The organism is Helicobacter pullorum NCTC 12824 (assembly GCF_017979475.1).
Taxonomy (GTDB): domain Bacteria; phylum Campylobacterota; class Campylobacteria; order Campylobacterales; family Helicobacteraceae; genus Helicobacter_D; species Helicobacter_D pullorum.
Genome location: NZ_JAERIT010000002.1, coordinates 1 through 115343, shown reverse-complemented (window position 1 = coordinate 115343; position 115343 = coordinate 1). Strand labels below are relative to the sequence as shown.

The window sequence follows — 115343 nt, the reverse complement described above, 5'->3', positions numbered from 1 at the left end:
TTGGGGCTTGGGTTGTTTGATATCTAGGTTGATTTTTGTGATTCCTTGTGCGTTTAGCTTTTGTGTGATTTGTGTGCGTAGTTTTTCTGCTACTTCAGGGGAGGCAGAGGGAATCTCAACGCGGATTGAAACAGCATTTTCGTGGATTAGCATTTCTTTGACAAATCCAAAGGTTACAATATCCTTTTCAAAATTAGGGTAAATTATTTCTTTTAATAAATTGACTAATTGTTCTTGATTCATAAATTTCCTTTAACTATGTTGTTTAATAATTTCTTGTGAAATTTTATAGCTACAAAATTTTGGACCACACATAGAGCAAAATTTCGCTTCTTTGAAAACTTCTTGAGGGAGGCTTTCATCGTGGTATTCTTTGGCTCGTTCGGGGTCGAGGGCGAGTTCAAATTGTCTATTCCAATCAAAATTATAACGCGCATTGCTCATCGCATCATCTCTTAATCTTGCATTGATTCGTCCTCTAGCAATATCTGCCGAGTGTGCGGCGATTTTGTAAGCGATAATCCCTTCTCGCACATCTTTAGCATTAGGCAAGCCCAAATGTTCTTTTGGGGTTACATAGCAGAGCATTGCTACACCTTTCCAAGCAGCAATAGCTGCACCAATGGCAGAGGCAATATGATCATAACCTGCTGCAATATCTGTTACCAAAGGTCCTAACACATAAAAGGGTGCTTCAAAGCAAAGTTCTTTTTGGAGTTCAACATTGCGTTCAATTTCATTCATCGGCACATGCCCGGGACCTTCTACCATTACTTGCACATCTTTTTCCCATGCTCTTTTTGTAAGCTCTCCAAGCACTTTGAGTTCGCTAAGTTGTGCCATATCACTTGAATCAGCCAAACAACCCGGACGCAGAGAATCTCCAAGACTAAGTGAAACATCATATCTTTGACAAATATCTAAAATATCATCAAAAGCTTCATAAAAAGGATTTTGTTTGTGGTAGTGCATCATCCATGACGCCATTAGGCTACCACCACGACTTACAACTCCCATTTTTCGTTTGGCTAAAAGTGGCATATGCTCTAATAAGAATCCGCAATGGATAGTGAAGTAGCTTACACCTTGTTTTGCTTGTCTTTCCATAACTTCTAGCATTTTATCAATAGTGAGTGCATTAATGTCGTTTTTGACATCGTGCAAGATTTGATAAATTGGCACTGTTCCAATAGGGACACTAGAATTTTTGATTACTGCTTCTCGAATGGAATCCAAATCCCCTCCGGTGCTTAAATCCATAATGGTATCAGCTCCATATTTGATAGAAATAAGCGTTTTTTGCACCTCTTCTTCTATGGAACTTGCAAGTGCGGAGCTTCCGATATTAGAATTAATTTTTGTCCTTGTAGCGATTCCTATTCCCATAGGTTCTAGGTTGGTGTGATTGACATTAGAAGGTAATATCAAACGCCCCTTTGCTATTTCTTTTCTTACAATTTCTGGTTCTAAATATTCAAGATTTGCAACATACTCCATTTCTTGAGTAATAATGCCTTTTTTTGCATAATGGAGTTGGGTTTTGATTTTATCATTTTTGCGGGCTTCCACCCATTTTGTTCGCATAGATTCTCCTTAAAATAAAATAATAATAATTTTTTAGAATATGCAGTATTAAGGTAGCAAAATAAAAATAAATTCTAGCTTTTCTTTGGGGAATAATTGTAAAAAAGTTAAAGAAATTTAGAATTTGTAGCAGAGATTTGAATGGTTTTGAGAAGTTGGAATGAAGTTTGAAAAGATAAAAGTGGAGGTGCAAATGGGAAGAATCCCATTTGTTTTAGAAAGTGTATTTAACTTCTACCCTTAGACGATTTCTATCTTCAGAATCGGTATTGTTAGCATCATTCCAAGCACTTGTATTGGCATTACCTAGTGCAATTTGTCTTGTTGCATCTGTGGTTAAGATAGAATAGTGAGCGAAGATTCTAAGAGATTTGGTGTATTGCCAAACAATATAAGGATTGATTTCTTGGAAGTCAATATCTCCGCTATATCGTGCTGCACCTTGTCCTCTTGCAATTTTGTTGGTTCCATTGACATAATCAATCCCGATATTTAAATTTTCTAAAATATCATAATTGATATTAGCATAGAACATACTAAGCTCATTGGATTCAAAGCCTCTAGGCATATTTTGTCCAGTAGTTGGCAACATAGAAATGCTAACGCCTGTTGCACCATTTTCAAACCAAATTTGTCCTACCTTTTGGAAAGAACCCTCATTATCTAAAGATACCGCATAGCCATCTTGTGTATTTCCCCAATATCCGATTTTTGCAGCCACTGGGATATTATAATCATGGAATCTCACACCTGCTTCAAGTGTGTAAAGATCGTTGGCTTCTTTTACTTTATGTTCATATACACTTGTCCAAGGGGAATTGGCATCACTATTAAGCTTGCTAAAGGCATATTGTCCTTTTAAATGAAACATTGAGTTTTGCCAAGCTAACTCACCAAAACCTGCAAAATCAATCATATCTGTGGCATTGAAAAGCCAAAGTTGAGAGCTGAAGTTCCCAATGCTTGTATCATAATTGCTCAAAGCTGCAGCGGTATAAAGAGGTTTATCAATAGAGCCGTTGTTGGTGTCAGGAGATAGTAAATATCCTGTTTGATAATCATCAATACTCCACGCATCAAATGCGCCCAAAGCAAAAGTCCAATGATTTAAATCAGAATTTGTTACAAAAATACCAGTTGCCCTATCATCGAGTGTATCGTTGATTGGGGTTTGCATAATCATTTTACCCGCTTTGATAGTGGTGTTAGTAGAATCTGGAGTGATTACCATATTGAATTCTCTTACACCAAACCAGCTATCAGAACCAGAACCTAAGCCATTACCTGCAAAAACATTAGTGTAGTTGCCATTATTATCTAGGATACCTTTTCCATGATTGACATTTTGTTGTGCATTGTGGTAGCCAATCCCTAGATTCATAGAGATATTGTTAATCACAGGGGTTTTAAAGAGTGCTTCAGCTCTCCATTGATGGTTTGCATCGCCTCTTGTACGCTCTTGTTTGTTGAAGCCTTTGTTGTCATAGCGATTATCAGTGTAGCGATAACGCAACATTCCGCTAACATCAATGCCTTTGATAGCTTCTTCTAAGGGTTGAGCAAAGCTTGCAGTTGAAAGGCTTGCAAGTGCAACACAGGCTATTAATGATAATTTTGTTATTTTCATTGTCGTTCTTCCTTTGTACTTTTTGGTATAAAAGCTGTGATTTTATTTAAGTAAAACTTAATATTTTATAAAAATAAAGTATAATTTTAGTCTAGTGCAATATTATTTTTTATCACAATTGCATTTATTGCAGCCACAAGAATTTTTTGTAAAAAAGATTTTATAAATGAAATATCCAATAGCAAGGGCAAAAATTACACCCAAAATAATATTTTCTAGCATTATCTAACTCCATAAATTTTTGAAATCAATTGAGTGGATTTTATGATTTTTATTTTGAAAATATACTTATAAATTAATAATTATTTGCAAAATCATTATTATATTTTAGAAGTTTTTATGCTTTGAGAAATCTTAAAAATTGCAATTCAAGGGCAATTTTATTTTCTTGTGTGTATAATCTAAAAAATATTTATTTGCTATAAAGGAGTTTAAAAAATGAAAAAATTTTTAAAAAAAATATCTGATCCAAAAGTGGTAGGTGCTTTTAGTAAAAGTGGTTTGGGTTTGGCTGCAATCCTTGTAATGGTGGGCTGTGATAATACTTCCCAAAATACAAATAATGGCGGTGGTTTAGAACAAGCTACAAAAAATGGAGCCACAGTAACCATTGAGCAACAACAAGATGGAAGTTATAAAATTTTAGAAGAAACTCCAAGCAGCACAACACGCGTTATTTTAAAAGAAGCAAATGGAAATGAAAGAATACTCACTCAAGAAGAAATTGATAAAATCATCGCTGAAGAATCCAAAAAAATCGATGAAGGCACTTCGCAATTGACTAATCCAACAGGTGGTGGATTGTCTCTTGGGGAGACGATTTTGGCAAGTGCTGCGGGTGCGATTTTGGGAAGTTGGATTGGTAGTAAATTGTTTAATAATCAAAATTATCAGGCACAACAAAGGACAAGCTATAAAACTCCACAAGCTTATGAGAGGTCTCAAAGTTCTTTTAACAAAACTGCAACAAGTGCTACAAGTAATGCAGGACGCAGCGGATTTTATTCTCCAAACAACACCAGCACTACACAAAATCGCTCTAACACTTCTAGTAGTTTTGGAGGCTAATAATGCAGATTATCAAAGCTAATCCGCTAAACAATGAGGATTTAGAGAATCTTGGGCTTAGTTGGCATACTGATGTGGATAATACGCCTTATGTGAGTGATGAGATTATCGAAGTGAGTGAGGAAGAAGCACAAAAATATTATGATGCGGCTAATGAGCTTTATGATATGTATGTGGAAGCGGGACAATATGTGATTGATAATGATTTGTTTTTTGAGCTTGGAATCCCGTTTAACTTGGTAGAAGCAATACAAATGAGTTGGGAAGAAGAAGTGCATTGGCATTTGTATGGAAGATTTGATTTGGCAGGTGGGCTTGATGGAGCTCCAATAAAGCTATTAGAATTTAATGCAGATACTCCGACAATGGTTTATGAGAGTGCGATTATTCAATGGGCTTTGCTTAAAAAAAATGGTTTTAATGAATCTTTGCAGTTTAATAATTTGTATGAAGCTTTGGGCGATAACTTTAAGAGAATTATTACTTTAGGTGAGGATACTTCAAGATTTGATGAAATTTATGAGGGTTGGAAAATCTTGTTTTCTAGCATACAAGGCAGTCAAGAAGAAGAAAGAACGGTGCGTTTGCTAGAAGTAATCGCAAAGGAAGTGGGGTTTGGGACGCAGTTTTGCTATGCCCATGAGGCACATTTGGACGAGAATGCAGGGTTGAGCTTTGGGGGGGAAAATTATGAATTTTGGTTTAAATTAATCCCTTGGGAAAGCATTGCTATTGATGAGCCAGATTTGGCAAATTTAATGACTGCAATGATAAGAAATAAAAATACGATTTTTTTAAATCCTGCCTATACTTTAATGTTTCAAAGCAAGCGAATGCTAAAGATTCTATGGGATTTATTCCCTAATCATCCTTTGTTGCTTGAGACTTCCTATGAGCCATTGTCTAAAAAACAGGTAAAAAAACATGCTTTTGGTAGAGAGGGCGAGAGCGTTAGTATTTTGGATTCTAATGGTAAAGCATTAGTGCAAAATAGTGGGAATTATGGAAATTATCCAGAAATCTATCAAGAATTTGCAACGCTAAATAGCCATAATGGTAATTTTTATCAAGCAAATGTTTTTTATGCGTATGAGGCTTGTGCATTAGGATTTAGGAAAGGTGGGGAGATTTTGGATAATATGTCTAAGTTTGTCTCTCATAAAATCCGTTGATTTTAAAAAGGACAAAAATGAAAACTTTAGAAAATATTAATAGTATTAATGATTTTAATGAGGCAAAGCAAGTGATACCCGGTGGGGTAAATTCCCCTGTGAGAGCATTTAAGAGTGTAGGGGGGACTCCGCCTTTTATTAGCCGTGGAGAGGGTGCTTATTTGTTTGATGAGGATGGTAATTCATACATTGATTTTGTGCAGAGTTGGGGACCGCTTATTTTTGGGCATTGTGATAAAGATATTGAATCTGTGGTGATAGAAACTATTCAAAAGGGCTTGTCTTTTGGCGCACCTACGATTTTGGAAACTGCTTTGGCAAAAGAAGTGATTTCTATTTATGAGGGGATTGATAAGATTCGTTTTGTTTCAAGTGGGACAGAGGCTACAATGAGTGCTATTAGACTTGCTAGGGCTTATACTAAAAGAGATGATATTATTAAGTTTGAAGGTTGTTACCATGGACATAGTGATTCTTTGCTTGTGAGTGCTGGGAGTGGGCTAGCGACTTTTGGTTTTCCAAGCTCCCCGGGAGTTCCAGAGGATTTTACAAAACATACTTTAGTAGCAAGATACAATGATATTCAAAGTGTAGAGTTGTGCATTCAAGCAAGTAAGCAAAAGGGTAAGGGTGTAGCTTGTGTGATTATAGAGCCTATTGCGGGAAATATGGGGCTAGTGCCGGCTCAAAAGGAATTTTTGGAATCTTTGGAAGCTTTGTGCAAAAAAGAGGGGATAATTTTAATTTTAGATGAGGTGATGAGTGGTTTTAGAGCGTCATTGAGTGGTTCTCAAAGCTTTTATGGAATCTCTGGAGATTTGGTAACTTTTGGGAAAGTGATTGGCGGAGGTATGCCTGTTGGGGCTTTTGGCGGTAAGGTAGAGATTATGAATCTTTTATCTCCGCAAGGGAATGTTTATCAAGCAGGGACATTAAGTGGGAATCCTGTAGCAATGAGTGCAGGGCTTGCCGCACTTAAAAAATTAAAAGCAAATCCAAAGATTTATAAGCAGCTAGAATCTTTGGCGTTGAAATTAACACAGGGGTTAGAGAGAATTGCCAAAGAATTTCAGATTCCAATTCAAACTTGTGTTCGTGGGAGTATGTTTGGATTCTTTTTCAATCAAAAACCTGTGGAAAATTTTGAAGATGCACTTAAGAGTGATACGCAAATGTTTGCTAGATTTCATCAGGGTATGCTAAATAAAGGGGTTTATTTTGCTGCTTCACAATTTGAGACTGGATTTATTTGTGATGCGATGAATGAAGCTATGATTGATGAGGTTTTAAATAAGGCTAAAGAGGTATTTTTGGAGATTAGTGCTTATGGAAAATAAGGAAAAACCTAAATATCAAGACGCAGTTTTGGCATATTCTAATGCTACGCTAGGAATTTCCATAGTGGTTGCGGTTTTGATTGGGGTTGGAATTGGGTATGGACTTGAAAAGCTTTTTGGTTATAGGTGGCTTTTTTGGCTTGGGGTAGTATGGGGGATTTTGGCGGCAATTTTGAATATTTATAAAGCCTATAAAAGACAAAAGAAAGAATTTGATGAGTTGAGCAAAGATCCAAAATATCGTTATCAAAAAGCAGAGAAATGGGATGATGATGAGGATTAATATCCTAAGTTTTATCTTATTTGCGATTTTGGCTATTTGTGGAGTTTTGAGCTATATTTTTTGGGGTAGCTTGGTGACTTTGAATTTTGTATTTGCTTATGTTTCTTTTGTGATAATTGTGGGAATGGCATTTATTATGCAGAGAAGAAAGATTATGCGTCTTATTTCGCAAGCTTCACAAGAAGAATTGGAATCTTTAAAGAATCTTTACCAAAGCAAAGAAGAGAAAGAAGAAGAATTTTGGGGTGAAAATGAAGATAAAGGTGATGAAAAATTTGTAAAGGAATGTATTTCTAAAAAAAAGAAGTTTTGGCAGAGTTTCAACAAAGAAAGTGGCAAGGTAGGGTTTAAAATGTTTTTTATGCCTTTGAGGTTGCTAACTTATGCGGTGTTTATTGTGCTTTTTTTAATTTTTTTAAAAAAAGAGCTGTTTGACTTTGTGGGTTTCTTTGGTGGGCTAATTGTAGGGAATTTCGCATTGGTTATGGCTTTGTTTTTAGCAAAAGCGAAATAGGATTATTTACCTAGACAAAATTCTCCAAACATAACATCAAGCATTTGAGAATATTCGTAGGGTTTGGTGATAGATGCAATAGCTCTAAGTGCTTCATTGATATGAAAACTAAAGAGTTCTAATTCGCCATTTTCTAGTGGAATCTTAGAATCATAAAGGGCTTGTATGCAGTTTTTCACTGCTTGGAATTGGTATTGGGAAATCAAAAGTAAGGATTGGGTGGATTCTTGGGAGTTTAATAAGGATATTAGGTGGTTTTTAAAGTTAGATAGTAGGGATTCTTGGGAATTTAAATTGGTATTTTTAAGGCAGAGGTTTAGAGGTAGAAAAGGTTTTAAAACCTCTGAATCAAAATGATTTTGCAAATCTGTTTTATTTAATAAAACGATGATTTTTTTGGAATCTTGATAGTTTTTTAGAAGTTCTATAATCTCTAAATCTTCATGGTCTAAAGGGCGACTACTATCAAAAAGTGCAATTAGAATATCACTTTCTTTGGCTTTTTGTAGGCTTCGTTCAATTCCTTTGTTTTCGATAATATCTTGGCTTTTGCGGATTCCTGCAGTGTCAATGAGACGCAATAAATGCCCCTCTAAAACAAAATTTTCTTCAATGCTATCGCGTGTAGTGCCTGCAATATCACTCACAATAGCGCGTTCATTGTGTAAAAGGGCATTGAGAAATGAGCTTTTGCCCACATTGGGCTTACCGATAATACAGAGTTTATAGCCTTCAAAAAGGGATTTTTTTTGGATTGATTGCTCTAAGAGGCTTTGGAGTGTTTTGAGGATAGAAGTTAGCTTGTTTTGTAGATTTTTTAGCAAATCTTGTGGTAATTCTTCATCGGCATAATCAATAAAAACTTCGCTGTGTGCGAGCAATGTAATAAGGTCGGTGCGTAGATTCTCGCAAAATTCTTGCATTTCTCCATTGAGGTGACGCATCAGCATTTTGTGGGCATTTGCGTTAGAAGATTCAATGAGTTTTGCTACTGCTTGGGCTTGAGTTAAATCAATCCTTCCACCTAAAAAAGCTCTTTTGGTAAATTCTCCGGGATTGGCTAATCTAGCTCCATATTTCAAGCATTCTTCTAAGATGTTTTGGGCTATGAAAGTGCCACCATGGCATTGGAATTCAATAACATCTTCGGTGGTGTAGCTGTGAGGAGATTTGAAGTAAATTATAATACATTCATCAAGTAGTTCGCCATTTTCAAAATAAATTTTAGTAAGTTTTGCATGACGCACTTTAGAGTTTTTTAAATCTATTTTGGCAAGCTTTGAGGCGATTTTAAGAGAATCTTGCCCGCTTAGGCGAATAATGTTAAGAGAGGACTTTCCATAAGTTGTTGCTGGTGCAACAATCGTATCATTAGTGTTGAAATTCATTGATGATGATATAACGCTCTCCATCTTGATTAAGGCGGAAAGAAATATATTTATTTGGGAATTGTTCTCTTAGTTGTTTGATTGCAATATGGGCTAATACGCCATCAAGTGGCTTAGTTTGTGCTTTCCCATAGGTTTTGATATTTTCTATGGTTGGTATGAGATAGTTTGCAATCATTTCTTCTTGATTTTTTAGAAATTCTGCAATCTCTAAACGCACCATTAAGCCATAAACATGGTTAATCCAATTAAAAATTAGATAAGAAATCGCTTTGTAGCGATAGCCCTCTTTCCCTATTAATAATGCTGAATCTTCCCCGTCAATTTTGATATATAGAGTGTTTTCATCATAGGGCTTGACAATAATTTCGCTAATTTTGTAAGGAAGAAATTGAAATAACTCGTTTAATTCATTTTGGATATGAGTGCTAATTTCAGAGAGGTCTTTGGTGGTTTCTTTGATTGGTGGTTGTGTGTGGAGATTTTGGGTGCTGGTTGTTTTGGGGTGGTGTGAGTTGGCGTTTTTTGGTTGTGCGCAAATAATTGCATTTTTTTTGCCAAACCCCAAAAATCCTTTTTTAGGATTTTGGATAATTTCATAATCTAAATCTACAATAGAGCAATCATAAAGTTTGGAGGCTTCTATGAGGGCTTCTTCGAGGCTTTGGGCTTCTATTTTTTTCATTGAGAAGCCTTTTGATGCTTATGTTCTTTATGTTCGGCGATTTCTCTTGCTTTTTTGCGTTCCATTGCTTTATTGATAATAAGTTGTTGAAGGATTGAAAAGATGTTATTTACAAACCAATAAAGCACTAAACCTGAAGGGAATGTAACAAAGAAAATTGTGAAAATTAAGGGTAAGAATTTAAAGATTTTTTCTTGGATTGGGTCATTAAATGTCGCTGGGGTTAAATGTTGTTGCAAATACATTGTAATACCCATTAGGATTGGTAAGACAAAATAAGGATCCATTACAGATAAATCTTGAATCCAAAGCAACCACGCCGCACCTTTGAGCTCTATGGCATTATATAATACGCGATAGATAGCAAAGAAGACAGGCATTTGAAGAAGAAGTGGCAAGCAGCCTCCCATTGGATTTGCACCATGCTTTTTATAGAGATCCATCATATGGGCTTGAAGTTTTTGTGGCTCACCTTTGTATTTTTGTTGAATCTCTTTCATTTTTGGAGCTAAATCTTTGAGTTTTTGCATTGATACCATACCCTTATAGGTAAGTGGGTAGAGAATGATTCTAACAATAAGAGTGAGTAGAATAATTGCCCAACCCCAATTTCCGCATAAATCATAAAGTGTTTCTAAGAGCAAAAAGAGAGGTTTTGCAAAAAAAGTAATCATACCATATTCAACAACATCAGTAAGATTCGCATCAATGCTCTCTAAAAGTCGATAATCTTTTGGTCCAATGTATCCAGAGAGTTCTATATTTCCATTAGCACTAATAAAAGGCATAGGATTTTCTTGAGCATTGTTTAAGATAGAGATATTAAGATTGTTGGTTTTGCTAAAAAATAAAGTTGTGTAATATCTATCCACTGCTGCAATGATGCTGGAGTTTGTAAAATTATTTTGAGTGCTTGCATCGCCATCTTCAATTGTGGTGATAGTATTGTCCTGTTCTTTGATGATAACACCTTTGAAGACATAAGCATCATTTTCTACACTAGGACGCATACCCGGTGATAAGAAGTAAGTGTAATTTTGTGGTACATTGATTTTGATTTCATAATATCCATTGGGATAAAAGGTTAGGATTTTTTCTATGGTGATATTTTGGAGTTTTTGTGTGAGTGTGATGGATTGCGGTTTGTCTTGGATAGTGATGTCAGATTGACTAGCTTTGTAAGGCGTGCTAAAGGCTTGTTGGTTTAACATAGAATCAGAGAAGCGAATTTCTAGCGTTTTTGGGTTGTTTTGATTAGCAATATCAGTGCTAAATAATTCAAGATCTTTAGCGTCTTTGTGGTATTTTTCTTCTTTGAGAAGGACTTGGGTGATTCTACCTAAACGATCAATTTTGTATTCAAAGTTTTTTGCTTTGATGGTGGCAATAATTTCTTGAGAATCTGTGCTATTTTGTGCATTTTGCGTATTAGAAACATTTTGGATAGAGGCTTGGGGAGTGGTTTGCTCTTGTGATGGAGTTTGGATATTTTGCGATGGTTTGGCGGTGGCATTTTCTTTGGGGCTATAAAAATAGCTATAAGGCACAAAAAAGGCTAATGCCAAAACAACAGCGATGATGATTCTAGTTTGAGGATTTAAATTATCAAGTTTATTTAACACGGGAAACCTTTGAAAAATTTTTTATAATATAAACATTTTGAGTGGGATATACCATAGAATGTTTAAGAATAATGGGTTGAAATCTTAGAGGTTTAATCGGTATGAGCCAATATTTTGGCGTTTTTGGAGACATAAAATGAGCATTAATTTTGGTGTCTATTTTTGGATAGGCAATGCCACCTTTGAAGAATTGATTGCAACTTAAAATACGCATCAAGGTTTTAAATAAGGCAATACAGGGATTTTGAAATTCAAAAAGCTGCTTAGAATATTCTGAGCAACTAGGATAGTAGCGACATTTTGCTCCAAAAAATGCAGAAACATAATGTTGATAAAAAAATATGAGTGATAAAAAAATTTTTTTTAACATTTTTGTTTTACCAATTTTAAACGCATAAGGGCGTGTTTATAGTGATTCTCCAAAGTTTTGTAATCCACCTTGTCTAGCCCATTTTTTGCTAATAGCACCATATCTCCATTAATAAGATTAGGCAATGAGGCACGATAAAGGCTTCTTAAACGCCTTTTGATAAAGTTTCTACAAACTGCATTCCCCACTTTTTTGGATACACAAAATCCAACCCGATTTTCTTTGATATTCTCTTTGAAAAAAAGTATAAAATGCGGATTATGCCATTTTTTTTGGCTGTTATAGACGATATTGAAGTCTTTTTTTGTATTTAATGTAATCAATTTAAAATCCGCAAAACCTAGATTAAACTGCTAATCTTTTTCTACCTTTTGCTCTTCTTGCGTTGATGACTTTTCTACCATTTTTTGTTTGCATTCTTACTCTAAAACCATGAGTTCTTTTTCTTGGTGTATTGTGTGGTTGATATGTTCTTTTCATTATAAAACCCTTTTTGTAAAAATAAACGCTAATTTTATTAGAAAATTACTTAAAATATATTTATTTAGTAGTTTTTGGTGTTTCTTACTCCTCAAAATGTTTGGTTAGTGCAATGGCAATTGCTGCGACTAAATCGCTTTCATCTTTGGATTCTTGTGGCATTAATGAATTGATTTTGTTTTCCAAATAAGAGGTATCAAAGATTCCGCGTTTGAAGTCTTTGTCATTGCAGATATTAATTAAAAATGGAATGGTTGTTTTCACTCCTCGAATTTTAAATTCGCTTAAAGCGCGTTTGAGTTTATTGACTGCCAAATCATAGCTTGTAGCACGGACAATAAGCTTTGCAACCATTGAATCATAAAAAGGGGGAATGGTAAAATCTTTGTAAATATAACTATCCACTCTCACAAAAGGACCTAGTGCAGGGTAGTATGCAGTGATAGTTCCGGGGTTTGGAATAAAGTCATTATGCACATCTTCGGCGTTGATTCTAGCTTCAATTGCAAAACCTTGTGGAATAATATCACTTTGACTCAAATCCAAAATTTCCCCATAGGCGATTCGAATCTGCCTAGCAATGAGGTCTAAGCCTGTGATTTCCTCTGTAACGCCGTGTTCAACTTGGATTCTTGTATTCATTTCCATAAAATAAAAGTTGTTAGAATCATCAATTAAAAACTCAATGGTTCCTGCGTTGGTGTAATTTGCAGCCCTAGCAGCAGCAACTGCAACTACCCCCATTCTACGACGCAAATCCGCACTTATGGTAGGGCAGGGAGCGATTTCTATTAGCTTTTGGTGGCGTCTTTGGATAGAGCAATCTCTTTCTAATAGATGAATGATATTTCCATAATTGTCCGCTAGAATCTGAAATTCAATGTGCTTTGGATTTTGGATATATTTTTCCATAAAAACATCGTCATTTTTAAAAAAGGTTAAAGCCTCTCTTTTGCACGCATTCAAAGCATTTTCAAGTTCATTTTCTTCCCATACTACGCGGATTCCTCTACCACCTCCACCGCTACTTGCTTTTAGGATTATAGGATAGCCGATTTTTCTTGCTATTTTTTGTATTTCATAAAGATTTAAAGAGTTTAGAGGATCTGTTCCGGGGACAACGGGGATTCCATTAGCTATCATAAGATTTCTTGCAGCATTTTTATCCCCCATTTTGGCAATGACTTCGCTATCAGGTCCAATCCAAACTAATCCGGCTTCCTTGACTTTTTTTGCAAAAAGAGCATTTTCACTCAAAAAACCATATCCGGGGTGGATTGCTTCAGAATCTGTTGCTTTTGCAGCTTGGATAATCAAGTCTGGATCTAAGTATCCTTTGATTGGATCTTCGCTGATTGCGTAAGTGTGAGTTGCCATTTTGACATGCAGACTATCTCTATCTGCGTGAGAATAGATTGCAACAGATTCGATATTTAAATCATTACAGGCGCGTATGATTCTTACAGCAATTTCTCCGCGGTTGGCAATGAGGATTCTTCTAAACATAAAAACTCCAAGATTTTGGCATTAATTTTAAAATAAATGATTCTATTTTATATTGAATCTTTTTAATTTTTTCTTTAGGGAGCAATAAAAAACTTTATTAAAAAAATAAATTACACTTAAATCGTTATATTTTTACACATAGATTCATTGAAGTTTTGTGTGAAAATCAAAATGGTTGCCATTAATTAAGCAAACCATTTTAAATAATAAAAAGATTGTAAATTCGAAATTCTAAGGAGAGCTAGACTTGAAATAAAGCCTAGCAAAATGAAATTTATTTATTATAAATGTGATTAAAAATTACCTGTTAAAGAAACCCAAAAGCGTCTCCCTTCTTCGATTCTATTATATTGAGAGACATAACCATCTGTTGGATTCCCTACAAAACTATCAGTGAATTTCTTATCTAAAAGATTGTGAATAGCCACATTAAGCTTCCAAGAATCATTGAAAGCATAAGTTCCACCAGCAGTCATTAAGAATACATTTTTGTAGTATTCTCCTATTACTGAATCGCCACCTGTGTAGCGATTCCCTTGCCATTGTCCTTTGAGATAAGGTGTGAAGTTGTTGAAGGGTATGCTAATTTTGGTGATGAAATTGTGTTTTAAAGAATTGCTCTCTGGTTTTCCAATAGCACTTTTAGTAGAAGATTCGCGCACTTCAGAATCTAAATAAGTATAAGAAGCGTCAATGTTGATTTTTTCTAAGACTTTAAATCCTGCTGCTAATTCTACTCCCATATATCGCACTTCGCCGTGATTGATGGCTTGTGAACATCTATCATAGGTGCAGATTCCAACTCCTGAAATTGCTTCGCCTTTTTTTATTTGTGTGCTTGAGATTTTATCTTTAAAATCTGTCAAAAATCCTGTAAGACTTATGTAATGAGAATCTTGATTGTAAATAGCGCTTAATTCATAATTAATTGAAGTTTCTTCAGAAAGATTTGGATTCCCATATGAAGGAAATCTTCCTTGACCGCTAAAATTATAATATCCTGCAATAAGGCGATTTGGTGTTGGTGCTTTAAATCCAGTTGCAACACCACCTTTTAGTGTTAGAGAATCAGTTGGATTATAGACAAGATAGCCTCTAGGTGAAATATTATCGCCAAAAATTTCGTGGTGATTGTATCTTGCTCCTAGTGTAAAGTTTAGATTATCTAAAATTGAAAGTTCATCTTCTGCAAAAATTCCAAGCAAATATTGATCAAATTTAGTTGGATTTGCGATTTTATCTTGCATTTTTTCTATGCGATATTCAGCGCCAACACTCAAGAGATTTCTCTCTCCTAATGGAACAACAGCTTTAGTATCTAAAATAATATCTTCTGCTAGAATATCTCTATTTTCTCCCAAATGGGGTTGTGTTGCAAGTCCGACAACTTCTCTACCATCATTGCTAACGCGATTGTATTGGATTCCAGAATCTAACACAAAATTTTCATAAGTTCCCTTGTGTGTTAAATAGGTTACTAATTTATCAACTTGCATTGTTTTGGTATAACCACCAGTTAATGCACCAGTATCATTAAGGGGTTTTGTTAGTGTTCCTAGCTGCCCATTGGCGTTATCAAAGATACTTTGCGAGTAATCTACATCAAAGGTAAAATGATTTTGAGGATTAGCTAGGTAATCTAATTTTAATCCAAAATTATGATTATTGGCTCTTGTTGGGCTTTCTGCTGCTTCGACATCATCAATGATTGTTCCATTAGGCTCTGAATAGCTCACACTAGAACCCTCTCTGTAAAATTCTCTTGCGCGCAAGGTAAGGGAGAGTTTGTCTTTAATAAGTGGTCCGCTACCATAAATACTAGTCCCATAGAGATTTCCCCATTGTGAATCTTCTTGAAGCAAGGCTTCTGTTTGGACGCTTAAGCCCCATTTTTCGGGAGATTTTTTTGTAATAATATTAACCACACCACCTAATGCATCAGAACCATAAAGGGTGCTCATTGGACCTTTGATAATCTCAATGCGTTCAATTGCTGAAATTGGAGGCAAGAAAGAAGAAGTAATTTCAGTGAAGCCATTAGGACCCACATCTCCTCCAACGCTTTGTCTTCTCCCATCTATTAAGATAAGGGTGTATCCCGTGATTCCACGCATAGTTATTTGATAAGTTCCTGTTTTTCCTTTACTAGCAAATAAATCTACTCCAGGAATATCTGCAATCGCTTCTGCCACATCGCGATAAGGCTTGTTTTCCAAATCTTCCTTCTTGACAATTGAAATACTAGCGGGGGCTTCTTTTATGTCTTGAGAAAATCCACTAGCACTCACAACTGAAGTGTCTAAACGATATTCTTCAGCAGCATTTGCGCTAATTGCGCCAAGTATTAAAGATAACACAACAGATGAATATCTAACCTTGTTTGATATAAACATTTTTACTCCTATTAAAAATAATAATGATATTTAAAATTGTATTTATTATTAGCTTAAGTAAAAATAAACAATCATAATAATTACTACTATAATTGAATAAATTTAATAACGAAAGAGTTTATTTTTTTGGTTTAACAAAAAAGAGTTGTAATATTAAAAATGCAGTTATAGGATAGGATTGTCAGCATAAAGGGTGTAAAAGAGTAATGGCTTTTAGGAATGAATAATTTTATTTTGTATTTATTTTTAAATTTTCTCTTGAAATTTTAGAATGTTTTGTAAAAAGAATGAATTATGCTAAAATTATCCCACTTTTACACAAATTAAGGTTTTTTATGGAATTAATATATGCAGTGATTCTTGGTATTGTTGAGGGGCTAACAGAATTTTTGCCTGTTTCTTCTACTGGGCATTTGATTTTGACTTCAAAATTGCTTGGAATCCCACAAGATACTTTTCACAAAACTTTTGAGGTGATAATCCAACTAGGTTCAATTTTGGCTGTTATTTTTGTTTTTTGGGAAAGATTATCTAAAAATAGTTTTGAATTGTGGGTGAAATTGGCAATAGGATTTTTGCCTGCTGGAATCTTGGGATTTTTGCTTTATGATTTGATTAAATCGCTTTTTGCCCCTATTACCACTTCAATTATGTTGATTTTGGGCGGAATTGTGTTTATTGTGATAGAAATTTTCTATAAAGAAAAGGAGCATCACACTAAAGATGTTGCAGAAATTACCTATAAGCAGTCTTTTTTGATAGGGATTTTTCAAGCTTTGGCAATGATACCGGGGACTTCTAGGAGTGGGGCAACGATTATTGGTGGGTTGCTTTTGGGGTGTAATCGCAAAGTAGCTACGGAATTTTCTTTTCTTTTGGCATTGCCTACAATGATTATTGCAAGCGGTTATAGTGCTTATAAAAATTATGAAGTTTTTAATTCAGAAAATCTTTTGGTGCTTGGATTGGGTTTTGTTGTGGCTTTTATAAGTGCTTTTTTGGCGATTAAATTATTTTTGGGATTTGTGTCTAGGTTTAATTTTATTCCATTTGGAATTTATAGAATCATTTTGGGAGTATTGTTTTTGTTTTATTTGGAGGTTTTTTGATTATACTTTTGTTACATAATCACTTAAAATTTCTTTAAAAAGCCCACCAAAATTGATTTTTAATTTTGTTTCCTTTCCGTTTTTTGTAATCTCTAGGATTCTTCCTGCTCCAAAGATTTTATGTACAACACAATCGCCTTTTTTAAATCCAGAATCTTCTAGGGTAATTGTGGTATTTTCTTTTTTGAAAGTTTTGTAGGAATTTTTTAGGACTCCACTTTCTTCTAAGAATCTTGAGGGTAAAATGTTGGTTCGATTGCCACGATAAAATCTTGAATCCACATAGCTTAAATAAAGCTCTTTTTTGGCTCTTGTAAAAGCTACATAACCTAATCTGCGTTCTTCTTGAATATTGCTATCTTCTCTTACCATAGGGAAAAATCCCTCTTCAAGCCCAATGATAAAAACATAATCAAACTCTAACCCTTTGCTAGAATGCACGCTCATACAAGAAATGCCTTCCACTCCCTTTTTTTCTTGTCTCATTTCCATATCTTCTTGATCGCTTCTTAGAGCTAATTCGTTTAGAAAATCTTCTAATTCCATAAGGGGATTTTGCTTGATATATTCTCGGTATAATCCATAAAATTCCTCGATATTGCTTACCCTATCAATTTCATCATTATTTTGCAAAAAAGCATTGCAAAGACCGATTTTTTCTTCAAAATCATCAAGGAATCTTAGGCTAGATTGTTTATGGGATTCTTGTAAATCTTTTAAAGTTTCAAAAAAATCTTTGATGGTTGTATGGGCTTTTTTGCCAATTTCTTTTTGTAAAGATTCTTGCAAATGAGGGTGTGCAAAGAGTTCATAAATACTGCAAAGGTGGATTTGTGTGAGGTTTTTTAATTTTTCAATGGTCGTTTTGCCTATGCCTCTTTTGGGTTTATTTAAGATTCTAAGAAGGGAAAAGTCATCATTGGGGTTGATTAAAACCCTAAAATAGCTAATTACATCTTTAATCTCACTGCGTTCATAAAAGCGGATTGCACCCACTAAGATATAAGGAATCCCTTCGCGATTAAAACCTTCTTCTAAAGAGCGTGAGAGGGCATTTAGACGAAATAAAATAGCAATATCTTTGGGATTAATTCCATTAGAGAGTAGATTTTTGATGATTTTGCAGAGATTTCTTACTTCTTCTTGCTCATCAAAAGAATGCAAAATCTCAATAGGCTTGCCTTCTCCCAAAGTACTTTTGAGGGTTTTGCCTAGCCGTTCTTTGTTGTTTATAATAAGATTGTTTGCTGCCCTTAAAATGTGTTTGCTTGAGCGATAATTCTCTTCTAATTTAATGGTTTTTGCATTTTGAAAATGTTTAGAAAAATTTAAAATATTTTGGATATTTGCACCCCTCCAGCTATAAATGCTTTGGTCATCATCGCCAACAACGCAAAGGTTTTGGTGTGTGGTGCAGAGGTATTTTAAAAGTTGATATTGCAAATCATTGGTATCTTGGTATTCATCAACCATAATATATTGGTATTTTTGGCTAATTTCAGTGGCAACTTCTTTGTGGTTTTGAAAAATCTGTATAGGCAATAAAAGTAAATCATCAAAATCTACCATATTGTTTTGCAAAAGAGATTCTTGATAATTTTCATAAACTTTTGCGATATGCTTGTAAATTTCATTGTGTGCATTTTTTGAGGCTTCTTGTGGAGAAATTTGAGAATTTTTGTAACGCGAAATCTCACTAACAACCAAAGGCAAAGGGGCAAGTTCGGCGTTTAATTCTTTGATGATTTTTTTTGTATCATCGCTGTCAGCTAGGATAAAGTTTGTTTTGCGTCCTAAGTAATGGATATAAAATTTTAAAAATAATAAACCAAATTTGTGAAAAGTGCAGAGTAAAGGCGGGTGAGATGTGGTGTTTTCTATCATATTTAAAGCCCTTTTTTGCATTTCTTGTGCGGCTTTATTAGTAAAAGTGAGTGTTAAAGTGTTGCTTGGTGGAATCCCAACTTCATCGATAAGATAGGCTAAGCGAGTTGTAATAGTTTTTGTTTTGCCACTCCCAGCACCTGCTAGAATCAATAAAGCACCTTCAGTAGTGGTAACTGCTTCTTTTTGAGAGGGGTTGAGTTGCTCTAAATAGGATTCTTGCATAAATAGCCTTAGGAAAAATGGAATGAATTTTGGAATTATATCAAAAACTTGTTGTGTGACTTGTTGGCTTGATAATAAAAAAAATTTTTGTTATTATAAAAGTTTTGATAAAAATTTATATATATTTTATTTAATTGTATGGAGATTAGGGTATGTTGTATGATTTTACCAAATTGCGAACTTTTATGATAGTGGTCAAAGAAAAAAGCTTTTCTAGAGCTTCTATGAAAATGGGTGTCTCCCAACCTGCAGTTACGCAGCAAATTAAACACCTTGAATCATATTTTAATACCAAAATTATTGTCCGCAGGAAAAGTGGGATTGGATTGACAAAAGAGGGAGAAGAGCTTTTGTTGATTGCTTCAAAAATTGATAAAATCTTGCATTCTCATCAAAAAGAAATAATGCATAACATTCACAGAAAAGAAGCGGTAAAAATAGTTTGTTCGCCCACTATCGGTAATTTTATTTTGCCTACTTTGCTTCCTAAACTCACAAAAGAAGTTTATCCTAATATACAATATAGTATTTCTACTTCTTTGAAAGCCATTGAAGATTTGCAATGTGGTGGTAATGGTGCTGGGGAGATTAAAATGGCTTTGATTGAATCTCCGATTTTTAGGGAAGATATTGCGTATCGAGAATGGCTAGAAGATGAAATTATTTTGGCTTCTACAGCGCCTTTGCCAAGAGTGATTAAGGAAGAGGATTTGTTTGCTTATGAATGGATTAATTTGAGTTTGGGGACACATAAGTTTGCTGCAATTAAAAATTATTTGGAAAAGTTAGAAATTGAAGTGGATAAGTTAAAGATTTCTAAACAATTTGAAACCTATCAAGAAGTAAAAAAATGCTTATTGCGTGAATCGCAGAAAAAATCAAAAAGAGCAAAACGCTATATGGCATTTTTGCCTTATTTGTATATCAAAGATGAATTGCAAAAAAAGCAATTTTATTATTCTAAGATTCGAGGTTTGAAGCTTAAACGCAGAATGTATTTGGCTTTTTGCAAAGAAGATAGAAATGATTCGCTCATAGAAAATATCGGTGATTATTTGATTTTTAATACAAAAATCCCTATGTATTAAGATTTAAAAAGATTGTGGTGTAGAAAATAAAGCAATGTGTGATTTTCCTTTAGCCATTGATGGAGTTTTTTGGGTTCTTTATCATAAAGAGAAATGAGATTCCAAAACTCTTTTTGATGGTGTGGGAATCGGAGATGGGCTAATTCGTGTATGATAATTGAATCAATTATCCAGTGAGGCATTAGGGCAAGGCGTATGCTAAAGCGTAAGTTTTTTGTGTGTTTGTAGCAGCAAGCAAGCTGTTTGTAGCTCTTGCCATAGAGAATTTTGTTGGGGAAAAGATTCATAATATTGGCAAAATGTGGAATGCGTATTTGCAAATAAGAATCAAGCATATTTTTGTAGTAAGCTATTAATTGATTTTTGGTGTGTTTGGTGGAATCTTGAGAGAAGGATTGTTCCCATAGGGATTGAATATGAGAATCTGAAAAATTTTTCCATTCCCCAAAAATAAAAAATTGATTGCGTGGTAGATTGATATTGTATTTTTCTTGTAGAGAATGATATTGGGTATCAATCCATTGACGATTTTCTTCCAAAAATCTTAGACATTCTTTTTTGGTAATGTGTTTTGGGGCACTAATGAGAAGTGTTGAGGAATTACAAAAATGCATTTTAAGATTTTTGTAATTGCGTTTTTGAATGATTTTGAGAGTGTATGGAGGCATTAGTGTTGAATGAAACGATTGTTTTTTGGGGAGAGAATTTGGATATCGTATTGGACTTGGTTATTGTAGATTTTTTCATCAAAAAAGCGTTTTGCACTTGGGATATTTTTTAGATAAAAATATTCAATTCCTAGAGCGGTTGCATAATTAATCCAGTCATATTCTAAATCTGCATTTAATAGTTTGGCTTCTTCGACAAATAAATCTTCAAGCTTTCCAATAGAGTTTGCAATATACATATTATCACGATCTTTGGCTTGTGTAATGGAAAGAAGGGTTGGATTGTAATTGATTTGGGTAGAATAGATACCTTGAGTTTGGATATCATAATAAGTAATTTGCGAAAGAATAATACTAGAATTGATAAGTGGTGTATTTAGGAATATGCGAGAATCATTAAGGATGGGTTGTAGTTTTTTCATTTCTTTTGTGAAATTTGTGTTATCTTTGAGATTGAAAGCCATAGAATAAGAAATTTCAGGATTGTATTTTAGGACACTTTGGTGAATGGTATTGCCAATATAGCTTGAATCATAAAAACTAGCAGCTTTAATTTGGGGATTTAATTGAGATAATTCTTTGATTTGTTCATCATAATTAATGCCTCCATAGATGATATTTGGCGAAAGATTGGAAGTGATTTGTGAGGAATGCACACTAGGAATAAAAATAGGTGTTTGGATATTTAAAAGATTGAGGTTGTTAGCACCATTGTAAGTTAAAATAGCAATGATTTGTCGATAGCCCTTAGAATGGATAGTATCAATAGTGCTTTGTAAATCTTCTTGGGATTCACTTTTGCTATCAAAAATTTCAAAATTAAAACGACTATTTTGGTGCAAAAGATAACTTAAAATTACATTAGTTGTGGAAGCCGAGTAAGTCCCAATATTTTTTCTTGAAAACAAAAGCGCAATATTAAAAAATGGTTTTTTGGTGGAAGAAAGATAGGGAATTTGGGATATTGCAAGATTATTCATAAGAAGATTAAGGGATTCTAAAAGCTCTTCATTTTGGTTATCTTCATTGAAATTAGCCATAAAAGAAAAAATCAGCCCTTGTTTGAGATAGTCTTCTAGGCAGCTTGTAGAGCATTTATTGTAATCTAAATTTAAGATTTCTGTAGTTGGCGTAGGAAGGGGAGAGGGGTATCTGCCACTTGCTAAAATAAGATTTGGAGCTAATAAAAATAAAATAAAAAGTTTTTGTATTATTTGCATAAATATCCTTTAAGTGTTAAAAATTCCCTGTGAGCTTGTGCTTTTAGGCTTTGATTGGTGAGTAGCTGCATAAGAGAAAAGGTTGGAAAAAGTGTGTAATGATTCCATGTTAAGATTTTTCCTTGTATATTTTTGTAGGGGGTTTTATCTTTGGTAAAATGATTGTAGGTTGTTTCTCCCAAAATAACAATTGTTTGTGTGTGTGAAAATTCAAGCTGTTTTAGTAGGTATCCAAAACAATTTTCTATGGCATCTTTTTGTGTGGTTTGTGGGATTTCACATTTTAGCAAAGAGAGGATAGAAACTTCATTAAGACGCAATTCAAAGACATTTTCAATGATTTTTTTAAGCATTTGTGCGCCTTTGGAGGCAAAACGCAATTGTGTATCTAAAATAGGTGTTGTGCTTATAAAGGTGATTTTGGAATTTGGATTGCAAAGTCCAGTGTGAGGTTTGGATAGCTTTTGTGAGCAAAGCTGGCATGCTTGGATAGAGGAATGCAAATCTTTGGCATTATTGCTTTGAAAGCTTTTTTGGGTGGGTTTTTTGAAATACACATCACAATAGTGAAAATCCATTGATTTTAATAAATAAAGCTTTTTTAAAAGCAGAGCTTGTTGAAGTTGTTGCACAAGAATCCTAAAACTTTGAATTAAAATAAAAATATAATTATAAAAGCAAAAAAATTAAAGGTAGATTATTTGTTGGATTTAAATTATCTTGGAATAAAAATTGCTTGTATTTTGTGTGAATAGGAATGTAAATTTTCTCTAAGGATAGAGCAATATTTAGGAGAAAACAATGTATTACATTGATGCACGAGGGAATTATGCTTCTTATATTAGCGGTGTAACTTTCTCTAAAGAGATTCAACAAAATTGGGCTTCAAGAACGCCTGAAAATAAGCGACTAAGCACAACTTCAAGCCAAGAGGATTATTTTGAAAAGCAAAAATTAATGCAAGAAGCCATTACGCAGCTTAAACAAAATGGAAGTGTGTCGCCAAAAATTGCTAAAGAAATTGATGTGGAGGCACTCAAAAATAGCCTAGAGAATTCCCAAGAGGGGCAAGCAAGTGCGTTATCAATGCTAGGGCAGGGTGGAGAATCTCAAGAAGCAGCAAAAAATAGTGTGCTTGATTCTAAAAATGCAATCCCAAATCCACTCACTTTAGATGAAGAAACGCACAATAACCAACGCCTTGCAACACTTGATAAAATAGCATATGAGGCAAGCAAAGCTAAAGAAAAAGAGGAAATCAAGCAAGAGATTAAAGAAAGCCTTACAAGCAAAAATCAAGAATCTACAATGACAACTTCCACTTCTATGGGGGTATTTTTGGAAAAAACGCTCGTGCAAACAAGCACAACAAAACCTCAAAATGTGAGCGAAGAAGTCAAAAATGCTTATAATCCTTTAGAAGTAAAAGAAGGGGAAAATATTGCACAAAATGCAGTGAGTTTTGTTGATGAAGTCAGTGGCAAGACTATTAGCGTTCCTTTGAGTGAAGAAAATGTGGAGAAATTGGTAGCAAAATTTGGCAGTTTAGAAGAGGCTAGTGATTATGTGAAGGGTTGGTATTATGATGCAGCTTATAATATGGGATACCTTAGCGGAGATTCTAATGGAGATGGAAGCATTAGTTTAGAGGAGGGAATACACTTAAAAAGTCTCGTTTCTTTGAAAGATTCGCAGTATTATTCTATAGCAGAGAGAATTCCTGGTGGAGAGGAAGCACAAAAGAAGTTTTTGGAGCAAGTAGGGTTTATTGATAATTTGGGAGATTATATCAATCATTCTATTTCGCAAGATAGTAATTTAGATGGTGCATTAAACCTTAATGAAATGATGGGCGATAACAATGAATTGGTGCTTTTTAAAACAGGAGGAGAATCAAATAATGTAGATATTTTTGTGATTCAAAAGTTTAGCTTTGAGATTGGAGAGGTTGAAGAAACTTTGAATGATATTTTGTTGAATCTTGGCACAAAAGATGAAAAACAAGAGGTTGCAAATTCAGATTCCAAAGATGAGGAAGAAGAAAATCAAGAAAAACTTGTAGCTAAAAAAGAAGAAATGCAAGAGTGGCTAGAAATGGCTAAAAAACTACAAGATGAGAATTATTTAAATTCGCTTGATTCCAAAGAGAGGGAGAATCTCATTAAAACCGAAGTGATTTTGAATAATCTTTTTGCGAGTGCATAAGTGGATTATCAATCTTTGATTGCAGAAATCTTATTTTTTGCATTGATAATGGGAGTTTTGTGGCTTTATAAAAGAAAATTAAAAAAATAATCCTCTTTTTATGAGGATTATTGAATGATATAGGCTTTAATGATTTTTTGTTCTTTGATTGGCTTATCTTGAGAGTTTGTGGGGGAATACTCAATTTTTCTTAGAGTTTTGAAGCTTTCTTGTTTATTTTCTTTGCTGATTTCCCCAAAGATTGTGTGTAAGCCATTTAAATGAGGGGTGCGTGTAGTGGTAATAAAAAATTGACTTCCATTGGTGTTTGGTCCAGCATTTGCCATTGCCAAAACCCCCGCTTTATCAAAAGCATAGCCTTTTGCAATCTCATCTTCAAAGTCTTTCCCCCAAATAGATTCTCCACCTTTTCCGCTCCCCGTTGGGTCTCCACCTTGAATCATAAATTTGCGGATAGTTCGATGAAAAATTGTTCCATTATAATACCCATTATTGATGTGTGTTACAAAATTTTCTACAGCTTTTGGCGCAACTTCTGGGAATAAATCAAGAGTGATTTTGCCAGCGGTAGTTTCTAACACGGCTTGAATCTTTTTAGAGTCTGTGTTGGTTTGTGCATAAGCAATAAAGCCTAGGCATAAAAAACCTATGAAAATTTTAAGCAAAAAGTGAATTGACGCTTTCATTGTTGTTGATCCTTTTGATAACTTCGGCAAATAATGGTGCTACACTTAAAACTTTGATTTTGGAGCAATTTCCTTTGAGAGGAATAGTGTCTGTGATGATTACTTCATCAATAGAGCTTTCTTGGATTCTTTGGTAAGCAGCCCCGCTAAATACTGCATGAGTTCCTAATGCAATAACACTTGTCGCACCATTTTTTTTGAAAGCTTCAGCGGCTTTTACAATCGTCCCTGCAGTATCAATCATATCATCAATCAAAATGACATCTTTGCCCTCCACATTTCCAATAACATTCATTACTTCGCTTTCATTAGCCCTTTCTCGTCTTTTATCTACAATGACAATTTCTAATCCTAAGAGTTTTGCAAAATATCTTGCCCTTGCAACACCGCCGATATCTGGGCTTGCAACAATCGGATTTTTGAGATTTTTTGATGCGATATGATCTTTTAGGACTATAGAGCCATAGAGATTATCCACAGGGATATCAAAAAAGCCTTGAATCTGTCCTGCATGTAAATCCATCGTAATAAGTCGAGTGATTCCTGCTCTTTGGAGTAAATCTGCAACTAATTTTGCACTAATTGGCACTCTAGGGGCAGCCTTTCTATCTTGCCTAGCATAGCCAAAATAGGGCATAATAACATTAATTGAGCTTGCAGAGCTGCGTTTGAGTGCATCTACCATAATAAGTAGCTCCATTAAGTTATCATTAGCTGGAGCACAAGTGGGTTGAATCACAAAAACTTCTTTTCCTCTTACACTCTCGCAAAGTCTAATATTGATTTCTCCATCGCTAAATCTTGTGATTTCTGCTAAAGATAGCTCAATATCGAGATTTTTTGCAACATTTTGAGCAAACTCTCTATGTGCATTTCCGCTAAAAAGTTTAAAGTCTTGCATTGTTGAATACCTTATGTTTTATTTGCAAATGCAATTATAAACTTTTCAATCCTTAAAAAACCAGCAAAAAATCATTTTTTGCAATAATACACAAAAGCTGGGGGTAGATTATTCCATACAACCTTGGAAGTTTTGATGTGTGAAAAATATTTTTGTAGTTTTTTGCGAAATAAAATTGTTTTTGGTGTTGGGAGAATATAGGCAAAAGTGCTAAAATATCCCCCGTTTTTTAAAGAATGATGAATGCTTTTAAGCAAAATATCTTGTTCTTTGGCTTTTAGAAGACTCCAAGGAATCCCAGATACGACAACATCTAATTGTGCAATTTGTTTGTTTTGCATAATAGATAATATCTGATTAGCATTTTTATTTTCTACTTCAAGATTTTCAAATTTTTCTTGAAGTTTTTTTGCGAAGTAAGGATTGATTTCAATAGCAAAGAATCGAGCATCTTTTTGTTTGAGGTTGAGAATTTTTTGGGTAAAAACTCCAAGTCCCGGACCAATTTCTGCGATATATTTTGCATTTTGGATTCCGATATTTTTTGTCATCATACAGCTTAAAGAATGGGAGCTAGAATGCAAAGCGCCCGTGTGTTTTGGATTTTTTAAAAATTGTAAAAGCATTCAATACCTTTAAAATATTTTTTAAAATTATTTTTTTGCAATTATAAAATAATGTAATAAATATATTGTTATGATTTTGTTAATAAAATGTTAAGATTGCATTATGAGAATTCTTGATAAAGGAATAAAATGGGAATTGTAGAGTTTTTGAAAAATAGTAGTTGCGAGGAAATCGAGGAATTTTGCGCTAGAAGATTTGGGGAGAATTTGCAATTTTTTGAAGCAAATTATCCTAATCTTTTTTCTGCTTTGCAACAACCTTTGAGGGATTATCAGCTCTATATAGGAAAAGAAGGGATAAATATTATTGAAACAAAAACAAATTCTCTTATGTATCCTATGCACAATGGAGAATCTACTATGCTTTTGGTGCATGAAAATTGTGCTTTTAATCCGCCCATTAATGAAAAATGGAATAGAATCTATGGGACAGAAATGGCAATGATGAATGAGAATTTTCCTTATAGTTCTATTATGGTTAATGGTGTTTTGGAGTTTTTATCTCAAAATGGAGGAATCACTTCTTATCATTTGCCATCGGATTTTTTGCCAAATATTAGTTTATTTGGATTGGGTGGGGGAATCTTTTTGCAAATTTTAAATGAAAAATATTCTGCGATTCATAATTTTTTCATTTTTGAAGAATCTTTGGATTTATTCCGCATAGCTTGTTTTTTTGTGGATTTTGGCAGTTTGTTCCAAAAGGTAGAAAATAAGGGTGGATATATTTTTATTGAAAGTATGATGAAGCGTGATTATGTGCTTAATTTTTTCCTTAGTCGCCGTATTAGCACTTCAGTTATGCGTTTGGAATTAATGATGTATCAAACTCCGGTGAATATCAGTGCGCGCTCTATCGTGTATGAATTGCATTTGCAGTCTCTTAGGGGTTGGGGGACTTATGAAGATGAGATGATAGGGATTAAGAATAAAAAGAGCTATCCACTCTATCCTATGTTGGTGGAGCCAAAACGAATCAATGCCCCTATTTGCGTCATTGCAAATGGACCAAGTTTGGATTTTTTGCTACCCTTTATTAAAAAAAATCAAAATAAAATGATACTTTTTAGTTGTGGAACTGCATTAAAGCCACTTTTGAATGCTGGAATTAGGCCTGATTTTCAAATTGAAATTGAGCGGCATCATTATTTGGGAGATGTGCTAAAAGAAGCACCTTTGGGTGATATTCCTTTGCTTTGTGCCACAGTGCTTAATAAAGAGGCAAAGGAATTAGCAAAAGAAATTTATTTGTTTGAAAGAGATGGTTCTAGTGCGGCAAATTTAAATGAACCAAAATTTAAAGTCAAATTTACTGCACCTCTTGTGGGGAATGCTGGGGCTTCTTTGGCGAGTTATTTGGGAAGTGATGTGATTTTGTGCGGACTGGATTGTGGATACAAAAAGGGTGCTAAAAAACATGCAAAAAATTCTTATTATGGAGAGGAGGACGAAAAGCTGCCAGAAGGGGTTTATAAAGTCGATGGTAATTTTAGTGATGATATTTATTCAGATGCCCTTTATTCATTATCGCGAAATGCGTTAGAAGAGGCTTTCCGTGCTTTAAAGCCTTTTAATATTTTAAATTTAAATGATGGTGCATATATCAAAGGAGCAATTCCGATTTATTTCCAAGATTTTGAATTAAAAGAAATTAATAAAAATCAAGAAATCAAGAATCTTAAATCACTTTTTAAAAATCCACAAGAATGCGGTTTTTATACCAAAGAGACACAATTATATATTTTTGAGATTCTTGCTTTTAAAAATTCTATTAGAGATTTATTTAATGTGGAAGTGCAGAATAAAAAAGGGCTTTTTATCGCAGTAGATAAGATATTTGAAGAGATAAGCAAGGTTTCACAAAAAAATCCATTTGTGGGGATATTGTTTGGTGGGACTTTAAGCCATTTTCTCTATCATATTGCCTTGGGAAGTTTGCATTTGCCTTATGATGATATGCGAAGTTTTTGGGCAAAAGTGGTAGAATTGTATGAAGATTCTATGGAAAAAATGATAGAAAATTTAAGGAAAGTGATTCTACAATAAAAATATGGAACACCTATTGCTTAATGATGTGTGATCTTAAATAAAATATCAAAGGATTGAAATGGCAACAAAAAAAACAATTTCATTAGTTTTAGCAGGAATGCTTTTGGGGACAAATTTGCTAGTAGCACAAGTAAATTCTACTACTACAACAGCAAATAGTGTTAGCCCTGTGGGGAATGCAGGAATACAATCTGGCAGAAACTCTAATGTTTCAGCAGGATTGCAAGGAGTTGAGGTAGGTGGAGATGATATTGTTATCCCAAATGCTCCAATGATTACTCCATCAAGTATTATTGAAATTAGTGCAGTTGGTATGGGAGTAGCACCAGAATCAACATTATCTCCAGCACAAGCTTTGGCATTAGCAAAAAGAGCAGCGATTGTTGATGCATATAGACAAATTGGTGAAAAAATGTATGGTATTAGAGTAAATGCACAAGATACTGTAAGAGATATGGTATTGAAAAATTCTACTGTTAAAACAAAAGTAATGGCAGTTATTCGAAATGCTGAGATTATCGAGACGATTTATAAAGATGGTTTGTGCCAAGTAAATATGGAATTAAAACTCGATGGTAAAAGATGGTACCGCATTTTAACAGGCGAAAACTTTTAGTTTTTTTGTTTGTTGTTTTGGTTGGAGGGTGTATGAAAGCACCTTCTAACTTAGAGCAAACAATACCAAAGATTATATTTTTTTCTACAAAAGACTTCAAATTTTATGATACAGGCTTCATTAAAACCTATGCAAATGGTGATATATCTTTAGAAATATTCAATGTAGGGCATTTGCTTTTGAGATTCTTGGTTTTTCAAGATAGAATTTGCATTAATCAGCAATGTTATGCAAAAGCTTCTGCGGTGAGACAATTTTTTGGCAATGATGCAATGCGTGGGATTGATTTTTCTGAAATTTTGCAAGGAAGGGAGATTTTTGGAGGGAAAAATAAGGAAAATTTGAAAAATGGATATGAGCAGAAATTGCAAATTGGAAGTAGCAAGATTGTGTATCAAGTGACAGATAAGCAGATTTATTTTAAAGAAAATACAAGTGGCTTTACTTTAATTGTTACGGAATTAAACTAAAGGTTAATGGATTGCAGATTTATCAGCCCAAAGATGGATATTGTTATAATAGTGATACTTTGTTTTTGTATGATTTTGCATTGGATTTTTTGAAAAAACACCAAAAGATTCTTGAAGTGGGTTCTGGAAGTGGCGTGCTTGGAATGTTGTGTGCTAGAGATATAGAAATTGATTTAATGATGATTGAAAAGAATCCTAAAATGTGGGAGCTATGCCAGCAAAATCTCCGTGTCAATAAAATCAAAGCAGAATTATTGAGTGGGGATTTTTTGCAATATGATTTTTTAGATTTGAAATTTGATTGTATTTTGAGTAATCCGCCCTTTTATCATAATGGTGTAATTAAGAGCGTGAATAATGATATTTGTATGGCAAGGTATGAAGAGAATCTTCCGTTTGAAGCAATGGTGCAAAAAATCAACATTCTTTTAAAGCCTCAAGGGGAATTTATTTTTTGTTATGATTGTAGAGAAAGTTTTAAGGTTTTTGGTATATTATTTAAATACAAAATTCGTCCCATTACAATTTGTTATGTGCATCCCAAAGAAGATAAAGAAGCGACTTTATTGCTTTGTAGAGCCAAAAAGGATTCTAAGAGTCAAATGCGTATTTTGCCTCCGATTTTTACACATAATGCAAATGGATTTACTAAAAAAGTGCAAGAAATTTATAAAAGAGCAAATACTTGGAGTATAAAATGCTAGAAGCCGAAGATTTTTTGTTTGTGTTTGATGAAAATCAATGTGCAAAATGTGGAGGTAAATGCTGCAAGGGTGAATCGGGTTATATTTTTGTAACCTCAAATGAGATTCAAAAAATCGCAGAATCTTTGCAAATGGAATTTGATGAATTTTGTTTGAAATTTGTCAAAAAAGTGGGTTATCGTTATTCTTTGATTGAAAAAAAGGAAAAAGAAGGGGAGGGCTATGCTTGCGTGTTTTTTGATGAAGAGGGAGGTAAATGCCAAATTTATGAGAATCGCCCAAAACAATGCAAGCAATTCCCTTTTTGGGAATGTTATAAAAAAGATTATGAAATTTTAATGAAGGAATGTATAGGTGTTATTAAGAAATAAAATATTAATTAGCATTATTGGTGGTTTTTGTCTTTTTGTGTTGTTGATGGGGTGTTTGCCAAATGCCAAAATAGCTTTTGTGGATAATTCATACCAAGAGGTTAATAATCAAGAGGATATTTACATTATACAAGCTTATGTGGCTTTGGATATGGGGGACTATAAAACAGCAAGAGAGAATCTCCAAAAAGCTTATGAATTAACCAAAAACAAAGAATATTTAAGGGAGATAATTGGTCTTTTGGTGTTGGAAAAAGATTTTTTAAAGGCAAAAAATGCTGCCAAAGATTATTTGAAAGTTTCTCCAAACGATGAAAAAGTGCGTCAAGCTTTGGTGGAGATTCTTGGCAGTATGGGAGATCTTCAAGGGGCAGTTCAAGAGGTGCAAATTTTGCTCAAAAACAATGCAAGCGTTCAGAATCTAGAGATTGCTTCTTCTGTGTATTTTTTGCAAAAAGATTATAATAGGGCTTTGGAATATCTCCAAAAAGCCTATGAGATTAACAAAGATGAAAAGATACTGGATAAAATTGTATCAATCCATTTGCTTTTTTTTAAGGATAGAAATAAAGCAATTATGGTCTATGAAACGCATATTAAGAAGTATGGAATTTCTAAAAATGTTGGTGAGAAATTAGCATTAATTTATTTGGAGGATAAGAGATTTTTAGAGGCAGCAAGAAATTATGAAAAATTATACAAAGCAACACAAGAGCAAAAATACGCACGATTTGCATTAGAGATTTATATTAAAGGGCAATATCTTACAAAAGCGGAGCGATTTTTAGAGCAGAATCCTTCTATTCAATCAAGAGATGAAATGTTGCTAGAGATATATCGATTAAATAAAGAAACCACTAAGAGTATTCAACTACTGCAAAAACTCTATAAAAAAAGTGGAAATGTGGATTATCTAGCATTAGAAGCGATGATATTGTATGAAAATAGCACAAATAAGAATCAAGCTTTTTTGAAAAAGATAGTAGGGAAATTTGAAGAGGTTTTGAAAAAATCTGATAATTCGCTTTATTGGAACTATTTGGGATATTTGCTAATTGATCATAATTTGGATGTAAAAAAGGGCATTCAATGTGTGCAAAAAGCACTAGAAAAAGAACCGCAGAATCCTTATTATTTGGATTCTTTGGCATGGGGTTATTATAAACAAAAAGATTGTAAAAATGCTAAAGAAATTATCAATAAAATCCCCAAAGAAGAAAGAGAGAAGGAAAAAGAGATTTTTGAGCATTTTAGAGTAATTGAAAAATGTAAATTTTAAACAAAGGATAAAATTATGGTAGTATTGGTAACAGGTGCTTCAGCTGGATTTGGTAGAGAAATTGCAAGAATATTTGCAAAAAATGGACATAAGATCATTGCGTTGGCAAGACGCAAAGAGAGATTAGAGGAATTGCAAAAGGAAATTGGAGAATGTGTAATTTTGCCTTGTGATATTTGCGATAAAGCAAAGGTAAAAGCCCATTTGGAATCCTTGCCACAAGATTATAGGGAAATTGATGTATTGGTGAATAATGCGGGATTGGCATTGGGGATGGCGGGGGCTAGTGAATGTGATTTTGCAGATTGGGAGCAAATGATAGAAGTTAATATCAAGGCATTAGCCTATATTACCCATTTGGTTTTACCGCAAATGGTAAAGAGAAAGAGTGGGCATATTATTACTTTGGGTTCAATTGCTGGGAGATGGCCATATCCGGGCGGTAATGTTTATGGGGCAAGCAAAGCGTTTGTAAGGCAGTTTGCACTTAATCTAAGAGCGGATTTAGCTGGAACAAATGTGAGGGTAAGTGATATTGAACCGGGTCTTTCTAGTGATAGTGAATTTTCTTTGGTTCGCTTTAAGGGAGATAAGGAAAAAGTTGATGAGCTTTATAAAAATTCAAATGCACTCAAGCCACAAGATATTGCAGAAGCGGTGTATTGGGTGGCAACTTTGCCTAAGCATGTAAATGTTAATACTTTGGAGATGATGCCAACTACTCAGAGTTTTGCGGCGTTAAATGTTTATAAAGGCTAAGATTCTAGCCTTTGTTGCATTGCTATTTTTGATAGAAATTCTTCAAGATTGAATTTTTTGCGTTGATTTTCTGTGAAGATATGCACAATAATATCCCCTAAATCCGCGACAATCCAATCTGGATTCTCATCATCAATATTGAAAAAACTCTCCCCTTTTTGTTTGAGCTCTTTTTTTAGTGTATCTAATAATGCAAGTGCATGTTTATCAACAAAAGCAGTAGCAATCATCACATAATCTACAAAATAATCTGTATCTTTGAGGTCAAAGATTTCGATATTTTCGCCTTTTTTGTCCTCTAGGAGTTGTTGGATAAAATGGATAATCTCTTGTCTATTGTTTTGCAATTTGTTTCCTTTAAAATATCATTGAGAATCATTTTTGGTATAAATTCTAATGCCTTGCTGTCTTGCTTGTCTAGCATTTCTTTGATTTGCGTAGAGCTAATGGGTATTTTTTCTACTGGTAAGGCTTGGTATTTAGAATCTATTTTGTAATGCGCTCTTGGAATTATAACAAATTCCACTTGATTTTTTAAGTTTTTGTATTGATGCCATTTTGTGAGATTTTTGAGATTGTCTGCCCCTAATATAAGATAGATTTTTTGGGGCTTGTAGGTGTGTTGGATAAATTTTATAGTTTCTATGGTTGGGGTGGGTTTGTTTTGATTGATTTCAAAATCTAAGATTTCAATAGGTAAAGGCATATCTTGGGTTAGAATCTTTAGCCATTCTAAGCGTTTTTGTGGGGAAAAAAGAGAATGTGTTTTAAAAGGATTTAAAAAAGCTGGAACTACAAAGAGTCTTTCTATGGTCAAAAATCTAAATACACTTTGGATAATTTCTAAATGCCCTAAATGTGGCGGGTCAAAAGAGCCTCCAAAAACCGCAATATTTTGCATTAAAAACCTTAAAAATTAATGGTAGAATTATAGCATATTTTAAGGTGGTGAAATGGAATTTGTATTTGTGGTGCTTTTTGGGATAGCTTTAGGTTCTTTTGGAAATGTATTGATTTTTAGGATTCCCAAAAATATTAGCATTGTTATACCTTCTTCTTTTTGTCCTAAATGCAAAAAGTTTTTGCAATGGAGAGATAAAATACCGATATTTTCTTATGTATTTTTGAGGGGTAAAAGTCGCTGTTGTGGGAATTGGATTCCATTTTGGTATTGCTTGAGTGAAATTTTGGGCGGAATTTTTGCATTTTTTAGTTTTTATTGCTATGGAATATTTGGGATAGTTTGCTTTTTGTTGCTTTTGAATTTTTATGTTTTAAGTGTGATAGATTGGCAGTTTTTTGAGATTCCAGATAGTTTGAATTTTTTGAATTTGGCATTTGCTGTGGTTTTTGGGGGATTGTTTGGAGAGGCAAAGTGGTTATTGGATTCTTGGGTTGAATCATTTGTGCGTGCTTTTTTGTTTATGGGGATAGCGAGTTTTTTGCGTCTTTTTGTGGGGAGTATTTTCAAAAAAGAGGTATTGGGTGAAGGGGATATAATTGTATTTGGAGCGTTGGGGGCGAGTTTGGGAATATTTGGTGGTAGTTTAGCGACTTTGTTTGCTAGCGGCTATGCACTAGTTTTTATGCTTTTTGCTAGAAAATCTTTAGTACCTTTTGTGCCTTTTTTGTTTATTGGGTTTTTGAGTGTTATAGGGCTTATGAGTTTGAAGTTTTTGTGATTTTTGTAAAAATTTAGTGCATTTTGTGTAGAATATAAAATTATTTTTTTGAGAATTTAAATAGGATATTTTTTTGAGAATTAAAAATTATTTATTCCATAGTTTTTCGCAGATATTTTTTCCAACTTTTTTGGTGTTATTTTTTATTGCTTCAGTGGTGATTTTTATACGCATTGCAGGTGTAACTTTTGTCGTGCAAATTAGCTTTTTAGAGTTGCTTTCTTTGTATTTTTATACTTTGCCTTTGATGTTGTTTTTTGTGATACCATTGAGTTTTTTTGTGGCTTGTGCGCTTTCATTATCAAGGCTTTCTTTTGATTATGAATTGCCTGTTTTATTTGCTTTGGGAATGAGTCCTAATAAAATTATAAAGATATTTTTCCCCATTGCTTTATTAGCAAGCATTTCTCTTTTTATCTTGTCGCTTATTTTGACGCCATTAAGCGATTTGGCATATCGGCAGTTTTTAGAAGAGCGAAAAAATAGCATTAATATTAATTTGCAAGCTGGAGAATTTGGGCAGAAACTGGGAAATTGGCTTGTATATGTAAAAGAAAATCACGAAGATATGAGTTATAAAGATATTGTTTTGCTTTCCTTTGGAAAAGAAGGTGGGCTAATTTTTGCTAAAGATGCCAAAATTATCAATAAAGATGGCGTTATGGAGGCGATTTTGGATAATGGAAAAATTTATCGTCCCGATGAAAATGCAATTGAAAAAATAGCTTTTAAAACCTTGATTTTGCGTAATAGCATTACAGATATTAGTGGAGAAAATTTGGGTGTTTTTGAATATTGGAATAGGGCATTCTATGAAAATGATAGACAAAGGAAAACTTTAAGGGATTTGAGTATGTATGTGCTAATGTCTTTGTTTCCTTTTGTGAGTTTGTATTTTTTCCCGCTTTTGGGCGTTAAGAATCCTAGATACCAAAGAAATCATACGATTTTGCAATCAATGCTAATAATTGGAGTGTTTTATGCTCTAACTTATTTGGTTGCTAATTATTTGCCACTTATTGGAATGGTGTTATTGCCTATTGTTTGGGGATTAGTGGGGTATTTTGGTTATCAGCGATTTGTGAGAAGGTATTATTGATGATGAAAGTGGCAATGAAAATTGCCTATAATGGTGCAAATTTTTGCGGATTCCAAAAGCAAAAGGATAGACAATCTGTAAGTGGGTTTTTGGAAGAGGTTTTTGGGAGTGTTGGGATTTTTGAAAAGATTATTGGCAGTGGGAGGACAGATAAGGGAGTTCATGCTAGTGCTCAGGTGATTTCTTTGAAGATTCCAGATTTTCACAAGGATTTACAAAAATTACAAGAAATTTTAAATTTGAAATTATATCCTCTTGTTAAAATTAAAAAGATTTGGCAGGTAGATGATGATTTTCATGCACGATTTAATGCAAAAAGAAGAGGGTATTGCTATGTGATTTCTCAAGAATATTCACCATTTATTGCCCCTTTTGCACATTATTATTGTTTTCAAAATGTAGGGATAATCAAGGAAGCTTTGAAGGAATTTGAGGGGTTGCATAATTTTAAGGCTTTTATGAAAAATGATGGCAGTGGCACTAAAGGAAGTGTGAGGGAAATTTATAAGGCTCGATTGTTAAAAAGGGGAAAATTTTATATTTTTTTATTTTGGGGAAATGGATTCTTGCGTTCTCAAATTCGATTAATGGTTGGATATTTGCTAGAGATTGATAAGGGGAATTTGCAAATATCAGATTTGAAAAAGCAGCTTTTGGGAGAAAGAATCTTTTCTATCCCAGCACCGCCTAATGGATTGTTTTTGAGTAGTGTAAAATATTGATTTTGAAATAAAATAGTTAGGATTATTTGATATAATGGCAATTTAAAATAAGAGTTATTTTCATAAAGGGCTTAAAAATGCAAGAAACAATTGATTTGATTGTGAAATATGGTTATATTATTTTATTTTTATATTCTCTAGGAGGAGGATTTGTAGCGCTTGTTGGAGCAAGTGTTTTAAGCTATGCTGGAAAAATGGATTTGACAATAAGTATTTTTGTGGCAGTTTTTGCAAATTTTTTGGGAGATATGGCACTTTTTTATTTGGCACGTTATCAAAAACAAGGAATGATGCCATATCTTTCAAAGCATCGTAGGAAATTGGCTTATATTCATTTGCTAATGAAGCGTTATGGGTCAATTATTTTGGTGCTTAAAAAATATGTTTATGGTTTAAAAACGCTCGTGCCTTTTGCTGTGGCATTAACAAGTTATAGTTTTGTAAAATTTAGCTTTTATAATGCTTTAGGGGCTGTGCTGTGGGGAGTGAGTATTGGACTTTTGGGGTATTTTTTGGGAGAAATTATCATCAAAGGTATAGATTTATTGGGTGAATATCCTTATTTGGCACCTATATTTATAATAATACTTTTTGGTGGGCTTTGGTTTTGGTTGAATAGGGTGAGTAAAAAACAAAGAAAGTAGGAAAAATGAAGAAAAAATTGCAAGAATTAATCCAAAAACAAGTTTTAATCCTCGATGGAGCAATGGGGACAGAAATACAAAAAAAGGAAAATATAAAATGGGGCAGAAATGCCAAAGGAGAAAGCCTAGCAGGCTGCACAGAAGCATTGAATCTTTATAGTCCGCAGATTATTGATGAGATTTATACAAGCTATCTTCAAGCAGGGGCTAATATTATTACAAGTAATACCTTTGGGGCTATGGAATGGGTTTTGGCAGAATATGAGATGCAAGAGCATTCAAAAGAAATTGCTAAACTTGGGGTGCAATTAGCAAAAGAGGCGATGTTAAAACACAAGCCTTTAGAGAATCAAAAAGATGCTTTGTTTGTGGCTGGGTCTTTGGGTCCGGGGACAAAATTGCCTAGTCTTGGGCATATTGATTATGATACGATGTTTTTGGGGTATTGTAAGGTTGTGAGTGGCTTTAAAGAGGCAAATGTAGATTTGATTTTGCTAGAAACCGCTCAAGATCCCTTGCAGATAAAAGCTGCCTTGCACGCCATTAGAGAGATTGACAAAGAGATTCCTATTATGGTTTCAGCAACTATCGAAACAAATGGCTCAATGCTAATTGGGACAGATATTGCTACATTATTTTATATTTTAGAGCCATTTGATATTTTTTCTTTGGGGATTAATTGTGGATTGGGTCCGGATTTGGCAAAGAAATATTTATTGGAATTAAGTCAAGTTAGTAAATTTCCTATTTCTATTCACGCAAATGCAGGGTTGCCGCAAAACAAAGGTGGAGTCACTTACTATCCGATGGAAGCAGAGGAATTTAGTGAGATTGAAAGTGAGTTTTTGAAGATTCCGGGTGTAGCATTACTTGGGGGATGTTGTGGGACAACACCTAAACACATTCAAAAGCTTGTAGAAAAAACCAAAGATAAAATTCCATCTCTTCCAAAAGGAGAATACAAGCCTAGTATTGCTTCTTTGTTTGGAGCATATGAGCTTAAGCAAAATCCCGCACCACTTCTAATAGGAGAGCGTTCTAATGCAACAGGTTCTAAAGCTTTTAGAGAATTATTGTTGAATGAAAATTATGAAGGAGCTTTGGGAGTTGGGAGTGATCAGGTCAAAAAGGGCGCACATGTGCTTGATGTAAGCGTGGCTTTTGCTGGGCGAGATGAAAGTAAAGATATGCAAGAGTTGATTTCTTTGTATGCTACAAAGATTCCATTGCCGCTTATGCCTGATTCTACACAAGTAACAGCTTTAGAAATTGCATTAAAGCTAATTGGTGGGAGATGTATTATTAATTCTGCAAACTTAGAAGATGGGATTGAAAAATTTGATAAAGTAGCAGGATTGGCTAAAAAGTTTGGTTGTGTTTTGGTGTGTTTAACAATCGATGAAAAAGGAATGTGCAAAACAAAAGAAAGAAAAGTGGAGTGTGCAAAAAGAATGATGCAAAGAGCCATAGAAGTGCATCATTTGAGGGAGGAAGATATTATTTTTGATCCACTTACCTTTACTATTGGTAGCGGAGATGAAGAATATTTTACTGCTGGAATGGAGACTTTGGGGGCTATTGAAGAGATTATGAAAATCTATCCCAAAGCTGGAAGCACTTTGGGGCTTTCTAATATTTCTTTTGGACTTAGCAAAGAGGGTAGAATCTGCTTAAATTCGGTGTTTTTGTATCATGCAATCCAAAAGGGTTTAACTTCTGCAATTGTAAATGTCGCACATATTATTCCTTATGCTAGGTTAGAGCGTGAAGATATTCAAGTGTGTGAAGATTTGATTTTTAATACACAAAAGACTTCGCAACCTTTGTATGATTTTATTAGTTATTTTGAAAAAAAGTCTGGGTTGGATTTGGATTCTAAAGAAGATGAAAGCCATTTAAGCACACAAGAGAGGATTTCAAAATATCTTATTGAGGGGGATTTAAATGCAATGCAAAAGATTCTCCCAGTAGCAAAAGATGAAATTAATCCTGAAGTGATTGTTAATGAGATTTTAATTGATGCAATGAAGGTTGTTGGAGAGCGATTTGGTGCTGGAGAAATGCAGCTTCCTTTTGTTTTGCAAAGTGCAGAGGTAATGAAAAAAAGTGTCGATTATCTCAATGAGTTTTTGCCTAAAAAAACTAATTCTCATAAAACTACCATTGTAATTGGGACGGTGAAAGGTGATGTGCATGATGTAGGGAAGAATCTTGTGGATATTATCCTAAGCAACAATGGCTTTAATGTGATTAATATCGGTATTAAAGCGGAGTTGGAGAAGTTTTTAGAGGTTCTTAAAAAGGAAAAAGTAGATTGCATTGGTATGAGCGGATTGCTTGTAAAATCAACTTTGGTAATGAAGGAAAATTTAGAAGAATTAAAAAGGCTTGGGATTAAAATCCCTATTATGCTTGGTGGAGCGGCACTCAATCGAAATTTTGTGGATGAGTATTGCCGTCCAAATTATGATGGGGTGATTTTTTATTGCAAAGACGCTTTTGATAGTGTTGCGGCAATGCAGATTATTCAAAGCGGTGATTTTAGTGACATTACTTTGCCTTCACAAAAAAATAAAAACGAAGATTCTAAGCTAGAACAAAGAGTGGCTAAAAAACTTGAAAAACAATTAGAGGTAAAAGAAATTTTTAAACCAATAAAATGTGAATTAGAGTTTAGTTATGAGGTTTATAAGCCTCCATTTTTTGGTAGAAAAGTTTTGCAATTATCTCATCAAGAGATTCTTGAAGTTTTTGATTATTTGGATAAAGATTTATTGTTTAAGCATCGTTGGGGTTATAGCAAACTCAAAAAAGATGAATATTTAAAACTCAAAGAAAATGAATTAGAGCCGATGTTAGAATCGTTGAAAAAAGAATTTATAGAACAAAATATTTTTGCTCCAGTAGTGCTTTATGGATATTATCATACACGCACTAAGATTCCAGAAGATAAAACACAGGGGCTTATTTTGGAAGTGAGTGAGAATTGCGATTTTAAAAATGTGGAATCTTTTTTATTTCCTAGAAGCTCTAAGAAGCCTTATTTGTGTTTGGGGGATTATTTTAATAAAGAGCAAGATATTTGTGCTTTGCACTTGGTTTCTAGTGGGTTAAATCTTGCACCTTTTGAAGAAAAATTATACCAAGAAAGTCAATACCATAAATATTATTTGGTGCATGCATTAGGAGTTGAGTTGGCAGAAGCATTGGCGGACTTTGTGCATCAAAGAGTGAGAAGGGAATTAGGGCTTGGAGAAAAAGAGGGGCAAAGATACTCTTTTGGCTATCCAGCTTGTCCAGATTTAGCTTTGAATGAGGGATTGTTTAATCTTTTGAAGCCACAAGAGTTTGGGATTACTTTGAGTGAGACTTATCAGATGAGTCCAGAAGCAACAACTTCGGCTTTGATAGTGCCACACAAAGAAGCAAAATATTTTGCGCTTTAGGATTGATTGATGTTTAGGAAATTAAGTAGCGAGGAAGAATGGGTAATTTTGCATAAAGGAACAGAAGCACCTTTTAGCGGAGAATATGAAAATTTTTTTGAAAAAGGCGTTTATTTGTGCAAGCAATGCGGGAGTATTTTGTATGATTCTAAAGATAAATTCCATTCAGGTTGTGGTTGGCCTAGTTTTGATGATTGTATTAAAGGGGCTGTGATGGAGCAGCTTGATAGCGATGGAAGTCGGATAGAGATTGTTTGTGCGAAATGTGGAGGGCATTTGGGGCATATTTTTAGGGGAGAAGGATTTACAAAGAAAAATGTAAGGCATTGTGTGAATTCTATTTCTTTGGTTTTTCAAAAAGATTAGAATGTTGAGAATTAATATTGATAAGAGGGTTTGTTAAGCAAAAATTAGATAGAATCTAAGCTATATTTTTGGATTTAAAGATTGGACATGGAAGAGTTATTTATTCAATGGCTTCAAGAATATGGTTATATTATTTTATTTCTTTGGAGTATATTAGAAGGTGAATTGGGGCTTATAATGGCAGGGATTATGTGCCATACAGGGCATATGGTGATTCCTATTGCAATTTTGGTTGCAGGATTAGGTGGATTTGTAGGGGATCAGATTTATTTTTATATTGGGCGTTATAACAAACAATTTATTTACAAAAAGCTTAAGACGCAACGAAGAAAATTTGCCTTTGCACATTTGCTTTTGCAAAAATATGGTTGGCCTATTATTTTTGTGCAGCGTTATTTGTATGGAATGCGAACTATCATTCCTATGAGTATAGGTGTGACGCGTTATAGTGCAAAAACTTTTGCCTTTATTAATTTAATTAGTGCAATGGTGTGGGCTGCTATTACTATTTTGCTTGCTTATTTCTTTGGGGAAGAGCTTTTGGCATTGGTGCATTTTGGCAAAGAACATTATTATGTTGCCATTCCTTTTGTTGTGATTCTTGGTGGCGGGATTTATTATTATTTGCACAAGATGACACAAAAAGTTGAGAAAAAAATTATAGGAGAATCTAAAAATGAAAATATTAGCAAGTGAAAAACAAGCAGATGTTAAAATCATACTCTTAAGAGACAAAAAACTCCCTACAAATCTTAGTAAGACAGAAAAAGAAGCGTTAAAGATTCATAATTTTGAGGGCGAAGGGTGCTGTTTTTTGAGTGAAAGTAAAACTTGTTTTGTGGGATTGGAAAAATACAATTATGAGTTTCCAAACGCATTGAGTGATGCTTTGGCAAATGCGATACAAAGCCTCAAAAAACTCAAAATTAAAAGCATTTCGATTGAAATAGAGAAAAAAGAAGAAATACAAAAAGTGTGTTTGGGGATTTTGCTTGGAATGTATAGCTATGATGCGTTTAAAAGCGTAAAAAGCAAGACAAATTTGAGCGAAGTTTATCTTGTTTCAAAAAAAATAGATAAGACTACTTTGCAAAATGGGATTTTAGAATCCACAATACTTGCACAAAGTATCAATAATGTAAGAGATTTAGTCAATACTCCGCCCCAGCAAGCTACTCCAAAATATGTGGCAGATTATGCAAAAGAGTTGGCAAAAAAAAGTGGTTTTGAGTGTAAAGTTTATGATAAAAAGTTTTTAGAAAAGGATAAAATGGGTGCATTTTTGGCTGTGGCAAGAGCTAGTGTTAATGAGCCTTATTTGGTGCATTTAAGCTATAAACCAAAAATTGCTAGAGGAGAAAAATTACTCAAATTTGTTTTTGTGGGCAAAGGCTTGACTTATGATAGTGGGGGTTTGAGCTTGAAACCCGGAGATTATATGACAACCATGAAAGCAGATAAAAGTGGTGCATGTGCTGTAATTGGAATTTTGGAGACTATAGCAAAACTTGGAATTAAAGCAGAGGTGCATGGAATCTTGGGCTTGGCAGAAAATATGATAGGCGGTAATGCATATAAGCCAGATGATATTTTAATTGCAAGAAACCAAAAAAGTATTGAAGTGCGAAATACAGATGCAGAGGGGCGATTGGTGTTGGCAGATTGTTTGAGTTTTGCTAGTGATTTGAAGCCGGATTTTCTTGTGGATTTGGCAACTCTAACAGGTGCTTGTGTCGTGGCATTGGGAGATTATACAACTGGTATAATGGGTTATAATAAGAAGTTAAAAGAGGATTTTGCGGCGGCTGCATGGAATGTGGGAGAGCTTACGGGAATTTTACCCTTTAATCCTTATTTGGGGAAACTTTTTAAATCTGAAGTTGCTGATTTGTGCAATATTCCTTCAAGTCGTTATGGAAGTGCAATTACTGCGGGTATGTTTTTGGGAGAATTTGTCGAAGAATCTCTTAAGGATAAGTGGTTGCATTTGGATATTGCAGGTCCTGCGTATGTAGAAAAAAGCTGGGGTGTGAATCCTTTTGGCGGAAGTGGGGCAGGTGTTAGAGCTTGTGTGGAATTTATCAAAAATAAAATCAAATAAAGGAAAAATATGGGATTATCAATAGGGATTGTAGGCTTACCAAATGTTGGAAAATCTACTACTTTTAATGCATTGACAAAAACACAAAACGCACAAGCGGCTAATTATCCTTTTTGCACTATTGAGCCAAATAAGGCTGTTGTGCCTGTGCCAGATACAAGGTTGCAAGAATTAGCAAAGATTGTCAATCCAGAAAGAATCCAAAATTCAGTGGTAGAATTTGTGGATATTGCAGGATTGGTAAAGGGTGCAAGTAAGGGCGAGGGACTTGGGAATCAGTTTTTGGCAAATATTAGAGAAACTGAAGTGATTTTGCATATTGTGCGATGTTTTGAGGATTCTAATATTACGCATGTAGAAGGGAGTATCGATCCTTTGCGTGATGTGGAGATTATTGAGACAGAACTTTTGATTGCAGATATGCAAACACTTCAAAAACGCGTTGAAAAACTCACAAGAATGGCAAAAAGCGGGACGGATAAAGAAGCAAAGAAAACTTTAGAGGTAGCACAAGAGCTTTTGGATCATATTGAAAATGGGAATCCTGTGAGGACTTTTGGAAATAAAGATGAGGTTTTTTTGGGTTTGGATAAAGAATTGAGATTCCTCACTAATAAAGAAATCATTTATGGTGCAAATGTCGATGAAGTAGGATTGAATGCAGATAATTCATTTGTGGAACAATTAAGAGAATATGCTAAGAAAAATGGTGCAGAGGTGATTAAGCTTTGTTCAAAAATAGAAGAGGAATTGGTTGGATTAAGTCAAGAAGAGCAAGAGGAATTTTTGCAAGAATTAGGTGTAAAAGAAAGCGGTCTTAATGCGGTGATTCGTTTGGGATTTTCTAAACTTGGTTTGATTAGCTATTTTACAGCAGGAGTAAAAGAAGTGAGGGCTTGGACGATTCATCGTGGAGACAAAGCACCTGTGGCTGCTGGTGTGATTCATAAGGATTTTGAAAAAGGCTTTATCCGTGCGGAGGTAATCTCTTATGAGGATTTTATTAAATATGGCGGAGAGGCAAAAGCAAAAGAGGCTGGCGCTATGCGAGTAGAGGGCAAAGATTATATTGTGGTAGATGGAGATGTAATGCATTTTAGGTTTAATGTGTAAAAGAATGTGGTGTTTGGAGGAGACTAGAATCCTCCAAAGTATCTTACTGCACCAATTTTTTTATCTACATTAGCGAGTAAATTGCGATTTTCTTCACTAAGTGTTGGAGTTTGCAAAATATTTTGAGTAGTTTGTGTATCTAGTGTGGGATTAAGTTTCATTAAAATGTCATAACCCATTTTCTCTTCTTTGTTTAAAATGCCATTTTCATACATTGCATTTCCAAGATTCTTCAAATCTCCCGAGAAAATTGAAGCAAAATTTTGCATTTTGGATAAATCACTGCTGATTTCTACAGAATCTTGAATTTGACTTGGTGAGTAGAGGCTATTTTCTTGACTAAAAAGACTGGAAACCAAATCAGTGCTAGAGGTTTCTTGAGTGCCAAAAATAGAATCGCTTTTGGACGAAGAATAGCCTGTAATGTTATTTTCATTGTTGTTATTTTTGTTGTAGGATTGGCTAAGTAAGCCCCACATGGAAGTATTTTTGTCTGCGATATTCATCATTTTTCCTTAATTTAATTTTATAGAGATGAAGCAAATTTCATTCCAAAAACAATAAACGATGAAAAATTTAAGTGAAGCAATTAAAATAGAGAATATATAGAGGGTTTGTAGATTTGGGAGAAAAACTCCCAAAGTTTTTAGAGCCTTGATTCGTAGCGTCTAAGCATATATAAGCGCTTTAGCATTTTTTTGCGAGCGCTAATTTTTTGCTTTTTACGCTTTTCGGTCATTGGTTCGAAGAATCTTCTTGCTCTGCTTTCAGTAACAACCAAATTTCTATCGGCTTGTTTTTTGAATTTTCTGTAAGCATCATCAAAAGATTCGTTTTCTCTCACTTTGATACCGGGCATCTAATCACCACCTTTTTTAAAAATTTAAAGTTTGGATTATAGCAAAAAATATTATAAATGTAAAATTTTAGATTATGTTATTTTAAAATTGGTGTATAATGTAGCTTGATTAAAAAATTATAGAAAAGTGAGGGGTAGAGATGAGAAGGGTTATAGGCGGAGTGATGCTGTTTCACTATCTATGGGCTCAAAATTTGGTAATGGATAATGAAAATCAAGGTTTTAGCGAACAAAATAATCCTACTGGAAATTATCAAAAATGGTTTGCTCCAGTAGAACAAAATGGACAAACTTATAGGCGAAATCAAATTACCATTAGAACGGATTTTGATGGGTTGGCTTTGGGAGGTTATTCTGAGTATTATTGGGTAAATGTGGAAGATAATAGGGTATTGGTGGAAGGTGAGGTTTCAAATGCTGTTGGAGGGTATTCTAAAAATGGCTCTGTTATTGCTAATTTGGTGAAAATAGAGGGGGTTTCTAATAATGCAATTGGAGGATATACAGACAGCAAAGCAAGTGCCTATGATAATGGGGTGGATATTTATGGGAAGGTTTTTAGGGCTGTCTCAGGTTATAGCAAAAATGGTTTAGCGAGGGCTAATAGCATTTATATTGCTAATGGAGGAGAAGCCACTGAAGTTTATGGTGGGGTTGGAATGTCTGCTGATGAAAATGAAATTTATATTGAAAATGGGGCAAAGATTTTGGAGAATAGTTATGTGGGATATGGGGTAAGAGGAGATTCTTTGAATAATCTTGGAATCTTTTATGGAGATGTAGAGGGAGATATATATTCTGGATATACCAAACAAGGCGATGTCTCATATAATATTGTAGAGGTTTATGGAAATGCCAAAAATGTCTATGGAGGGAAATCAGAAGAAGGTAGGGCAAGTGAAAATAGCGTTTTGATTGAAGGGGTTATAACAGGAGAAGTCAAAGGCGGTGAAAGCACTTTGGGTGCTAATAGTAATTTTATTAATATCCACAAAAATGCCAAAGTAGAAGGCGATATTTATGGGGGGCATAGTACGACAGAAAATGCAGATAGAAATTTTGTAACTATTCAAGAAGGGGCAGAGATTAATTCTAATAATATTTATGGGGGTTATGGAGAGAGATTAGCCATAGGGAATCAAATTAATCTTAAAGGGGTTGTTTTGGGGGGTGTGCAACATAATATTGTGGGCGGATATGCAAAAAGTGGTGCTAACAATAATGATATTACTTTGGAAAATATAAATGGAAATTTATCTGTAATTGGGGGAGAATCAGAGAGCGGGCATTCAAATTATAATCTTGTAATGATTAAAGATTCGCAGGGTATAGAGGAGGCTATTGGCGGTAAGGGAAATGAGAGTTTGCATAATACAGTGGTGCTTTATGGAAATACAGGGGCAAACAATGTTTATGGTGGCTATGGAGCTAATGCAAAATATAATTTAGTGATGTTAGAAGATGAAGCGGTAATTAATGGAAGTGTATATGGGGGATTTGATGGAAGTGGTGGGATAGATGAGGGAAATTCTATTTTTGTGAGTGGAAACATACAAGTAAAAGAAAGATTGGCTGGATTTGATACCTTATATCTCCATGCAAAAGAGCAGAATCTCAACAAACATATTCTAATTATTGGAGAGTATGAACAAAATAATGTGGGAGATTCTTTGGATTTAAAGGGGAAAAAGCTAGTGATTTCTGCACAAAATGTAAAGGTGGGAGATGATATAAAGCTTATTTGGGCTTCTAGTGGAATTGAAGTTGATGAAAATACGCAGATTAGAGGTAATGAAACTTTTGTTTTTGATACTTGGACTCCCCAAAAAGAAGAAATATTTTCACATGAATTAAAACTAGAAGATCTTCCGCATACTAGGCAAATATCGCCAGAGTCAAAGAGCTTAACTCAAGCATTTGCTGGAAGTTTGGCTTTTATAAGAGAATCTCAAGAAAGAATGAGTGATGGAGTTAATTATTATAAAGAGAAAGCAAAAGAAGGTGAAACTCAAGTGTTTTTAAATGTGGGTGGTGGTTATTCTCATTATAATAATTTAGATATCAAAATGCACGGATTCCATATGCAGCTTAATGCTCTGAAGAATTATCAAAATACTTTTTGGGCGAATCTTTTCTTTGAAAATGGTTATGGGCAGTCCAAAACTGATTTGGCTAATATTGTGGGCAAAGTAGGGCATAGCTATGTAGGTGGAGGATTGGCTTTTTTGTATGATTTTGAAAGTGGATTTTATTCTAAAGCAGTTGCAAAAGGTGGAGTGATCAAAACAGATTTTGATTATTTTTATAATCAAACAGAAGATAAGGTGGATTTCAAAAGCTCTGTCCCTTATGGTTCTTTGTCTTTGGGTGGAGGTTATCTCGTCAATTTGAGTGAGAATTTTAAATTGGATATAGGTATTGGGTATCACTTTGGCTATGTAGATGGAGATGAGGTGGGGTTGAGTAATAATTCTATGGATCACCTTACTATACAAAATAATTATGCACATTCGTTTAATGTTGATTCTGTGGTTCGTTATGGAAGAGATAATTTTAATACGGCAATTGGAATCTCTTGGGAAAAATTATTAAATAATGAGATAAAAAGTGCGGTGAATGGCTATGATTTAGAATCATTATCTTTGGAAGGGGATTATCTTGCTTTATTGTTTTCAATGGGGTTTCAACCTACTTTGAAGATACCTTTGAGTATTGATTTTAAATGGAAAGGGTATGTGCTAGATAGAAAGGGCATTAGTGCTGATGTGAGTATAAATTATAAATTTTAATAACTAATATTTCATTCAAAAGTATTTTAGCTCTTTTGCCTATAAGATGTAGTATAATTTTGCAAAAATTTCGGAGTTTGTGAATTATGGAAAATAAACAAGAATTGAAAATACACCAGTATTTTAAAAGGCGATATTGGGTGTATTTTGCAGCAACACTGATTATCTTTTGTGTCCCTTTTATCAAGATTAATGGGAATCAAATCTTTCTTTTGTCTTTTGATCATAAACAATTGCATTTATTTGGGGTTGCATTTGATATGCAAGAACTATATTTAATGCCATTTTTATTGATTTTAATGTTTTTGATGATTTTCTTTTTGACGACTCTTGCGGGGCGTGTATGGTGTGGTTGGGCCTGTCCCCAAACTATTTTTAGAGTTTTATACCGCGATTTAATTGAAACAAAGATTCTAAAACTAAGAAAAAGAATTGAAAATCGTCAATTAGAGCCAGATATGTCGCTAGGAATCAATAAAATTAAAAAAGTTGTAGCTTTTGTTATTTGGGTTGTTTTGGCACTTATTGCAGCTGCAAATTTTATGTGGTATTTTGTCCCCCCAACAGACTTTTTCTCTTATATTCAAAATCCTTTAGAGCATAAATATCTTTTTATTTTTTGGCTAGGAATTACGGCATTTTTGATTGCAGATATTATTTTTATTAAAGAAAATTTCTGTATTTATATGTGTCCTTATAGCCGTGTCCAAAGTGTTTTGTATGATAATGATACAATTATGACTGTGTATGACTATAAGCGTGGAGGTGTGGTATTTGATGCTAAGGGGATTAAATTATGGAAAAAGCCAGAAACTCCAAATGCAGAATGTACAGGCTGTGAAGCGTGTGTAAAGATTTGTCCAACTCATATTGATATTCGCAAGGGAATGCAGCTAGAGTGTATTAATTGTTTGGAATGTTCTGATGCATGTACCAAGGTAATGGCTAAACTGGGTAAGCCAAGTTTAATTTCATGGACTAGCCCTCAAGCTATTGAAATGAGGGATAAAGTGCGTTATATGCGTTTTAAAACTATTGCTTATGTGGTTGCTTTGGTGGTTGTGTTTGCAGGGTTATTGTATATGAGTTCCACTAAAGAAAATATGCTATTAAATATTAATCGAAATGAGCTTTATACTATTAGGGATAACAATAGAGTTGAAAATTCCTATATTTTCCTTTTTCAAAATACTAATAATAAAGCTTATGAATTTTATTTTGAAGTGCAGGGGAATCCAGCTATTAAAATCAAACGCCCTTCTAAGCCTTTCAAAATTGAACCAAGGGAGAAATTTAAACAAGTGGTAGTTCTTTATACTGATGAGAATCTTTCTAAAGATTTGCAAAAAGATACACACATTCCATTAAAAATTAGGGCTTATGCTCTTAACTCTCAAGAAAAGATAGAAGTAGTGAGGGAAAGTGTATTTATTTATCCTCCAAGTAATGTGATAAAAGCAAAATAATGGTGTCTAATTCTAAAGGGAGTTATTTTTTCTTAGTAGCTTTTGTTTTAACGCTTCTTGCGTTACTTAAGCTATATTCTCCTTTTTTGATGAATCTATTGATTGCATTTTTGCTTTTTATTGCTACCCAAAGTATTTTTCAAATTATTCTCAAAAAAATTAAATCAGAATTTTTTTCTTCTTTGTTGATGACTTTGTTGTTGCTTTTGTTGTGCTTTATGCCTATTTTTTATGTTGCGATAAATTTAGCCTCATTTGCGACGAATGTAGATTTAAATGGGTTTCAAAATATTTTTGCTCTTATGCAACAAAAATTAATCAACTTTAGTAGGCAGTTTTTTGACTATCTGCCAAGTGCTGTGCAACAAGAAGTAGAAAGTTTGCTTTTGAGAATTAATAGTATTGATTGGGCGGAGATAGTAAAAAAGATTTTAGGATTTATTGCAAAACTCTCTGCAAATAGTATTTATTTTGTGAGTGATGCAGTTTTTATTGTCGTTTTTTTGTTTTTCTTTTATTTTTATGGAAATAAATTGGGAAAATATTTTATAGAAGTTATCCCTATTGATAAACAGCAAATCAAGTCTCTTTATGATGAAGTTAGTGCCGTGATTAGTGTCGTGTTTTATTCTTCGATTTTATCAATGGTATTACAGGGTATGTTATTTGGGATTTTGATGACGTTTTATGGGTATAATGCGATTTTATTAGGTGTGTTTTATGGTTTTGCATCGCTGATTCCTGTTGTTGGTGGAACTTTAGTTTGGCTACCTGTGGCTTGCTATGAATTGTATTTGGGAAATTTTACAAATGCTATTATTATCACTTTGTATTCGATTATCGTGATTGCTACGATTGCTGATAATGGTGTAAAGCCATTTATTATTGCATTTATTAACCGAGTTTTGATTGAAGAACCTGTAAAAATTAATGAAATGTTAATCTTTTTTGCTATTATTGCTGGGCTATCTAGTTTTGGTTTTTGGGGAATTGTGCTTGGACCTGCGATTACGGCATTGTTTATTGCTATGCTTAGAATCTATCAAAATCTCTATAAGGGCTAGCCTTTTAGAGATTTTAATTCTGCTTGGATTTTAATCAATTTTTCTTCTTGTTCAATCAATGCTTTCTTGTTGGTTTCAAGCACTTGTGCAGGTGCATTGGCTATGAATTTTTCATTTTTTAGCATCGATTGAAGCTTGATAATTTCTTTTTGTGTTTTTTCTTGTTGCTTTTCTAATCTTGAAATAATCGGCGTTAGATTGATTTCTTGTATAGGGATATAAGATTCGACCTTTTCTGTGATATCTACGATACAATGAGGGATTTTTTGGCTAGTAATTTCTATTTCTTCTGCTTTTGCTAGTTTGCTTACATATTTTACAAAAGTAGGGGCAAAGTCTTTTGAAATTGCGATATTGCTTTTGATATAGGCTTTTGGAATTTTTTGATTAGCAAGTTCAATAGTGGTTTTGGCACGACGAATAGAAATAATAGAATCTGAAATTAATTCAAAAATTTGCAAATTAGAGTTATCGCAATATTTAAAAGTTGGGTAGGGTTTAACCATGATAGAGCCACTTTCTTCTAAAGTGCTTCCATCGAGTTTATGCCACAAATATTCACTGATAAATGGCATATAAGGGTGCAATAAAAGCATAGATTCTTTGAAAATCGCTCCAAGTTCTAAAATCGAATCCTTATCTGCTTTACTAAATTCAATTCCCCAATCACAAAATTCTCCCCATAAAAAACGATAAAGTGCATTTGCACCATCATTGAAGCGGTAAGATTCTAAATGCTGATGGACTTCTTGTATGGTTTTGCTTAGAAGCTCTGCCATATATTTTCCAAGTGGAGTTTTGGGTGTTTGAATATCGGATAAATTAGGAAATTTTTGCGCATTAAGAAGCAGGAAATTTGCAGCATTATAAAGTTTATTAGTGAAATTTTTGCTAATCTCAAGTTGATTTGAAGAAAGTTTTACATCTCTTCCTTGTGCGCATAAAGTAGCAAGGGTGAATCTTAAGACATCTGCACTATATTTTTCGATTAACTCTAAAGGATCGACAACATTCCCTTTGCTTTTACTCATTTTTTGTCCATTTTCATCTCTTACAAGAGCATGGAGGTAGATGTTGGGGAAGGGAAGTTCTAAGAGGAAATGTTCTCCCATCATTAGCATTCTTGCAACCCAAAAAAACAAAATATCAAAACCTGTAATTAATAAGGAATTAGGATAAAAGTTTTGTAAATCATCTTTTTGCCAAAGTGTGCCTTCTCCCCATTTACCATTTCCATATCCGAGTGTAGAAAATGCCCACAAGGCAGAGCTAAACCAAGTATCTAAAACATCGGGATCTTGGTGGATATTTGTGCTTTGGCATTTTGGGCATTGGAGTTGTGTTTTGGCACTTGCCCATTTATTAGAACAAGAATCACAATAAAATACAGGGATTTGGTGTCCCCACCAAAGTTGTCTTGAAATGCACCAATCACGCAATTCTTTCATCCACGCATTGTAATTGTTTTTCCATTGAGGAGGGAAAAAATTGCTTTGGTTAGCATTAATTTTTTCAATAGCTTTGGCCGCGATTTCTTTTTTTAAAAACCATTGTTTGGAGATATAAGGCTCAACAACATTTCCACATCGGTAACAATGTCCCACTTGATTTTTGTAATCTTCAATTTTTTCAATAAAGCCTGTTTCTTGTAGTTTGGCGATAATTTTTTCTCTAGCTTCTAATCGCTCTAATCCTTCAAATTCTCCGGCAAATTCGTTTAGAATCCCTTTTTTGTCAAAAATTGTGATTTGCTCTAAATTGTGCCTTTTGCCTACTTCATAATCATTAGTATCGTGTGCTGGAGTAACTTTGACTGCACCTGTCCCAAATTCCATATCAACATGAGAATCTGCAATAATAGGTATAGCTTTGTTAAGCAAGGGCAAAATAACTTTTTTCCCAATAAGATGAGAATAGCGAGAATCTTCTGGATTGACCATAACAGCAGTATCTCCAAAATAAGTTTCTGGACGAGTAGTTGCTACAATAATATAGTCTTTAGAATCTTCTAAAAAATAACGCAGATAATAAAGTTTGCCATTATTTTCTTTGTATTCTACTTCAATATCCGATAGCGCTCCATCATGGGTACACCAATTTACGAGATATTTATCTTGTATAATCAAGCCTTCATTATAGAGTTTCACAAAGACTTCTTTAACCGCATTTTGCAAGCCTTCATCCATTGTAAAGCGAGTTCTACTCCATGCAGGTGAGCTACCAAGCTTTCTCATTTGCTTTAGAATCATTCCTCCACTTTGTTCTTTCCAAGCCCATACTTTTTGTATAAATGCTTCTCTTCCAATTTCTTCTTTTTTGATTCCTTGTGCTAAAAGTTGTTTTTCGACAACATTTTGTGTGGCGATTCCTGCGTGATCTAGTCCGGGTTGCCATAAAGTTTTAAAGCCTTGCATTCTTTTGTATCGGACGATAATGTCAATGAGAGTGTGATTGAGTGCATGACCTATGTGAAGACTTCCTGTAACATTTGGGGGTGGAAGCATAATGCAAAAGTTCTTGTTTGCTTTTTGAATTTTTTCATTGCCGTTAATTTCAAAATACCCAGATTCTTCCCAAAAACGATAATATTTTTCTTCAATTTCTTTTGGATTGTAAGTTGTATTAGTTTTTTCTTGCATAAAAATACCTTCATTTAGCAAAATGGAATGGTTTTTGCTGATAGCTAAAATATTAAGTTTTGAATTTTACCAAAAAATTTAAATTTTAGGGATTTGATTTTCTAAGGTTTAGAAAGAAAAATGTTTGGTAGAATTATAAAATAACTTATTTTTAAAAAGGAGTTTGTTATGAAAGGTGAAAAATTTGTTGTTAAATCTCCGATTTTAGGATTTGAAGAGGTTAATGAGGTTGAATTTGCAGAAGTGGATAATGGGGCATTAGCATTTTTATCTATGATTGGGAATGATGCAGAATTGCTTTTGATTAATCCTTATAAAGTAAGAGAATATTCTTTTGATGTGCCTGCTAATATTCAAGCATTGTTGGATATCAAAGCAGATTCAAATGTGAAAGTTTTTTGTGTGTTTGTGAGAGAAAAGCAAACAGAAATTCGCATTAATTTTTTAGCGCCGATTATTTTAAATTGTGATAATCATACTCTAGCTCAAGTGATTTTAAATGCAAAAGATTATCCGAGATTTGGCGTCGCTGAATCTATTAAAGATTATATTAAAGAATAATCTGATTGCCTCTTTCTAAGCTTAATATACAGCAAAGGGAAGCTTCTTTGGCTCCCAGTGGTTACAATCTTGTAATTGCATCAGCAGGCACTGGGAAGACTTCTACAATTGTAGGGAGAATCTCGCATTTATTAGAAAGCGGGATTACTCCAAATGAGATTTTACTGCTCACATTTACCAACAAAGCCGCTCAAGAAATGCTTGCTCGCTTGGAGTTGCGTTTTGATTCCAAAATTGTTAAACAAATTGAAGCAGGAACTTTTCATGCGGTTGCATACCGATACTTAAAATCCAAAAATTCTATTATCTTAAAGCAACCAAGAGAACTTAAAGTGCTTTTTAAAAGCCTGTATGATAGACGAGTGTTTTTGAATGTATCCCAAACTCCCCCTTATGGAGCAAATTATTTGTATGATCTCTTCTCTCTCTATCAAAATGCAACTATCAATGAGGATTTTTCTAGCTGGCTTGAAAAAAGAAATGCAGAACAAATGCAGTATGTAGAGATTTATTTGGATGTTTGGGAGGAATTTAGAAATCTTAAAAAAGAATATCACTATGCAGATTATAATGATTTGCTAATTTTTTATAAAGAGGAAATTTTAAAAGACAAACTCTTTTTTAAAGAAATTTTGGTAGATGAATACCAAGATACTAATCCGCTACAAGATTCTATTTTGCAGGCTTTAAATCCTCCTTCTATTTTTTGTGTAGGGGATTATGATCAGAGCATTTATGCTTTTAATGGTGCTGATATAAGCATTATTGGAAGTTTCAAAGAGAGATACCCTAATGGAAATATTTATAGTTTGACAAAAAATTATCGTTCAACCGAACCTATTTTAAATCTTGCCAATCGAGTGATTGAAAAGAATCCTAGAATCTATCCCAAAACTTTAGAAGTGGTTAAAACGCAAAATTTTGGAATGCCAACATTGCTTGTGTATGATGAGTTATTTTTGCAATACCAAGGCATTGCTAACAAAATTAAACTCTCTAATCGCCCCTATAAAGAAGTAGCAGTAATTTTTAGAAACAATTCTAGTGCAGATGGAATTGAAGCAAGTTTGAGAGAAATCGGGATTCCTACGCGTAGGAAAGGGGGTATAAGTTTTTTTGATTCTAAAGAAGTGGTGTATATGCTTAATCTTTGTTCATTGCTTTATAATCCCAAAGATATGATGTCTTTTATCCATGTTTTAAGCCATATTAAGGGTGTGGGGAATGCAATGGCAAAAGATATTTATGAGGCTTTGCTAGTATTGGGAGATGGGAATCCTGTAAGTGGGATTTTAAAACCAAATAAAGAAATTAAAGAGCCTTATAAAAAAAAGATTCAAAATACGCAACTTGGGCTATTTGATGATTTTTTTGCAATGGGAAATGTTGCAAGGTTTAGTTATCTTGATAGTAACTTTAGGGATAATCCTGTTTTGAGCCATTCAAAACTTACTAAAGAAGGGGCAGAGTTTTTAAATGCACTCTATGAATTTTTTAGCAGTTTTGGAGTGAGCGATAAACCTTATTATTTGATTTCAAAAGCAAGGGAATTTCCTATTTTCAAAATGGTTGCTCAAAAGTTGGCTAAAGAAAGGGCAATTACCAAAGAAGGTGGGATTAATCAAGAAAAATATCAAGAATCATTAGAGAGAATAGAGAGAAAAATTTCTTTGTTGAGAGATTTGGCTAGCCATTATCAAGATATTGGTAGATTTTTGAATGCAATGATTTTGGGTTCAAGTGAGATGAGTGAAGGTGAGGGGGTGAATTTGCTAAGTATCCATGCAAGTAAGGGGTTGGAATTTAGTGAAGTGTATATTGTGGATTTAATGGAAGGAAGATTTCCAAATAAAAAATTAATGAATCAAGGTGGAAGTTTGGAAGAAGAAAGAAGGCTTTTTTATGTAGCAGTTACAAGGGCAAAAGAAAATTTATATTTGAGCTATGCAAAAAAAGATGTGATGAAAAATATTTCTTATGAAGGTTCGATTTTTCTTTATGAAGCAGGAATGCTCCATAAAGATAGACAAGTTTAGTTATCTAAAAGTTTAATGACATTTTTAGAATCCTCTTCAATAGTGTGGAAAGTATCAATAATGGTATCCACACTTTCTTTGGTAAGAGGTTTTTTGAGCTCCACTAAAGCGTCATTTGTATTTTTCAAGAACTTATCTTTTAGAGTGTTTAGAGAGTTGATATCTAAAGAATTGATATTTTGTATTTTTTCTTTGTTGTCAAAATATTTGGAGATTGGGTTGATTTTATTAAAATCGCAAGTTTGTTGCTTGAGGTTGAAACTCAAGTATAGATTGGATTTATAAACGATATGTTCTAGCTTAGAAACGCTTAAGAGGAATTTGTTGGATAAGTTTTCAAAAACATCTTTGAGTGTATTGGTGGTTTGTTCCATATAGCTAAAGATAGAATTAAAATGCATAATGCTTGTATGTGTAGAGCTTGCGAATTCTGAAACTCTTTTGAAATTATCTTGAATGCTTGAAATTTCTTGTTGCATTGTTTGCACGACAATGGAAATATCATTGGTAGCTTTGTGCGTTTTTTCTGCAAGTTGTCTGACTTCATCTGCAACAACAGCAAAGCCTCTCCCATGCTCTCCAGCCCTAGCTGCTTCAATGCTTGCATTGAGGGCTAATAAATTGGTTTGATTAGCAATATCGCTAATTATCTCTACTACCGAATCAATATCTTTGGATTTTTGTGCAAAACTTTCAATGGTAATAGAGTTATCATTGATGATTTCTACAAGCTCATCAATGGATTGTGTAATGGAAGAAACATCTTTTTGAGAATTCTTAGCAGAATTTGTGATGCTAGTGATATTTTCATCTACGGTATTCATATTTTGAATATCTTTGTCTAAATCCAAAGAAATTTTTGTAAGATTCTCATTTTGGCTACCCAAACTCATATCCATAAGAGATTTTGCTAAAAAATTAGAAAGATTATTTTTGGCATTTTCCTCTATTTTGATTAATGCTTTATTGATGCTTTCAATATTATTGCTAAAAGCAGGATTCAATCCTTGTGGAAATGCTAAGCGGTAGTATTTGCCTTCTTGTGAGCAACGAATCGCAGTTGAAATTTCACGCATAAAAGCTTCAAGATTATCAGCAAGATTGTTGATATTATTTGCAAGAGTGCATAAATCTTCATCTCCCTGTATTTGTAGGATTCTTGCTTCAAATTTTCCTTTACTATAAAGATTAGAAATTTTAATAGATTTTTGCAAAAGTGCTTCGCGTTTGGAAAATTTTAGAAGGCTAAAGCCTAACAATAAAATAAGTGCAATAAAAGTAATTAGATTAAAAGATAGCCCATAAAGTATGGCTTCAAGAACTAAGCCTAATAGACTTATTGCTATTCCTAGCGATAATAGCTTTTTCATCGATATCCCCCTGTTTTTCCTTTGTTTTGAAGATTGATAATAAATTCATCCCAAGTAGTGTTGTTTTCTTTAAGGAGGTTTTGAACAAATTGAACCCCTTTATCGACGCCTTGTGATTTTTCAATTTCTAAAAGTTTGGCATAGATTGATTGAATGGTTTCTACACCTTCTTTGCTTGGGCGTCTTCGCACAGAATAATAACCTACCACTTTTCCATTTTCATCATAAGAGGGAGTGATATTAGCAAATACCCAGTAAGTTTTTCCTGTTTTTGAAAGATTGCACACAAAAGCAAAAAATTCATTTTTGTTGGCTAAAGTATCCCATAGTAGTTTAAAGGCAGTGCGTGGCATTTTGGAATGTCTTATGAGATTGTGAGGTTTGTTGAGAAACTCACTCTCTGTATATTCTCCATATTTAATAAAATCATTATTACCATAAGTAATTTTGCCTTTTAAATCAGTTTTGGAGGTTATTAGAGTATCATCCTTGAGGAAAACCTCTTCTCCATAGGTTGTTTTCATAATTATTTTCCTTTCAAATTGAATATTTTATAATTTTTTGGGGGTTTATATTCTATTTAAAAAGATATAAAAAATGCTTTAAAATTGCAAAAACTTTTGTTAAATATGGTAAAAGTTATCAGAATTATAAAGTCTTTGATATATAAAAACTTTGTGTATAATTAAGCTTTTATTTTTTATAATATGTAACAAACTATCAATGATATTTATAAGGCTTTTGATGAGTAAAAATGAAATAGATATGAATGATATTTTAAATCCTAATGAAGCTATAAAGCTTTATGAGTTGGATATTTTCACTCTTGGCAAGATGGCAGATGAGATTCGACAAAGATATTTTGGAAAGAAGGTTTTTTTCAACTCAAATCGCCATTTAAATCCCACTAATGAGTGTGCGGATATTTGTAAATTTTGTGGCTTTTCTGCACATAGAAAAAATCCTAATCCTTATACTTTCACTCAAGAGGAAGCATTAATTCAAGCACAAAAAGCAGTGGAAATGGGTGCTTTGGAGATTCACATTGTAGGGGCACACAATCCTAAGCTAGATTTGCAATGGTATTTGGAACTTTTTAGGGAGCTTAAAGCAAGGTATCCTCAAGTTTCATTAAAGGCGCTCACAGCAGCAGAAGTGAATTTTCTTTCTAAAATCTCTAATAAACCTTATCAAGAAGTATTAGAACTTATGGCACAAAATGGGGTAGATTCAATGCCCGGTGGAGGGGCGGAGATTTTTAATGAAAAAATAAGGGAATATATTTGTAAGGGCAAAGTGGATTCTAAGCGTTGGCTAGAGATTCATGGGTATTGGCATTCTTTGGGTAAAAAATCTAATGCAACAATGCTTTTTGGGCATATTGAAAGTAGAGAACATAGGATTGAGCATTTGTTAAGATTATATGAACAGCAAGAAAAAAGCGGAGGATTTAACGCCTTTATTCCATTGGTATATCAAAAGGAAAATAATTTTTTGAAAGTTGAGAATTTTCCTAGTGGGCAAGAGATTCTAAAAACCATTGCAATTAGTCGAATCTTGCTTTCTAATATTCCGCATATTAAGGCATATTGGGCGACTTTGGGCTTGAATCTTGCTATGGTTGCACAAGAGTTTGGTGCAGATGATATAGATGGAACAATTCAAAAAGAGGCAATTCAGAGTGCATCAGGCAGTAAAAGTGCCAATGGAATCTCAAAAGATGAGTTGGTAGCACAGATTTGTGATGCTGGTTTTATCCCAGTAGAGCGGGATAGTTTATATAATGAAATAAAAGTCTATCAAACAAAAGGGAGATAATATGCAATATTATAGTTATGAAACTTTCAAAGAAGATATTAAAGAATTGGTTTTAAAAATTGATTTCAATCCAGATGGAATTGTCGCTATTTCAAGAGGTGGATTGACAATGGCACATTTTTTGGGAATTGCTTTGGATTTGAGAATGGTATATAGCATTAATGCATCATCATTTTTTAACAAAGTTCAGCAAGAAATTCGCATTTCTAATGTCCCAGAATTAAATGGAAATCAAAGAGTGTTGATAGTTGATGAGATTGTCGATAGTGGGACAAGTATGGCAAAAGTAAAAAATATTTTGCAAGAAATTAATTCTAATATTGATTTTAAAACAGCTTCTATTTTTTATAAACCAACAGCGACTTTTAAGCCGGATTATTTTTTGCGTGAAACAGGGGATTGGGTAGATTTCTTTTGGGAAGTAGATATTGTAAAGGAAATTAGAGAAAGGAAACTCTAATTTTATTTTGTTTTTGCAAGGCAAGATTCACAGACAACATACAAAAGCATATCGTGTCCTACAAGCTTTGCTTTGTAAGAATGTGTAACCTCTACTTGCAATTTTTCAATCTCTTCATTGCAAAATTCTTCGATTTTACCACATTCTACGCAAATGATATGGTCATGGTGCAATCCACTGGCAATTTCATAACGTTTGCCGCTTTTGTCAATTTCAAGAGATTTTACAAAACCTTCTTTTTCTAAGAACGATAAGATTCTATAAATAGAAGATATGCTGGCATTTTTACAGGTTTTTTTGATAGATACAAAAATATCTTCTGGGCTTAGATGACCTCCATCCTCATAAATTGCCTTTAAAATATATTCTCTTTGCTTAGAATTTTTGAGGTTGTTTTTTTTGATAGAGAGATGCAATCTATCCAAAATGGTTTTGAGAGATTCTTTGTATTTTTTCATAATAGTCATATCCTTTGTTATGGGTAGTTAGGAATCTATCCTTTAGATTGTAAGGATTATAGCAGAATATGATAATTAAAGCAAAAATAAAATGAGAATTATTTTTATATTATATTAAGTTAATATTAATTATCATTTTGATTATAAAATCATTTAAAATATTTCATTTATTTATGGAGGATAATATGTCTGTTTTAGTTATTGGGGGAGATGAGATTACTCCTATTGAAGCAGTTTTGAAGAATCTTGGTTGTGAAGAGGTTACCCATTGGGACGCAAGAAGAGAGAGTGTAAATCATCGTGGTATTCCAAAAAATATTGCTTGTTTGGTTATGCTTACTAATTTTTTAAATCACAATACAATGAAAAAATTTAAAAATGAAGCAAAGAAAAAAGATATTCCTGTGATTTGCACAAAAAGAAGTGTGAGTTGTCTATATTGTGAATTTATGAAAATTTTTGGAAAAAATTGTAATTCTTGTAAAAATTAAAGTGAATTTTAAAGGCTCTTTTATTATAATTCCTAGACACTCTTGATTATAAAAAATATATTTAGTTCGTAGTTTAAGGAAGAAACAATGTCGCCAGATTTGTTAGAGCCATTGGGCAATCTTACAATTTTAATTGTAGAGGATGATGAAGTTGCGTTAGAATCGCTGAAAGTTGCTTTGGAGAGAAGATGTCGCAAGATATTGGCAGCCAAAGATGGAGATGAGGGATTAAAGTTCTTTAAAAATAATGCAGTAGATATTGTTATTACTGATATTAATTTGGGAAGTAAAACTGATGGGCTTTCTATGGTGAAATCTATTCGCCGGATTAATCCAAATGTTCCTGTGATTTTTATGACAGCCTATAGTGATGATGAAAAGATTTCTCAAATGATAGCATTAAATGCAGTTTCATTAATCAAAAAAGAAGTCGATTTAGAAGAATTATTTGTTTTGCTTTTGAGCATTAATAAGCAGCTCCATAAAGAACATATGGTTGATTTAGGGAGGGGAGTTTTTTATAGAAAACGCGATAAAGTTATCGTAAAGGGCTATGCTATTTTTGAACTTACTGATAGGGAAAGTCAGATATTAGAACTTCTTATCAAAGCAGATGGTTATCCTATTACTTATGAGGAATTTCGCAGAAAGATTTGGAAAAATAATTCAATGACAATGGATTCTTTGCGTATGCATATCAATAACATTCGTCGTAAAACTTATTATGAACTGATTAAGAATCATTCAAGATTGGGTTATAAAATTCAAAAATCATCTTAAAGATAATTATTTGGAAATAGGGTAAATATATAATGCAAACTTTCCTTTAATATTTATATGTTAAAATTTTTGCATTTATTTTTTTATTCAGGCTATTTATGAAAGTTGCTTTAAGAATCTTTTTTGCTGTATGTGTTGTTTTTGTTTTGGCGATTATTATTTTAATCTCTCAATTATATTTAGAGATACACGATGATACTGATAAAATCGTGCATTATAATCCCCCATTGACAACGCAGATTTTTGATAGAAAAGAGCGACTAATTGCAAATTTGTTTGATAAAGAATTCCGCTTTTATGCAAAATTTAATGAGATTCCACCGCGTATTATTGAAGCATTGTTAGCAATTGAGGATACTTTGTTTTTTGAGCATCCCGGTGTAAATTTAGATGCCATTATGCGTGCAATGTTGAAAAATATCAAAAATGCAAGTTATGTGGAGGGTGGTAGCACAATCACTCAACAATTGATTAAAAATGTCGCATTAACTAGAGATAAGACTATTGAGCGGAAATTAAAAGAAGCACTTTTGGCATTACAATTAGAAACAATCTTGAGCAAAGAAGAGATTTTAGAGCGTTATTTGAATCATACTTATTTTGGTCATGGTTTTTATGGGATAAAAACAGCCTCTCAAGGCTATTTTAAAAAAGATATGCAAGAATTAACTCTTAAAGAAATTGCTATGCTTGTTTCTTTGCCTAGAGCACCAAGCTTCTATGATCCTACAAAAAATTATGATTTTTCTTTAGCAAGGGCAAATAATGTATTGCAAAGAATGGAGGAATTAGGGTGGATTACCAAAGAACAATTACAAGAAGGTGTAGCAGAAACTCCAAAAGTTTATGATGAGACACTCACGCAAAATGTTTCTCCCTATGTGGTAGATGAGGTGCAAAGACAATTAAAGAATATTGAAGATTTAAAAACTGGTGGTTATAAAATCTATTTAAATATTGATTTAGACTATCAAGAGATGGCGCAAGAATCTTTGTATTTTGGGTATGAACAGATTTTATCGCGCCATAAAAATGATGAAGATATGCAGGCAAAACTTAATGGTGCTTTTGTGGTTTTGGAAAATCATACAGGGAATATTCTTGCATTAGTAGGGGGAGTGGATTATAAAAAGAGTAATTTTAATCGAGCTACACAAAGTAAAAGGCAAATTGGAAGTAGCGTCAAGCCATTTTTGTATTTGAGTGCGATTAATTCTGGGCTTGGGCAAAATTATGAGATTCCAGATGTTACGCGGACATACGAGTATAAGGTTGAAGGTGAAGAAAAAAAATGGCAACCCAAAAATTATACGCCCATAATTAATGGATTTGTAACACTCAAAGAGGCTTTGAGGCGTTCTTTGAATCTTGCAACAATTAATTTGGTTGAGGAAGTTGGTTTTGATAGAATCTATCAAGGGCTTTTGGGATATGGATTTAGCAATATGCCAAAAGATTTAACAATTTCTTTGGGGAGTTTTGGTGCTTCTCCTTTGGAAATGGCTAAAAATTTTATGATCTTTTCAAATTATGGCAAAGTAATAGAACCACGATTGTTTGATAGAATGGTTGATAATCAAGGTAATATTACTTATTTTGACACTCAATCTAAGGATTTAGCACAACCACAACAAAGTTTTTTGTTGGTAGATATGATGAGAGGTGTTGTGCAAAATGGAAGTGGGAGAAGAGCTAAGGTAAATGGAATTGAATTGGCAGGCAAAACAGGAACAACTAATGAAAATGTTGATGCTTGGTTTTGCGGGTTTTCTCCGAGCATAGAGGCAATAGTGTGGTATGGCAAAGATGATAACACTCCAATGGGTAGTGGAGAATCAGGCGGGATAGCTCCAGCATCAGCTTTTTCATATTTTTTTGAAAAAATTTTGACGATAGATCCGGGAATGCAGAGGAAATTTAATATTCCTCAAGGCGTGCACAGTAAAATTATCAAAGGGGAGACATTTTATTATACCGACAAATCTCCTCTTGAAAATAGCTCAAGCAATATTCAAGAAGGAATCATTTTCTAATGAAAGAATTTTTTAAAAGATTTTATCCTTATATTCGGGAATATAAGCTTTATTTTTTTTATGCAATCATTGGTACTATTTTGGTAGCGGGTGCAAGTAGTGCTAGTGCTTATTTGGTGAAGCCTGTGTTAGATGATATTTTTATTAAAAAAGATGTTGCGATGTTGCAAATATTGCCTTTTTTGGTGGTGTTGGCTTATTTCTCAAAAGGGCTTGGAGCGTATATTCAAACTTATTATATGAATTTTGTCGGTCAAGATATTGTGAGGCGTTTAAAGGATATTTTATTAAATAAAATATTGACTTTTGAGATGGAGTTTTTTAATCGTTATCGTAATGGAGAATTGATTTCTAGAATCACTGGGGATATTGGAGCAGTGCAGGGGGCAGTTTCTAATTATTTTATTGAAGGGATTCGCGAGGGATTGACAATTGTTGGGCTTGTTGGTGTGGTGATTTATCAAAGTCCAGAATTAGCCTTCTATGGACTTATTGTAATGCCACTAGCTTTATATCCTATTAGTTTAATTGCTAGGAAAATGCGTAAAGCTTCTAAGAAAATGCAAGAAAAGGGTGCAGATCTTTCTTCAAAATTGATTGAAATTTTTAATAATATTGAGCTTATTAAAGCAAGTAGTGGTGAAAAAATGGAAAAAGATGAGTTTTCTCGACAAAATAAAGAATTATTTAGATTGTCTATGAAAACAGTGCGTGTTTCTGAGCTAACCTCTCCGCTTATGGAAACTCTAGGTGCTATTGCTATTGCAGTTGTGATTATTATTGGTGGGCATAAAGTGATTGATGGAGAGATTACAACGGGCGCCTTTTTTTCTTTTGTGACAGCTCTTTTTATGCTTTATACTCCTTTTAAGAAGGTAAGCAGTCTTTATGCAAAGATTCAAATCGCTTTTGCCGCAGGAGATAGAATCTTTGAAATGCTTGATAGAAAGGCAAAAATCAATGATGGGGAGATTAGATTAACACAAGAAGTTAAAAAGATTGTTTTTAAAGATGTGGATTTGTTTTATGGAGATAAACAAGCTCTTAGTCAAATAAATATGCAAATTAATAAAGGTGAGAGTATTGCATTAGTAGGGAGTAGTGGAGGTGGAAAAAGCTCTCTTGTGAATTTGCTATTGAGGCTTTATGAGCCAAATAGGGGAAGTGTTGAGATTAATGGTCAAAATATTAAAGATTTCACGCAAGAGAGTTTGAGAGCTAAGGTTGCAATTGTTACGCAGAGGATTTTTATTTTTAATGATAGTATCGCAAGAAATATTGCTTATGGAAGTGAGATAGATGAAAAAAGAATCAAAGAATCTCTTCATAGAGCAAGAATATTGGAGTATGTAGAATCTTTGCCTGATGGTATCCATACGATTTTGGAGGAATTTGGAGCAAATTTGAGTGGAGGGCAGAGGCAGAGAATTGCTATTGCAAGAGCTTTGTATAAGAATCCAGAAATTTTGATTTTAGATGAAGCCACAAGTGCGCTTGATAATAAAACTGAAGAGGAATTTAGAGATGCTTTAAAGGAGGTTATAAAAGATAGAATTGTTATTATTATTGCACATAGATTTTCTACTGTCTCATTAGCTAGTAAGATTTATTTTTTTCAAAATGGCAAGATAGTGGCTGGAGGGACACAACAAGAATTGATGGAAAAAAGTGAATCTTTTAGGGATTATTATAAAAACATCTAATTTTATTATTCTAAAAAGTATGTTATAATTTAGATAAATTTTAATTTAAGGCTCCAAAATGTCAAATTTGTCCAATGTTGACCAAATAACCAATTTACATAGAAATAATGAATTGCAATTGCTTTGTTTTAGGCTGGAAAAAGATAAAGATTTGTATGCGGTGAATGTTTTTAAAATACGCGAAGTAGTTAAATATCGCGGAGAGATTACTATTGTTTCACATGAGGGAAGCTCTTTGGTAGAGGGGTTAATTACAATTAGAGAATTAACAATTCCGCTCATTGATTTAAAGAAGTGGTTTTATTATGATTCAAGAGACAAAACAAAAGATCTTGAACCTTATGGGATTAAAAGAAATCCCGGTGAAGATGAAGTAATCATGATTTGTGAATTTTCTAAATGGACTGTGGGTGTTAGGATTTATGAAGCAGATAGAATCTTAAATAAAAAATGGACGGAGATTGAGCAGAGCGCGGGTATTGGTAATTCTGGTTTAAATAGCAAATTGGTAAGTAGAACGCGTTATTTTGATGGGCGTTTGGTGCAAGTGGTTGATATTGAAAAAATGCTTGTAGATGTTTTCCCATGGATTGAAGATGAGAAAAATGAAGAAATCGATAAAATTAAGCAAATTGTTACTAACAATGAAGTTTTATTGGCAGATGATTCTCCAAGTGTAATTAAAACTATGCAGAATATTCTTAATAAATTAGGGGTAAATTATCGCACATTTGTCAATGGGCAAAAATTGCTAGATTATATTTTTGCAGAAGATACCGATATTTCAAAGATTGGAATTGTGATTACGGATTTGGAAATGCCAGAAGCAAGTGGATTTGAAGTGATTAAACAAATCAAATCAAATCCGCTAACTGCTAAAATACCAGTGGTGGTGAATTCTTCTATGAGTGGAAGCAGCAATGAAGATATGGCGCGCTCTTTGAATGCAGATGAGTTTATCTCAAAGTCTAATCCTATTGAAGTAGAAGATGCTCTAAGGCGTTTTATGATTAAATAGAGCAATCTATTTCTTCTTCTCTTTTTTCTTTTTTATTATAACTTTTTATTATCTTTAAAATTTTACAAATGTCCTTAAATACGATATTGGGCAAAGTATCTAAAAATATATATTGATTTATGTCAATTCTTTTATTTTTGGAGAGTGTTATACTTCCTTCGCATTTAAATGCTACTAGAATTTAGGAGGTATATATGGCACAAACTAGACGCGAGTTTCTAAAGACGGCTGCTGCTGTTAGTGCAGCAAGTGTAGCTGGTATTGCAGTTCCGCCGCCACAAGCTTTAATGGCAAAAGAAGCAGAAGAATCTTGGAAGTGGGATAAAGCAGTTTGTAGATTCTGTGGAACAGGTTGTGGAATTATGGTTGCCACCAAAGATGGACAGATTGTCGCAGTTAAGGGAGATCCTGCAGCACCTGTTAATCGTGGTTTGAATTGTATTAAGGGTTATTTTAATGCAAAGATTATGTATGGACAAGATAGATTAACTCAGCCTTTGTTACGCGTTAATGCAAAAGGAGAATTTGATAAAAATGGTAGATTCCAACCTGTGAGTTGGCAAAAAGCCTTTGATGTGATGGCTGAAAAATTTAAAGAAGCTTATAATGAGCTTGGACCAACGGGGATTGGCGTGTTTGGTTCTGGGCAATATACGATTCAAGAGGGTTATGCCTCTGTAAAACTAATTAAGGGAGGTTTTAGAAGTAATAATATTGATCCAAATGCAAGGCATTGTATGGCAAGTGCAGTAGTTGGATTTATGGAGACTTTTGGGATTGATGAACCTGCTGGATGTTATGATGATATTGAGCTTACAGATACGATTGTAACTTGGGGAGCTAATATGGCAGAAATGCACCCGATTCTTTGGGCAAGAGTTACAGATAGAAAGCTTTCTAATGCTGATAAAGTTCGTGTTGTTAATCTTACTCCATATTCTAATAGAACTTCAGATTTGGCAGATACAGAAATTGTTTTTGCACCGCATACAGATTTGGCAATTTGGAATTATATTGCACGAGAGATTGTTTATAATCATCCAGAATCTATTGATTGGGATTTTGTTAAAAATAATTGTATTTTTACAACAGGATTTGTAGATATTGGCTATGGTATGAGGACAAATATTAAACATGCAAAATACAATCCCAAAGAGTTGGATACAGCTGCAAAAGAAAAATCCAAAGTGCTAAGTGTAAATGAGGGAGTTACTCTGCGTTATTTGGGTATGAAAGCTGGCGATGTAATGGAAAATAAACATGCCGCAGAAGCAGGAAATCATTGGGAAATTTCTTTTGAAGACTTTAAAGCAGCCCTTGAGCCTTACACACTTGATTTTGTTGCAAAAATTGCCAAAGGAGATTCACAAGAAAGTTTGGATTCTTTTAAAGAAAAATTAAAAACTTTGGCAAGTTATTATATTGACAAAAATAGAAAAATTGTAAGTTTTTGGACAATGGGTATGAATCAACATACAAGAGGGACTTGGGTAAATGAACAAAGCTATATGGTGCATATGCTTTTGGGCAAACAGGCAAAACCCGGAAATGGAGCATTTTCTCTAACTGGGCAACCTAGTGCTTGTGGAACAGCAAGAGAAGTGGGGACATTTTCTCACAGATTGCCTGCGGATATGGTTGTAGGCAATAAGGCTCATAGAGAGATTACAGAGAAAATTTGGAAGATTCCAAATGGCACGCTTAATCCTCAAATTGGTGCGCATTTTATGCAGATTATGAGAGATTTAGAAGATGGTAAAATCAAATGGGCATGGGTGCATGTTAATAATCCTTGGCAAAATACTGCAAATGCAAACCATTGGATTAAAGCAGCTAGGGAAATGGATAATTTTATAGTGGTTTCAGACGCATACCCCGGAATTAGTGCAAAAGTAGCAGATTTGATTTTGCCTGTTGCGATGATTTATGAGAAATGGGGTGCTTATGGAAATGCCGAGAGACGCACACAGCATTGGAAGCAACAAGTATTGCCACAAGGGAATGCGATGAGTGATACTTGGCAAATTGTAGAATTTTCAAAGCGTTTCAAACTTAAAGAAGTGTGGGGAGAGAAGAAAATCAATGATAAGCTCACACTCCCAAGTGTATTAGATGAAGCCAAAGCTATGGGATATAATGAAGATACTACGCTTTTTGAAGTTTTATATGCAAACAAAGAAGCACAAAGCTATAAAACAGAGGATAAAATGCTAAAAGATTCTTTGAATTCTGAAGTATTTGGAGATCAAAGAGAAGTGGTAGGAAGCGATGGGGAAATTTTTAGAGGTTATGGATTCTTCATACAAAAATATCTATGGGAGGAATATAGGAAATTTGGCGTTGGACATGGTCATGATTTAGCTGATTTTGATACTTATCATAGGGTTAGAGGATTGAGATGGCCGGTAGTTGATGGCAAAGAGACACAATGGAGATTTAATAGCAAATATGATTATTATGCTAGAAAAGCTAATAATGGAGATTTTGCATTTTATGGCTCATTTGGAAAAGAATTGCCACGAGGGGATTTGAAGTCGCCTAAAACAAGTGAAAAATATTCACTCAAAAATAAAGCAAAAATATTCTTCCGTCCTTATATGGATCCACCAGAAATGCCAAATGAAGAATATCCATTTTGGTTAAGCACGGGGCGTGTATTAGAGCATTGGCATAGTGGAACAATGACAATGAGGGTCCCAGAACTTTATCGTGCTGTACCAGAAGCTTTGTGTTATATGAATCCACAAGATGGAGAGAAATTAGGTGTACAGCAAAATGATGTAGTGTGGGTTGAATCAAGACGCGGAAAAGTTAAGGCTAGAGTGGATATGCGAGGTAGGAATCGTCCTCCTTTGGGGTTGGTGTATGTGCCTTGGTTTGATGAAAAGGTGTATATCAACAAAGTTTGTCTTGATGCAACTTGTCCGATCTCTAAGCAAACTGATTTCAAAAAGTGTGCAGTCAAAGTTTATAAGGCATAACATCAATGGATAATAAGAATCCAAGAAGAAGTTTTCTTATTCATACAACACAAGCAATTGCAATGACTTTAATGGGTGGATTAGTTTGGAGTGCTTTTTTAAAAGAAAGCAAAGCGAATCCCCTAATTCTTAGACCTCCCGGGGCTTTGAGGGAGGAAGAATTTTTGAAGTATTGTATTAAGTGTGGTTTGTGTGTAGAAGCATGTCCTTTTGATACATTAAAGCTAGCAAGTGCAGGGAGTGGGAAACCTATTGGGACTCCTTATTTTATCCCTCGTGAAGTGCCTTGTGAAATGTGTCCAGATATTCCTTGTGTTCCTATATGCCCCACAAAAGCACTGGATGTGGAATTGGTGCAAAGTAATGGAATTATGGATATTAATAAAGCACAAATGGGTGTTGCAATTGTGGATAAGGAGCATTGCATAGCTTATTGGGGAATTGCTTGTGATGCGTGTTATCGTGCTTGTCCTTTGATGGGGGAAGCCATTAAGCTTGAGCTAAAACGCAATGAGAGAACAGGTAAGCATTCTTATTTGTTGCCGGTTGTAGAGAGTGAGGTTTGCACAGGATGTGGAAAGTGTGAAAAAGCCTGTGTGACGCAAAAGGCGGCAATTATTGTAATGCCAAGAAATGTAGTTTTAGGAGAGGTTGGCACAAATTACATTAAAGGTTGGGATATGCAAGATGAGCAGAGATTAGAGGATGTAAAACTCCGCAACATAGAAAATAATAATTTGCAAGAAGTGCAAGATTATCTCAATGATGGAGAATTATAATGATTTTTAAATATCGTTTTTTGATAATGAGGCGAATTGTCCAAATAGGATTATTGTGCTTATATTGTTTGGGGAATTATGCTGGAATTAAGATTTTGCAAGGGAATCTTAGTGCTTCATTATTTTTAGAAACCATTCCGCTTAGCGATCCTTTTGCACTTTTGCAAAACTTTTTTAGTGGAGCTTTAGTTGGATTAAATGCGTTGGTGGGTGGTTTGATTATTTTAATGTTTTATGGAGTGTTTGCAGGGAGAGCTTTTTGTTCTTATGTTTGTCCTATGAATCTTGTTGTGGATTTGGCAAATTTCTTGCATAGGATTCTAAAAATTAATTATACCCCTATCTCTCTTAATAAAAATATTAGATATGTGGTTTTAATTTTGGCTTTGATTCTATCAAGCCTTTTTGGAATGGCAGCTTTTGAGGCAATAAGTCCTATAGCAATGATACACAGAGGAATTGTCTTTGGCATGGGTTTTGGAATCTTTGCAGTGCTTTTGGTGTTTTTGCTAGATTTGTTTGTTGTCAAAAATGGATTTTGTGGCTATTTGTGCCCTCTTGGTGCTTTTTATTCTCTTGTAGGCAAATTTGCTTTTTTGAAAATAAAATATGATTTGAATGTTTGCACGCATTGTATGAAGTGTAAAGTAATTTGTCCAGAGAAGCAAGTTTTGGGATTAATTGGAAAAGAGAGTGGAGAAGTAATAAGTGGAGAATGCACTCGTTGTGGTAGATGCGTAGAAGTTTGTGGGGATAATGCCCTTGGATTTAATCTTTTGGATTTTACAAAAAGGAAGTAAAATGAAATTTGGAACTATATTGGTAGCAGGGGTTAGCACTCTTGCTTTGATTCTTGTAAGTTGTAAGAGTATTCAGAGTTATTCCTCTGAAGAGATTGGTTTAAGAAAAACAACGCTTTTTAATGAAGAAGCGGAAATAAAAGCATATGATTATACGGGTAAAACCGCAGGTGAATCGACTTTGATTGAGAGGTCTTTTGAAAATGCTCCTCCTATGATTTCGCATAATCTTGATGGTATGTTGCCTATTACTCGAGATAATAATGCTTGCACGAGTTGCCATTTACCAGAAATTGCAGAGGCAGTAGCAGCTACTCCTATGCCAAAATCACATTTTTATAATTTTAGAGAAAATAAAAATTTAGATGGGCAAATGGATGAGAATCGCTTTAATTGTGTAATTTGCCATACAACTCAAGTAGATGCACCACCTCTTGTAGGGAATAATTTTAAAGCAGATTTTCGTCAAGAAGAAGGTAGCAGCAAATCAAATTTGCTTGATGTTATCAATGAGGGCGTTGAGTGATAGAGAAGCGTCGAGACTTTTTTAATTTTCTATTGGGGAATGGAAAGCAGAAAAAAACTTCTTTTTTTCCATTGCCTCCATATAATGCAGATAGATCTCTTTTTGAGAAATTTTGTATGGAATGTCAAAAATATTGTATTAGAGCTTGTGACAAAGTATGTCAAAAAGGGATTTTAAGGGATTATAATGGCATACCAACTGTGGATTTTGATATTGATGGTTGCAAATTATGTGGAGAATGTGCCAAAGAATGCCCTCATGGAGTATTAAAAGAAGACAATAAGAGCAATTGGAATTTTGTGGTTAGTATTGATGAATTAAGGTGTTTGGGGTATCAAAAAACAATGTGTTATACCTGCAAAGAAGTGTGTCAAGGGGTGCTTGGGAATCAAAAGGCAATAGAGTTTGTTGGTGTTTTTTATCCTATAATCAATGAAAATTGCATTGGATGTGGATTTTGCGTAAGGGTATGTCCGACAAAAGCCATCATAATAAAGGAAAAAAATGTTTAGAATAATTGGGGTGTTTTTGTTGTTTTTGGGAAGTGTTTTTGGTTTAGAGCCTTCTTATCAGCTGAAATTGGAAAATAATATTATTGATGTAAATTATGTAGAAAATAGATTGTTGGTTGGAACAGATTTTGGTGAAGTGATAGAGGTGAAACTTGAAAAAGAATTTGAAAATATTACCAAAAAAGTAGTGCTAAAATTGCCTGATATTAGTAATTTTTTTGGTGATTTTTATCCTCCAAAAGTATTTTCTGTGGATTTTTTGGAGGGTAGATTGCTTGTTAATAGCGAAGGGAGTGAAGGGACAAAGAATCTTTTTGTTTTCAAAGAGCAGTTAGAAAAGCTACCAATTGCTCTAAATATCAAGAAAGCTGCCTTTGTAGATAAAGATAAGATTTTTTTGGGATTGATGAGTAATGAAATTTTGCTTTATGATTTGAAGGATTCTAAGATACTTTACCAAAAACAGCTATCAGAAGCGACTTTTTCGGATTTTACATTAAGTGAAGATAAAGAATATTTTTTGGTTTCTTGTGAATCTGGGATTTTGTATTATGGTAAGACTTTGAATGGGGAAATATTGAAAGAATTTAGCGGACTAAACAAAGACAATGTTTATGAAGCCAAAATGGGATTCCAAGGGAGCGATATTGTTATTATTGCTGCTGGGCAAGATAGGAAGGTTGGTGTATATTTTGGCAATAGAATGCAAGATTATACAAAAGAAGCGGATTTTTTGGTTTATAGTGTGGGGTTGAGTTTAGATGGTAAAATTGGTGCTTATATGAAAAATGAGATGAGCGATATTGCTGTTTTTGAGATTAATGGCGGCAAAGAAATGGCGATTTTAAAAGGGCATAAAAATTTATTAAATAGTATTATTTTTATCGATGATAAGAATATTGTGAGTGCAGAAGATGGAAAAAATATTTTATTTTGGAAATTACCTTAAAGGGGGAAAATATGCAAGAAAAAAATCTTAATGTTTCAAGTTTGATTGTAATGTGTAAGCCAGAGGATATTGCAAGGTTGTGGGAGGAAATTGAAAAAATACCAAATGCACAATGCCATTATAGTGATGAAAATGGGAAAATTGTTGTTACTCTTGAAACTGAGAGTATTGATGAGGAGATTTGCTTATTGAGGCAAATTGAGAAATTGCAAGGAGTGGTTTTGGCACAGATGATTTATGCTTATCATAATGCAGAATTAGAGATATTGCAAGAAAATATCCAAAGACAAGATGCAGTGCCAGAAGTCTTAAAAAATAATAAAGTAAAAGCCGAGGAAATAGGCTATAATGGAGATGTGCAGGGAAAATTGGATAATATTTTAAAAAATGTTTTGTAAAATTGAAATTTGCTATAATTAAAATATTTTTTAAAATGGAGATAAAATGGCAAAGGAAAAAATTAAAATTTCTGGTGGCGCTTCTGGAATTATAGCGGTTATTTTAACATTATTGTTTGGGTTTATTGGAGCGTTTTTTAGTTGGTGGTTGATTGCAAGGTGGAATATTTTGAAGAGTTTTTTATATTCTTTTGTATTTTTCTTGGCATTTTTGGTAAGTGTGTTATTGTGTGTTATTTTTGTTGGTTACATTTTGATACCCATTGTTTGGATAGTAATGATAATAATGGTTTATCAAGCGTGTTCAAAGTCTCAAATTGAAGTTGCAGAAATAGAAAGATAATTTGCAAATTGTCTTTTTGGAAAATAAAATTTTTCTTATTGTTTTTGATTAATTCTTGTTTTTTAAGAAAACTACGCTAATATTTACATAGATAATATTCAATTTATTGAGAAAGGGATTTATATGTCTCATATTGATGTAGCACATCCTTATTTTGGCGTTTTTGCGATTTTTATTTTTACCTTTGTGGCATTTTTTGGGACAACTTTATTGTCTCGCTTTGTTGGCAAAACATTGGCAAACAAAAATACACAAAAATTAAAATTATCGCCCTATGAGTGCGGTTTGGCTCCTACAAAACAGCCTAATCGAATCTCTTCACAATTTTATTTAATGGCTTTATTGTTTATTTTATTTGATATTGAAATTATTTTTATGTTTCCATGGGCAGTTGATTTTAAGATTCTTGGATTTTTTGGATTTATTGAAATGGTATTATTTGTATTGTTATTGACAATTGGTTTTATTTATGCGTGGAGAAAAGGGGCATTACAATGGCAGAGCATGAAGTAAAATATTTAAAAAATGCAGGATTACCGATTGCTTTAACAAGTGTAGATAAGTTAATTAATTGGGGGAGAAGTAATTCACTTTGGGCAATGACTTATGGGCTAGCTTGTTGTGCGATTGAAATGATGGCAACGGGTGCTTCTAGGTATGATTTTGATAGATTTGGGACAATTTTTAGGGCATCTCCGCGTCAAAGTGATGTGATGATTATTGCAGGAACGGTGACAAAAAAACACGCACAATTTGTAAGGCGACTTTATGATCAAATGCCAGAACCTAAATGGGTGATTTCAATGGGGAGTTGTGCTAATACAGGTGGAATGTTTAACACCTATGCCACTGTGCAGGGGGTAGATAGAATTATTCCTGTGGATATTTATTTACCCGGTTGTTCCCCAAGACCGGAGACTTTGCAATATGCTTTAATGGTTTTGCAGCAAAAAATTAGAAAAGAGAAAGCCAACCGCAAAAATATCCCAAAACGATTAGTTTAGAGGTGTTAGATGAGAGAATATAAACCAAAAACCAACACGCAAAAACAAGTTTATTACAAAGATAGATTTTATGTGCCTCCAAAGATTCCAAAAGAAATAGTGGTAGATGATATTTTGCTAGGAGATTTAGAACAATTAAGCCAAAAATGCTTTGTGGTTGAATCTTATATGCAATGTGGGACTTTGATAATCTGGGTAAAAAAAGAAGATATTTATTCTTGTTTGGAGGAATTAAAAGGGCTTAGTTATGATGTTTTAACAGAAATGAGTGCGATGGATTATTTGGAGAAAAGAGGAGGATTTGAGATTTTTTATCAACTTCTTTCGATGGGCAAAAAAAGGCGTATTCGAGTAAAAACTTTTTTGAAAAAAGAAGAGCAGATTCAATCTGTGAGTATGCTTTTTAGTAGTGCAAATTGGAGCGAAAGGGAGATGTATGATATGTTTGGGATTTTGCCACAAAATCATCCTTATCCCAAAAGAATCTTAATGCCTGATGATTGGGTTGGGCATCCGCTTTTGAAAAGTTATCCACTTCAAGGCGATGAAGCAGCACAATGGTATGAAGTGGATACGATTTTTGGTGAAGAATATCGAGAAGTTATCGGCAAAGAGCAAAGAGATTCTGCGCGAGTAGATAGATATGATACGACAAGATTTTCAAGACTTGGATATGAAGTGGGTTATGGAGAAATGATTGAGGAAGGGCAAGAAAAAGAAAAGCCAATTGTTTATCAAGAAGAGAATGGGGTGCTTTTTGTATCCAAAATGAAACCAGAAAATGCAAAACAATTAGACAAAAGGAAATAAAATGCAACAACCTAATAAATTGATGCCCTTTTATGAAAATATTGCATTTGATAGAATCAATGATAATGCAATGGTGCTGAATTTTGGACCACAGCATCCGAGTGCTCATGGGCAGTTGCGTTTGATTTTGGAATTAGAGGGCGAGAAAGTCCTTAAGGCTACTCCTGATATTGGATATTTGCACCGCGGTATGGAAAAGATGGCAGAAAATATGATTTATAATGAGTTTTTGCCAACCACAGATAGAATGGATTATATTGCAGCAAGCTCTAATAATTATGCTTTTGCTTTGGGGGTTGAGAGACTTTTGGGGGTAGAAGTTCCGCGTAGAGCACAAGTCATACGCACAATGCTTTTGGAATTAAATCGTATCATTTCGCATTTATTTTGGCTAGCTACTCATGCTTTGGATGTAGGGGCGATGAGTATTTTTCTTTATTGTTTTAGAGAAAGAGAGTTTGGGATTGATTTAATTGAGGATTATTGCGGGGCAAGGCTGACGCATTCTAGCATTAGAATCGGCGGTGTTCCGCTAGATTTGCCACAAGATTGGTGTGAGAAGTTAAAGGCTTATTTGGATTCTTTGCCTAAGCAGATTGAATTGTATGAAGGGATTTTGAGCGAGAATCGAATATGGAGAATGCGATTAGAAAATGTAGGGGTAATTAGTCCAGAAATGGCAAAGAGTTGGGGGCTTAGTGGGGTAATGCTGCGAGGAAGCGGAATAGAGTGGGATATACGCAAAGAAGAGCCTTATGAGCTATATGGTGAATTAGATTTTGATGTGCCTGTGAGTTATAGCAATGATAGCTATGGACGCTATTTGCTTTATATGGAGGAAATGCGACAAAGCATTAGAATCTTATACCAACTCATTGAGAAATACAAGGATACAGATTCTTTGATAATGTGCGAAGATGGGCGTTATTTTTCTGCACCCAAAGAGCAAATTATGACACAAAATTATTCTTTAATGCAACATTTTGTGCTTGTAACACAAGGAATGCGTCCGCCTGTGGGTGAAGTGTATGTGCCAACAGAATCCCCAAAAGGCGAGCTTGGATTTTTTATCCGCTCTGAAGGTGAGCCTTATCCTTATCGCGTGAAAATGCGGACTCCAAGCTTCTTTCATACGGGGGTTTTGCAAGATCTATTACCCGGGCATTATTTGGCGGATGTGGTTACAATTATCGGAAATACAAACATTGTGTTTGGGGAGATTGATAGATGAAGCGATTTGATTTGAGGCATTTGAAAAACGATTTTGGAGGGCGTTTGGAGGAAATTTTGCAAACACAATTACAAAAGGGAGAAGTTGGGATTTTTTTGTTTGAAGTGATAGATTTTGAGAATGTCCAAAAAAGTGCAGATATTGTAGAGAAAAGCGGAAATGAGTTGTTAAATTCTTTGCGATTTAATGAAGTGGATTGGACAATTGTTGTAAGAAAGGTTGCCTAAAATGGAAAAGCAAGAATTTTTAGAAATCTATTGCAAAAATGGAGGGATTATCACACCTTTAGAAAGTTATTTAAAAAAAGATGATAAAACGCAGTCAATTTTGCTTTTTGGTGGCTTTATTCAAGAATTTTTAGAAAAGATTCCACATTTAAAAAATCAAAATAATGTTTTTTTGCTAAGTCCTCTTAATTTTAATCCTGCGCCAAATATAAGACAATTTTTGTATGAAGTTGGGTGTGAAGAAGTGGTGCTTGCACTTTTGGCTGAATCTTTGTTAAAGCAAGATGATATACAAGAGAAACAATGGATAAAAGATCTTGATGTGGGTTATCTTGCATCTGAAGTTAATTTTTCTGAAGAAGAGATTATGGCGATATCTCAAAGTTTTGTGGAGAGTACTAAAGGTGTTTTGATAATTGGCAAAGATATTTATGGGCATAAAAGAGCTAGTAATATTGCAAAGATTCTTGGATTGCTAGCAAAAAATCCAAAAATAGAGATAGTATTTTTAGATGAAGTTTGGGTGCAAGCAGTAGAGCAAATAGAAGAGATTGCTAAATTGGGAGAAATAGATAATTTTGATGGATTGGTGGCTTATGTGCATTGTAATGAAGGATTGGAATATCCTATTTTGCAGGCTTCTAGGCAGTTTGCATTGGTTGGGAAAATTGCAAATGGGGATACAATAGAGATAGAATTTGCAAATCAAAAAATCAAAGCTAATTTTTGTGAGCAACAAGAAATTAAAGGAATGGTTGGAATCTTGTGGTTATCTAAACAAGAAAACATTGGTTTTTGTTACCAAAAAATTAGGGTAAATAGGATTTCATAATGGGAATGGTTAAAATAAAAATTGATGGTTGTGAGATATTTTGCAAAGAAGGCGAGAGCATTTTAAATGCTGCTAGAGCAAATGATATTTTTATTCCTGCAATTTGCTACCTTTCTTGTTGTTCTCCCACATTGGCTTGCAAAATGTGTATGGTGGAGGCTGATGGCAAAAGAGTGTATGCTTGTAATGCTAAAGTCAAAGATGGAATGGAAGTGATTGTTAATACCATAGAGATAGAGCAAGAAAGATATGCAATTATGCAAGCTTATAATGTGAATCACCCATTGCAATGTGGAGTGTGTGATAAAAGTGGTGAGTGCGAGTTGCAAAATTATACCCATTATGTGGGCATAAAAGAGCAAAAATATGCTTTAAGAGATGATTATAAGGCGCTTAACCATTGGGGCAAAACTGCTTATGATCCTAATTTGTGTATCGTGTGTGAGAGATGCGTAACTCTTTGTAAAGATAAAATAGGTAAATCACATATTAAAGCCATTAAATTTGATGGTCAATTGCCTAATAAAGAATATAAAGAAAGTATGCCAAAAGATGCTTTTAGTGTTTGGACGAAGTTTAAAAAGTCGCTAATTGGTGTAAGCGGTGAGGGAGATTGTAAGGATTGTGGAGAGTGTGCAAGTGTGTGTCCTGTAGGTGCTTTGGGTATCGCACATTTTCAGTATAAATCTAATGCTTGGGAGTTAGAGAAAATTCCTAGCACTTGTGTGCATTGTGGGAATGGCTGTGCTTTGACTTATGAGATAAAGCAAGAAGGAATCTCGGGAGATAAAAGAAAAATTTATCGGGTTGTTAGTGATTGGAATTTTGCAACATTATGTCCAGCAGGTCGATTGGTTTTTGATGAAAATCATCAAGGAATTACAAAAGATAAAGAAGCATTTAATGCAGCAATTGCAGCTTTTAAAGAAGCAGATAGTATTCATTTTGCAGGAAATATAACAAATGAAGAGGCAATGATATTGCAAAAATTGAAACAAAAATACGGCTACCATTTGGTGTGCGATGAAGTGTGGGGCTTTCAGCAATTTATACAAGAATTTTCAAAAGGAGGCAGTTTAGGCAAAGCCACTCAAAAAGAAATCACGCAAAGCACTTTTGTAATGTGTTTTGGTGGAGCTATGAGCTATGATATGCCAGTGGTTACACATAGTATCAATAATGCAATGAAGCAAAATAAAGGTGCAATTTTGGCGTATTTTCACACAATGGAAGATTGCGTGGCAAAAGAGTTTGTTAAACCTGCAAATTTGATTGAAGCCTATTATAAGCCAGATAGCGAAGAGGCTTTTGCACTTTTGTTGGCTAGTGTTTGTATAGCCAAAGAAAATATGCCGCTTGCTTTGAAGAATCAAATTGAAAAATATGAAAGAAAAATTACAAAAGAGATTCCAAAAGAAGTGAAAAGTATCGTTGAGATTCCACAAATCGATGAAAATGGTAATGAGGTGTTAATCAAAAAAGAAGAAATCAAGCAAGTTTTAGAACAAGTTGAAGAATTATCTAGTGATCTTATAGAGTATTGTGTAAAAGATTCTACTTTAGAGCTAGAGAATCTAAAACGCACAATAAGCATTTCAAAGAATCCTATTTTGGTGGTTGGATTTGATATTTATAGAGCAAAAAATGCAAAAAATATTGCAAGAATTTTGGCTTGTATTGAAATGCATTCAGAGGTTAAAATCTTGCTTTTACCATCAACAACAAATGCACTTGGGATTTCTTTGCTATGCGATTTAGAGCAAGCAAGCAAAGGATATAGTATCGGATATAATGCAAAAGGGGATTTTACAATAGGGGTTGAAGATAATAATGTATTGATAATGCCTTATCTAAGAGAGCAGGAGGGGACTTTTGTAAATGTGGATAAGCGAGTGGTGCCAATTTCTCCAGCGATTCCTTATAAAGGATATGAACTCAATGATATTGCAAAAGAGCTTGGGTTGCAGCTAGAAAATACTATTGATTATACATTAGAACTTCCGCTTCAAAAAGGTTTTAAAAGCGTAGAATATGATAATTTGGGCTATGGATTTTTAAATGATGGAACCGAGATTAGAGGGTATTTGCTAGAGCCACTTTTAGTGCAAGAAGAGGTTGAGGTTGAAGGGGTGGAATTAGAGGAGCTAAAAGCTTATAATCTTTATGCAAGAAATGCTATGGCACATTTTTCTAAAGAGACTTTAAATTCACAATATTTAGATTCTAAAAATGGCTTGCAAATGTCGGAGAAACTTGCTAAAAAGCTTGGTTTAGAATCAGGTGATTGTGTGGAGATTGATTTTGGGGATTCTAAGGTTTTGCAAAGGGAGGTTACCATTGATAATGAAATGGAGGGAGATATTGCAGCACTTGGAGTGTGTGGTTTGGAAGAGTTTGAATATTTCCCTAATAGTCGCTATCAGAAAGTGCAGTTAAAGGCAATAAAATGATTGGATTTATAATAGAAACACTCATTAAGGTTATTTTGGTTGTTTTAATATTTTCAGCATTGGCTGGATTTGCCACTTATATAGAGCGTAAAATGTTGGCTTTTTTTCAAAGAAGGCTTGGACCGATGGTTGTGGGACCTTTTGGGGTTTTGCAAATTTTGGCTGATGGAATTAAGCTTTTTACTAAAGAGGATATTGTCCCAAGTGGTGCAAATAGATTGATTTTTAGAATCGCACCAGTGATTACTGCGGCAACTGCCTTTATTGCGATGGCACCCATTCCATTTTTTCCGGAGTTTGAAATTTTTGGTAGAGTAGTGCAGCCTATTATTGCAGATATCAATGTCGGAATTTTGTTTGTGCTTGGGGTTGGTGCTGCTGGGCTTTATGGTCCTTTATTAGCTGGGATTAGTGCAAATAGTAAATACTCGCTTTTGGGGGCTGCAAGAACGGCTATTCAACTTTTGAGTTTTGAGGTGGTTTCTGGATTGTCTCTTTTGGCTCCGATTATGCTTGTAGGCTCTTTATCGTTGATTGATATTAATAATTATCAAAATGGAAGTATTACAAATTGGCTTATATTTTCTCAACCTTTGGCATTTGTTTTGTTTTTGTTTGCTGGATATGCAGAGCTTAATCGAACACCTTTTGATTTATTGGAGCATGAAGCAGAAGTAGTTGCAGGATATGCAACAGAATATGCAGGAATGCGATGGGGAATGTTTTTTATTGGCGAATATGCTAATATGATTTCGCTTTCATTTGTAATTTCTTTGCTTTTTTTAGGAGGGTTTAATCCGCTTTGGTTTATTCCTGGTGGTATTGCGATTTTGCTTAAAGTGATGTTTTTTATTTTTTTGTTTATGTGGGCTAGGGCGGCATATCCACATATTAGACCTGATCAACTTATGGGGTTGTGTTGGAAAGTGTTATTTCCATTGGCTCTTTTAAATATTGTAATTACGGGAGTGGTGGTGCTTGGAGGTGAAATGTGAGAAGATATATTAAATTAGCTGACAAATTGCCAAATTTAAGTAATTCTCAAAAATTTATTAGTTTTTGGAATCGTGCCTTAAAAGGTGAATTATTTGTGGGGTTGTGGTTGGTTTTAAAGGAATTTTGTAAAGCTCAAATTCACACAGTGCAATATCCTTTGGAGAAGCTTCCATTAAGTCCTAGATATAGGGCTGTGCATGAATTAAAAAGGCTTTTAGAAAGTGGAAATGAGCGGTGTATTGGTTGTGGGCTTTGTGAGAAAATTTGCGTTTCAAATTGTATTCGTATGGAAACTGGGTATGGAGAAGATAAGCGTAAAAAGGTTTTTGAATATACAATTAATTTTGGACGATGTATTTATTGTGGATTGTGTGCAGAGGTTTGCCCCGAGCTTGCTATTGTCCATGGGAAGCGTTATGAAAACGCAAGCGAGCAAAGAGCTTCCTTTTCTTTAAAAGAAGATATGCTGACACCTATGGATAAGGTTTTAAAGGGAGGGGATAGCGAGTTTGAGGGAGTAGGTAGTGTGAGTGTAGATGCGGATTTAAAAATCAAAGCAACTCCACTAGAATATTGCAAAAAACAAGAACAAGAGGTGGAAAATGTTTGAGGCGATTGCATTTTATACTTTTAGTGCTTTGACGCTAGCTATGTTTTTGATTGTAGTAACCACTAAAAATATTCTTTATGCTTTGAGTGCTTTAGCAGCTGGAATGATTTTTGTATCGGGGTTTTTCTTTTTGCTTGGGGCAGAATTTTTGGGAGTGGTGCAAATTGTCGTTTATACGGGTGCCGTAATTGCTCTTTATGCCTTTGCGATGATGTTTTTTGATGCACAGAAATTACAAAATGAAAGGATTGAGAATCCAAAACTTTTGTTTTTACTTGTAGGGCTTGGAGCATTGCTTTTAGTATTGATTGTGGTTGCTCCTATTATTGCACAAAATATCTCTCAGATTTCACCACAGATTCCTGTTAAAGAAGGGGTGGGAAATGTCCAAATGGTGGGATATGTGCTTTTTACTAAATTCTTAATTCCTTTTGAAATTGCAGCAATTATGCTATTGGTTGCAATGATTGCTGGAATCATCTTGGCAGGCAAGGGAATGCGATATTCTTTGACTTTGGGAGAAAGTGAAGAAAATCAAGTAAAGGATAAAAAATGATTGGGTTAAATCATTATTTGATTGTTTCTGCTTTAATGTTTGTAGTGGGTGCTTTTGGGATGTTGCGACGCAAGAATCTTTTGATGTTATTTTTTTCTACCGAGATACTTTTGAGCTCTGTTAATGTAGGGCTTGTAGCAGTTGGATATTATTTAGGAGATTTAAATGGGCAACTTTTTGCATTTTTTATTTTGGCGGTTGCTGCAAGTGAAGTCGCAGTTGGAGTTGGGTTGTTGATTGCTTGGTATAAAAAGTATCATACGCTAGATTTAGATGCTCTACAAATTATGAAAGGCTAGAGAGTGGAAGTTATTTTATACACGGCTTTATTTGCCCCATTAATTGGTTCTGTTTTTGGGATACCTTTTGGTGCGAAGAGGAAGTTTCTTTTTGTTGGAGTTTTTGCTTCTTTGATGTTGTTTGTGTCTTTTGTTGCATCAGTATTGCTTTTGGTTTATGCTTATCAAGGTGGGGTATTAGAAGTTGTAATGATGGATTGGATAGGGGCTGGAAGGCTTTATATTCCTTTTGGTTTCTTAATTGATAGTGTTAGTGCTACAATGGTGTTTGTAGTGACTCTTGTGTCTTTGTGTGTGCATATTTATTCTATTGGCTATATGAATAATGATAAAAACTTTAATCGCTTTTTTGTGTATTTGAGTGCATTTGTATTTTCAATGTTGATTTTGGTGATGAGTGATAATTTTGCTGGATTATTCATTGGTTGGGAAGGTGTTGGGCTTTGTTCATGGATGTTGATAGGATTTTGGTATGAAAGGGATTCTGCCTCATTTGCTGCTAATGAAGCTTTTGTGATGAATCGTATTGCAGATCTTGGATTGTTGCTTGGAATCTTCTTGATTTATTGGGTGTTTGGAACTTTGAGCTATGAAGTAGTTTTAAGTAGTGTGTATGAAGCTCCCAAAGGTATTTTAATTGCAATTGGAATTTTGTTGTTTGTAGGAGCAATGGGAAAAAGTGCGCAGTTTCCATTACATACTTGGCTTGCTGATGCAATGGAGGGACCAACGCCTGTTTCTGCATTGATTCATGCTGCTACAATGGTAACTGCTGGTGTGTATTTGGTAATAAGGGCAAATCCCTTGTATTCAATAATCCCTGAAGTTGGTTTTGGAATCTCTGTTTTGGGGGCATTTGTCGCAGTTTTTGCTGCAAGTATGGCTTTGGTAAATAGGGATTTAAAACGCATTATTGCATATTCTACGCTCTCTCAACTTGGGTATATGTTTGTTGCTGCTGGGCTTGGTGCTTATTGGATTGCATTATTTCATCTAGCAACGCATGCGTTTTTTAAATCTTTGTTATTTTTGGGAGCTGGGAATGTAATGCATGCAATGAATGATAAATTGGACATTACTAAAATGGGGGCATTGTATAAACCGCTTAAATACACTGCAATTTTGATGATTCTAGCCTCCATAGCTTTAGCGGGAATTTACCCATTCTCTGGATTTTTTTCTAAAGATAAAATTTTAGAAGCTGCTTTTGGGAGCAGAGCTTATGTGCTTTGGGGGATGTTATTGTTTGGGGCATTTTTAACAGCATTTTATAGCTTTAGATTAATTATGCTTGTATTTTTTGGAGAGAAAAAACATCAAGAACATCCTCATGAGGCTTATTCTTTTATGCTTTATGCAATGTTGCCACTTGGAATTTTAGCGGTATTTGGTGGATTTTTTGAGCCATTTTTTCATCATTTTGTAATGCAAACATTGCCTGAATTTAGTGCTAATTTGAGTGCAAAAATAGTTTGGATTCTCATTGGAATCACTTCTTGTGTGGCTTTGAGTGGGATTTTCTTTGCAGTATGGAAATATTCCAAAGGTGGATTCTCTAAAAAATGGGAGAAGAATCTTTTTTATAGGTTGCTAGTTAATCAATATTATATTCCTAAGGTTTATGAATGTATTTTTATTAGGAATTATCAGCGATTGTCTAAAATGTGTTGGCTTTGTATAGATAAAAAAATAATCGATTTTATTGTGGATAAAATTGCTTATATGTTGAGTGATAGTGGAGAGAAATTGAAGTGGATTCAAAGCGGGAATCTTTCTAAAATGTTGCAAATTATGTTTTTTGGTTTGGTGTTTTTATTGTTGCTTGTATTTATTTATCGGGAGGGCGTATGGATCATATTTTAACACTGCTAATTTTATTTCCATTTTTTGGTGCTTTATTGGCAATTGGAATCAAAGAAAATCTTAGGGCTTATGGAATTATTATTGGTGTGATTGAATTGATCTTGTCATTGTTTTTGTGGATTTTTTTTGATAAAAATGTAGATGGTTATCAATTTATCGTTTCTTTCCCTTTGGTTGCTAATTTTGGGGTAAATTATCTTGTAGGGGTTGATGGTATTTCACTATTTTTGATTATTTTGAGTGCATTAATTAGCTTTTTGGGTTTTGTTTATTTGAATGAACAAAGAGAAATTAAAAAGCTAGTAATTTCTCTTTTGTGCCTTGAAAGTATTATGATTGGCGTATTTTGTGCTTTGGATGTAATTTTGTTTTATATTTTTTGGGAGCTTTCTTTGGTGCCGATGCTTTATATTATTGGTGCTTGGGGGAGTGGAAATAGAATATATGCAGCCATAAAGTTTTTCTTATACACTTTCTTTGGTTCTTTGATTATGCTTGTTGGGATTTTATTTTTGGCTTATTATTATTTTGAAGTAAGTGGAGTTTGGACTTTTTCTTTGTTGGATTGGTATAGTTTAGAAGCGATTCCAAAAGATATTCAAATTTGGTTATTCCTTGCATTTTTTTGCGGTTTGGCAGTGAAGGTGCCGATGTTTCCTTTCCATACTTGGTTGCCTTATGCCCATGGACAAGCACCTACAATTGGTTCGGTTGTTTTAGCAGCAGTGCTTTTGAAAATGGGGACTTATGGCTTTGTAAGGTTTTCTCTGCCTTTATTCCCTGATGCAAGTGTAGCCCTGCTTGTGCCTATAGTGATTTTAGCCCTTATTATGATTGTTTATGGGGCAATGGTTGCTTTTGCACAAGAAGATATGAAGCAGGTAATTGCTTATAGCTCTATTTCGCATATGGGTGTAATTATGATAGGGATTTTTGCATTGAATTTGGAGGGAGTAACAGGCTCTGTTTTTTTTATGTTGAGCCATGGTGTTATTAGTGGAGCACTTTTTATGCTTGTTGGGGTGATTTATGATAGGCGTCATACAAAACTAATTAGCGAGTTTGGCGGATTGGCAAAAGTAATGCCAAATTATGCGGTGATTTTTGGGATTATGATGATGGCATCTGCTGGATTGCCACTGACAATGGGGTTTGTGGGAGAGTTTTTGTCTTTGCTTGGTTTTTTTGAAGTTTCTCCTATTGCAGCTGGGATTGCTGGACTTAGTATTATTGTGGGTGCAATTTATATGTTGCATTTGTATAAAAGGGTATTTTATGGACAATTACAAAATGATGAAAATAGGAAACTAAAAGACTTAGATTCTCGTGAATTAAGTGCTTTATTGCCTCTTGTTGTGATTGTAATTTGGCTTGGAGTGTATCCAAAACCTATTTTAGAGCCAATTAATAAAGGTGTAGAAAATATGTTTTCTATCATGTATTCACACATTGATACAGATGAGGTAAAAGTATTTTTTAAATTAGAAAATTTAGAGAATCCTTTAAAGTTGGAGGATAAATAATGTTGGAAGTTTTTCGTATTTCTTTGGAGAGTTTGAATTTTTTTAGCATTATTCCAATGCTAATTGCAATAGCGGGTGCAATTATAATTTTAGTAGCAGATTTATGTATAGCAAAAATCAATAAGCAGTTTTATGCAATGCTTGCAATTTTGTTTTTGTTAATGGATTTGGGATATGTCGTATTATTTGAGGGGTATTATAGGGCATTTTTTGATTTAATTTTGATTGATGGAATGTCAATATTAGCACAGACAATCATTCTAGTAGCAGCAATCTTATTTTTACCATTGACATTGAGTTATAATAAATTCCATGAATTTCAATATGCTGAATATTACTCACTTTTTTTATTTATGTGTGTAGGATTCCAATTTATGGTAAGCAGTGATCATTTAATTGTGATTTTTTTGGGGCTTGAAACTGCATCTTTGGCACTTTATACCCTTATTGCAATGCATAATCGAAAAACTTCTTTTGAAGCAGCTATTAAATATTTTACGATGGGGTCTCTTTCTGCGGCTTGTTTTGCATTTGGAGCGATGCTTTTGTATGCTGCAAGTGGGCATTTAGATATACAAAATATCAAAATTGTTTTAGAGCAAAATAATTTTCAACCTTCTTATTTGGTGTTGGGGGCAGTTGTATTTATGGTTGTTGCAATTGGATTTAAAGTTTCGCTTGTGCCTTTTCATACTTGGACTCCCGATGTTTATGAAGGCTCTAATTCATTTTTGGCAGGATTTATGTCAATTGTCCCAAAAATTGCCGCATTGGTAGTTGCTATCCGAATCTTTAGTGTTTTTATGGATATTGTTTGGGTTCATAATGTTTTTTATTTGTTGATTGTTATTACAATTACTTTGCCAAATCTTGTAGCGCTCGTTCAAAGAGATGTTAAGAGAATGTTGGCATATAGCTCGATTTCTCACGCTGGATTTGCTTTTAGTATGATTTTAATCGGAGGAATGCAGGCATTTAGTGCTCTTTTTATGTATTGGATTTTATTTTTATTTACAAATCTTGGTATTTTTGCAATGCTGTGGATTTCGCGAACAAAAGAGCAAATTTGGGATAAACGCTATGATCATTCTTATGAGAAATTCTCTGGGCTTGTGAAGCTTTCCCCTCTAGTGGCTGTTATTATTGGAATATTTATGCTATCTCTTGCTGGGATTCCGCCTTTTTCTGTCTTTTGGGGGAAAGTGTATTTGATGAGTGCGGCTGTCAATAATGGCTATTTGTTTTTGGCAGTCGTAATGGCTATTAATAGTGCTATTGCGGCGTATTATTATTTGAAGCTGATTGTGTATATGTTTTTGAGAGAACCTATTGTGCAAAATAGCTCAATTTATTTGCAAAATGCAACTTTGCCTTTAAAAATAGTTGTTGGGATTGCGGTTTTGTATGTGTGTTTTTCTAGTGTATTAGTCGATGGAATCTTGTATTGGGTCTATGGGTTAATTGGGATAGATATTCTGTGATTTTATGGGAGGATTAAAAGCCCATAAAATTTTGTGCTGCTTGATTGGCAATGGAGTGGATTGCATTTAAGAGAGTGTCTTGAATGTGCTGGGGTTGTAATTTGGAGGAATCGCCTAAGCCTAAATAATGATCTTTTGTATTTTCAAAAAAGGCTTTGGAGGTGAAGATTCTTTCTTCGTTTTTATCTGTAAAAGCGATTTGAAGTTCTATAATAGCAGAATCTTTTGAGGTGGAACTCCAAAAACCGCCCTGTGTGTTTTTTGTCGCAATGCTACCATAAACAAGCTTTAAGTTATAAAGAGGATTATTATTGCTTTCAATAAAGCAGTTGGTTTGTTGGAGTGCATTTTTCAATGATGGCAAAATTTGCTCATTTGTGATTTGTAGGTCATTAAATTGTCCTGCAGAGATAGAGTTTATTTGATAAGAGACAATAGGGGTTGTGCAGATTTTTTGGGTTGTGATGGTTGCGATGGAATTTTGTTGTTTTTGGCTACAGGAGGTAATCAAAATGCTTCCTATGGCAAAAATCGCAATGAGTAAATGGGATTTTGGCATATCATTCCTTTGTGTAATTTAAGAGTAATTTTAACATATTTTATTGATATTTTTTTTTAAGATTGATACAATAACCCAATTAATTTAAGGGGCATTTTTTGGGTATTGTTTTGAAAAGGGGATTGCTTATTTTGCATATTATTTTGCTTTTTTGTTTGGGAGTGGGAGTATTTTATTGCTACTCTTCTATTAAGGAAGTGTTTAAAACTCAAGAAACTTTAGTGTATTATGTCAATATTAGTGGTAAGCAGAGGGTATTGGCTCAACGAATAGTGTTTTTATCCCAAGTAGTTTCAACGAATTATATTTTGAAACACAATAATCATGAAGAAATTGCAGAGTTGCGTTCGTGCATTAGTCAATTGACAAATATCCATAGCATTTTGCAAAATTTCGTTGTTTCTATGGTGGTAACAAATTATAAAAATTCTACACTTGATGATATTTATTTTGGGAGTGGGAATCTCTCTGTAAAAATGGAGAATTTTTTGAATAGCGCTAATAAAATTTTCTTTATTAATAATGTCAGTGAAATTTTGGTCAATAATCAGGAATTATTGAATGGTTTGGAGGGGGATAATGGGTTGTTGGCTAGTTTGGAGTTGGCAACTTTGAGTCAGCAATTTTATGCACAAAATCAATTAAAAGAAATGTATAAGCAAATAGAATATTTTTTATTGTTTGTTGTGTGTTTTATAATTTTGGAGGCAATTTTATTTTTAATTGTCCCAAAAAATCAAATATTTAAAAACGAATACAAAGAAGGGAAATAATAAAGAGCTTTTAGGATAATCAAGCCTAATATCCCAGCAAAAAAACCAGCCAATAAATCATCGCCAATAACCCCCAAACCCCCCTTTACATTTTTATCTACTCGATGGATGATAGAGGGCTTCCAAATATCAAAGATTCTAAATAGAATAAAAGAGAGAAATAGGGCAAATAAACTATGACCAATCATAGCAATGCTAATCCAAACGCCAGCAAGTTCATCAATAACGATTTCTTTTCTATCGTGCGATAAGCCTTGTTTTTCGTAATTATCGATAATCTTTATCCCAATTGCCCCTAGCAGAAGTGCCAGCAAAAGAAGTGTGCTTGGAGCAATATAATAAGAAATTGCCCACCCAAATGGAAGTGCTACAATGGTCCCAATTGTCCCCGGTGCTTTTGGGCTTAAGCCGCTAAAAAAGAGTGTTAGATACATTTTTTGGATAAAATCTTTTGTGTCTTTAAAATCTAAAAAGAAATTTTTGTTTTTCATAAGAATCCTAATTTAATGAATGTGTTTTATAGAGATTTGCAAGCTTGATATAAAAATCTTCTTCGCTTTGTTCGCTGATAATCCCGCTTTCTGCAAACATTGTTCCAAATTGTTTGATGAGTGTGTTAAAGCGGTTGGGAAAAAGATGAGAAAGGATTTTTGCAGAAATTTCTTTCCTAACTAAAATTGTCGGTGGAATTAAACCAGATTGCAAGATGCCTTGAATGAATCTTGAGTGATAATTGATGTGATGATGTTTGCCATGAGGGCAAGTTTTGATGCTAACAATAGTGCTACATTGCTGACAATAAACAAATTCACTTAAAAGTTGAATTTTGATTTTAATATCTTTTGTGGTGTCAAAAATGGAGTAGATTTTTTGTTTGTCATAATAAATGGCAAGGTTGGGGTAAGTTTCTCCAATTACCATTTTATTGCAACCTAAATTTTGAGACAAAATAGCATCAAGTAAAATGCCGTGTGCTCCTGCAAAAAGATAAATGTCATCAAGAGGGAAAATGATAATTCTATTTTTTGGCAAAAAGTTTTCAATAATATATTCCAAACATTGCTTTCTAATCTCAAAGCTAAGTATATCTTCATTTTGCTTGCGTAGTAGCAATAAAACAAGCAGGGTATCTTCTTCTAAAATTAGGCGGAAGATACGCTCGTGGATTCTAGTTACAGGCGAAGCATCTAGGACTATAGAGGTAGCATTTTGTGTTTGGAGATTTTTTTTGGCATGTAGAATTTTTTCTTTGGAGATTCTGTCGGCAAATAAATTATCTTTGATATAGAGGGTGTAATCTCCGCATATAGCAAAATTTCCAAGCCTATTATAAATGTTTTTTGCTTTTTGAGAATAGATATCTCCACTCATAATTTTAAAAAGTCGCTGTTTTTTGTCAATAGGGAAGATGGAATCAGTAATAAGCTGCCCACAGATTTCATAATTATAAACAAGATCAACGACTTCGCCTTTTTTGAGATTTTGAATAACTTCTTGATTGCGTTTTCCAGAGGGTGCAAGGATAAAGGAAAAAGGAAAGGTTTGGGAATTGTATAAACCATTTTTATCTACCTCTTCCATTTCTTGCTGATTCATAAGATGGGTAAGCGGATAGAGCAATCCCTCTTTACACAGCATTAAGGCAAAGAGAGCTTCTTTGTCAATGAATAAGGATTTATTTTTTCTTTGTGATTCCATATTTTTTTCTTTTTTCCCATAAACTTTTTCTTGACATTCCTAGCTTCTTGCTAAGTTCGGTATCTGGATATTTGTTTTCAAATTTTAATATCATTGTTTTGACATATTCATCAATACTTAAAATATCTTGAAAACCTTGTGAGATTTCTTGCACTTGGAGCTCATAGACATTTGAAAAATCATCGGTTTCTCCGCCTAGACAAGAGAGTATAGCAGGAGTGTTTTTGAGCATTTTGATACATTCTTCTTTTTCTGATTTTTGGAGTATTTCAAAGCCAATGATGTAAGTTAATTGTTGTTTGGGTAAATGTTTGAGGGATTCTTGATAATTTTTGTTTTTGTAAAGCGATATGAAGTTGATTTGCAATTTTTTGTGGATTGTGTAATTTACCACACACATATCAATGGCTTTTTGGGATATGCTTTTGATAATAAGAGGAAAGGAAATTTTTGTATTGATTTGGTATGAGGGAGTAAGTAAGGAATTGCAAAAATAATCTCTATAAAATGCAATTTCTTTTTGGGTTTGTTTAAAAATCGTGTGTTGTTTGATTTTTCTAATCAATTCATCAATCATAAAAGGCTTAACAATATAGTCGCTTGCACCAGCTTGCAAAGGACGCGTTACGGTTTCATCATTGATATAGGGAATCATCAAGATAATAATTGAATTTTTGAACTTTTCAATTAAAGGATAAAAATTTTGTCCAGAAATATTAGTAGATAATAAAATTATATCCGCATTATCGTATTCTAAAGCTTCTTGCATACTAGGTATAATCTCGCAGTTAAAGCCAAAATGGCTTAGTTTGGAAGAAATGCTTTGAGCCAAATAGATTTCATTTTCTATAATTAAAATTTCCATAAAACCCCTTATTTGAAGTGATAGTTTTTCCAATCAAAATATGTTAGAGTGAGAGTTGCTTGCACCATAATCCCTTCTCCTCTCCCAATAAATCCCAAATGCTCTGTTGTTGTGGCTTTTACGTTGACAGAAAAAAGTGGGATTTCTAAAATTTCTGAGATTCGCTTTTCCATAGCATTTTTATAGGGCGAAAGTTTTGGTTTTTGGGCAAAAATAGTAATATCCGCTTGTGTGATTTGATAACCCACATTAATGCTAAAATCAACAATTTTTTTTAGCAATAGTGCAGAATCTGCATTTTTGTAAGCATTATTATTATCAGGGAACCACTCACCAATATCACCAGCACCAATGCCACCCAAAATAGCATCGCTAATAGCATGCAAACAGACATCCCCATCGCTATGTGCGATAAGTTCAAAATCACATGGAATATTAATGCCACCCAAAATAATGCCATTTCCGCTTTTTAGAGCATGAATATCGCTACCATTTCCGATGATGGTTTTTGTGCTAGGTGGAGGTAATTGCATAGAATCCAAATCATCAATAAAAGTGATTTTTCTTGCCTTAGGGGATCCTTGAACAAAACCAATGCTGCCACCAAAATTTGCAATTGCACTGCTTTCATCGGTAAAATTGCCTTTTTGTAGGGCTTGTTTGAGGATATTTGTTTTGCTAAGCTGTGGAGTTTGAATAATTTTGAGATTTTCTCTTTTGAGATATTGCAATGTTTTGTCATCTGCATAAGCAATGGTATCTGGAATATTTAAAAAAGGCACTACACAATCAAAATTTTTTATTTGCTCTAAGATATTTTGGAATACTTTTTGTGGAGTGTTGCAACGCGCAATATCACTAACCAAAACATATTCTTCTTTGACTTCCATTAACGCATTTTGGAGGGATTCTTGTCTTGTGCTGCCACCCTTTGTGAGAATAAAGTTTAACTCCAAGGAATCAAGATATTTTTGCATATATTGCAATTCTTCTTCTTTAGCACTCAAGATAAGTTTAGAGAAAGGGTAATAATTACTAACTTCTTGTGCGACTTTAAGCCAAAGAGGAATATCTCCAACTCGCAACCATTGTTTTTTGGGGACTTTATATTTTTTAAAGCGATTGCTATCTCCAGCGCCTAGCAATATTAAAGTAACACAATGAGTCAAATTTTACCTTCCATTAAAAAATATCAAATTATACTATAAAAGCTTTTGAATACCCTTATAAAAGGGTATTTATTAAATTTTAAAATGTTCAATGTGATTGGTTAGGATAGATGAAATCTCTTTGAGTGTTTTTGCAGATTCTGTATTGTTTTCCATAGAATTTGCGGTGTGTCTTGATGTTGTTGAAATATCTTGAAGTTCATTGGCTAGTGTTTCCATATTTTCTACTTGATTTTGTGCTGCATCGGTTACTTCTTTTGCTTTATTAAGTGAATCGGTTGCTTGGGAATTGATTTGGTCAAGTATCTCACTAGCTTCATTGGCAAGTTGCATTCCTTTTTCTACTTGAGGGACTGCAGTTTGGATGGCTTCTACGGCAGTTTGTGTTTCGTTTTGGATTACTTCAATCATGCGTGCAATTTCTGAAGTCGCAACACCTGTGCGTTCTGCAAGTTTTCTTATTTCATCTGCGACAACTGCAAAGCCTCTACCTGCTTCACCTGCTCTTGCTGCTTCAATAGCGGCGTTTAGGGCAAGTAGGTTGGTTTGGTCTGTAATTTCTTTGATGAGTTCTGCACTGCCACTAATTTCTTGAGAATGTTTTTCAAGCATTCGAATATGCTCTGATGAGGAAGAAACGGTTTGTGTGATTTTTTCTATCTCATTGATTGTGGTTTTCATAGCATCAATCCCTTTATTAGAAAGGGTTGTTGTGTATTCGGAGTTTTCTTCTGTTTGTTTTGCAATTTTGGAAACATGATTGACTGCATCAACGACTTGCTGGATTTTTTTCACGGAATCTTCTGATTTACTAAGTTGTTGGTAAGAAGATACTTTGGCTTCTTCTGAGCTTTTTGCAACTTCATTAGCATGTTCATTGAGTTCTTTTGAAGAATGCACAACTTCAGAAACGATTTCTTTAAGTTTGATTTGCATTTGTTCTACAGAGGCTAACATACTATCTTTAAAATTGGTTTGAATAGGGGTATTTAGATTTCCATTAGCAATACTCAAGACGACTTTTACAGCTTCTTTGGGTTCGCCTCCAAGCGAAGAGATGATTAAGCGAGTAATGTAAGAAGCGATAAAAATAGCGATGACAAAGGCGATTCCAGCTAACCAAATTGTAATATCAAGATAGTTTTGAATCTCTTGTCTTGCTACATTAGTGAGAGATTGATTTTTGGCTTCTTGATGGTCGATAAATTCATTGATAACATCAAGCCAATTTACAAATGCACTTCTTGCTTTGCTAAGTAATAAAGCCTCAGCTTGTGGAGTATTCCCTTGAGCTTTGAGTTCGATGATATTGAGGATTAAGGGCATAGTAGATTGTTCTACTCCTTTAATGCGTGTTAGAATTTCTTTATCTTTAGAATCTACCATATTTGGATTTTTAAAAATATCATCCATTTTTGTTGCGGAATCTTGGTAGAAATCTTCTAGGTTTTTAATTTCTTTGAGAGTATTTTCTAGATCTTTTGGGTCATTAAGCAGAATAATATCTCTTATTGCAATGGCTCTATCATGCACACTACCTCTAAAATTAATCGCATAGCGTTGTTTGACTGAATTGATTTCGCTGATTTCTGTGAGCGTATCATTGACAAATTTAATTTTTATATAACCTGTAATAGCAATTATAATGATAAATGCTAAGATGATACCAAAACCAATAAATAATTGATTCTTAAGTGATAGATTTTTTCCAATCATAATAATTCCTTTTTAAAATGATTTATAAATTAAAATTGCAAGATTATAAAATATATAGCATTAATTTTAGCTAAATTTGCATAGTATCATTTTTTAGGGCTTTGCAAATTAATTCTAATGGATGTATAAAAGTGGTATTAATATTTTCTTGATGAAGGGCGTTGCTAAGTTGCATACGACAAGCACTACACTCGGCTACAACATATTTTGCTTGTGTTTTGCCAATCATCTGTGCCTTTTTTTGTCCCACTTTGCTAGCAAGGTTAAAGCGTTCGGTTTGCATGGTAACTCCGCCAAATCCACAGCAGGCATTTGAATCTTCCATTTCAATGAGGGAATAATTTTGATTAAGAAGTTCGCGAGGCTCTTTCCAAATATTAAGCACTTTTCTAGCGTGGCAAGGATCATGATAGGTGAAAGTATCTTTGGTGTTAAATGGCAAAGAGGAGAGTTTTTCTTTGAGATTTGTGTGGTTGCTTAGCCATTGAGTTGCCATATAAATTTTGGGTAAGAGTTTTTTGATTCTTTCTTGATAAGCGGGGTTTTTTGCCATAAATTTTTCCCAATCTTCCAAAATCATTGCAGCACAAGTAGCCTCTGGCACTAAAATCGCATCTACTTCATCTATAAAGCTTTCAAAGTATTCTATATTTTCTATGATGAGATGATTGACGCTTTCAAAATCACCCGTGAAATATGCAGGAGCACCACAGCATTTTTGTTTTTTGGGTATCATAGTGTTAATCCCGAGTTTTTCTAAAATAAAAATTAAAGATTCCCCCACATTTTTATAATTATAATTGCTTAGACAGCCAATAAAAATAGCGACTTTTTGGGGCTTATTATTGTAGATGAGATATTCTTTATGGGAATTTAGGAAGCTTTTTGACTGGATTGCACCAAAGATTCTATTGTGAATAAAAGGCAGTTTAAAACGGGGCTTAATAGAAGATTTATCACTGGTTTTTTTAAACAACAAAGGTGCAAAAAGAGAGCCCATTTTCATGCTTAAATCCATAATTTTTCTGTGTTTTAAGAGAAAGAAAAAGAGCCTTTTAAACCAAGTAATCCCATATTTTTGGGCAAGTTCATAGCGTATATTTTCAATGAGTGTATCTGTTGGAAGTGAATTTGGACAAACATTTACACAAGTAGTGCATAAAAAGCATTTTTCAAAAATTTCTTTTGCATTTTTATCGAGTTCTATTTCTTTTCTTTGGTAGGCGCCTAGTAAGTCAATAAAACCCCGTGGAGATGTAGCTTCATCACCATTGATGTTGAAGATTGTGCAATCTGGGAGACATTTCCCACATTTGACGCAAGCATCGCTTGTTTGAAGATAATTGTAGTTTTCAAAATGTGCCATTTTCAACCTTAAATTGTTTTGCTAAAAACATTTTGAGTGGGATTAATTTTTTTGAGGTAGGAATCAAATGCCATAGCAATATTGCGAATGAGTAAAGTGCCTGTTTGACTGACTTTAATGCCTTCTTTTGAGAGTGTAATTAAATCTTCTTGTTCAAAAATCTCGAGTTCTTTTAGGGAATCTCTAAAATAATCTTCAAAAGAAATATTAAATTGCTCTTCAATATTTTTGAAATTTAATTGAAAATTGCTCATTAGCTGCATAATAACTGCTTTTCTGATTTTATCATCAATGCTTAGTTTAATTCCTTTGAAAAAGGGTAAAATGCCTTTGTCTATGGCATTTTGATAAGAGGGTAAATCTTTATAGTTTTGTGCATAATAATCTACCCCTTCTCCAATAGAGGTTAAGCCTATGCCGATAGTTTGCGTTCCGCCTTTGGTGCTGTATCCTTGAAAATTTCGTCTTAATTGCCCTTTTTGTATGGATTTAAAGAGTTCATCATTAGATTTTGCAAAATGATCCATTCCAATCATTTTGTAGCCATAGGATTGCAAGGTGTGAATGGTAGTTTTTAGAATATTAAGTTTTTCTTCTGGGGTTGGCAGGGTGGTTTCATCAATTTTTCGCATAGTTTTCTTAATCCAAGGCACATGAGCGTAATTAAAAATGGCAAAGCGGTCTGGATTGAGGTTTAGGCATTGTTTGAGTGTTTCTTGAAAAGATTTTAAAGTTTGATATGGAAGTCCATAGATTAAATCAAAATTAATTGAAGTGATTCCGTATTCTCTAGCAGTGGATATAGCACTTTCTACAAGCTCAAAAGGTTGAATCCTATGGATAGCCTCTTGGACTTTAGGATTGAAGTCTTGAATCCCAAAACTCAAGCGATTAAAACCACCATTTTTTAAAACTTCCATTTGCTCTTTGGTAAAAAATCGCGGATCAATTTCACAGGCAATTTCTGCTTCTTTATCAAAGTTTGGGAAAGTGTTTTTAAGCATTGTAATTAGAATCTCAAGCTCTTTGGCATTAAAAAAGGTTGGCGTTCCACCACCAAAATGGAGTTGATAGACTTGTTTATTACAATTTAAAGTGTTTTTTAAAATCTCTAATTCTTTTTTGAGATATTCTAAATATAAAGTTTTATTTTCTTCTTTGCTGGTATAAATGACATTGCAACCACAAAAGTAGCAAGCACTTCGACAAAAAGGCAAATGTATATACAAAGAAAGTGGGCTTGTGTCATTTTGTAAATCATTAATATAAGAATCATAGGTGTAGGCTTCACTAAACTCAATAGCGGTTGGATAGCTTGTATAGCGTGGTCCGGGTTTGGAGAATTTTGCGAATTTTTTAAAATCTATTTCTTGCATAAAAGATTCCTTGGAGTTATAAAGGATTTTGAAGTGGGTTAAAGTTTTGAAAATCTATAAACAAATAAGGATAGCGTTTTCGGATATTTTTAATAAGACGCTTGGGATCTTTTTGGAAATTTTTGCCTATTTCTTTTATGGCAATGCACCATACATCTTCAAAATCAATGGGCATATTTTTGTGAATTTCTTGCTCTAGTTGAAAAAGATATCTATCTCTTTGAAGTTTTTTGGCAGATTCTAAGAGCGTTTTGATGATATGAGATGGGAGTAGATAATATTCTTCATTATTTGAATCCTTGAAGCAATAAGGCAAAGATTCTTCATCGATGATTTTATCTAAAGGCGTTGGAAGTGTGATTATATTATTTTTTGCTTCAATGATAGCTTGTTTGAGAATTTCAAGATTATCTTGTTTGGTATGATTAATTAGCGGTTTTGGTGTAGCCAAACCATAACTCCTTTTTGTGCATGTAAGCGATTTTCTGCTTCTAAAAAAATTTTACTTTGTGTAGATTCTAATACTTCTTCACTGACTTCTTGTCCGCGGTATGCTGGCAAACAATGCAAAAAGATAGAATCTTTTTTGGATAGATTCATTAGATTTTTATCTACACAATAGCCTTCAAATGCTTTTTTTCTTGTTTCTTTTTCTCTCTCTTGTCCCATTGAAGCCCAAGTGTCTGTTGTGATAACATCGGCATTTAAAACAGCTTCTTGAGGGTTTTGTGTCAAAATTAGCTTTGCTTCTGAAATTTTAGCAAATTCTTGAGCTTTTTGGAAAATTTTTTGACAAACTTCGTATCCTTTTGGCGAGGCGATTCTAAGTTCAAAGCCAAGTTTTGCAGCAAGCATAAGCCAAGAGTGTGCCATATTATTGCCATCACCAATGTAAGCAACAATGGGGTTTTGATCTTTTTGGCATTCTTGCATAGTGAGATAATCTGCTAGAAGTTGCATAGGGTGAAAGCTATCACTCAAACCATTAATAACAGGGATTTTAGAGTAATGTGCAAATTCTTCTAATCTTGAATGTTCGTGTGTGCGCATCATAATTAAATCTACCATAGAAGAAAGCACCCTAGCGGTATCTTTGATAGGCTCTCCTCTGCCAAGTTGTGTGTCATTGCTAGAGAGAAATATGCCTTGTCCCCCTAGTTGATAAATCCCTGTTTCAAAGCTTACTCGAGTTCTTGTAGAATTTTTTTCAAAAATCATTCCAAGAGTCTTTTTTTCTAAAAGATTGCTTGTTTTCCCTGCTTTTAAATCTTTTTTAAGTGTTGCAGCAATTTGTAGAATCTCTAAAATTTCTTCTTTGCTAAAATCTGCTAATGTAAGAAAATGCCTCATTTTAGAATGCCTTAATAGATAGTTATTTTTAAATAAAAGCATTATTTTACACTTATCAAGCTAAAATTTATTTTTAAATTTTGAATTCTAAGCAAGTTTTTAATGAGGTTTAAAATGCATGAATTTTCTATTGTGTCATCTTTGTTGGAAAATTGTAGGCAGGTTGCAAGAGAAAATGGGGCTAGCAAGATTATGGAAGTGTATGTGCAAATTGGGAGGCGTAGCGGAGTTAATGCAAGTTTATTTAAAAGGGCTTTTGAGGAATTTAAAGTCGGTGAAATCTGTCAAAATGCAGAACTTTTTATAGAAGAGGTGGAGGTGGAAATTTTTTGTAAAAATTGCAAGCAAGAGAGCAAAATTGTAGAGATTTGTTACACTCAATGCCCGCTATGCAAAAGTGAGCAAGTGGAGATGATTAGAGGGAATGAAATGTTGCTTATGCGTCTTGTAATGGAATAAAATCCCTTTGTCTAATTCCTTCATAAAGCACAATGCCAACACTTGTTGCGAGATTTAAGCTTCTTGCATTATTTTGCATGGGGATTGTATAGCAGTCTTGTTGTTTGGCTTGAAGTATCTTTGTATCTAATCCTGCATCTTCGCGTCCAAAATGGAGATAAGCACCTTTGGATAAGTTGGCATTATAGTAAGGCTTTTGGGTTTTTGTAGTGAGATAAAAATGGGGAAGATTTAATAAAGAGGAAGACATAAAGGATTCTAGATTTTCCCATTCATATACTTCTAAATGTTGCCAATAATCCATTCCTGCGCGTTTGAGTTCTTTTTGGGTTAGGTGGAATCCTAATGGATAAATAAGGTGTAATATGCTGTTACTAGCAAAGCATAATCGCCCTATGTTTCCGGTATTTTGAGGGATTCTTGGTTGGTGTAAAACAATGTGGAATCTTTGCATTTATTAGCCTTCTATATTTAATGGGGGTTTGGGTGTAGGTATATCTAATTTAAGCTCTTCTAAGTGTATTGTATCAGTTTTGTTGGGGATATTTTGATTTGTTTGAGTTTTTTTGGTGGAGGATTTAGGGGAAGTTTTTGTGTTAGGTGGTGTAGTATGGTTTGCTGTCTTTTGGATGTGATTTGTTTTTTCAGATTGAATAAGGGCTTTAAATAATAAGCCTAATGTGCGTGAATTGTGTTTGCAGAAATTGCTTAAGTGGTATTTGATAATGTTTAGTTTAATGGCTTCAATTTCTTCTTGTTTGCTTGGCATTATTCCTCCAAAAGAGGAATTATAACATATTTATTTCTTTTTGGAGAGCTCGATTCTTGCTTGCTTTCGCTTCATTGCGTTGTTGTAGCGTCTAATTTCTGCTTCAGTTTTGGGTTCTAGTTTTGGAGCAGAAGTTGGTTTGCCATTTTCATCTACGCATACCATAGTGAAATAAGCACTATTAGTGTGAGTTACAATTCTTTTGTGAATATTTTCTGCAATGACTTTTATGCCTACTTCAAGAGAGCTAGTTCCTGTGTAATTAACGGAGGCTAAAAAGGTTACCAAACTTCCAACTTCAATGGGATATTTAAAGGTTACACTATCAACAGAGAGGGTAACTACATATTTTCCGCAATATCTTGAGGCACAAGCATAGGCGACTTGATCTAGGAGCTTTAATAAATCTCCCCCATGCACTCTTCCTTTGAAATTTGCCATAGCAGGCGTCATTAATACTGTCATTGTTAAAGATTTAATATCAAAAACATTTTCCATATTATCCATTGATTTGTCCTTAGAATTTGGATTCTTGAATCTTGTTGTTTATCATAGCACTTTTTTGGTCAATTTTTGCAAAAAAGTATTATTTTATTTAACTTTGTTGTAAAAAATTTCAAAAATGATACATTAATTCATTTAAAATATTCAATGCTATGTTAAAATTTTGAGATTTTTTCAATAGGAAATAGTGAATGAAAGTTGTGATTACAGGTGGTGGCACGGGTGGGCATTTGAGCGTTGCAAAAGCGTTTTTAGAAGAGTTTGACAAGAGAGGCTATGAATGTATTTTTATTGGTTCTATGGGGGGACAAGATAGGGTTTATTTTGGAGATGATAATCGATTTGCAAAGAAGTATTTTTTGCAAACAAAAGGGGTGGTTAATCAAAGAATATTGGGCAAAATTAGTTCGTTATTTCAACATTTTAAGGCTTTTATAGAGGCATTGAAAATTTTAAAACAAGAAAGGGTGGATTTTGTCCTCTCTGTGGGTGGCTATTCTGCGGCACCTGCTGCTTTTGGTGCAGTATTTTTGAGATTGCCCCTTATCATTCATGAGCAAAATGCTAGAATTGGGAGATTAAACAATCTTTTAAGGCCGTATGCTGCAGTGTTTTTTTCTTCTTATTTGGAGACTTCACCTATTAAATTTTATCCTGTGAGAAAAGAATTTTTTGAATATTCAAGGGTTAGAGAGAAAGTTGATAAAATTTTGTTTATTGGCGGATCTCAAGGGGCTAGAGCAATTAATAATTTTGCTTTGAGTATGGCGATGGATTTGCAAAAGAGAGGTATTAAAATTTTTCATCAGTGTGGAAAAAATGATTTCCAAAGAGTTTTGGAGGAATACCATAAATTGCCTCTAAAAATGAAAATTTTAGAAACAATGGAAGATTTAAAAGATGATTTTGATGTGCTTCTTTTTGACTTTAGCAAGAATATGCCAAAGATTTTTGAGGCTTGTGATTTTGCGGTTTCTAGGGCAGGTGCTAGTTCGTTATGGGAATTGTGTGCTAATGGAATAGTAATGCTTTTTGTGCCTTATCCTTATGCTGCTGGCAATCATCAATACTTTAATGCAAAGTTTTTGGAGGATAAAGAATTGGGATTTTTATGTGAAGAAAAAGATTTGTATTGTGATGTATTGTGGAATATTTTGGAGTTACTCACTCAAAGAACTTTATCAAAAATGAGTAGAGAATTGCAAAGGGAAACGCATATAGGTGCAACAGGGCAAATGGTAGATTGTATTCTGGAAAGAATAAAAAAATAAGAGCAAGAAAAGAATCCTTGCTCTAAGATTAGAAAGTGCGTTTAAGTAGTTCCTCTGGACGCAAAATCGTGATTAGCCTATCATCTCTTTTGCCTACACCATAGATAAGATTTTCATCTTGGCTAATCGTTTCGGGTGTTGGGTCAATATCTGATTCTTTGATTCTTACTGCTTCTGTTAATCTGTCAATGATGAAGCCAGCACGCTCTTCTTGATTTTTGATTACGATATAGCGTGTATCTTCTGTTGGTTTTTCATAGGGTAATCCAAACTTTAAACGAAGGTTAATAAGCGGAACAACCCAGCCACGCATATTAAAGACACCTAGGACATAGTTTGGTACGCCCGGTACTCTTGTGTATTCTAGTGGCTTGATGATTTCTTGAATGCTTAAAATTGGCACTGCAAACTCTTCTGAACCCACCACAAAAGCGACAAGTTGAATGATATTTTCAGTTTCTGTATTTGGTTTTTTTTGTTCTTGTTGTTTTTGTAAAACATCACGCAATTGGTTGCTCATTATTCTGTTACCTCCATTGTTAAATTAATATTTCTTTTGACGACATTCATAAGATATTCAGATGAGTAGGGTTTGGTAATGTATTCTGTCATTCCTGATTCTACCCCACGCATTCTGTCGGTTTTGCTTGTTCTACTTGTAACGGCAATGAGTGGCAAGTTTTTGAATTTTGCATACTTTCTAATTTCTCCTGCTAAAGTATATCCGTCCATTTTTGGCATTTCAATATCAATTAATATTGCATCAAAGGCTTTATCACCATTTTTGACAATATCTAATGCTTCCATTCCGTTAGTGGCTTCGCTAACGCTAATTCCCAAAGGTTTGAGAGATTTTTTCATAATGGCTCTATCTGTCATAGAATCATCTACAATTAAAACATTATAATCGCTTGGAGAATTTTTTTCTTTTTTCTTTTCATTTTCTTGAGCAAGTTTAGTAACGCTTACTTTAACTTGTTTTGCCATTTGCATCATAGCGGCAATATCTACAATCAATGTTACTCTACCATCGCCGCGTATTGTGGCTCCAGCAATTCCTTCTGTGCCTTTGAGATAAGAACCAAGCGATTTGATAACAACTTCTTCTTGACCGATGAGAAAATCAACAATTACACCTATTTTGTTTTCTGCTAATCCAATTACGACAACATAGGCTTGCTCGGAGTTATCAAATACAGAATCAACCCCAAAAATATCTGCTAGACGCACGAGAGGCAAGACTTCATTTCTTAGGCGTAATACGCTTTTGTTTTCTACTGTATAAATTTCATCTTGAGAGATTCGCACAGTTTCAATAACAGAAGCAAGAGGGATAGCATAATATTCTTCTTGAACGCCAACAAGTAGAGATTGAATAATAGCAAGCGTTAATGGGATTTTTAGTTTGAGTGTGGTGCCTTCCCCATAGGTGCTATCCACATCAATGATTCCATTGAGTTTTTCAATATTGGTTTTAACGACATCCATTCCAACACCGCGTCCGCTAACATTTGTAACAACTTTTGCAGTAGAAAAACCAGCTTTAAAAATAAGCGAATAAGCCTCTCTATCTGTCATAGTATCTGCTTCTCTCTCTCCAATGATGCCTTTTTCTATGGCTTTGGCTTTCAAGGTAGCAGGATCCATTCCTTTACCATCATCTGTAATCTCAACTACGATATGATTGCCCTCATTGTAAGCTTTAAGCTCTACTGTCCCTTGTTCTTTTTTGCCAGCAGCTATTCTTTCTTCTTTGGATTCAATACCATGGTCACAAGCATTGCGTATTAAATGCACCAATGGATCCCCTATCTCTTCAACGATAGATTTATCAAGCTCTGTTTCCTCACCGCTAATAACAAGTTCAATATTTTTTCCTAATTCTCTTGAGAGGTCACGCACCATTCTTGGGAATTTATTGAAAACTCTACCGATTGGTAACATTCTTGTTTTCATAACAGCAAGTTGAATATCAGTAGTAACCATTGACACAGAGGCAACTACTTGATTGAGTTCTTCCAAAAACTTCTCGCCTTCATAACGCTCTTCTACATCATTATAAATTTTTATGAGGCGGTTTTTGCCCAAAACAAGCTCTCCAATGAGATTCATAAGGCTATCTAATCTTTTGACATCTACCCTGATAGTTTGCTCCACAGAAGTGGCAAGAGTTTTGTTTTCTTCTTGGCGTGGTTTAATTTGCGGTTTTGCTTCGGTTTGTTTTGCTGGAGTTGCATTAACTTCTGGTTGTTTTTGGGATTCTGGAGCTTTGGCTGCTGGTGTAGTATTAGGAGTTTGCTCTATTTCGCTTGGAGCTTGAATATCCTGCAATTCACCTTTGGCGCGTTTTTCTTCTCTTTTTTTCTTATCTTCTTCTTGGCGTTGATTGAGTAGCCTTTCGATTTCTTTTTCAACTTCTTCTGGGGACATATTAGAATAATCCACTTCCTCTTGTGCGTTGTTGGACGCTTCTTGTGGAGCTTGAGATTGAGGAGCTTCTTGGGTTGTAGAAGATTCTTGTGAAGCTGGTATATCTTGAGGCGATTCTCCCTTTGAGATTGCATCTAATCGTGCGACAACATTAGCAATATCAGAATCTAATCCTGTATTAGCATCAGTGCCTGTATCTCTAATGGCGTTGAGAAGTTTTTTCATAAAGTCAATTGATTCTAATACGACATCCATAATATCTGGAGTGATTGTCAATTCACCATGTCTTGCTTTATTGAGAACGTCTTCCATATGGTGTGTTAGATGTGTTAAAACAGAAAAATTCAAAAATGAGCCTGAACCTTTGATAGTGTGTGCTACTCTAAAGATTCTATTGAGTAATTCTAAATCTTCTGGTCTATTTTCTAATTCCACTAAATCTTGGTCTAATTGTTCTATCATTTCAAAGGCTTCAATCAAAAAGTCTTCTAATATTTCTTGCATTTCATCCATTGTTAATCCTTTTTCTTGGTATTAAATTAAGCGTTTTCTAATTCTTGGTTGTATTTATTGACAACACGGGAAACTTCTTCGTGGAATTTATTTCCATCAAATTTAACAAGATAAGATTCAGCTCCCGCCTCTTTTCCACGACTTTCACTAAATTTGTCGCTAATAGAAGAGCTAAAAATGATAGGAATCTTGGAAAATCTTGGGTCTTCCTTGACTTTTGCTGCAAAATGAAAACCATCCATTTGAGGCATTTCAACATCAGAAATAATGATTTTGAGCTGCTTGCCAAGAGTTTCACCATAATTTTCATAAAGTTTATCAAGCTTGCGTAATCCATCTTCCCCATCATTTGCTTCTGCAACATCAAATCCCATTTTTTCTAAAAACTCTTTAAGAATTTTTCTAGCAATAGAGCTATCATCTAAAATTAGGGCTAATCCTTCGAATTTTTCATAAGTGTGTTCAGAATTGACTTCAGGGTGATAGAATCCTAAATCTTGAACAATGCTTTCTAAATCTAAGATTAATAAAACTTGGTCACCTTCAATTCTTGTTACACCAGTAATTCGGCTTTTGTCTAAATTAGAGGAAACAGAAGAGCTAAAGTGTGCTGGCTCGATATCTTTCCAATTGATTCTGCGGATGCGTTTTGCTTCATGCACAATAAAGCCAATCATAATGTTGTTAAATTCTGCGATGATAACACGAGGTTTTATTTTTTTGTTTTTGGGGGTTTCGACATTCATCCATTTTGCAAGGTTAATAACAGGAATCACTACTCCCCTTAAGTCAAAAATACCCTCAATATAATCAGGAACTCCCGGTAATTCTGTGAGTTCTGGAAGTCTTATAATTTCATTTACTTTGGCAACATTGATGCCATAGATACCTTCATAGATTTTACCTTTTTCGACCTTGTAGATACGAAAATCTACTAACTCCATTTCATTGGTACCAATCTTTAAAGTATCGTTTTTTTCGAGATTTGACACTAAAACTCCTTTGATTTGAAGCATAAATAATAATTATAAAATTCTACAATAAAATAGCTTTTTTTACAAGCAAAAAGAGGTAATCCTATGTAATTAATTGAATCTATGTTTTGTGTTTTGCCCAAATGAAAATGTCCTTCTATGATGTAGGAATTATCGGTTATAGGGTATTTATTCTTATAATTTCGAATCCGATTTTGGATAAAATCATCCGAATAATGGAAGGTTAAATTTTTTTTATTTTGAAGGTATTGCAAGATTTTTGGATATAAAAAACGACTAAAGCGATTCAAAAAAGAAAGAATTTTGTGATTTCTAATGATTTTTGTGTAAAGGTTGTAATGCCAACTTAAGAAAATATCCCCATGGGATAAGTAAGCATTTTTTTGGTTAAAAGAAAAACAAACAGGTTGCATTTCAATAGGGTAGCAGCGAATATTTCTAAGATAGGGAATGTTTTTGAGAGAAAAATCGTGATTGCCTTCAAAATAATGGATTTCATGTTGTAAAGAAAGTTTTTCTAATAATTCCAAAGTTTTTTTATTTTCATAAACACTTTTTGGGACTTCACCCACTAGAAAGTCAAAAATATCGCCCATAAGGAAAATTTGCCTTTTTGGAGTTTCCAAAAGAGAGGCAAAAAAATCTTCTAAAGTGTTACGATAGTAGCAGTGATGATGTGAATCTGCAATAAATATTGCATTTTCTTTGATTTCTATTGGTGGCATTTAGGGGACATAAGCAATTAGAGGTAAGCCGAGTTTTTCATCTAAACCGCACATAAGGTTAGCATTTGCAACCGCTTGAGAGCTTGCACCACGCAAAAGATTATCGATACTAGAAGATATAAATAAATCTTCTCCATCATTTTTGGCATAAATATCGCAAAAATGTGTGCCAACGACATTTTTGATTTGCACGCAATTGTGATGGATTCTAATAAATGCTTCATTGGCATAATGTTCGTTTAGTATCTCTAGTGGATTGATTTTTTCTTTGAGTTTTGCATAAATGGATACTAGCATACCTCTTGTAATAGGAATGAGATGAGGCACAAAGATTGTTTTTACTTGAATATTGCCAATTTTTTTGATTTGTTCGCTAATTTCTGGTGTATGGCGGTGGCTAATGGGCGAGTAGGCAAAAAGATTTTCATTAATGGTAACATAATGAGAAGTTTGCGTGAGTTTTTTCCCAGCACCACTAACTCCGCTTTTTGCGTCAATATAGAGTGTTTGGGTGGTATCTATATATTGAGCAAAGGGCAAGATTCCAAGCAAGGAAGCAGTGGGGTAACAACCCGGATTTGCGACTAGATTTGTATTAGCAATGGCATTGCGATTGTATTCAGGGAGTCCATAAACTGCGTTTTTGAGGTTTTCTTTGTCTAAGTGTTGGCAATAAGATTCTTCATATTTTTCAAAAGAAAGGCGATAGTCAGCCGATAAATCTACGATTTTGATATTTTTTTTGTAAAGTGTTTTGACATATTCCATTGCCTTTTGGTGGGGTAGGGCTAGAAAAACCAATTCGCATTCTTGGGCAATTTTTTCTATATTTGCTTCTATAATGGGCATTTGCAGGATATTTTTTAGAGCAGGGTGCAAAGAGGCAATGTTTGGGTGGCTTTCTGTGGCACAAAGTAATTTGAGTTCAAATACAGGATGATTAATGAGGATTTTTACAAGCTCCAAACCTGTATATCCGCTAACTCCGACGATTCCAACTTTTATTTTCATGATACTCCCTTAAAATAACTTAAACAAATATAAATTTTTGAGAAATTAAGTATCAACCACCGCCCATAAAAGTTAAACATTCTATCACATCACCATTTTTAAGCTCATAAGTATTCCACTTATCTTGTTTGATGATTTCAAGATTGATTGAAACTGCGACACTTTTTTGTTCGATATGGTATTCTTGCAAAAGTTCCAAAAGGCTTTTAGAATCTGTTTGAATCTGTTTGCCATTAAGTTTAACTTCCATTAGAGGTTTCCTTAAGTAAAAAATGAGTGTAATTTTATGCTTTTTTATTGAAAAATTTATAAAAAAAGTTCTCTTTGTGAATTTTTTTGCCTTGTGTCAAAAACAAAGAGCCTTTTTTGATATCCTCTCTTATTGTGCTTCCTGCACCTATAATGCAGTCATCTTCAATCACAATAGGAGCCACTGCTTGTGAATCACTGCCGATAAAGACATTTTTGCCTATTTTGGTTTGAAATTTTTCTTTGCCATTGTAATTGCAGGTAATAAAACCAGCACCAACATTAGTTCCTTCATCAATCTCACAATCTCCAAGATAGCTTAAATGCCCCGCTTTTACTCCATTGAGTGTGGATTTTTTGACTTCGACAAAATTACCAATGTGTGTATTTTTGAGTATGCTTTTTGGGCGTAAATGTGCCAAAGGACCAACATCGCTATTTTCAATATAGCTTGATTCAATGACACTATGGGCTTTGATATGGGAATTGATAATTTCACAATCGCCATAAATGCTAACCCCATTTTCCAAGATACATTCTCCGACAAACTTTGCACCCTCTTGGATATAAATAGTTTGTGGGAGGTGCATTATTACGCCTTGTTGCATAAGAGCTTTTTTGATTCGCATACCCATGATTTCTTCTGCATGTGCCAAATCTGCTTTGTCATTAACACCCTTAAAATTTTCTAACTCTACAAATAGTGGTGTGATACTTTTTGAATCTTTTTTGCTTAATGCAATAATATCAGTGAGATAGTATTCTTTTTGGGCATTATGATTTTGGAGCTTTGGGAGGTAAGTTTCCAAAATTTCGCTTCTAAAGCAATATACCCCAGCATTAAGCGTGCTCAAAGAAAGAATCTCTGGCGAGGCGTCTTTTTCTTCGATAATTTCTAAAACTTCGTTATTTTGAATTTTAACACGACCATAGCCTTTGGTGTTGGGCAAATCTAAAATACTCATAATAATATCAGAATCCAAAGAAAGAAAATGTTTTAATTCATCTGCTTGAATAAGTGGCATATCTCCATTTAAAACTAAAACCTTTTTGTATTTAGGGCGATAATTTTTTAATGCACCGCCTGTGCCAGGGTAATTTTCTAAATCTTGCAAAATAAAATGCAATGTATTAGGGAAGTATTGTTCCATTGCCTCTTGAATCTCTTGAGCTTTGTATCCTAATACCACACTCACATCATCGCTTAGTTTCAAAGATTCTTTGATACTATAATAAAGCATTTCTTTGCCACAAATTTGGTGCAAAACCTTTGGCGTTTGAGATTGCATACGAGTGCCTTTTCCGGCAGCTAAAATAACGATTGAAAGTTTGTTTTCCATAAAAATATCCATAATATTGTAAAAATTTTAATGAGATTTTAACACAATAAAGTTTAGAATAATAAATTTTTAAAATAAAGTTTTGAATGATATTTTTTCTAAAGGACGAGAGACGATGGATTTAGGAACTGTCATTGGTATGAGTCTTTCATTTATACTTATTGGTTCTGCTATGATGCTTGGGGTTGGGATTGGTCCTTATATTGACATTCCATCTGTTATGATTACAATTGGGGGTTCTATTACAAGTTTGCTGATTGCTTTTAAACTTGAAAATATGAAAAAATTTTTTACATATTTTGCGATTGCATTCAAACCTCAAACTTTTGATGTGCCTGCATTGATTAAAAAGCTTGTTGATTATTCTACACAAGCACGACGCGATGGCATTTTATCTTTGGAGCAGCAATCTAATCAAGAAGAGAATGAGTTTCTAAAACGAGGCTTGAATATGGCAATTGATGGAGCAGAGCCTGATAGCATTAGAGATTTGCTTGAAACAGATATGGATAGGACATTGGAGCGACATAAATCTAATGCAAGTATTTTTGATACTTGGGCTGCTTATGCTGGTGCATATGGGATGTTGGGGACTTTGATTGGTCTTGTTGCAATGCTTTTAAATATGTCCGATCCCGGCTCTATTGGTCCTGCGATGGCGGTTGCTTTGATTACTACATTGTATGGTTCTTTTATCGGAAATGTTGTAGGTTCTCCTATTGCTAATATTTTAAATGTGCGTGCAAATGATGAGGCATTAGTCAAACTTATGATTATTGAAGGGATTATGTCCATTCAAGCAGGGGATAATCCGCGTGCTTTGGAAGCAAAATTATTGACATTTTTACCGCCTAGTCAGCGTGTGAGTCAATTTGAATAAAACTTGGATTAAGAAGAATGGCAAAGAGATGTCCTCCCTGTGATTGTCCGCAAGTTGTCCCATTGTGGCTTGGGACTTATGGGGATATGGTTACGCTTATTCTTACTTTTTTTATTTTATTGCTTTCAATGGTTACTTTTGATTCTAAAAAGCTTGTAGAAGCAGAGGGAAGCATAAGAGGGAGTTTGAGTTTATTAACAGGCGGAATCAAAATAGAAAAAAGCAATAATCGAATCCAGCAACAAGCAGATATTACAACCGATCCTGAAACAACAAATGAAGTCAAAAAGATTGAAAGTGAAATTATGGATTTCAAAGAAAATACCCGCGTTTCTTTGGGTCCTTCTACTATTATTGATGAGGGGAGCAAGGGTTTTATTTTGCGTTTTAATGGTAAATTGCTTTTTGACAAAAATGAAACAACATTAAAAAATGCAGAAGAAAAATTATTCCTAAAAAGAATGGCTTTGATTTTACAAAAAATGCCAGCAAACATTCATTTAGATGTTATCGGCTATACCGATGATTCACAAATCATTCCTACCCAAAAATATCAAGATAATTTGGGCTTAAGTGCTATGCGTGCATTAGGCGTTGCAAGGGTTTTAATTGAAAATGGAGTAAATCCACAAAAAATAACTTCTTTGGGTAATGGTGCGACAAACTTTGTGCTTCCTAATACAACTGAAGAGAATAAAGCACAGAATCGGCGTGTAGAATTTAGATTTTATCCAAATGATAGGTATTTGCATAAAGTCCAAAATATTTTGGATAAGACAATCGAGCAGAAAAATTATGAGCAAAAAAGCAATTCTTCAATTTCTCAAAATATAGAACAATAAGGATTTAAGTGTTATCGCGTTTTTTATTGATTGTAGTTTTTTTGCCTTTGGTTATTTTTGCAGCTCCTCCCGAGTTGCCTCAAAGTCCGACTATACCAACCATTGATTTGACACTTAGCGCACCAAATGAACCGGGAGATTTGGTAGCTATTTTGAATATTGTCATTGTTTTGACATTGCTTGTATTAGCCCCTTCTCTTGTTTTGATGGCGACTAGTTTTGCGCGAATTTTGATTGTTTTTTCATTTTTGCGGACTGCAATGGGGACTCAACAATCTCCCCCAACGCAACTTTTGGTATCTTTTGCTTTGATTTTGACAATGTTTATAATGGAGCCAGTAGTCAAAGAGGGTTATGAAAAAGGGGTTAAGCCTTATGTAGCGAAGGAAATTTCCTATCAAGAAGCGTTTGTGCGTGCTTCACAGCCTTTTAAAGATTTTATGATTCGAAATACAAGACCAAAAGATTTGGCATTGTTTTATCGCATTAGAGGAATGGAGAATCCGCAAAATGCACAAGAAGTGCCTTTTACTATCGCATTGCCTGCATTCATCATTAGTGAAATGAAAACCGCCTTTCAAATAGGATTTTTACTTTATTTGCCATTTTTGGTAATTGATATGGTGATTAGCTCTATTTTGATGGCAATGGGTATGATGATGTTGCCACCTACGATGATTTCATTGCCCTTTAAAATCTTAATTTTTATTTTGGTTGATGGATTCAATCTTTTGACAATGAATCTAGTAGAGAGTTTTCGTTAGTGAATTGTGAAAATATCGATATTTGTGGTGGTTGCAGTGCTTTAGAAGAATATTTTTTAGAGTCCAAAATTGCTCGTGCAAGTGCTATGCTTGGGGTTAAGAATTTTGAGGTTTTTGGAAGTCAAGAAGTATCTTTTAGGGCAAGATGTGAGCTTGGTATTTATCACAAAGAGAATAAAATCATTTATACAATGCGTAAAGGCAGGCAGTTTGTCCCTATCCAAAATTGTCCTATTTTGGTGGATAATTTACAGGCATTTTTGCAAGTTTTAAAAGAAGTGCTAAATGATGATTTTTTTGGAGATTTTAGGGAGAAGCTTTTTGCCATAGAAGCGTTAAGCACGCAAGTGGATACTATTTTGCTGACACTTATTTATCATAAGAAGCTTAATGATAAATGGCTAGAGATAGCAAGAGTTTTTAAGGAAGTTTTGGAAAAACGAGGGATAAAACTTGAAGTGGTTGGGCGTAGTCGTGGAGTAAAAATTGCGGTGGATAAGGATTTTGTGATTGAAGAATTGAAGGTGGGCAAAAAAGGCTATTTTTATCGCTATGATGAAGGAGCCTTTAGCCAACCCAATCCAAAAGTCAATGAAAAAATGCTAAAATGGGCTATGGATAGCCTTAAGAGAAGTGATGAGGATTTGCTAGAAATGTATTGTGGTTGTGGGAATTTCACGATACCTTTTTCAGAAAAATTCCGCAAAGTCCTTGCCACAGAGATTTCCAAAACCTCTATTAGGGCTGCTCAATTTGCGTGTGAAAAAAACCAAAGAAACAATATCAAATTCGTTCGTTTAAATGCTCAAGAGTGCATAGAGGCATTAGAGGGTGTGCGTGAATTTCGGCGATTGGAGGGAATTAGATTGCAAGATTATTATTTCTCATCAGTTTTTGTGGATCCTCCAAGAGCGGGGTTGGGTGAGGAAGTGAGTAGATTTTTGCAAAGATTCCAAAATATTCTTTATATTTCTTGCAATCCAAGCACTTTGGCAAAAGATTTGGAGATTCTCAAGCAAACGCACAAAATTTCCAAAGTGGCATTTTTTGACCAGTTTCCACACACTCCACATTTAGAAAGTGGAGTTTTGTTGCACAAATCAAATTAATATTTTTATTTTATCAATTTTATCTCAATTTAGTAGTATAATATCTTTGTAAATTTATAAATATAAGAGGTTTTTTTGTTTATAAATTTAAATATCTTATAAAGGAGATAAAATGTCAAACAATCCTAATTCTGTCGTAGTATGGGGGGGGGGGCAAATAAGCCTTTAATTAACTCTTTAAATACTCTCAATACTCTTAAAAACTCAAATCCTAAAAAGATTCAAGATTCCAAAAAATCCAAACTGCAATCTTTACAAAAAGATTCTAAGATTCAATCCAAAACCATTAGCAAAATTGGTATTTCTATTATTGCTAGTGTGTTGTTGTCTCAAAACTTAGTTGCTGCTGATATTCCAAAGAATGCTTTACCTGCTGGAGGTAAATTTATCCATGGAAGTGGAAATATTATCATCAAAGATGGCAATACAATGAATATCACAGGCAAGAACACAAACCATGTGATTGCGTGGGGTGGTGGATTTAATATCGGTAAAGATGCAGAAGTGAATTTTAATACAAGTCATGGACGGCAAGCTTCTTTTTTAAACCTTGATTATACTAATAAAGCTTCACAAATACTAGGTAATCTTAATGGCAATGGCAATAATATCTATTTAGTTAATCCAAGTGGAGTATTAATAGGACAAAATGCAAGTATTAATGCAAATAAATTTGTAGCAAGTAATATTATTGATGATACAACACTTAATAGTTTTAAAAACAAAGTCAATGATATTAATGCTATTACTACTTTCTCTCCAGTGTTTAAACCTAATAAGGGGAATATTGTTAATCTAGGAACAATTAAAGCCAATAATGGAATCACATTGATTGGGAATGAAGTGGTATTTGCAGAGAGTGCAAAACTCATCAATCAAAATGGAGATACCCAAAATAATTCTATAACCTTAATTGGCAATGAACTTGATATGAGGGCTCAATACATTAAAGGAAAGGTTATCACAAGTATTGAAGATAAAGCTAGTATTCAAATCTCTACAACAAATCTTTATGGGTATGAGAATTTTAACATTGAAACACAAAATTATAATGGAATTACTAGTGCTATTTCCATAAAGGACTTTAAAGGTATTGCAACGATTGGAAAAGAAAAAGGCAATAATGCAGAGTCTTTAAGGGATTGGTATTATTTTGCAAAAGGTTGGAATGAAGGGAAAAATCAAATAAGAGATTTGATTGATGATTTTGTATTGTTAAGCGATATTGACTTTGGTAAAAATGAGAAAATTTCACTTATTGATGGAACTCAATTAAACTTTAGTGGGAATTATGCTGATCCAAATGGAGATGGTAATTATGATGATTCGATGATTGTGGGGAGAGATAGTAATAATGCTTTTACTACAAACTTTAATGGAAATGGACATACATTGAAGAATGTGGATATAAAGATTGATAAAGGAAGTTCTAATAAAAATAATTTTATTGGAATATTTGGGAATGTAAAGCAATCTGAAATTCATAATTTACAAATAGATAATGTAGAGATTGCATATAATACTAATGGTTTTGTTTATGGTGTGGGATCTCTTATTAGTTATGCACAAGATACTAAAATTTATGATATTGGCATAAAAGATGTAAATATTAGTTTTCAAGATGGTAGTAATCAGTCTATGGTAGGTGGCGTTGTTGGTTGGCTGACTTCTACAAGCACTGGATTTGATTCTGTGAATCGTATTAATGTTGAGAATGTGAGTATTGATGCAAAAATTACTGGGGGTTTGCCACAACTATATGTAGGTGGATTTGTCGGATATAATAAAAATGCAAATATTTCAAATGTAAGTCTCTCTGATATAGGAACCTTAAAAGCTGAAGCAATTACAGATAGAAATGCAGCTGGTTCTGGTGGGATTTTTGTGTATTTAGGCGGGTTTATTGGTGGTGCTAGAAATGCGGAATTGCAAAATGTCTTTATCAATAATGCAACAAACAATGGAACAATTAGTGGAGTGATAACAAACAAAGCAAGCAATACGGATCATGAAATCCATATAGGTGGGATTATTGGTTATGGATATCAAAATACCATTAAAGAAGTCGCTGTGAATGGAATGCAGTCTATTGTAAGTTCTTCTGAGAAAAATTCCTATGTAGGTGGTGGAATTGGTTATAGTGAATCCAATAGTGTGCATAAAGTGAAGATTAGTAATATTGGAACAATTGATACCGGTATGACTGGAGGAGCTGGAGGATTAATAGGAAAAGATAATCAAGGAGAGATTGAAGATATTAGAATACAAGATATTGGCAAAATAGAGTCCTATGGTAGTGTAGGTGGAGTAGTTGGAAGTAGTCAAGGAGGAACAATCCAAAATGCTATTATGGAGGATATTGGTACGATTGAATCACAGAGGGCTAATGCTGGCGGTGTTATGGGTTATTCAAGTGGAGGTGTTACCATAAAAAATGTATATATTTCTGATATAGAGAATATCAAAGCTGGTGCACAAAGTGTAAGCAATATGGCTAGTTCTGCTGGAGTTTTAGGTAAAGGGGGTGAAGGTGAAATTATAGAAAATATATTGGTAAATAATATTGGTAGTATAGTTGGTGAGATAGCCGGTGCTCTAGTAGGCTATGTAGATGAAGATGATAAAATATCTGCAAATAAGGTTAGTATCAATAATGTTGATAACTTATTAACTACAAAAAGTTATCAAGGCACTTTTCATGATGTATTTATTGGTGAGGGTAATTCAAGTAGTATAATAGAAAATGGGATAGTCAATAATGTAAAATATACAGACTATCAAGCCTATGATAATACTCCAAAAGATAAATTTGTTGTTATTTATAATGGGAAAGAACAAGAAATGAATGATTATGATGCCATTCAAACAACAATAGCAAATGAGAAATGGGATATAAAAAATGATAGTGGGCTAAAAATTTATTATTTTGATGAGATTCTTGCTAATATTGAAGAGAATTACATACCAACTATCACTTCCCCAAGCATAAACAACTCTGCTGTAACCTTCCCTACCATTGATCTATCAAATCTTGATTCTTACTTCACCTACAATCCTACTAAAGACGACTTCAACCAATCCATCTTAGATTCTATCTTAGGTAAAGACAATCAAGGCAATAGTAATCTTATCTTTGATTTACTCACACAAGATTTAGAATCTATTAGACAATCTTTAGACTTCTTAGTTTCTTTCTTAGATGGAGAAAATGATATTAAAGAATTATTTGGAGATTATTATAAAGTTAATGATAATATCTATGGAGCATTAAACCAAGACTTAACAATTAATCTTAAATTCTCTAATTTCATAGAAGCATTAAAACAAAACAAGGATATCAATTTAGCCTTCTTAAAAGATTATAGAGATAAACTCAATACCTATAATCAAAACAAAGAGCTTTATCAAAGTGGAGGCTTACCACCTTTAGAGCAAGAAAGCCTAAAAAAACTATTAGAAGAACAATACAATGAACTTTTAAACTTAGAGCAAATAGCTAAGATAAATTTAGAATCTTTTCAAGGATTAATCAAGGATTCTTTTAAGACAGATACTAACTATACAATCTTTGCTAAAGAATCTCTAAGTCCTCTAAATTTTACAATCAACATAGGCAGTTTAGATAACTTTGAAGATACACAAGGCAATGGAGATAACAATAATCGTTTTACTCCACCAAGTGAAGTGCAAAAAATAGCAGACTTAGCCTCTAAAGAAGCAATACTAATCCTCCCAGCACAAGAAAAACAAGAAGACATTGTAGAAGATGGTAAAGAAAGAGGTAGATTATGTATTGTAAGTGATAATGCTAAGACAAATAATCCTTGTATGGC

The 115343-nt window shown here is 34.0% G+C and carries 113 protein-coding genes (1 of these 113 running past the window's edge); 66 read left to right on the top strand and 47 right to left on the bottom strand.

The genetic code is table 11. From position 1 onward, the window contains the following. From JJQ98_RS02015 to JJQ98_RS08975, 4 genes are all read right to left on the bottom strand, one after another. On the bottom strand, positions 1 to 243 hold the start of the coding sequence (locus JJQ98_RS02015; RefSeq protein ID WP_054197618.1) for an Mrp/NBP35 family ATP-binding protein. The gene continues 873 nt to the left of window position 1, outside the view; 243 of the gene's 1116 nt are visible here — the first part of the coding sequence; its start codon is at positions 241 to 243; its stop codon lies beyond the left edge, outside the window. Between the two features lie 9 nt (positions 244 to 252). Next, positions 253 to 1584, bottom strand: a complete 1332-nt coding sequence (gene thiC / locus JJQ98_RS02010; protein ID WP_054197619.1) for a phosphomethylpyrimidine synthase ThiC — start codon at positions 1582 to 1584, stop codon at positions 253 to 255. Between the two features lie 214 nt (positions 1585 to 1798). Next, a complete protein-coding gene (locus JJQ98_RS02005; protein ID WP_151104681.1) occupies positions 1799 to 3211 on the bottom strand; it encodes a major outer membrane protein in 1413 nt (470 codons plus the stop codon). A 102-nt stretch (positions 3212 to 3313) separates the two neighbouring features. Beyond that, on the bottom strand, positions 3314 to 3433 hold the full coding sequence (locus JJQ98_RS08975; RefSeq protein ID WP_104745375.1) for a FeoB-associated Cys-rich membrane protein: 120 nt from the start codon (positions 3431 to 3433) through the stop codon (positions 3314 to 3316). A 216-nt stretch (positions 3434 to 3649) separates the two neighbouring features. Here JJQ98_RS08975 and JJQ98_RS02000 point away from each other — a divergent pair, with 216 nt between their 5' ends. Genes JJQ98_RS02000 through JJQ98_RS01980 form a run of 5 tightly spaced genes read left to right on the top strand, consistent with a single transcriptional unit; the run spans position 3650 to position 7585 of the window. Next, positions 3650 to 4279 (top strand): UPF0323 family lipoprotein, encoded by a 630-nt coding sequence (locus tag JJQ98_RS02000; RefSeq protein WP_054197621.1) that lies wholly within the window; start codon positions 3650 to 3652, stop codon positions 4277 to 4279. A 2-nt stretch (positions 4280 to 4281) separates the two neighbouring features. Continuing rightward, on the top strand, positions 4282 to 5451 hold the full coding sequence (locus JJQ98_RS01995) for a glutathionylspermidine synthase family protein (RefSeq protein ID WP_060661031.1): 1170 nt from the start codon (positions 4282 to 4284) through the stop codon (positions 5449 to 5451). A gap of 17 nt (positions 5452 to 5468) precedes the next feature. Further along, complete coding sequence (gene hemL, locus JJQ98_RS01990; protein WP_151104680.1) at positions 5469 to 6788, top strand: glutamate-1-semialdehyde 2,1-aminomutase; 1320 nt, start codon at positions 5469 to 5471, stop codon at positions 6786 to 6788. After that, complete coding sequence (locus tag JJQ98_RS01985; protein WP_040499546.1) at positions 6778 to 7071, top strand: AtpZ/AtpI family protein; 294 nt, start codon at positions 6778 to 6780, stop codon at positions 7069 to 7071. The genes hemL and JJQ98_RS01985 overlap by 11 nt, the downstream gene beginning before the upstream one ends. Further along, a complete protein-coding gene (locus JJQ98_RS01980) occupies positions 7061 to 7585 on the top strand; it encodes a hypothetical protein (RefSeq protein ID WP_247596650.1) in 525 nt (174 codons plus the stop codon). Before JJQ98_RS01985 ends, JJQ98_RS01980 begins: the two co-directional genes overlap by 11 nt. 2 nt (positions 7586 to 7587) lie before the next feature. Here JJQ98_RS01980 and mnmE read toward each other — a convergent pair whose 3' ends face one another. The 8 genes from mnmE to cfrA all read right to left on the bottom strand — a co-directional run bounded on the left by mnmE (position 7588) and on the right by cfrA (position 16029). Further along, a complete protein-coding gene (gene mnmE / locus JJQ98_RS01975) occupies positions 7588 to 8973 on the bottom strand; it encodes a tRNA uridine-5-carboxymethylaminomethyl(34) synthesis GTPase MnmE (RefSeq protein ID WP_054197626.1) in 1386 nt (461 codons plus the stop codon). After that, a complete protein-coding gene (locus JJQ98_RS01970) occupies positions 8957 to 9658 on the bottom strand; it encodes a Jag N-terminal domain-containing protein (RefSeq protein ID WP_005020733.1) in 702 nt (233 codons plus the stop codon). Before JJQ98_RS01970 ends, mnmE begins: the two co-directional genes overlap by 17 nt. Next, positions 9655 to 11280 (bottom strand): membrane protein insertase YidC, encoded by a 1626-nt coding sequence (gene yidC / locus JJQ98_RS01965; protein ID WP_060661036.1) that lies wholly within the window; start codon positions 11278 to 11280, stop codon positions 9655 to 9657. The genes JJQ98_RS01970 and yidC overlap by 4 nt, the downstream gene beginning before the upstream one ends. Beyond that, a complete protein-coding gene (gene yidD / locus JJQ98_RS01960; RefSeq protein ID WP_081003320.1) occupies positions 11270 to 11650 on the bottom strand; it encodes a membrane protein insertion efficiency factor YidD in 381 nt (126 codons plus the stop codon). The genes yidC and yidD overlap by 11 nt, the downstream gene beginning before the upstream one ends. After that, entirely contained in the window at positions 11644 to 11973 is a 330-nt protein-coding gene (gene rnpA / locus JJQ98_RS01955; protein ID WP_005020741.1) for a ribonuclease P protein component, read from the bottom strand. Before rnpA ends, yidD begins: the two co-directional genes overlap by 7 nt. A 22-nt stretch (positions 11974 to 11995) precedes the next feature. Next, positions 11996 to 12130: a 50S ribosomal protein L34 gene (rpmH, locus tag JJQ98_RS01950; RefSeq protein WP_005020743.1), complete on the bottom strand. Its 135-nt coding sequence runs from the start codon at positions 12128 to 12130 to the stop codon at positions 11996 to 11998. Between the two features lie 84 nt (positions 12131 to 12214). Then, positions 12215 to 13636: an acetyl-CoA carboxylase subunit A gene (locus tag JJQ98_RS01945; RefSeq protein WP_005020745.1), complete on the bottom strand. Its 1422-nt coding sequence runs from the start codon at positions 13634 to 13636 to the stop codon at positions 12215 to 12217. A gap of 293 nt (positions 13637 to 13929) precedes the next feature. Then, entirely contained in the window at positions 13930 to 16029 is a 2100-nt protein-coding gene (gene cfrA, locus JJQ98_RS01940; RefSeq protein ID WP_151104678.1) for a TonB-dependent ferric enterobactin receptor CfrA, read from the bottom strand. Positions 16030 to 16364: 335 nt separating this feature from the next. Here cfrA and JJQ98_RS01935 point away from each other — a divergent pair, with 335 nt between their 5' ends. Beyond that, complete coding sequence (locus JJQ98_RS01935; RefSeq protein ID WP_005020746.1) at positions 16365 to 17138, top strand: undecaprenyl-diphosphate phosphatase; 774 nt, start codon at positions 16365 to 16367, stop codon at positions 17136 to 17138. Here the strand turns inward: JJQ98_RS01935 and JJQ98_RS01930 are convergent, their stop codons facing one another. Beyond that, complete coding sequence (locus tag JJQ98_RS01930; protein ID WP_151104677.1) at positions 17139 to 19247, bottom strand: ATP-dependent helicase; 2109 nt, start codon at positions 19245 to 19247, stop codon at positions 17139 to 17141. 152 nt (positions 19248 to 19399) lie between these two features. Here JJQ98_RS01930 and JJQ98_RS01925 point away from each other — a divergent pair, with 152 nt between their 5' ends. Further along, a complete protein-coding gene (locus JJQ98_RS01925; RefSeq protein ID WP_151104676.1) occupies positions 19400 to 20335 on the top strand; it encodes a LysR family transcriptional regulator in 936 nt (311 codons plus the stop codon). On the opposite strand, the gene JJQ98_RS01920 is transcribed toward JJQ98_RS01925, so the two are convergent. From JJQ98_RS01920 to JJQ98_RS01910, 3 genes are read right to left on the bottom strand one after another with little or no spacing between them, the layout of a single operon-like run. Then, complete coding sequence (locus JJQ98_RS01920; RefSeq protein ID WP_060661040.1) at positions 20332 to 21003, bottom strand: M48 family metallopeptidase; 672 nt, start codon at positions 21001 to 21003, stop codon at positions 20332 to 20334. The genes JJQ98_RS01925 and JJQ98_RS01920 overlap by 4 nt on opposite strands. Continuing rightward, on the bottom strand, positions 21003 to 22223 hold the full coding sequence (locus tag JJQ98_RS01915; RefSeq protein ID WP_054197634.1) for a hypothetical protein: 1221 nt from the start codon (positions 22221 to 22223) through the stop codon (positions 21003 to 21005). The genes JJQ98_RS01920 and JJQ98_RS01915 overlap by 1 nt, the downstream gene beginning before the upstream one ends. Further along, positions 22214 to 22855: a uracil-DNA glycosylase family protein gene (locus JJQ98_RS01910; RefSeq protein ID WP_005020753.1), complete on the bottom strand. Its 642-nt coding sequence runs from the start codon at positions 22853 to 22855 to the stop codon at positions 22214 to 22216. Before JJQ98_RS01910 ends, JJQ98_RS01915 begins: the two co-directional genes overlap by 10 nt. Positions 22856 to 23024: 169 nt before the next feature. On the opposite strand from JJQ98_RS01910, the gene JJQ98_RS01905 reads away from it, so the two are divergent. Further along, on the top strand, positions 23025 to 24428 hold the full coding sequence (locus JJQ98_RS01905) for a hypothetical protein (RefSeq protein ID WP_151104675.1): 1404 nt from the start codon (positions 23025 to 23027) through the stop codon (positions 24426 to 24428). 107 nt (positions 24429 to 24535) lie between these two features. On the opposite strand, the gene JJQ98_RS01900 is transcribed toward JJQ98_RS01905, so the two are convergent. The 3 genes from JJQ98_RS01900 to JJQ98_RS01890 form a co-directional block, all read right to left on the bottom strand. Continuing rightward, positions 24536 to 25114: a peptidylprolyl isomerase gene (locus JJQ98_RS01900; protein ID WP_060661043.1), complete on the bottom strand. Its 579-nt coding sequence runs from the start codon at positions 25112 to 25114 to the stop codon at positions 24536 to 24538. Then, entirely contained in the window at positions 25086 to 26015 is a 930-nt protein-coding gene (locus JJQ98_RS01895; RefSeq protein WP_005020757.1) for a ribose-phosphate pyrophosphokinase, read from the bottom strand. Before JJQ98_RS01895 ends, JJQ98_RS01900 begins: the two co-directional genes overlap by 29 nt. A gap of 71 nt (positions 26016 to 26086) precedes the next feature. Continuing rightward, complete coding sequence (locus JJQ98_RS01890) at positions 26087 to 26641, bottom strand: class I SAM-dependent methyltransferase (RefSeq protein ID WP_151104674.1); 555 nt, start codon at positions 26639 to 26641, stop codon at positions 26087 to 26089. A gap of 129 nt (positions 26642 to 26770) precedes the next feature. Here JJQ98_RS01890 and JJQ98_RS01885 point away from each other — a divergent pair, with 129 nt between their 5' ends. The 7 genes from JJQ98_RS01885 to JJQ98_RS01855 all read left to right on the top strand — a co-directional run bounded on the left by JJQ98_RS01885 (position 26771) and on the right by JJQ98_RS01855 (position 32889). Continuing rightward, entirely contained in the window at positions 26771 to 28687 is a 1917-nt protein-coding gene (locus JJQ98_RS01885; protein WP_151104673.1) for a motility associated factor glycosyltransferase family protein, read from the top strand. Between the two features lie 61 nt (positions 28688 to 28748). After that, positions 28749 to 29306: an LPP20 family lipoprotein gene (locus JJQ98_RS01880; RefSeq protein WP_151104672.1), complete on the top strand. Its 558-nt coding sequence runs from the start codon at positions 28749 to 28751 to the stop codon at positions 29304 to 29306. A gap of 32 nt (positions 29307 to 29338) precedes the next feature. Then, positions 29339 to 29776, top strand: coding sequence for a hypothetical protein (locus JJQ98_RS01875; RefSeq protein ID WP_224757610.1), 438 nt, complete (start codon positions 29339 to 29341; stop codon positions 29774 to 29776). 11 nt (positions 29777 to 29787) lie between these two features. Continuing rightward, positions 29788 to 30480 (top strand): tRNA1(Val) (adenine(37)-N6)-methyltransferase, encoded by a 693-nt coding sequence (locus tag JJQ98_RS01870; RefSeq protein WP_151104671.1) that lies wholly within the window; start codon positions 29788 to 29790, stop codon positions 30478 to 30480. Next, positions 30474 to 30851, top strand: a complete 378-nt coding sequence (locus JJQ98_RS01865; RefSeq protein ID WP_040499552.1) for a YkgJ family cysteine cluster protein — start codon at positions 30474 to 30476, stop codon at positions 30849 to 30851. Before JJQ98_RS01870 ends, JJQ98_RS01865 begins: the two co-directional genes overlap by 7 nt. Further along, entirely contained in the window at positions 30835 to 32130 is a 1296-nt protein-coding gene (locus JJQ98_RS01860) for a tetratricopeptide repeat protein (protein WP_151104670.1), read from the top strand. Before JJQ98_RS01865 ends, JJQ98_RS01860 begins: the two co-directional genes overlap by 17 nt. 12 nt (positions 32131 to 32142) lie before the next feature. Beyond that, positions 32143 to 32889, top strand: coding sequence for an SDR family oxidoreductase (locus tag JJQ98_RS01855; protein ID WP_210670771.1), 747 nt, complete (start codon positions 32143 to 32145; stop codon positions 32887 to 32889). On the opposite strand, the gene rsfS is transcribed toward JJQ98_RS01855, so the two are convergent. Both rsfS and nadD read right to left on the bottom strand, forming a co-directional pair. Next, entirely contained in the window at positions 32886 to 33236 is a 351-nt protein-coding gene (rsfS, locus tag JJQ98_RS01850; protein WP_005020767.1) for a ribosome silencing factor, read from the bottom strand. The two genes, JJQ98_RS01855 and rsfS, sit on opposite strands and share 4 nt — an antisense overlap. Beyond that, positions 33188 to 33790: a nicotinate (nicotinamide) nucleotide adenylyltransferase gene (gene nadD, locus JJQ98_RS01845; protein ID WP_151104669.1), complete on the bottom strand. Its 603-nt coding sequence runs from the start codon at positions 33788 to 33790 to the stop codon at positions 33188 to 33190. The genes rsfS and nadD overlap by 49 nt, the downstream gene beginning before the upstream one ends. A gap of 52 nt (positions 33791 to 33842) precedes the next feature. Here nadD and JJQ98_RS01840 point away from each other — a divergent pair, with 52 nt between their 5' ends. The 9 genes from JJQ98_RS01840 to ychF all read left to right on the top strand — a co-directional run bounded on the left by JJQ98_RS01840 (position 33843) and on the right by ychF (position 44062). Then, positions 33843 to 34571, top strand: coding sequence for a prepilin peptidase (locus JJQ98_RS01840; protein WP_151104668.1), 729 nt, complete (start codon positions 33843 to 33845; stop codon positions 34569 to 34571). A 73-nt stretch (positions 34572 to 34644) separates the two neighbouring features. Continuing rightward, a complete protein-coding gene (locus JJQ98_RS01835) occupies positions 34645 to 35670 on the top strand; it encodes an LptF/LptG family permease (protein WP_151104667.1) in 1026 nt (341 codons plus the stop codon). Then, on the top strand, positions 35670 to 36392 hold the full coding sequence (gene truA, locus JJQ98_RS01830) for a tRNA pseudouridine(38-40) synthase TruA (RefSeq protein ID WP_151104666.1): 723 nt from the start codon (positions 35670 to 35672) through the stop codon (positions 36390 to 36392). The genes JJQ98_RS01835 and truA overlap by 1 nt, the downstream gene beginning before the upstream one ends. A 77-nt stretch (positions 36393 to 36469) precedes the next feature. Beyond that, positions 36470 to 37036, top strand: coding sequence for a DedA family protein (locus JJQ98_RS01825; RefSeq protein WP_054194799.1), 567 nt, complete (start codon positions 36470 to 36472; stop codon positions 37034 to 37036). Positions 37037 to 37041: 5 nt separating this feature from the next. Further along, positions 37042 to 40482: a methionine synthase gene (metH, locus tag JJQ98_RS01820; protein ID WP_170252199.1), complete on the top strand. Its 3441-nt coding sequence runs from the start codon at positions 37042 to 37044 to the stop codon at positions 40480 to 40482. A 9-nt stretch (positions 40483 to 40491) separates the two neighbouring features. Beyond that, on the top strand, positions 40492 to 40848 hold the full coding sequence (locus JJQ98_RS01815; protein WP_151104665.1) for a methionine-R-sulfoxide reductase: 357 nt from the start codon (positions 40492 to 40494) through the stop codon (positions 40846 to 40848). An 87-nt stretch (positions 40849 to 40935) separates the two neighbouring features. Then, positions 40936 to 41544: a DedA family protein gene (locus tag JJQ98_RS01810; protein ID WP_005020776.1), complete on the top strand. Its 609-nt coding sequence runs from the start codon at positions 40936 to 40938 to the stop codon at positions 41542 to 41544. Continuing rightward, positions 41525 to 42949 carry a leucyl aminopeptidase gene (locus JJQ98_RS01805; RefSeq protein ID WP_151104664.1) on the top strand — a complete coding sequence of 475 codons (1425 nt, stop codon included), beginning with the start codon at positions 41525 to 41527 and terminating at the stop codon, positions 42947 to 42949. Before JJQ98_RS01810 ends, JJQ98_RS01805 begins: the two co-directional genes overlap by 20 nt. Before the next feature lie 9 nt (positions 42950 to 42958). Next, on the top strand, positions 42959 to 44062 hold the full coding sequence (ychF, locus tag JJQ98_RS01800) for a redox-regulated ATPase YchF (RefSeq protein WP_060662593.1): 1104 nt from the start codon (positions 42959 to 42961) through the stop codon (positions 44060 to 44062). 23 nt (positions 44063 to 44085) lie between these two features. Here the strand turns inward: ychF and JJQ98_RS01795 are convergent, their stop codons facing one another. Further along, on the bottom strand, positions 44086 to 44571 hold the full coding sequence (locus JJQ98_RS01795; RefSeq protein ID WP_247596649.1) for a hypothetical protein: 486 nt from the start codon (positions 44569 to 44571) through the stop codon (positions 44086 to 44088). Between the two features lie 137 nt (positions 44572 to 44708). Further along, positions 44709 to 44921, bottom strand: a complete 213-nt coding sequence (rpsU, locus tag JJQ98_RS01790; protein WP_005020782.1) for a 30S ribosomal protein S21 — start codon at positions 44919 to 44921, stop codon at positions 44709 to 44711. Positions 44922 to 45061: 140 nt separating this feature from the next. On the opposite strand from rpsU, the gene JJQ98_RS01785 reads away from it, so the two are divergent. The 3 genes from JJQ98_RS01785 (at position 45062) to JJQ98_RS01775 (ending at position 50240) form a co-directional block, all read left to right on the top strand. Continuing rightward, a complete protein-coding gene (locus JJQ98_RS01785; protein ID WP_151104663.1) occupies positions 45062 to 47710 on the top strand; it encodes an autotransporter outer membrane beta-barrel domain-containing protein in 2649 nt (882 codons plus the stop codon). An 86-nt stretch (positions 47711 to 47796) separates the two neighbouring features. Next, entirely contained in the window at positions 47797 to 49176 is a 1380-nt protein-coding gene (gene ccoG / locus JJQ98_RS01780) for a cytochrome c oxidase accessory protein CcoG (protein WP_065826825.1), read from the top strand. After that, positions 49176 to 50240 carry an AI-2E family transporter gene (locus JJQ98_RS01775; protein WP_065826826.1) on the top strand — a complete coding sequence of 355 codons (1065 nt, stop codon included), beginning with the start codon at positions 49176 to 49178 and terminating at the stop codon, positions 50238 to 50240. Before ccoG ends, JJQ98_RS01775 begins: the two co-directional genes overlap by 1 nt. Here the strand turns inward: JJQ98_RS01775 and JJQ98_RS01770 are convergent. Then, on the bottom strand, positions 50237 to 52879 hold the full coding sequence (locus JJQ98_RS01770) for a valine--tRNA ligase (RefSeq protein WP_151104662.1): 2643 nt from the start codon (positions 52877 to 52879) through the stop codon (positions 50237 to 50239). The genes JJQ98_RS01775 and JJQ98_RS01770 overlap by 4 nt on opposite strands. A gap of 168 nt (positions 52880 to 53047) precedes the next feature. Between JJQ98_RS01770 and fliW the strand changes: the two genes are divergently transcribed. Further along, the gene (gene fliW / locus JJQ98_RS01765; protein WP_054194807.1) at positions 53048 to 53440 is read left to right on the top strand and encodes a flagellar assembly protein FliW; all 393 of its coding nucleotides are present in this window, start codon (positions 53048 to 53050) and stop codon (positions 53438 to 53440) included. A gap of 5 nt (positions 53441 to 53445) precedes the next feature. After that, positions 53446 to 55476, top strand: coding sequence for an ATP-dependent helicase (locus JJQ98_RS01760; RefSeq protein WP_060661060.1), 2031 nt, complete (start codon positions 53446 to 53448; stop codon positions 55474 to 55476). On the opposite strand, the gene JJQ98_RS01755 is transcribed toward JJQ98_RS01760, so the two are convergent. Both JJQ98_RS01755 and JJQ98_RS01750 read right to left on the bottom strand, forming a co-directional pair. Beyond that, positions 55473 to 56846, bottom strand: a complete 1374-nt coding sequence (locus JJQ98_RS01755) for a methyl-accepting chemotaxis protein (protein ID WP_065826830.1) — start codon at positions 56844 to 56846, stop codon at positions 55473 to 55475. The genes JJQ98_RS01760 and JJQ98_RS01755 overlap by 4 nt on opposite strands. Then, positions 56843 to 57370 carry a PAS domain-containing protein gene (locus JJQ98_RS01750; RefSeq protein ID WP_151104661.1) on the bottom strand — a complete coding sequence of 176 codons (528 nt, stop codon included), beginning with the start codon at positions 57368 to 57370 and terminating at the stop codon, positions 56843 to 56845. The genes JJQ98_RS01755 and JJQ98_RS01750 overlap by 4 nt, the downstream gene beginning before the upstream one ends. Before the next feature lie 220 nt (positions 57371 to 57590). Here JJQ98_RS01750 and mqnE point away from each other — a divergent pair, with 220 nt between their 5' ends. Next, on the top strand, positions 57591 to 58664 hold the full coding sequence (mqnE, locus tag JJQ98_RS01745; protein ID WP_060661063.1) for an aminofutalosine synthase MqnE: 1074 nt from the start codon (positions 57591 to 57593) through the stop codon (positions 58662 to 58664). 1 nt (position 58665) lies between these two features. Next, entirely contained in the window at positions 58666 to 59124 is a 459-nt protein-coding gene (locus tag JJQ98_RS01740) for a phosphoribosyltransferase (RefSeq protein WP_054194811.1), read from the top strand. 2 nt (positions 59125 to 59126) lie between these two features. Here JJQ98_RS01740 and fur read toward each other — a convergent pair whose 3' ends face one another. Beyond that, on the bottom strand, positions 59127 to 59582 hold the full coding sequence (gene fur, locus JJQ98_RS01735) for a ferric iron uptake transcriptional regulator (protein ID WP_005020800.1): 456 nt from the start codon (positions 59580 to 59582) through the stop codon (positions 59127 to 59129). Between the two features lie 185 nt (positions 59583 to 59767). Between fur and JJQ98_RS01730 the strand changes: the two genes are divergently transcribed. The 27 genes from JJQ98_RS01730 to nuoN all read left to right on the top strand — a co-directional run bounded on the left by JJQ98_RS01730 (position 59768) and on the right by nuoN (position 86777). Continuing rightward, positions 59768 to 60073, top strand: a complete 306-nt coding sequence (locus JJQ98_RS01730; protein ID WP_040499564.1) for a DUF2325 domain-containing protein — start codon at positions 59768 to 59770, stop codon at positions 60071 to 60073. Between the two features lie 87 nt (positions 60074 to 60160). Beyond that, positions 60161 to 60853 (top strand): response regulator transcription factor, encoded by a 693-nt coding sequence (locus tag JJQ98_RS01725; RefSeq protein WP_005020802.1) that lies wholly within the window; start codon positions 60161 to 60163, stop codon positions 60851 to 60853. A gap of 98 nt (positions 60854 to 60951) precedes the next feature. Beyond that, positions 60952 to 62886 (top strand): transglycosylase domain-containing protein, encoded by a 1935-nt coding sequence (locus JJQ98_RS01720; protein WP_060661064.1) that lies wholly within the window; start codon positions 60952 to 60954, stop codon positions 62884 to 62886. Next, positions 62886 to 64589, top strand: coding sequence for an ABC transporter ATP-binding protein (locus tag JJQ98_RS01715; RefSeq protein WP_151104660.1), 1704 nt, complete (start codon positions 62886 to 62888; stop codon positions 64587 to 64589). The genes JJQ98_RS01720 and JJQ98_RS01715 overlap by 1 nt, the downstream gene beginning before the upstream one ends. 58 nt (positions 64590 to 64647) lie before the next feature. Continuing rightward, a complete protein-coding gene (locus JJQ98_RS01710; protein ID WP_005020807.1) occupies positions 64648 to 65607 on the top strand; it encodes a chemotaxis protein in 960 nt (319 codons plus the stop codon). Positions 65608 to 65801: 194 nt separating this feature from the next. Then, positions 65802 to 68588: a nitrate reductase catalytic subunit NapA gene (napA, locus tag JJQ98_RS01705; RefSeq protein WP_151104659.1), complete on the top strand. Its 2787-nt coding sequence runs from the start codon at positions 65802 to 65804 to the stop codon at positions 68586 to 68588. A gap of 5 nt (positions 68589 to 68593) precedes the next feature. Then, positions 68594 to 69367 carry a ferredoxin-type protein NapG gene (napG, locus tag JJQ98_RS01700; RefSeq protein ID WP_104719143.1) on the top strand — a complete coding sequence of 258 codons (774 nt, stop codon included), beginning with the start codon at positions 68594 to 68596 and terminating at the stop codon, positions 69365 to 69367. Beyond that, a complete protein-coding gene (gene napH, locus JJQ98_RS01695; RefSeq protein ID WP_151104658.1) occupies positions 69367 to 70167 on the top strand; it encodes a quinol dehydrogenase ferredoxin subunit NapH in 801 nt (266 codons plus the stop codon). Before napG ends, napH begins: the two co-directional genes overlap by 1 nt. A gap of 1 nt (position 70168) precedes the next feature. After that, a complete protein-coding gene (locus JJQ98_RS01690; RefSeq protein WP_005020814.1) occupies positions 70169 to 70693 on the top strand; it encodes a nitrate reductase cytochrome c-type subunit in 525 nt (174 codons plus the stop codon). Then, complete coding sequence (locus tag JJQ98_RS01685; RefSeq protein WP_054194817.1) at positions 70690 to 71205, top strand: 4Fe-4S binding protein; 516 nt, start codon at positions 70690 to 70692, stop codon at positions 71203 to 71205. The genes JJQ98_RS01690 and JJQ98_RS01685 overlap by 4 nt, the downstream gene beginning before the upstream one ends. Then, positions 71198 to 72154: a WD40 repeat domain-containing protein gene (locus JJQ98_RS01680; RefSeq protein WP_151104657.1), complete on the top strand. Its 957-nt coding sequence runs from the start codon at positions 71198 to 71200 to the stop codon at positions 72152 to 72154. Before JJQ98_RS01685 ends, JJQ98_RS01680 begins: the two co-directional genes overlap by 8 nt. 11 nt (positions 72155 to 72165) lie before the next feature. Continuing rightward, positions 72166 to 72552 carry a chaperone NapD gene (locus tag JJQ98_RS01675; RefSeq protein ID WP_104745349.1) on the top strand — a complete coding sequence of 129 codons (387 nt, stop codon included), beginning with the start codon at positions 72166 to 72168 and terminating at the stop codon, positions 72550 to 72552. A 46-nt stretch (positions 72553 to 72598) separates the two neighbouring features. Beyond that, the gene (locus JJQ98_RS01670) at positions 72599 to 72895 is read left to right on the top strand and encodes a hypothetical protein (protein ID WP_054194820.1); all 297 of its coding nucleotides are present in this window, start codon (positions 72599 to 72601) and stop codon (positions 72893 to 72895) included. A 123-nt stretch (positions 72896 to 73018) separates the two neighbouring features. Then, positions 73019 to 73408: an NAD(P)H-quinone oxidoreductase subunit 3 gene (locus tag JJQ98_RS01665; protein WP_005020822.1), complete on the top strand. Its 390-nt coding sequence runs from the start codon at positions 73019 to 73021 to the stop codon at positions 73406 to 73408. Further along, positions 73390 to 73899 (top strand): NuoB/complex I 20 kDa subunit family protein, encoded by a 510-nt coding sequence (locus JJQ98_RS01660; RefSeq protein ID WP_054194821.1) that lies wholly within the window; start codon positions 73390 to 73392, stop codon positions 73897 to 73899. Before JJQ98_RS01665 ends, JJQ98_RS01660 begins: the two co-directional genes overlap by 19 nt. A gap of 9 nt (positions 73900 to 73908) precedes the next feature. Continuing rightward, positions 73909 to 74709, top strand: a complete 801-nt coding sequence (locus tag JJQ98_RS01655) for an NADH-quinone oxidoreductase subunit C (RefSeq protein ID WP_151104656.1) — start codon at positions 73909 to 73911, stop codon at positions 74707 to 74709. Position 74710: 1 nt separating this feature from the next. Continuing rightward, positions 74711 to 75940 carry an NADH dehydrogenase (quinone) subunit D gene (nuoD, locus tag JJQ98_RS01650; RefSeq protein ID WP_054197665.1) on the top strand — a complete coding sequence of 410 codons (1230 nt, stop codon included), beginning with the start codon at positions 74711 to 74713 and terminating at the stop codon, positions 75938 to 75940. Then, positions 75937 to 76167 carry an NADH-ubiquinone oxidoreductase subunit E family protein gene (locus JJQ98_RS01645; protein ID WP_005020830.1) on the top strand — a complete coding sequence of 77 codons (231 nt, stop codon included), beginning with the start codon at positions 75937 to 75939 and terminating at the stop codon, positions 76165 to 76167. The genes nuoD and JJQ98_RS01645 overlap by 4 nt, the downstream gene beginning before the upstream one ends. Position 76168: 1 nt before the next feature. Next, positions 76169 to 76999 carry a hypothetical protein gene (locus JJQ98_RS01640; RefSeq protein WP_151104655.1) on the top strand — a complete coding sequence of 277 codons (831 nt, stop codon included), beginning with the start codon at positions 76169 to 76171 and terminating at the stop codon, positions 76997 to 76999. Further along, positions 76999 to 79449, top strand: a complete 2451-nt coding sequence (locus JJQ98_RS01635) for an NADH-quinone oxidoreductase subunit G (RefSeq protein WP_151104654.1) — start codon at positions 76999 to 77001, stop codon at positions 79447 to 79449. The genes JJQ98_RS01640 and JJQ98_RS01635 overlap by 1 nt, the downstream gene beginning before the upstream one ends. Continuing rightward, positions 79446 to 80444, top strand: coding sequence for an NADH-quinone oxidoreductase subunit NuoH (gene nuoH, locus JJQ98_RS01630; RefSeq protein ID WP_065826791.1), 999 nt, complete (start codon positions 79446 to 79448; stop codon positions 80442 to 80444). Before JJQ98_RS01635 ends, nuoH begins: the two co-directional genes overlap by 4 nt. Continuing rightward, positions 80441 to 81055 carry an NADH-quinone oxidoreductase subunit NuoI gene (gene nuoI / locus JJQ98_RS01625; RefSeq protein WP_005020834.1) on the top strand — a complete coding sequence of 205 codons (615 nt, stop codon included), beginning with the start codon at positions 80441 to 80443 and terminating at the stop codon, positions 81053 to 81055. The genes nuoH and nuoI overlap by 4 nt, the downstream gene beginning before the upstream one ends. Next, positions 81048 to 81611 (top strand): NADH-quinone oxidoreductase subunit J, encoded by a 564-nt coding sequence (locus JJQ98_RS01620; RefSeq protein ID WP_151104653.1) that lies wholly within the window; start codon positions 81048 to 81050, stop codon positions 81609 to 81611. Before nuoI ends, JJQ98_RS01620 begins: the two co-directional genes overlap by 8 nt. Further along, positions 81608 to 81910: an NADH-quinone oxidoreductase subunit NuoK gene (nuoK, locus tag JJQ98_RS01615; protein ID WP_054197669.1), complete on the top strand. Its 303-nt coding sequence runs from the start codon at positions 81608 to 81610 to the stop codon at positions 81908 to 81910. The genes JJQ98_RS01620 and nuoK overlap by 4 nt, the downstream gene beginning before the upstream one ends. A 3-nt stretch (positions 81911 to 81913) precedes the next feature. Next, positions 81914 to 83773, top strand: a complete 1860-nt coding sequence (gene nuoL / locus JJQ98_RS01610) for an NADH-quinone oxidoreductase subunit L (RefSeq protein WP_151104652.1) — start codon at positions 81914 to 81916, stop codon at positions 83771 to 83773. Then, on the top strand, positions 83758 to 85296 hold the full coding sequence (locus tag JJQ98_RS01605; RefSeq protein ID WP_151104651.1) for an NADH-quinone oxidoreductase subunit M: 1539 nt from the start codon (positions 83758 to 83760) through the stop codon (positions 85294 to 85296). The genes nuoL and JJQ98_RS01605 overlap by 16 nt, the downstream gene beginning before the upstream one ends. Next, the gene (gene nuoN / locus JJQ98_RS01600) at positions 85296 to 86777 is read left to right on the top strand and encodes an NADH-quinone oxidoreductase subunit NuoN (RefSeq protein ID WP_054197671.1); all 1482 of its coding nucleotides are present in this window, start codon (positions 85296 to 85298) and stop codon (positions 86775 to 86777) included. The genes JJQ98_RS01605 and nuoN overlap by 1 nt, the downstream gene beginning before the upstream one ends. Positions 86778 to 86790: 13 nt before the next feature. Here nuoN and JJQ98_RS01595 read toward each other — a convergent pair whose 3' ends face one another. After that, complete coding sequence (locus tag JJQ98_RS01595) at positions 86791 to 87336, bottom strand: hypothetical protein (protein WP_065830794.1); 546 nt, start codon at positions 87334 to 87336, stop codon at positions 86791 to 86793. Positions 87337 to 87434: 98 nt separating this feature from the next. Between JJQ98_RS01595 and JJQ98_RS01590 the strand changes: the two genes are divergently transcribed. Further along, the gene (locus JJQ98_RS01590; protein WP_005020841.1) at positions 87435 to 88109 is read left to right on the top strand and encodes a hypothetical protein; all 675 of its coding nucleotides are present in this window, start codon (positions 87435 to 87437) and stop codon (positions 88107 to 88109) included. Here the strand turns inward: JJQ98_RS01590 and JJQ98_RS01585 are convergent. The 9 genes from JJQ98_RS01585 to argF form a co-directional block, all read right to left on the bottom strand. Then, positions 88073 to 88600 (bottom strand): phosphatidylglycerophosphatase A family protein, encoded by a 528-nt coding sequence (locus JJQ98_RS01585; protein ID WP_065829743.1) that lies wholly within the window; start codon positions 88598 to 88600, stop codon positions 88073 to 88075. The genes JJQ98_RS01590 and JJQ98_RS01585 overlap by 37 nt on opposite strands. A 7-nt stretch (positions 88601 to 88607) precedes the next feature. Then, positions 88608 to 89807, bottom strand: coding sequence for a sulfate adenylyltransferase (locus JJQ98_RS01580; protein WP_005020844.1), 1200 nt, complete (start codon positions 89805 to 89807; stop codon positions 88608 to 88610). Beyond that, a complete protein-coding gene (locus tag JJQ98_RS01575; RefSeq protein WP_005020845.1) occupies positions 89785 to 90672 on the bottom strand; it encodes a response regulator in 888 nt (295 codons plus the stop codon). Before JJQ98_RS01575 ends, JJQ98_RS01580 begins: the two co-directional genes overlap by 23 nt. A gap of 8 nt (positions 90673 to 90680) precedes the next feature. Next, positions 90681 to 91841, bottom strand: coding sequence for a bifunctional 2-C-methyl-D-erythritol 4-phosphate cytidylyltransferase/2-C-methyl-D-erythritol 2,4-cyclodiphosphate synthase (locus JJQ98_RS01570; protein ID WP_151104650.1), 1161 nt, complete (start codon positions 91839 to 91841; stop codon positions 90681 to 90683). 72 nt (positions 91842 to 91913) lie between these two features. Then, positions 91914 to 93557, bottom strand: a complete 1644-nt coding sequence (locus JJQ98_RS01565) for a methyl-accepting chemotaxis protein (protein ID WP_054194835.1) — start codon at positions 93555 to 93557, stop codon at positions 91914 to 91916. A gap of 70 nt (positions 93558 to 93627) precedes the next feature. After that, a complete protein-coding gene (locus JJQ98_RS01560) occupies positions 93628 to 94923 on the bottom strand; it encodes a (Fe-S)-binding protein (RefSeq protein WP_005020848.1) in 1296 nt (431 codons plus the stop codon). A gap of 8 nt (positions 94924 to 94931) precedes the next feature. After that, positions 94932 to 96299, bottom strand: a complete 1368-nt coding sequence (gene hemN, locus JJQ98_RS01555) for an oxygen-independent coproporphyrinogen III oxidase (RefSeq protein ID WP_065828280.1) — start codon at positions 96297 to 96299, stop codon at positions 94932 to 94934. Positions 96300 to 96315: 16 nt separating this feature from the next. Continuing rightward, complete coding sequence (locus tag JJQ98_RS01550; protein ID WP_151104649.1) at positions 96316 to 96750, bottom strand: DUF2603 domain-containing protein; 435 nt, start codon at positions 96748 to 96750, stop codon at positions 96316 to 96318. Further along, positions 96729 to 97649, bottom strand: a complete 921-nt coding sequence (gene argF / locus JJQ98_RS01545; protein WP_151104648.1) for an ornithine carbamoyltransferase — start codon at positions 97647 to 97649, stop codon at positions 96729 to 96731. Before argF ends, JJQ98_RS01550 begins: the two co-directional genes overlap by 22 nt. A 114-nt stretch (positions 97650 to 97763) precedes the next feature. Here argF and JJQ98_RS01540 point away from each other — a divergent pair, with 114 nt between their 5' ends. Next, positions 97764 to 98108 carry a hydrogenase maturation nickel metallochaperone HypA/HybF gene (locus tag JJQ98_RS01540; RefSeq protein WP_005020854.1) on the top strand — a complete coding sequence of 115 codons (345 nt, stop codon included), beginning with the start codon at positions 97764 to 97766 and terminating at the stop codon, positions 98106 to 98108. On the opposite strand, the gene JJQ98_RS01535 is transcribed toward JJQ98_RS01540, so the two are convergent. The 3 genes from JJQ98_RS01535 to JJQ98_RS01525 are packed head-to-tail and all read right to left on the bottom strand — an operon-like array spanning position 98086 to position 99384. After that, positions 98086 to 98562 carry a tRNA (cytidine(34)-2'-O)-methyltransferase gene (locus JJQ98_RS01535; protein WP_005020855.1) on the bottom strand — a complete coding sequence of 159 codons (477 nt, stop codon included), beginning with the start codon at positions 98560 to 98562 and terminating at the stop codon, positions 98086 to 98088. The two genes, JJQ98_RS01540 and JJQ98_RS01535, sit on opposite strands and share 23 nt — an antisense overlap. A 3-nt stretch (positions 98563 to 98565) precedes the next feature. Continuing rightward, on the bottom strand, positions 98566 to 98877 hold the full coding sequence (locus JJQ98_RS01530; protein WP_151104647.1) for a hypothetical protein: 312 nt from the start codon (positions 98875 to 98877) through the stop codon (positions 98566 to 98568). A 30-nt stretch (positions 98878 to 98907) separates the two neighbouring features. Beyond that, on the bottom strand, positions 98908 to 99384 hold the full coding sequence (locus tag JJQ98_RS01525) for an acyl-CoA thioesterase (RefSeq protein ID WP_005020857.1): 477 nt from the start codon (positions 99382 to 99384) through the stop codon (positions 98908 to 98910). Between the two features lie 188 nt (positions 99385 to 99572). Here JJQ98_RS01525 and JJQ98_RS01520 point away from each other — a divergent pair, with 188 nt between their 5' ends. After that, the gene (locus JJQ98_RS01520) at positions 99573 to 100652 is read left to right on the top strand and encodes a UDP-N-acetylglucosamine--N-acetylmuramyl-(pentapeptide) pyrophosphoryl-undecaprenol N-acetylglucosamine transferase (protein WP_151104646.1); all 1080 of its coding nucleotides are present in this window, start codon (positions 99573 to 99575) and stop codon (positions 100650 to 100652) included. Between the two features lie 28 nt (positions 100653 to 100680). Here JJQ98_RS01520 and JJQ98_RS01515 read toward each other — a convergent pair whose 3' ends face one another. The 7 genes from JJQ98_RS01515 to glmU are packed head-to-tail and all read right to left on the bottom strand — an operon-like array spanning position 100681 to position 107915. Then, positions 100681 to 101172, bottom strand: a complete 492-nt coding sequence (locus tag JJQ98_RS01515; RefSeq protein ID WP_005020859.1) for a chemotaxis protein CheW — start codon at positions 101170 to 101172, stop codon at positions 100681 to 100683. Beyond that, the gene (locus JJQ98_RS01510) at positions 101172 to 103595 is read right to left on the bottom strand and encodes a hybrid sensor histidine kinase/response regulator (protein ID WP_151104645.1); all 2424 of its coding nucleotides are present in this window, start codon (positions 103593 to 103595) and stop codon (positions 101172 to 101174) included. The genes JJQ98_RS01515 and JJQ98_RS01510 overlap by 1 nt, the downstream gene beginning before the upstream one ends. A gap of 26 nt (positions 103596 to 103621) precedes the next feature. Further along, positions 103622 to 104587 (bottom strand): chemotaxis protein, encoded by a 966-nt coding sequence (locus tag JJQ98_RS01505; protein ID WP_005020862.1) that lies wholly within the window; start codon positions 104585 to 104587, stop codon positions 103622 to 103624. After that, on the bottom strand, positions 104587 to 105315 hold the full coding sequence (locus tag JJQ98_RS01500) for a UDP-2,3-diacylglucosamine diphosphatase (RefSeq protein WP_151104644.1): 729 nt from the start codon (positions 105313 to 105315) through the stop codon (positions 104587 to 104589). The genes JJQ98_RS01505 and JJQ98_RS01500 overlap by 1 nt, the downstream gene beginning before the upstream one ends. Beyond that, positions 105316 to 106326 carry an N-acetyl-gamma-glutamyl-phosphate reductase gene (argC, locus tag JJQ98_RS01495; RefSeq protein ID WP_151104643.1) on the bottom strand — a complete coding sequence of 337 codons (1011 nt, stop codon included), beginning with the start codon at positions 106324 to 106326 and terminating at the stop codon, positions 105316 to 105318. A gap of 52 nt (positions 106327 to 106378) precedes the next feature. Continuing rightward, positions 106379 to 106576 (bottom strand): sulfur carrier protein ThiS, encoded by a 198-nt coding sequence (thiS, locus tag JJQ98_RS01490; RefSeq protein WP_005020867.1) that lies wholly within the window; start codon positions 106574 to 106576, stop codon positions 106379 to 106381. A 34-nt stretch (positions 106577 to 106610) separates the two neighbouring features. Continuing rightward, a complete protein-coding gene (glmU, locus tag JJQ98_RS01485) occupies positions 106611 to 107915 on the bottom strand; it encodes a bifunctional UDP-N-acetylglucosamine diphosphorylase/glucosamine-1-phosphate N-acetyltransferase GlmU (RefSeq protein ID WP_065829226.1) in 1305 nt (434 codons plus the stop codon). A gap of 115 nt (positions 107916 to 108030) precedes the next feature. Between glmU and JJQ98_RS01480 the strand changes: the two genes are divergently transcribed. The 5 genes from JJQ98_RS01480 to JJQ98_RS01460 form a co-directional block, all read left to right on the top strand. Next, positions 108031 to 108795, top strand: coding sequence for a motility protein A (locus tag JJQ98_RS01480; protein ID WP_005020869.1), 765 nt, complete (start codon positions 108031 to 108033; stop codon positions 108793 to 108795). Positions 108796 to 108812: 17 nt separating this feature from the next. Then, positions 108813 to 109637: an OmpA family protein gene (locus JJQ98_RS01475; protein WP_054197684.1), complete on the top strand. Its 825-nt coding sequence runs from the start codon at positions 108813 to 108815 to the stop codon at positions 109635 to 109637. Positions 109638 to 109645: 8 nt separating this feature from the next. After that, positions 109646 to 110401, top strand: a complete 756-nt coding sequence (gene fliP, locus JJQ98_RS01470) for a flagellar type III secretion system pore protein FliP (RefSeq protein WP_054194847.1) — start codon at positions 109646 to 109648, stop codon at positions 110399 to 110401. Further along, positions 110401 to 111510, top strand: coding sequence for a tRNA (uridine(54)-C5)-methyltransferase TrmA (gene trmA, locus JJQ98_RS01465; RefSeq protein WP_151104642.1), 1110 nt, complete (start codon positions 110401 to 110403; stop codon positions 111508 to 111510). Before fliP ends, trmA begins: the two co-directional genes overlap by 1 nt. Before the next feature lie 141 nt (positions 111511 to 111651). After that, positions 111652 to 115343: filamentous hemagglutinin N-terminal domain-containing protein (locus JJQ98_RS01460; protein WP_210670766.1), on the top strand; the 3692-nt coding region annotated here is incomplete at its 3' end.

Excerpts from the sequence above, each read along its gene's own strand:
- nuoH (WP_065826791.1), top strand. The coding sequence starts at position 79,446 with ATGATTGGATTTATAATAGAAACACTCATTAAGGTTATTTTGGTTGTT.
- JJQ98_RS01985 (WP_040499546.1), top strand. The coding sequence starts at position 6,778 with ATGGAAAATAAGGAAAAACCTAAATATCAAGACGCAGTTTTGGCATAT.
- JJQ98_RS01665 (WP_005020822.1), top strand. The coding sequence starts at position 73,019 with ATGTCTCATATTGATGTAGCACATCCTTATTTTGGCGTTTTTGCGATT.
- JJQ98_RS02000 (WP_054197621.1), top strand. The coding sequence starts at position 3,650 with ATGAAAAAATTTTTAAAAAAAATATCTGATCCAAAAGTGGTAGGTGCT.
- hemL (WP_151104680.1), top strand. The coding sequence starts at position 5,469 with ATGAAAACTTTAGAAAATATTAATAGTATTAATGATTTTAATGAGGCA.
- JJQ98_RS08975 (WP_104745375.1), bottom strand. The coding sequence starts at position 3,433 with ATGCTAGAAAATATTATTTTGGGTGTAATTTTTGCCCTTGCTATTGGA.
- ychF (WP_060662593.1), top strand. The coding sequence starts at position 42,959 with ATGGGATTATCAATAGGGATTGTAGGCTTACCAAATGTTGGAAAATCT.
- JJQ98_RS01635 (WP_151104654.1), top strand. The coding sequence starts at position 76,999 with ATGGGAATGGTTAAAATAAAAATTGATGGTTGTGAGATATTTTGCAAA.
- JJQ98_RS01970 (WP_005020733.1), bottom strand. The coding sequence starts at position 9,658 with ATGAAAAAAATAGAAGCCCAAAGCCTCGAAGAAGCCCTCATAGAAGCC.
- JJQ98_RS01710 (WP_005020807.1), top strand. The coding sequence starts at position 64,648 with ATGTCAAATTTGTCCAATGTTGACCAAATAACCAATTTACATAGAAAT.
- JJQ98_RS01925 (WP_151104676.1), top strand. The coding sequence starts at position 19,400 with ATGTTGTATGATTTTACCAAATTGCGAACTTTTATGATAGTGGTCAAA.
- JJQ98_RS01750 (WP_151104661.1), bottom strand. The coding sequence starts at position 57,370 with ATGAAAACAACCTATGGAGAAGAGGTTTTCCTCAAGGATGATACTCTA.
- JJQ98_RS02005 (WP_151104681.1), bottom strand. The coding sequence starts at position 3,211 with ATGAAAATAACAAAATTATCATTAATAGCCTGTGTTGCACTTGCAAGC.
- JJQ98_RS01805 (WP_151104664.1), top strand. The coding sequence starts at position 41,525 with ATGAAAATATTAGCAAGTGAAAAACAAGCAGATGTTAAAATCATACTC.
- JJQ98_RS01680 (WP_151104657.1), top strand. The coding sequence starts at position 71,198 with ATGTTTAGAATAATTGGGGTGTTTTTGTTGTTTTTGGGAAGTGTTTTT.
- JJQ98_RS01885 (WP_151104673.1), top strand. The coding sequence starts at position 26,771 with ATGGGAATTGTAGAGTTTTTGAAAAATAGTAGTTGCGAGGAAATCGAG.
- thiS (WP_005020867.1), bottom strand. The coding sequence starts at position 106,576 with ATGGAAGTTAAACTTAATGGCAAACAGATTCAAACAGATTCTAAAAGC.
- cfrA (WP_151104678.1), bottom strand. The coding sequence starts at position 16,029 with ATGTTTATATCAAACAAGGTTAGATATTCATCTGTTGTGTTATCTTTA.
- JJQ98_RS01500 (WP_151104644.1), bottom strand. The coding sequence starts at position 105,315 with ATGCCACCAATAGAAATCAAAGAAAATGCAATATTTATTGCAGATTCA.
- JJQ98_RS01795 (WP_247596649.1), bottom strand. The coding sequence starts at position 44,571 with ATGATGAATATCGCAGACAAAAATACTTCCATGTGGGGCTTACTTAGC.
- JJQ98_RS01725 (WP_005020802.1), top strand. The coding sequence starts at position 60,161 with ATGTCGCCAGATTTGTTAGAGCCATTGGGCAATCTTACAATTTTAATT.
- JJQ98_RS01480 (WP_005020869.1), top strand. The coding sequence starts at position 108,031 with ATGGATTTAGGAACTGTCATTGGTATGAGTCTTTCATTTATACTTATT.
- JJQ98_RS01620 (WP_151104653.1), top strand. The coding sequence starts at position 81,048 with ATGTTTGAGGCGATTGCATTTTATACTTTTAGTGCTTTGACGCTAGCT.
- JJQ98_RS01920 (WP_060661040.1), bottom strand. The coding sequence starts at position 21,003 with ATGCCTCCATACACTCTCAAAATCATTCAAAAACGCAATTACAAAAAT.
- JJQ98_RS01525 (WP_005020857.1), bottom strand. The coding sequence starts at position 99,384 with ATGGATAATATGGAAAATGTTTTTGATATTAAATCTTTAACAATGACA.
- JJQ98_RS01510 (WP_151104645.1), bottom strand. The coding sequence starts at position 103,595 with ATGGATGAAATGCAAGAAATATTAGAAGACTTTTTGATTGAAGCCTTT.
- JJQ98_RS01840 (WP_151104668.1), top strand. The coding sequence starts at position 33,843 with ATGGAATTTGTATTTGTGGTGCTTTTTGGGATAGCTTTAGGTTCTTTT.
- mqnE (WP_060661063.1), top strand. The coding sequence starts at position 57,591 with ATGAGTAAAAATGAAATAGATATGAATGATATTTTAAATCCTAATGAA.
- JJQ98_RS01675 (WP_104745349.1), top strand. The coding sequence starts at position 72,166 with ATGCAAGAAAAAAATCTTAATGTTTCAAGTTTGATTGTAATGTGTAAG.
- JJQ98_RS01900 (WP_060661043.1), bottom strand. The coding sequence starts at position 25,114 with ATGAAAGCGTCAATTCACTTTTTGCTTAAAATTTTCATAGGTTTTTTA.
- JJQ98_RS01730 (WP_040499564.1), top strand. The coding sequence starts at position 59,768 with ATGTCTGTTTTAGTTATTGGGGGAGATGAGATTACTCCTATTGAAGCA.
- JJQ98_RS01785 (WP_151104663.1), top strand. The coding sequence starts at position 45,062 with ATGAGAAGGGTTATAGGCGGAGTGATGCTGTTTCACTATCTATGGGCT.
- JJQ98_RS01890 (WP_151104674.1), bottom strand. The coding sequence starts at position 26,641 with ATGCTTTTACAATTTTTAAAAAATCCAAAACACACGGGCGCTTTGCAT.
- nuoD (WP_054197665.1), top strand. The coding sequence starts at position 74,711 with ATGCAACAACCTAATAAATTGATGCCCTTTTATGAAAATATTGCATTT.
- JJQ98_RS01905 (WP_151104675.1), top strand. The coding sequence starts at position 23,025 with ATGTATTACATTGATGCACGAGGGAATTATGCTTCTTATATTAGCGGT.
- JJQ98_RS01605 (WP_151104651.1), top strand. The coding sequence starts at position 83,758 with ATGGATCATATTTTAACACTGCTAATTTTATTTCCATTTTTTGGTGCT.
- rpsU (WP_005020782.1), bottom strand. The coding sequence starts at position 44,921 with ATGCCCGGTATCAAAGTGAGAGAAAACGAATCTTTTGATGATGCTTAC.
- JJQ98_RS01995 (WP_060661031.1), top strand. The coding sequence starts at position 4,282 with ATGCAGATTATCAAAGCTAATCCGCTAAACAATGAGGATTTAGAGAAT.
- nuoN (WP_054197671.1), top strand. The coding sequence starts at position 85,296 with ATGTTGGAAGTTTTTCGTATTTCTTTGGAGAGTTTGAATTTTTTTAGC.
- JJQ98_RS01945 (WP_005020745.1), bottom strand. The coding sequence starts at position 13,636 with ATGTTTAGAAGAATCCTCATTGCCAACCGCGGAGAAATTGCTGTAAGA.
- JJQ98_RS01930 (WP_151104677.1), bottom strand. The coding sequence starts at position 19,247 with ATGCAAGAATCCTATTTAGAGCAACTCAACCCCTCTCAAAAAGAAGCA.
- JJQ98_RS01825 (WP_054194799.1), top strand. The coding sequence starts at position 36,470 with ATGCAAGAAACAATTGATTTGATTGTGAAATATGGTTATATTATTTTA.
- nadD (WP_151104669.1), bottom strand. The coding sequence starts at position 33,790 with ATGCAAAATATTGCGGTTTTTGGAGGCTCTTTTGACCCGCCACATTTA.
- argC (WP_151104643.1), bottom strand. The coding sequence starts at position 106,326 with ATGAAAATAAAAGTTGGAATCGTCGGAGTTAGCGGATATACAGGTTTG.
- JJQ98_RS01565 (WP_054194835.1), bottom strand. The coding sequence starts at position 93,557 with ATGATTGGAAAAAATCTATCACTTAAGAATCAATTATTTATTGGTTTT.
- JJQ98_RS01535 (WP_005020855.1), bottom strand. The coding sequence starts at position 98,562 with ATGCAAAGATTCCACATTGTTTTACACCAACCAAGAATCCCTCAAAAT.
- JJQ98_RS01715 (WP_151104660.1), top strand. The coding sequence starts at position 62,886 with ATGAAAGAATTTTTTAAAAGATTTTATCCTTATATTCGGGAATATAAG.
- JJQ98_RS01815 (WP_151104665.1), top strand. The coding sequence starts at position 40,492 with ATGTTTAGGAAATTAAGTAGCGAGGAAGAATGGGTAATTTTGCATAAA.
- hemN (WP_065828280.1), bottom strand. The coding sequence starts at position 96,299 with ATGCAAGAAATAGATTTTAAAAAATTCGCAAAATTCTCCAAACCCGGA.
- ccoG (WP_065826825.1), top strand. The coding sequence starts at position 47,797 with ATGGAAAATAAACAAGAATTGAAAATACACCAGTATTTTAAAAGGCGA.
- JJQ98_RS01645 (WP_005020830.1), top strand. The coding sequence starts at position 75,937 with ATGAAGCGATTTGATTTGAGGCATTTGAAAAACGATTTTGGAGGGCGT.
- JJQ98_RS01935 (WP_005020746.1), top strand. The coding sequence starts at position 16,365 with ATGGAATTAATATATGCAGTGATTCTTGGTATTGTTGAGGGGCTAACA.
- JJQ98_RS01740 (WP_054194811.1), top strand. The coding sequence starts at position 58,666 with ATGCAATATTATAGTTATGAAACTTTCAAAGAAGATATTAAAGAATTG.
- rpmH (WP_005020743.1), bottom strand. The coding sequence starts at position 12,130 with ATGAAAAGAACATATCAACCACACAATACACCAAGAAAAAGAACTCAT.
- napA (WP_151104659.1), top strand. The coding sequence starts at position 65,802 with ATGGCACAAACTAGACGCGAGTTTCTAAAGACGGCTGCTGCTGTTAGT.
- mnmE (WP_054197626.1), bottom strand. The coding sequence starts at position 8,973 with ATGAATTTCAACACTAATGATACGATTGTTGCACCAGCAACAACTTAT.
- JJQ98_RS01640 (WP_151104655.1), top strand. The coding sequence starts at position 76,169 with ATGGAAAAGCAAGAATTTTTAGAAATCTATTGCAAAAATGGAGGGATT.
- metH (WP_170252199.1), top strand. The coding sequence starts at position 37,042 with ATGAAGAAAAAATTGCAAGAATTAATCCAAAAACAAGTTTTAATCCTC.
- napH (WP_151104658.1), top strand. The coding sequence starts at position 69,367 with ATGATTTTTAAATATCGTTTTTTGATAATGAGGCGAATTGTCCAAATA.
- JJQ98_RS01560 (WP_005020848.1), bottom strand. The coding sequence starts at position 94,923 with ATGGCACATTTTGAAAACTACAATTATCTTCAAACAAGCGATGCTTGC.
- JJQ98_RS01595 (WP_065830794.1), bottom strand. The coding sequence starts at position 87,336 with ATGCCAAAATCCCATTTACTCATTGCGATTTTTGCCATAGGAAGCATT.
- JJQ98_RS01720 (WP_060661064.1), top strand. The coding sequence starts at position 60,952 with ATGAAAGTTGCTTTAAGAATCTTTTTTGCTGTATGTGTTGTTTTTGTT.
- JJQ98_RS01585 (WP_065829743.1), bottom strand. The coding sequence starts at position 88,600 with ATGAAAAACAAAAATTTCTTTTTAGATTTTAAAGACACAAAAGATTTT.
- JJQ98_RS01880 (WP_151104672.1), top strand. The coding sequence starts at position 28,749 with ATGGCAACAAAAAAAACAATTTCATTAGTTTTAGCAGGAATGCTTTTG.
- JJQ98_RS01520 (WP_151104646.1), top strand. The coding sequence starts at position 99,573 with ATGAAAGTTGTGATTACAGGTGGTGGCACGGGTGGGCATTTGAGCGTT.
- JJQ98_RS01915 (WP_054197634.1), bottom strand. The coding sequence starts at position 22,223 with ATGCAAATAATACAAAAACTTTTTATTTTATTTTTATTAGCTCCAAAT.
- JJQ98_RS01875 (WP_224757610.1), top strand. The coding sequence starts at position 29,339 with ATGAAAGCACCTTCTAACTTAGAGCAAACAATACCAAAGATTATATTT.
- JJQ98_RS01895 (WP_005020757.1), bottom strand. The coding sequence starts at position 26,015 with ATGCAAGACTTTAAACTTTTTAGCGGAAATGCACATAGAGAGTTTGCT.
- thiC (WP_054197619.1), bottom strand. The coding sequence starts at position 1,584 with ATGCGAACAAAATGGGTGGAAGCCCGCAAAAATGATAAAATCAAAACC.
- nuoK (WP_054197669.1), top strand. The coding sequence starts at position 81,608 with ATGATTGGGTTAAATCATTATTTGATTGTTTCTGCTTTAATGTTTGTA.
- JJQ98_RS01670 (WP_054194820.1), top strand. The coding sequence starts at position 72,599 with ATGGCAAAGGAAAAAATTAAAATTTCTGGTGGCGCTTCTGGAATTATA.
- napG (WP_104719143.1), top strand. The coding sequence starts at position 68,594 with ATGGATAATAAGAATCCAAGAAGAAGTTTTCTTATTCATACAACACAA.
- JJQ98_RS01660 (WP_054194821.1), top strand. The coding sequence starts at position 73,390 with ATGGCAGAGCATGAAGTAAAATATTTAAAAAATGCAGGATTACCGATT.
- JJQ98_RS01515 (WP_005020859.1), bottom strand. The coding sequence starts at position 101,172 with ATGAGCAACCAATTGCGTGATGTTTTACAAAAACAACAAGAACAAAAA.
- JJQ98_RS01475 (WP_054197684.1), top strand. The coding sequence starts at position 108,813 with ATGGCAAAGAGATGTCCTCCCTGTGATTGTCCGCAAGTTGTCCCATTG.
- fliW (WP_054194807.1), top strand. The coding sequence starts at position 53,048 with ATGAAAGGTGAAAAATTTGTTGTTAAATCTCCGATTTTAGGATTTGAA.
- JJQ98_RS01575 (WP_005020845.1), bottom strand. The coding sequence starts at position 90,672 with ATGGAAATTTTAATTATAGAAAATGAAATCTATTTGGCTCAAAGCATT.
- JJQ98_RS01770 (WP_151104662.1), bottom strand. The coding sequence starts at position 52,879 with ATGCAAGAAAAAACTAATACAACTTACAATCCAAAAGAAATTGAAGAA.
- yidD (WP_081003320.1), bottom strand. The coding sequence starts at position 11,650 with ATGTTAAAAAAAATTTTTTTATCACTCATATTTTTTTATCAACATTAT.
- argF (WP_151104648.1), bottom strand. The coding sequence starts at position 97,649 with ATGAGGCATTTTCTTACATTAGCAGATTTTAGCAAAGAAGAAATTTTA.
- fur (WP_005020800.1), bottom strand. The coding sequence starts at position 59,582 with ATGAAAAAATACAAAGAATCTCTCAAAACCATTTTGGATAGATTGCAT.
- JJQ98_RS01980 (WP_247596650.1), top strand. The coding sequence starts at position 7,061 with ATGAGGATTAATATCCTAAGTTTTATCTTATTTGCGATTTTGGCTATT.
- glmU (WP_065829226.1), bottom strand. The coding sequence starts at position 107,915 with ATGGAAAACAAACTTTCAATCGTTATTTTAGCTGCCGGAAAAGGCACT.
- JJQ98_RS01810 (WP_005020776.1), top strand. The coding sequence starts at position 40,936 with ATGGAAGAGTTATTTATTCAATGGCTTCAAGAATATGGTTATATTATT.
- truA (WP_151104666.1), top strand. The coding sequence starts at position 35,670 with ATGATGAAAGTGGCAATGAAAATTGCCTATAATGGTGCAAATTTTTGC.
- JJQ98_RS01530 (WP_151104647.1), bottom strand. The coding sequence starts at position 98,877 with ATGCCAAGCAAACAAGAAGAAATTGAAGCCATTAAACTAAACATTATC.
- JJQ98_RS01690 (WP_005020814.1), top strand. The coding sequence starts at position 70,169 with ATGAAATTTGGAACTATATTGGTAGCAGGGGTTAGCACTCTTGCTTTG.
- JJQ98_RS01755 (WP_065826830.1), bottom strand. The coding sequence starts at position 56,846 with ATGAAAAAGCTATTATCGCTAGGAATAGCAATAAGTCTATTAGGCTTA.
- JJQ98_RS01865 (WP_040499552.1), top strand. The coding sequence starts at position 30,474 with ATGCTAGAAGCCGAAGATTTTTTGTTTGTGTTTGATGAAAATCAATGT.
- JJQ98_RS01655 (WP_151104656.1), top strand. The coding sequence starts at position 73,909 with ATGAGAGAATATAAACCAAAAACCAACACGCAAAAACAAGTTTATTAC.
- JJQ98_RS01775 (WP_065826826.1), top strand. The coding sequence starts at position 49,176 with ATGGTGTCTAATTCTAAAGGGAGTTATTTTTTCTTAGTAGCTTTTGTT.
- JJQ98_RS01580 (WP_005020844.1), bottom strand. The coding sequence starts at position 89,807 with ATGGAATCACAAAGAAAAAATAAATCCTTATTCATTGACAAAGAAGCT.
- JJQ98_RS01540 (WP_005020854.1), top strand. The coding sequence starts at position 97,764 with ATGCATGAATTTTCTATTGTGTCATCTTTGTTGGAAAATTGTAGGCAG.